The 111,469-nt window shown below is 68.9% G+C and carries 107 protein-coding genes, 1 pseudogene and 1 riboswitch (2 of these 109 cut by a window edge); of the genes and pseudogenes, 55 read left to right on the top strand and 53 right to left on the bottom strand.

The genetic code is table 11. From position 1 onward, the window contains the following. Positions 1-922 carry the 5' portion of a quinohemoprotein amine dehydrogenase subunit alpha gene (gene peaA, locus ASV56_RS17010; protein ID WP_062563150.1) on the bottom strand. 617 nt of this gene lie to the left of the window's left edge, so 922 of the gene's 1,539 nt are visible here — the first part of the coding sequence; it begins with the start codon at positions 920-922; its stop codon lies off the left edge, out of view. A 201-nt stretch (positions 923-1,123) separates the two neighbouring features. Here peaA and qhpG point away from each other — a divergent pair, with 201 nt between their 5' ends. Then, positions 1,124-2,365, top strand: a complete 1,242-nt coding sequence (gene qhpG / locus ASV56_RS17005) for a flavin-dependent monooxygenase QhpG (RefSeq protein WP_062563149.1) — start codon at positions 1,124-1,126, stop codon at positions 2,363-2,365. A gap of 2 nt (positions 2,366-2,367) precedes the next feature. On the opposite strand, the gene ASV56_RS17000 is transcribed toward qhpG, so the two are convergent. Together ASV56_RS17000 and ASV56_RS16995 are read right to left on the bottom strand one after the other, a co-directional pair. Further along, positions 2,368-3,516 (bottom strand): CaiB/BaiF CoA transferase family protein, encoded by a 1,149-nt coding sequence (locus ASV56_RS17000; RefSeq protein ID WP_062563148.1) that lies wholly within the window; start codon positions 3,514-3,516, stop codon positions 2,368-2,370. Further along, entirely contained in the window at positions 3,509-4,699 is a 1,191-nt protein-coding gene (locus tag ASV56_RS16995; protein ID WP_062563147.1) for an acyl-CoA dehydrogenase, read from the bottom strand. The genes ASV56_RS17000 and ASV56_RS16995 overlap by 8 nt, the downstream gene beginning before the upstream one ends. An 86-nt stretch (positions 4,700-4,785) precedes the next feature. Here ASV56_RS16995 and ASV56_RS16990 point away from each other — a divergent pair, with 86 nt between their 5' ends. Then, positions 4,786-5,697: a LysR substrate-binding domain-containing protein gene (locus tag ASV56_RS16990; protein WP_062563146.1), complete on the top strand. Its 912-nt coding sequence runs from the start codon at positions 4,786-4,788 to the stop codon at positions 5,695-5,697. Positions 5,698-5,715: 18 nt separating this feature from the next. Here the strand turns inward: ASV56_RS16990 and ASV56_RS16985 are convergent, their stop codons facing one another. Continuing rightward, a complete protein-coding gene (locus ASV56_RS16985) occupies positions 5,716-6,951 on the bottom strand; it encodes an MFS transporter (RefSeq protein ID WP_253880130.1) in 1,236 nt (411 codons plus the stop codon). Between the two features lie 304 nt (positions 6,952-7,255). Between ASV56_RS16985 and cyoA the strand changes: the two genes are divergently transcribed. From cyoA to ASV56_RS16960, 5 genes are read left to right on the top strand one after another with little or no spacing between them, the layout of a single operon-like run. Further along, positions 7,256-8,452 (top strand): ubiquinol oxidase subunit II, encoded by a 1,197-nt coding sequence (cyoA, locus tag ASV56_RS16980; RefSeq protein ID WP_062563144.1) that lies wholly within the window; start codon positions 7,256-7,258, stop codon positions 8,450-8,452. Between the two features lie 12 nt (positions 8,453-8,464). Next, positions 8,465-10,471, top strand: coding sequence for a cytochrome o ubiquinol oxidase subunit I (gene cyoB / locus ASV56_RS16975; protein WP_062563143.1), 2,007 nt, complete (start codon positions 8,465-8,467; stop codon positions 10,469-10,471). Between the two features lie 3 nt (positions 10,472-10,474). Continuing rightward, complete coding sequence (gene cyoC / locus ASV56_RS16970; protein WP_062563142.1) at positions 10,475-11,092, top strand: cytochrome o ubiquinol oxidase subunit III; 618 nt, start codon at positions 10,475-10,477, stop codon at positions 11,090-11,092. Further along, entirely contained in the window at positions 11,092-11,475 is a 384-nt protein-coding gene (gene cyoD / locus ASV56_RS16965; protein WP_062563141.1) for a cytochrome o ubiquinol oxidase subunit IV, read from the top strand. Before cyoC ends, cyoD begins: the two co-directional genes overlap by 1 nt. Next, complete coding sequence (locus tag ASV56_RS16960; protein ID WP_062563140.1) at positions 11,472-12,176, top strand: SURF1 family protein; 705 nt, start codon at positions 11,472-11,474, stop codon at positions 12,174-12,176. The genes cyoD and ASV56_RS16960 overlap by 4 nt, the downstream gene beginning before the upstream one ends. Here ASV56_RS16960 and ASV56_RS16955 read toward each other — a convergent pair. The 5 genes from ASV56_RS16955 to ugpB all read right to left on the bottom strand — a co-directional run bounded on the left by ASV56_RS16955 (position 12,173) and on the right by ugpB (position 17,400). Next, positions 12,173-13,099, bottom strand: a complete 927-nt coding sequence (locus ASV56_RS16955; protein ID WP_062563367.1) for a sugar ABC transporter substrate-binding protein — start codon at positions 13,097-13,099, stop codon at positions 12,173-12,175. The two genes, ASV56_RS16960 and ASV56_RS16955, sit on opposite strands and share 4 nt — an antisense overlap. Positions 13,100-13,246: 147 nt before the next feature. Continuing rightward, positions 13,247-14,311 (bottom strand): sn-glycerol-3-phosphate import ATP-binding protein UgpC, encoded by a 1,065-nt coding sequence (locus ASV56_RS16950; protein ID WP_062563139.1) that lies wholly within the window; start codon positions 14,309-14,311, stop codon positions 13,247-13,249. Then, on the bottom strand, positions 14,312-15,175 hold the full coding sequence (gene ugpE, locus ASV56_RS16945; protein WP_062563138.1) for a sn-glycerol-3-phosphate ABC transporter permease UgpE: 864 nt from the start codon (positions 15,173-15,175) through the stop codon (positions 14,312-14,314). After that, entirely contained in the window at positions 15,168-16,049 is an 882-nt protein-coding gene (gene ugpA / locus ASV56_RS16940) for a sn-glycerol-3-phosphate ABC transporter permease UgpA (protein WP_062563137.1), read from the bottom strand. The genes ugpE and ugpA overlap by 8 nt, the downstream gene beginning before the upstream one ends. Before the next feature lie 55 nt (positions 16,050-16,104). Continuing rightward, entirely contained in the window at positions 16,105-17,400 is a 1,296-nt protein-coding gene (gene ugpB / locus ASV56_RS16935) for a sn-glycerol-3-phosphate ABC transporter substrate-binding protein UgpB (RefSeq protein ID WP_062563136.1), read from the bottom strand. A 393-nt stretch (positions 17,401-17,793) separates the two neighbouring features. On the opposite strand from ugpB, the gene ada reads away from it, so the two are divergent. The 9 genes from ada to ASV56_RS16895 all read left to right on the top strand — a co-directional run bounded on the left by ada (position 17,794) and on the right by ASV56_RS16895 (position 23,963). Beyond that, complete coding sequence (gene ada, locus ASV56_RS16930; RefSeq protein ID WP_062563135.1) at positions 17,794-18,855, top strand: bifunctional DNA-binding transcriptional regulator/O6-methylguanine-DNA methyltransferase Ada; 1,062 nt, start codon at positions 17,794-17,796, stop codon at positions 18,853-18,855. A gap of 61 nt (positions 18,856-18,916) precedes the next feature. Then, positions 18,917-19,894 (top strand): siderophore-interacting protein, encoded by a 978-nt coding sequence (locus tag ASV56_RS16925; RefSeq protein ID WP_062563134.1) that lies wholly within the window; start codon positions 18,917-18,919, stop codon positions 19,892-19,894. 154 nt (positions 19,895-20,048) lie between these two features. After that, positions 20,049-20,462 carry a universal stress protein gene (locus tag ASV56_RS16920; protein WP_062563133.1) on the top strand — a complete coding sequence of 138 codons (414 nt, stop codon included), beginning with the start codon at positions 20,049-20,051 and terminating at the stop codon, positions 20,460-20,462. A gap of 310 nt (positions 20,463-20,772) precedes the next feature. Continuing rightward, the gene (locus tag ASV56_RS16915; RefSeq protein WP_062563132.1) at positions 20,773-21,045 is read left to right on the top strand and encodes a hypothetical protein; all 273 of its coding nucleotides are present in this window, start codon (positions 20,773-20,775) and stop codon (positions 21,043-21,045) included. After that, positions 21,038-21,415: a hypothetical protein gene (locus ASV56_RS16910; protein ID WP_062563131.1), complete on the top strand. Its 378-nt coding sequence runs from the start codon at positions 21,038-21,040 to the stop codon at positions 21,413-21,415. The genes ASV56_RS16915 and ASV56_RS16910 overlap by 8 nt, the downstream gene beginning before the upstream one ends. An 8-nt stretch (positions 21,416-21,423) precedes the next feature. Further along, on the top strand, positions 21,424-21,597 hold the full coding sequence (locus ASV56_RS24030; RefSeq protein WP_172823769.1) for a hypothetical protein: 174 nt from the start codon (positions 21,424-21,426) through the stop codon (positions 21,595-21,597). A 1-nt stretch (position 21,598) separates the two neighbouring features. Further along, positions 21,599-22,990: an APC family permease gene (locus ASV56_RS16905; protein WP_062563130.1), complete on the top strand. Its 1,392-nt coding sequence runs from the start codon at positions 21,599-21,601 to the stop codon at positions 22,988-22,990. Between the two features lie 2 nt (positions 22,991-22,992). Continuing rightward, the gene (locus ASV56_RS16900; RefSeq protein WP_062563129.1) at positions 22,993-23,688 is read left to right on the top strand and encodes a hypothetical protein; all 696 of its coding nucleotides are present in this window, start codon (positions 22,993-22,995) and stop codon (positions 23,686-23,688) included. Next, a complete protein-coding gene (locus ASV56_RS16895; RefSeq protein ID WP_253880128.1) occupies positions 23,685-23,963 on the top strand; it encodes a hypothetical protein in 279 nt (92 codons plus the stop codon). Before ASV56_RS16900 ends, ASV56_RS16895 begins: the two co-directional genes overlap by 4 nt. Here the strand turns inward: ASV56_RS16895 and ASV56_RS16890 are convergent. The 3 genes from ASV56_RS16890 to ASV56_RS16880 all read right to left on the bottom strand — a co-directional run bounded on the left by ASV56_RS16890 (position 23,960) and on the right by ASV56_RS16880 (position 26,827). Next, positions 23,960-24,913, bottom strand: a complete 954-nt coding sequence (locus ASV56_RS16890) for a LysR family transcriptional regulator (RefSeq protein ID WP_062563127.1) — start codon at positions 24,911-24,913, stop codon at positions 23,960-23,962. The genes ASV56_RS16895 and ASV56_RS16890 overlap by 4 nt on opposite strands. Before the next feature lie 66 nt (positions 24,914-24,979). Further along, positions 24,980-25,945 carry an asparaginase domain-containing protein gene (locus tag ASV56_RS16885; RefSeq protein ID WP_082724888.1) on the bottom strand — a complete coding sequence of 322 codons (966 nt, stop codon included), beginning with the start codon at positions 25,943-25,945 and terminating at the stop codon, positions 24,980-24,982. 189 nt (positions 25,946-26,134) lie between these two features. Continuing rightward, a complete protein-coding gene (locus tag ASV56_RS16880) occupies positions 26,135-26,827 on the bottom strand; it encodes a FadR/GntR family transcriptional regulator (RefSeq protein ID WP_253880126.1) in 693 nt (230 codons plus the stop codon). Between the two features lie 374 nt (positions 26,828-27,201). On the opposite strand from ASV56_RS16880, the gene ASV56_RS16875 reads away from it, so the two are divergent. Next, entirely contained in the window at positions 27,202-28,389 is a 1,188-nt protein-coding gene (locus ASV56_RS16875) for a multidrug effflux MFS transporter (protein ID WP_062563125.1), read from the top strand. 75 nt (positions 28,390-28,464) lie between these two features. On the opposite strand, the gene ASV56_RS16870 is transcribed toward ASV56_RS16875, so the two are convergent. Further along, on the bottom strand, positions 28,465-29,853 hold the full coding sequence (locus ASV56_RS16870) for an L-cystine transporter (RefSeq protein ID WP_062563124.1): 1,389 nt from the start codon (positions 29,851-29,853) through the stop codon (positions 28,465-28,467). Positions 29,854-30,094: 241 nt separating this feature from the next. Between ASV56_RS16870 and ASV56_RS16865 the strand changes: the two genes are divergently transcribed. From ASV56_RS16865 to ASV56_RS16855, 3 genes are all read left to right on the top strand, one after another. Next, on the top strand, positions 30,095-31,309 hold the full coding sequence (locus ASV56_RS16865; RefSeq protein ID WP_062563123.1) for an MFS transporter: 1,215 nt from the start codon (positions 30,095-30,097) through the stop codon (positions 31,307-31,309). A 28-nt stretch (positions 31,310-31,337) separates the two neighbouring features. Next, positions 31,338-31,763 (top strand): GlcG/HbpS family heme-binding protein, encoded by a 426-nt coding sequence (locus ASV56_RS16860; protein ID WP_062563122.1) that lies wholly within the window; start codon positions 31,338-31,340, stop codon positions 31,761-31,763. 85 nt (positions 31,764-31,848) lie between these two features. Next, positions 31,849-33,081, top strand: coding sequence for an Hsp70 family protein (locus tag ASV56_RS16855; RefSeq protein ID WP_062563365.1), 1,233 nt, complete (start codon positions 31,849-31,851; stop codon positions 33,079-33,081). Here the strand turns inward: ASV56_RS16855 and ASV56_RS16850 are convergent. Both ASV56_RS16850 and ASV56_RS16845 read right to left on the bottom strand, forming a co-directional pair. Then, a complete protein-coding gene (locus tag ASV56_RS16850; protein ID WP_062563121.1) occupies positions 33,078-35,150 on the bottom strand; it encodes a DEAD/DEAH box helicase in 2,073 nt (690 codons plus the stop codon). The genes ASV56_RS16855 and ASV56_RS16850 overlap by 4 nt on opposite strands. A 133-nt stretch (positions 35,151-35,283) precedes the next feature. Next, positions 35,284-36,207, bottom strand: a complete 924-nt coding sequence (locus tag ASV56_RS16845; protein ID WP_062563120.1) for a LysR family transcriptional regulator — start codon at positions 36,205-36,207, stop codon at positions 35,284-35,286. A 116-nt stretch (positions 36,208-36,323) separates the two neighbouring features. Between ASV56_RS16845 and ASV56_RS16840 the strand changes: the two genes are divergently transcribed. Beyond that, positions 36,324-37,649 (top strand): C4-dicarboxylate transporter DctA, encoded by a 1,326-nt coding sequence (locus ASV56_RS16840; protein ID WP_062563119.1) that lies wholly within the window; start codon positions 36,324-36,326, stop codon positions 37,647-37,649. Between the two features lie 102 nt (positions 37,650-37,751). On the opposite strand, the gene ASV56_RS16835 is transcribed toward ASV56_RS16840, so the two are convergent. Then, the gene (locus tag ASV56_RS16835) at positions 37,752-38,630 is read right to left on the bottom strand and encodes a LysR family transcriptional regulator (protein WP_062563364.1); all 879 of its coding nucleotides are present in this window, start codon (positions 38,628-38,630) and stop codon (positions 37,752-37,754) included. A 102-nt stretch (positions 38,631-38,732) separates the two neighbouring features. Between ASV56_RS16835 and ASV56_RS16830 the strand changes: the two genes are divergently transcribed. Both ASV56_RS16830 and ASV56_RS16825 read left to right on the top strand, forming a co-directional pair. Beyond that, entirely contained in the window at positions 38,733-39,752 is a 1,020-nt protein-coding gene (locus tag ASV56_RS16830; RefSeq protein WP_367577122.1) for a YeiH family protein, read from the top strand. A 61-nt stretch (positions 39,753-39,813) separates the two neighbouring features. After that, a complete protein-coding gene (locus ASV56_RS16825) occupies positions 39,814-40,638 on the top strand; it encodes a DUF6635 family protein (protein ID WP_062563118.1) in 825 nt (274 codons plus the stop codon). Here ASV56_RS16825 and ASV56_RS16820 read toward each other — a convergent pair. Then, positions 40,635-41,396, bottom strand: coding sequence for an SDR family oxidoreductase (locus ASV56_RS16820; RefSeq protein WP_062563117.1), 762 nt, complete (start codon positions 41,394-41,396; stop codon positions 40,635-40,637). The genes ASV56_RS16825 and ASV56_RS16820 overlap by 4 nt on opposite strands. Before the next feature lie 191 nt (positions 41,397-41,587). Next, positions 41,588-41,772, top strand: a riboswitch (cobalamin riboswitch). Positions 41,773-41,864: 92 nt separating this feature from the next. On the opposite strand from ASV56_RS16820, the gene nrdH reads away from it, so the two are divergent. The 4 genes from nrdH to nrdF all read left to right on the top strand — a co-directional run bounded on the left by nrdH (position 41,865) and on the right by nrdF (position 45,669). After that, on the top strand, positions 41,865-42,086 hold the full coding sequence (gene nrdH / locus ASV56_RS16815; protein ID WP_062563116.1) for a glutaredoxin-like protein NrdH: 222 nt from the start codon (positions 41,865-41,867) through the stop codon (positions 42,084-42,086). A gap of 4 nt (positions 42,087-42,090) precedes the next feature. Next, a complete protein-coding gene (gene nrdI / locus ASV56_RS16810) occupies positions 42,091-42,516 on the top strand; it encodes a class Ib ribonucleoside-diphosphate reductase assembly flavoprotein NrdI (protein ID WP_062563115.1) in 426 nt (141 codons plus the stop codon). Further along, a complete protein-coding gene (gene nrdE, locus ASV56_RS16805) occupies positions 42,498-44,624 on the top strand; it encodes a class 1b ribonucleoside-diphosphate reductase subunit alpha (protein WP_062563114.1) in 2,127 nt (708 codons plus the stop codon). The genes nrdI and nrdE overlap by 19 nt, the downstream gene beginning before the upstream one ends. Before the next feature lie 73 nt (positions 44,625-44,697). Continuing rightward, positions 44,698-45,669 (top strand): class 1b ribonucleoside-diphosphate reductase subunit beta, encoded by a 972-nt coding sequence (gene nrdF, locus ASV56_RS16800; protein WP_062563113.1) that lies wholly within the window; start codon positions 44,698-44,700, stop codon positions 45,667-45,669. Here nrdF and ASV56_RS16795 read toward each other — a convergent pair. Beyond that, the gene (locus ASV56_RS16795) at positions 45,666-46,631 is read right to left on the bottom strand and encodes a bile acid:sodium symporter family protein (RefSeq protein WP_062563112.1); all 966 of its coding nucleotides are present in this window, start codon (positions 46,629-46,631) and stop codon (positions 45,666-45,668) included. The genes nrdF and ASV56_RS16795 overlap by 4 nt on opposite strands. 70 nt (positions 46,632-46,701) lie before the next feature. Next, on the bottom strand, positions 46,702-47,148 hold the full coding sequence (locus ASV56_RS16790; protein WP_062563111.1) for an Lrp/AsnC family transcriptional regulator: 447 nt from the start codon (positions 47,146-47,148) through the stop codon (positions 46,702-46,704). A gap of 130 nt (positions 47,149-47,278) precedes the next feature. Here ASV56_RS16790 and ASV56_RS16785 point away from each other — a divergent pair, with 130 nt between their 5' ends. After that, complete coding sequence (locus ASV56_RS16785) at positions 47,279-48,511, top strand: aminotransferase-like domain-containing protein (protein ID WP_172823787.1); 1,233 nt, start codon at positions 47,279-47,281, stop codon at positions 48,509-48,511. Here ASV56_RS16785 and glpK read toward each other — a convergent pair. The 8 genes from glpK to glpD all read right to left on the bottom strand — a co-directional run bounded on the left by glpK (position 48,508) and on the right by glpD (position 57,690). Beyond that, positions 48,508-50,001: a glycerol kinase GlpK gene (gene glpK / locus ASV56_RS16780; protein WP_062563109.1), complete on the bottom strand. Its 1,494-nt coding sequence runs from the start codon at positions 49,999-50,001 to the stop codon at positions 48,508-48,510. The genes ASV56_RS16785 and glpK overlap by 4 nt on opposite strands. A gap of 55 nt (positions 50,002-50,056) precedes the next feature. Further along, entirely contained in the window at positions 50,057-51,736 is a 1,680-nt protein-coding gene (locus ASV56_RS16775) for an ABC transporter substrate-binding protein (protein WP_437435926.1), read from the bottom strand. Positions 51,737-51,831: 95 nt separating this feature from the next. Next, a complete protein-coding gene (locus tag ASV56_RS16770) occupies positions 51,832-52,113 on the bottom strand; it encodes a DUF2160 domain-containing protein (RefSeq protein WP_062563362.1) in 282 nt (93 codons plus the stop codon). 134 nt (positions 52,114-52,247) lie between these two features. Next, the gene (locus ASV56_RS16765) at positions 52,248-53,051 is read right to left on the bottom strand and encodes a carbohydrate ABC transporter permease (protein WP_062563107.1); all 804 of its coding nucleotides are present in this window, start codon (positions 53,049-53,051) and stop codon (positions 52,248-52,250) included. Then, entirely contained in the window at positions 53,051-53,938 is an 888-nt protein-coding gene (locus ASV56_RS16760; protein ID WP_062563106.1) for a carbohydrate ABC transporter permease, read from the bottom strand. The genes ASV56_RS16765 and ASV56_RS16760 overlap by 1 nt, the downstream gene beginning before the upstream one ends. Continuing rightward, positions 53,938-55,014 carry an ABC transporter ATP-binding protein gene (locus tag ASV56_RS16755; protein WP_062563105.1) on the bottom strand — a complete coding sequence of 359 codons (1,077 nt, stop codon included), beginning with the start codon at positions 55,012-55,014 and terminating at the stop codon, positions 53,938-53,940. Before ASV56_RS16755 ends, ASV56_RS16760 begins: the two co-directional genes overlap by 1 nt. Position 55,015: 1 nt before the next feature. Then, complete coding sequence (locus ASV56_RS16750; protein WP_062563104.1) at positions 55,016-56,092, bottom strand: ABC transporter ATP-binding protein; 1,077 nt, start codon at positions 56,090-56,092, stop codon at positions 55,016-55,018. Positions 56,093-56,130: 38 nt separating this feature from the next. Further along, complete coding sequence (gene glpD / locus ASV56_RS16745) at positions 56,131-57,690, bottom strand: glycerol-3-phosphate dehydrogenase (RefSeq protein ID WP_062563103.1); 1,560 nt, start codon at positions 57,688-57,690, stop codon at positions 56,131-56,133. A 301-nt stretch (positions 57,691-57,991) separates the two neighbouring features. Here glpD and ASV56_RS16740 point away from each other — a divergent pair, with 301 nt between their 5' ends. The 4 genes from ASV56_RS16740 (at position 57,992) to ASV56_RS16725 (ending at position 61,850) form a co-directional block, all read left to right on the top strand. Beyond that, the gene (locus tag ASV56_RS16740) at positions 57,992-58,489 is read left to right on the top strand and encodes a cell wall hydrolase (protein WP_062563102.1); all 498 of its coding nucleotides are present in this window, start codon (positions 57,992-57,994) and stop codon (positions 58,487-58,489) included. Between the two features lie 160 nt (positions 58,490-58,649). After that, positions 58,650-59,588 carry a sulfate adenylyltransferase subunit CysD gene (cysD, locus tag ASV56_RS16735; protein WP_062563101.1) on the top strand — a complete coding sequence of 313 codons (939 nt, stop codon included), beginning with the start codon at positions 58,650-58,652 and terminating at the stop codon, positions 59,586-59,588. A 1-nt stretch (position 59,589) separates the two neighbouring features. After that, positions 59,590-61,512 (top strand): sulfate adenylyltransferase subunit CysN, encoded by a 1,923-nt coding sequence (gene cysN / locus ASV56_RS16730; protein WP_062563100.1) that lies wholly within the window; start codon positions 59,590-59,592, stop codon positions 61,510-61,512. A 161-nt stretch (positions 61,513-61,673) separates the two neighbouring features. Continuing rightward, entirely contained in the window at positions 61,674-61,850 is a 177-nt protein-coding gene (locus tag ASV56_RS16725; protein WP_253880124.1) for a hypothetical protein, read from the top strand. Between the two features lie 51 nt (positions 61,851-61,901). Here ASV56_RS16725 and ASV56_RS16720 read toward each other — a convergent pair whose 3' ends face one another. Continuing rightward, complete coding sequence (locus ASV56_RS16720) at positions 61,902-62,687, bottom strand: nitrilase-related carbon-nitrogen hydrolase (protein WP_062563098.1); 786 nt, start codon at positions 62,685-62,687, stop codon at positions 61,902-61,904. 82 nt (positions 62,688-62,769) lie between these two features. Here ASV56_RS16720 and ASV56_RS16715 point away from each other — a divergent pair, with 82 nt between their 5' ends. Next, entirely contained in the window at positions 62,770-64,419 is a 1,650-nt protein-coding gene (locus ASV56_RS16715) for a flavin monoamine oxidase family protein (protein WP_062563097.1), read from the top strand. A 223-nt stretch (positions 64,420-64,642) separates the two neighbouring features. Further along, entirely contained in the window at positions 64,643-65,704 is a 1,062-nt protein-coding gene (locus tag ASV56_RS16710; RefSeq protein WP_062563096.1) for a 3-deoxy-7-phosphoheptulonate synthase, read from the top strand. Positions 65,705-66,201: 497 nt separating this feature from the next. Here the strand turns inward: ASV56_RS16710 and ASV56_RS24025 are convergent, their stop codons facing one another. The 5 genes from ASV56_RS24025 to ASV56_RS16690 form a co-directional block, all read right to left on the bottom strand. Further along, positions 66,202-66,354 (bottom strand): hypothetical protein, encoded by a 153-nt coding sequence (locus ASV56_RS24025; RefSeq protein WP_018001378.1) that lies wholly within the window; start codon positions 66,352-66,354, stop codon positions 66,202-66,204. Between the two features lie 146 nt (positions 66,355-66,500). Continuing rightward, complete coding sequence (locus ASV56_RS16705) at positions 66,501-68,018, bottom strand: tripartite tricarboxylate transporter permease (RefSeq protein ID WP_062563095.1); 1,518 nt, start codon at positions 68,016-68,018, stop codon at positions 66,501-66,503. Positions 68,019-68,021: 3 nt separating this feature from the next. Then, positions 68,022-68,516: a tripartite tricarboxylate transporter TctB family protein gene (locus tag ASV56_RS16700; protein WP_062563094.1), complete on the bottom strand. Its 495-nt coding sequence runs from the start codon at positions 68,514-68,516 to the stop codon at positions 68,022-68,024. Then, the gene (locus tag ASV56_RS16695; RefSeq protein WP_062563093.1) at positions 68,513-69,454 is read right to left on the bottom strand and encodes a Bug family tripartite tricarboxylate transporter substrate binding protein; all 942 of its coding nucleotides are present in this window, start codon (positions 69,452-69,454) and stop codon (positions 68,513-68,515) included. Before ASV56_RS16695 ends, ASV56_RS16700 begins: the two co-directional genes overlap by 4 nt. A 182-nt stretch (positions 69,455-69,636) precedes the next feature. Continuing rightward, positions 69,637-70,710, bottom strand: a complete 1,074-nt coding sequence (locus tag ASV56_RS16690) for an ABC transporter substrate-binding protein (RefSeq protein WP_062563092.1) — start codon at positions 70,708-70,710, stop codon at positions 69,637-69,639. A gap of 81 nt (positions 70,711-70,791) precedes the next feature. Between ASV56_RS16690 and ASV56_RS16685 the strand changes: the two genes are divergently transcribed. From ASV56_RS16685 to ASV56_RS16675, 3 genes are all read left to right on the top strand, one after another. Further along, complete coding sequence (locus tag ASV56_RS16685) at positions 70,792-71,457, top strand: response regulator transcription factor (protein WP_018001382.1); 666 nt, start codon at positions 70,792-70,794, stop codon at positions 71,455-71,457. Beyond that, positions 71,454-72,830 carry a sensor histidine kinase gene (locus tag ASV56_RS16680; protein WP_062563091.1) on the top strand — a complete coding sequence of 459 codons (1,377 nt, stop codon included), beginning with the start codon at positions 71,454-71,456 and terminating at the stop codon, positions 72,828-72,830. The genes ASV56_RS16685 and ASV56_RS16680 overlap by 4 nt, the downstream gene beginning before the upstream one ends. A 66-nt stretch (positions 72,831-72,896) precedes the next feature. Then, complete coding sequence (locus ASV56_RS16675; protein ID WP_062563090.1) at positions 72,897-74,054, top strand: MFS transporter; 1,158 nt, start codon at positions 72,897-72,899, stop codon at positions 74,052-74,054. 15 nt (positions 74,055-74,069) lie between these two features. On the opposite strand, the gene ASV56_RS16670 is transcribed toward ASV56_RS16675, so the two are convergent. The 5 genes from ASV56_RS16670 to betC form a co-directional block, all read right to left on the bottom strand. After that, a complete protein-coding gene (locus ASV56_RS16670) occupies positions 74,070-75,767 on the bottom strand; it encodes an AMP-binding protein (RefSeq protein ID WP_062563089.1) in 1,698 nt (565 codons plus the stop codon). 62 nt (positions 75,768-75,829) lie between these two features. Continuing rightward, positions 75,830-77,233, bottom strand: coding sequence for an aldehyde dehydrogenase family protein (locus tag ASV56_RS16665; RefSeq protein ID WP_062563088.1), 1,404 nt, complete (start codon positions 77,231-77,233; stop codon positions 75,830-75,832). Between the two features lie 125 nt (positions 77,234-77,358). Beyond that, the gene (locus ASV56_RS16660; RefSeq protein WP_062563087.1) at positions 77,359-78,255 is read right to left on the bottom strand and encodes a helix-turn-helix domain-containing protein; all 897 of its coding nucleotides are present in this window, start codon (positions 78,253-78,255) and stop codon (positions 77,359-77,361) included. A gap of 74 nt (positions 78,256-78,329) precedes the next feature. Further along, on the bottom strand, positions 78,330-80,126 hold the full coding sequence (locus ASV56_RS16655) for a chloride channel protein (protein WP_062563086.1): 1,797 nt from the start codon (positions 80,124-80,126) through the stop codon (positions 78,330-78,332). A 33-nt stretch (positions 80,127-80,159) separates the two neighbouring features. Continuing rightward, positions 80,160-81,674, bottom strand: a complete 1,515-nt coding sequence (gene betC / locus ASV56_RS16650; protein ID WP_062563361.1) for a choline-sulfatase — start codon at positions 81,672-81,674, stop codon at positions 80,160-80,162. 247 nt (positions 81,675-81,921) lie between these two features. Between betC and ASV56_RS16645 the strand changes: the two genes are divergently transcribed. Both ASV56_RS16645 and ASV56_RS23740 read left to right on the top strand, forming a co-directional pair. Then, positions 81,922-82,806, top strand: coding sequence for a choline sulfate utilization transcriptional regulator (locus ASV56_RS16645; RefSeq protein ID WP_062563085.1), 885 nt, complete (start codon positions 81,922-81,924; stop codon positions 82,804-82,806). A 120-nt stretch (positions 82,807-82,926) separates the two neighbouring features. Then, a complete protein-coding gene (locus tag ASV56_RS23740) occupies positions 82,927-83,070 on the top strand; it encodes a hypothetical protein (RefSeq protein ID WP_156429220.1) in 144 nt (47 codons plus the stop codon). A 238-nt stretch (positions 83,071-83,308) separates the two neighbouring features. Here ASV56_RS23740 and ASV56_RS16640 read toward each other — a convergent pair whose 3' ends face one another. From ASV56_RS16640 to ASV56_RS23730, 3 genes are read right to left on the bottom strand one after another with little or no spacing between them, the layout of a single operon-like run. Continuing rightward, positions 83,309-83,902, bottom strand: coding sequence for an esterase/lipase family protein (locus ASV56_RS16640; protein ID WP_253880151.1), 594 nt, complete (start codon positions 83,900-83,902; stop codon positions 83,309-83,311). Further along, positions 83,784-84,359, bottom strand: a complete 576-nt coding sequence (locus ASV56_RS23735; protein ID WP_156429218.1) for a hypothetical protein — start codon at positions 84,357-84,359, stop codon at positions 83,784-83,786. The genes ASV56_RS16640 and ASV56_RS23735 overlap by 119 nt, the downstream gene beginning before the upstream one ends. Next, a complete protein-coding gene (locus tag ASV56_RS23730; RefSeq protein ID WP_156429217.1) occupies positions 84,353-84,505 on the bottom strand; it encodes a hypothetical protein in 153 nt (50 codons plus the stop codon). Before ASV56_RS23730 ends, ASV56_RS23735 begins: the two co-directional genes overlap by 7 nt. On the opposite strand from ASV56_RS23730, the gene ASV56_RS16635 reads away from it, so the two are divergent. The 10 genes from ASV56_RS16635 (at position 84,504) to ASV56_RS16590 (ending at position 95,478) form a co-directional block, all read left to right on the top strand. Next, on the top strand, positions 84,504-84,830 hold the full coding sequence (locus ASV56_RS16635) for a metal ABC transporter substrate-binding protein (RefSeq protein ID WP_062563083.1): 327 nt from the start codon (positions 84,504-84,506) through the stop codon (positions 84,828-84,830). The two genes, ASV56_RS23730 and ASV56_RS16635, sit on opposite strands and share 2 nt — an antisense overlap. 110 nt (positions 84,831-84,940) lie before the next feature. Then, positions 84,941-86,635, top strand: a complete 1,695-nt coding sequence (gene treZ / locus ASV56_RS16630; protein ID WP_062563082.1) for a malto-oligosyltrehalose trehalohydrolase — start codon at positions 84,941-84,943, stop codon at positions 86,633-86,635. Beyond that, complete coding sequence (gene treY / locus ASV56_RS16625; protein ID WP_062563081.1) at positions 86,632-88,857, top strand: malto-oligosyltrehalose synthase; 2,226 nt, start codon at positions 86,632-86,634, stop codon at positions 88,855-88,857. Before treZ ends, treY begins: the two co-directional genes overlap by 4 nt. 95 nt (positions 88,858-88,952) lie before the next feature. Next, positions 88,953-90,044 carry a sugar phosphate nucleotidyltransferase gene (locus tag ASV56_RS16620; RefSeq protein ID WP_062563080.1) on the top strand — a complete coding sequence of 364 codons (1,092 nt, stop codon included), beginning with the start codon at positions 88,953-88,955 and terminating at the stop codon, positions 90,042-90,044. 5 nt (positions 90,045-90,049) lie between these two features. Further along, entirely contained in the window at positions 90,050-92,101 is a 2,052-nt protein-coding gene (glgX, locus tag ASV56_RS16615; RefSeq protein ID WP_062563079.1) for a glycogen debranching protein GlgX, read from the top strand. A 14-nt stretch (positions 92,102-92,115) separates the two neighbouring features. After that, entirely contained in the window at positions 92,116-92,367 is a 252-nt protein-coding gene (locus ASV56_RS16610; protein ID WP_062563078.1) for a DUF2934 domain-containing protein, read from the top strand. 213 nt (positions 92,368-92,580) lie between these two features. Beyond that, positions 92,581-93,816 (top strand): erythromycin esterase family protein, encoded by a 1,236-nt coding sequence (locus ASV56_RS16605; protein WP_253880122.1) that lies wholly within the window; start codon positions 92,581-92,583, stop codon positions 93,814-93,816. Continuing rightward, the gene (locus tag ASV56_RS16600) at positions 93,816-94,481 is read left to right on the top strand and encodes a phosphoribosyltransferase (protein ID WP_253880120.1); all 666 of its coding nucleotides are present in this window, start codon (positions 93,816-93,818) and stop codon (positions 94,479-94,481) included. Before ASV56_RS16605 ends, ASV56_RS16600 begins: the two co-directional genes overlap by 1 nt. A gap of 95 nt (positions 94,482-94,576) precedes the next feature. Then, complete coding sequence (locus tag ASV56_RS16595; RefSeq protein ID WP_082724886.1) at positions 94,577-95,185, top strand: DNA-3-methyladenine glycosylase; 609 nt, start codon at positions 94,577-94,579, stop codon at positions 95,183-95,185. A gap of 47 nt (positions 95,186-95,232) precedes the next feature. Continuing rightward, positions 95,233-95,478: a hypothetical protein gene (locus ASV56_RS16590; protein WP_062563075.1), complete on the top strand. Its 246-nt coding sequence runs from the start codon at positions 95,233-95,235 to the stop codon at positions 95,476-95,478. A gap of 107 nt (positions 95,479-95,585) precedes the next feature. Here the strand turns inward: ASV56_RS16590 and ASV56_RS24830 are convergent, their stop codons facing one another. Further along, positions 95,586-95,711 (bottom strand): hypothetical protein, encoded by a 126-nt coding sequence (locus ASV56_RS24830; protein ID WP_301336099.1) that lies wholly within the window; start codon positions 95,709-95,711, stop codon positions 95,586-95,588. A 174-nt stretch (positions 95,712-95,885) separates the two neighbouring features. Here ASV56_RS24830 and ASV56_RS16585 point away from each other — a divergent pair, with 174 nt between their 5' ends. After that, positions 95,886-96,083 carry a hypothetical protein gene (locus ASV56_RS16585; RefSeq protein ID WP_062563074.1) on the top strand — a complete coding sequence of 66 codons (198 nt, stop codon included), beginning with the start codon at positions 95,886-95,888 and terminating at the stop codon, positions 96,081-96,083. A 33-nt stretch (positions 96,084-96,116) separates the two neighbouring features. Continuing rightward, a complete protein-coding gene (locus tag ASV56_RS16580; protein ID WP_062563073.1) occupies positions 96,117-96,365 on the top strand; it encodes a hypothetical protein in 249 nt (82 codons plus the stop codon). Between the two features lie 477 nt (positions 96,366-96,842). Here the strand turns inward: ASV56_RS16580 and ASV56_RS16575 are convergent, their stop codons facing one another. From ASV56_RS16575 to ASV56_RS16555, 6 genes and pseudogenes are all read right to left on the bottom strand, one after another. Further along, positions 96,843-97,475 carry a UdgX family uracil-DNA binding protein gene (locus ASV56_RS16575; protein ID WP_082724885.1) on the bottom strand — a complete coding sequence of 211 codons (633 nt, stop codon included), beginning with the start codon at positions 97,473-97,475 and terminating at the stop codon, positions 96,843-96,845. A gap of 132 nt (positions 97,476-97,607) precedes the next feature. Beyond that, positions 97,608-98,660 carry a 2,3-butanediol dehydrogenase gene (locus tag ASV56_RS16570; protein ID WP_062563071.1) on the bottom strand — a complete coding sequence of 351 codons (1,053 nt, stop codon included), beginning with the start codon at positions 98,658-98,660 and terminating at the stop codon, positions 97,608-97,610. Between the two features lie 58 nt (positions 98,661-98,718). Beyond that, complete coding sequence (locus tag ASV56_RS16565) at positions 98,719-100,518, bottom strand: NAD(P)/FAD-dependent oxidoreductase (RefSeq protein ID WP_062563070.1); 1,800 nt, start codon at positions 100,516-100,518, stop codon at positions 98,719-98,721. 139 nt (positions 100,519-100,657) lie between these two features. Continuing rightward, positions 100,658-102,418, bottom strand: a complete 1,761-nt coding sequence (locus ASV56_RS16560; protein WP_082724915.1) for a sigma-54-dependent Fis family transcriptional regulator — start codon at positions 102,416-102,418, stop codon at positions 100,658-100,660. Between the two features lie 198 nt (positions 102,419-102,616). Continuing rightward, a pseudogene (locus ASV56_RS24585) lies at positions 102,617-103,258 on the bottom strand (proline racemase family protein); the annotation flags it as partial. A 20-nt stretch (positions 103,259-103,278) separates the two neighbouring features. After that, a complete protein-coding gene (locus ASV56_RS16555) occupies positions 103,279-104,229 on the bottom strand; it encodes an ornithine cyclodeaminase family protein (protein ID WP_062563069.1) in 951 nt (316 codons plus the stop codon). A 280-nt stretch (positions 104,230-104,509) separates the two neighbouring features. Between ASV56_RS16555 and ASV56_RS24580 the strand changes: the two genes are divergently transcribed. Next, on the top strand, positions 104,510-104,659 hold the full coding sequence (locus ASV56_RS24580) for a hypothetical protein (protein WP_253880118.1): 150 nt from the start codon (positions 104,510-104,512) through the stop codon (positions 104,657-104,659). Positions 104,660-105,211: 552 nt separating this feature from the next. Here the strand turns inward: ASV56_RS24580 and ASV56_RS16550 are convergent. Genes ASV56_RS16550 through ASV56_RS16530 form a run of 5 tightly spaced genes read right to left on the bottom strand, consistent with a single transcriptional unit; the run spans position 105,212 to position 110,086 of the window. Next, on the bottom strand, positions 105,212-106,543 hold the full coding sequence (locus ASV56_RS16550; RefSeq protein WP_062563068.1) for an FAD/NAD(P)-binding protein: 1,332 nt from the start codon (positions 106,541-106,543) through the stop codon (positions 105,212-105,214). Next, positions 106,540-106,941 carry a hypothetical protein gene (locus tag ASV56_RS16545; RefSeq protein WP_062563067.1) on the bottom strand — a complete coding sequence of 134 codons (402 nt, stop codon included), beginning with the start codon at positions 106,939-106,941 and terminating at the stop codon, positions 106,540-106,542. The genes ASV56_RS16550 and ASV56_RS16545 overlap by 4 nt, the downstream gene beginning before the upstream one ends. Then, positions 106,938-108,062, bottom strand: coding sequence for an FMNH2-dependent alkanesulfonate monooxygenase (gene ssuD / locus ASV56_RS16540; protein ID WP_062563066.1), 1,125 nt, complete (start codon positions 108,060-108,062; stop codon positions 106,938-106,940). Before ssuD ends, ASV56_RS16545 begins: the two co-directional genes overlap by 4 nt. Then, positions 108,059-109,516 carry an LLM class flavin-dependent oxidoreductase gene (locus tag ASV56_RS16535; RefSeq protein ID WP_062563065.1) on the bottom strand — a complete coding sequence of 486 codons (1,458 nt, stop codon included), beginning with the start codon at positions 109,514-109,516 and terminating at the stop codon, positions 108,059-108,061. The genes ssuD and ASV56_RS16535 overlap by 4 nt, the downstream gene beginning before the upstream one ends. A gap of 15 nt (positions 109,517-109,531) precedes the next feature. Beyond that, positions 109,532-110,086, bottom strand: coding sequence for an NAD(P)H-dependent oxidoreductase (locus ASV56_RS16530; protein WP_062563064.1), 555 nt, complete (start codon positions 110,084-110,086; stop codon positions 109,532-109,534). A 455-nt stretch (positions 110,087-110,541) separates the two neighbouring features. Here ASV56_RS16530 and ASV56_RS16525 point away from each other — a divergent pair, with 455 nt between their 5' ends. From ASV56_RS16525 to ASV56_RS16515, 3 genes are all read left to right on the top strand, one after another. After that, positions 110,542-110,880 carry a tRNA-binding protein gene (locus ASV56_RS16525; protein ID WP_062563063.1) on the top strand — a complete coding sequence of 113 codons (339 nt, stop codon included), beginning with the start codon at positions 110,542-110,544 and terminating at the stop codon, positions 110,878-110,880. 73 nt (positions 110,881-110,953) lie between these two features. Next, positions 110,954-111,169 carry a hypervirulence associated TUDOR domain-containing protein gene (locus ASV56_RS16520; protein WP_062563062.1) on the top strand — a complete coding sequence of 72 codons (216 nt, stop codon included), beginning with the start codon at positions 110,954-110,956 and terminating at the stop codon, positions 111,167-111,169. Further along, positions 111,166-111,469, top strand: partial view of a DUF488 domain-containing protein gene (locus ASV56_RS16515; protein WP_062563061.1) — the 5' portion only. Its footprint extends 227 nt past the window's final position; the window shows 304 of its 531 coding nt (coding positions 1-304); it begins with the start codon at positions 111,166-111,168; its stop codon lies off the right edge, out of view. The genes ASV56_RS16520 and ASV56_RS16515 overlap by 4 nt, the downstream gene beginning before the upstream one ends.

The following is a 111,469-nucleotide window of genomic DNA, read 5'->3' as shown; positions in this document are numbered from 1 at the left end:
GGGCGGGCTGGGCGGCCAGAACCTGCGGCGCGGCATCCGGGCGAACCGCGGCCAGCCGGCCGCCGATCACGTCGCTGTCGGCGTGATACCAGCGCCCGTCGAAGCGGCCGTCCCGGAAGGCAAAGACCTGGCGGATCTGGGTCTTGCCGTCGGTCAGCGTCGCGCGCCATTCGCCCTCGCCCAGGATCCGGCCGCTGCCGCTGTAGCTTTCGCTGCCGTCGGCGAAGTCCAGCTGCATGGTCACCTGGTAATCCTCGCCGGCCCTGGTCACGACCAGCGCGCCGGTATAGTCGCCGCGCCCCGGCTGGCGCCCGGCCAGCACATAGCGGCCCGAGGCATCGCCCGCGAAGGGCCCGACCGGCTCGCCCAAGGGATAGGTCTTGGCCAGGAAGGGCATGATCTCGGCCTGGGCGATGCCCCACCAGTCGCGGTCCCGCGCCAGCGCCTGGTATTCCAGGGTCGGGAACTGGCCCAGGTGGAAGTTCACCAGATGCGTCCAGTCCTCGGCCGTGCGGCGTTGCAGCGCCACGCGGGCATAGGAATGGCAGCGACCGCAGGTCTGGGTCATCTGCACGTCCGGGCCCTCGTCGAAGGCCACCGGCTCGCGTTCCAGGATATAGCGGCGGCCCTCGGTCTCGGCCAGCGACAGGCCGCGGGTGTCCGAGAGGTAGCGCACGATGGCGCTGCGTTCCTCGGGCTCCAGCGCGACGCCGTGGTTGCGCATCATCCGGGTCACGGTCATGTCCCAGCCCTCGGGCGTCTTGCGCGCGGCGTCGATGCGTTCCCAGCTTCCGTCCTCGTGCTTGACGTGGCAGGCGGCGCAGGCGTTCTGCAACACCTCCTCGCCGGTCACCGCCAGCGCCGGCACGGCGGCGGCAAGGGCTGTGGCCGAGACCAGCGCGATTCGGGTGAGTGGCTTCATGTCGGCTCCTCTGGCTCGTCAGGGCGCGCGGGCCCCGATTGCGATAGGGTCCAGAAAAGCGCCGGGGCGGATTGGATTCTTGTCATTCCCGGCCAGAATCGCGACAGATCGTCGCGCCGGCCGGCTTTGGCCGGAAATGTCAGGTCCGCCGCCGCTGCTGCGGGCCAGACTTCCGAAAACACCGGCAGCAAGGGGGCGCGGATGGCGCATGACGCCGATCTGATCGTGCTGGGCGGCGGTCCGGCCGGGGCGATCTCGGCCTGGCTTGCCGCGCGCGACGGGCTTCGCGTGCTGCTGGTCGATCCCGGCCGCAGCCGGCCCCGCCCCGAGGGGCTGAGCCCGCGGCTGCATCGCTGGCTGGACGGCCAGGGGCTGCTCGCGGGGTTTCACGGCATCCTGGGGCCGCTGCGCCGGCAGGTGGACTGGGCAGGCATCAGCGAAGGCAACAGCGAGCGGGTGGTCGAGCGCGCCGCCCTCGACGCGCATCTGCGCGGCTGCGCGCAGGCGGCGGGTGCCCGGCTGGTCGCGGGCAATGGCCGCCCCGAGCCGGGCGGCGTCGTGCTGAGCGACGGGCGGCTGCGGGCGCCGCTGGTCATCGACGCCCGGGGCCGGGCGGCGCCGGCGGGACCGGGCAAGGCGCCGGCGACACTGGCGCTGTCCGGCTGGACGCGGGCCGATCTGCCGCCCGGCATTCGGCTGGCCGCCCATGCCGGTGGCTGGCTGTGGCGGGTGGCGCTGCCCGACGGCCGGGTCTGGGTGCAGGCGCTGATGGATGCGGCGGGTCAGGATGGATCGGGGTCGCGCGGGCCGGGTCAGCGCCTGTCGGCCGCCATGGCCGCCGCCGAGCCGACACTGGCCGGCGCCCCGCTGATCGGCCCGGTGCTGGCGCGCGAGGCGGCGCCGCGCCTGCCCCGGCCGCTGGGCGACCTTTCCCTGTTGCCGGTCGGGGATGCGCTGGCGGCGATGGATCCGCTCTCGGGCCACGGCCAGTTCTGGGCGGTGTCCAGCGCGCTGGCGGTCGCCGCCGTGCGCCGCACGCTGGCGGCGCGGCCGGGCGACGGCGCCTTGTGCCGGCGCTTCCTGATGCGGCGCGCGCATGAGACCAGCCTGCACCAGGCCCGCGTCGGCCGCGATTTCCTGCGCGCCGAGCCGCGTTTCCGCGACCAGCCGTTCTGGCGCGCCCGCCTGGACTTTCCGGACGACCTGCCGGCCTCCGACGCTCCGCCCCGCCCCGAGATCGCCGCCGCCGTGGTGGTCGAGAACGGGCTTTTGGCCGAGCGCGAGGTGCTGCGCACCGCCGCCGCGCCGCAGGGCGTCGGCTGGTTCGGCACCATCCCGGCCGCCGAGGCCTTTCGGCTGTGGCAGGTGCAGGGGCCGGCCGGGCTGGTCGCGCGCTGGGGCGCGGCGGGCGAGGCCGTGGCGCGACAGATCGCGGCGGGCTGAGCCTAGCCCGCGCCGAAGCGCCATTCGCCCTCGCCCAAGGCCGGGGCGGCGCGGTCGGCGACCAGCGGGCTGCGGGAAAACCGCATCGGGCTGCGCAGCCCCGGGATGCCCTCGGGCGCGATGCGCAAGCCGCGCGCGGTAACCTGGCGGTCGACCAGGGCCTCGGCCACGTCGTTGACCGGGCCGGCGGGGACGCCCGCACCCTCCAGCGCCGCGATCAGGGTGGCGCGGGTAAAGCGGCGCGTGGCCGCCGCCAGCAGGGGCACCAGCCGGTCGCGATGCGCGACCCGGGCCGGGTTGCTGGCGAAATCCGGCTCTGCCGCCAGCGCGGGCAGTTCCAGCACCCGGCACAGCGCCGCGAATTGCCGGTCATTGCCGCAGGCCACGATGAGATGCCCGTCCGAGGCCGGAAACAGCTGATAGGGCACGATATTCGGATGCGCATTGCCCAGGCGATGCGGCACCACCCCGCCCAGCAGGTAATTCGTCGCCTGGTTCGCCAGCACCGCCACGCCGCAATCCAGCAGCGACAGGTCCAGATGCTGCCCCTGCCCCGAGCGTTCGCGTTCCGCCAGCGCCGCCTGCACGGCGATCACGCCGTAAAGCCCGGTGAAGATGTCGATCCAGGCCACGCCGACCTTCTGCGGCTCGCCGCCCGGGTCTCCGGTCAGGTCCATGATCCCCGACATGCCCTGGATCAGGAAGTCATAGCCCGGCTGCGCCGCGCGCGGCCCGTCCTGGCCGAAGCCGGTGATCGAGGCATAGACCAGCCGCGGATTGCGCGCCGCAAGCGTGTCGTAATCCAGGCCGAACTTGCGCAACCCGCCCAGCTTGAAGTTCTCGACCACGACATCGGCCTGGTCGATCAGCCCGCGCAGCCGGTCGAGATCGGCCGAGGCGTTGAAATCGCAGGTAACCGAGGTCTTGCCCCGGTTCGCGGCGTGGAAATAGGCGGCGACGGTTTCCATGCTGCCATCGGCGCGCGGCCGCTCGATGAAGGGCGGACCCCAGCGGCGGGTGTCGTCGCCCTCGGGCGCCTCGACCTTGACGACCTCGGCGCCCAGGTCGGCGAGGGTCTGGCCGATCCAGGGGCCGGCCAGGATGCGGGCCAGCTCGACCACCCGCAGCCCCTTCAGCGGCGCCTCAGCCAAAGGCCTGGATCCCGGTCTGGGCGCGGCCGAGGATCAGCGCATGCACGTCATGCGCGCCCTCATAGGTGTTCACGGTTTCCAGATTCTGGGCGTGGCGCATGACGTGATATTCGATGGAAATGCCATTGCCGCCATGCATGTCGCGGGCCATGCGGGCGATGTCCAGCGCCTTGCCGCAATTGTTGCGCTTGACGATGGAGATCATCTCGGGCGCCATCCTGCCCTGATCGAACAGCCGCCCGACGCGCAAGGACGCCTGCAGGCCAAGCGCGATCTCGGTCTGCATGTCGGCAAGCTTCTTCTGGTAAAGCTGCGTCGCAGCCAGCGGCCGGTTGAACTGGTGGCGGTCGAGCCCGTATTGGCGGGCGCGGAACCAGCAATCCTCGGCCGCGCCCATGGCGCCCCAGCTGATGCCGTAGCGGGCGCGGTTCAGGCAGCCGAAGGGGCCGCCCATGCCCTCGGTGCCGGGCAGCAGCGCGTCTTCGCCGACCTCGACATCCTCCATGACGATCTCGCCGGTGACCGAGGCGCGCAGGGACAGCTTGCCCTCGATCTTCGGCGCCGACAGGCCCTTCATGCCCTTTTCCAGCACGAAGCCGCGCACCTTGCCGCCGTGCGCATCCGACTTGGCCCAGACCACGAAGACATCGGCGATGGGCGCGTTGGTGATCCACATCTTGGCGCCCGACAGCACATAGCCGCCCTCGACCTTCCTCGCGCGGGTCTTCATCCCGGCGGGGTCCGAGCCGGCATCGGGCTCGGTCAGGCCGAAGCAGCCGATGAATTCGCCCGAGGCCAGTTTCGGCAGGTATCTGCGCTTCTGCGCCTCGCTGCCGTAAGCCTCGATCGGATACATCACCAGCGAGCTTTGCACCGAGGCCATGCTGCGATAGCCCGAATCGATGCGCTCGATCTCGCGCGCCACCAGGCCGTAGGCGACATAGGACGCGCCGACGCCGCCATATTCCTCGGCCACGGTGACGCCCAAGAGGCCGGCCGCACCCATCTCGCGAAAGATCTCGGGGTTGGTGGTCTCATGCAGATAGGCGTCCTTGACGCGCGGGGCCAGCGACGCCTGGGCGAAGGCGGCGGCGCTGTCCCGGATCATGCGCTCTTCCTCGCTGAGCTGGTCGTCCAGCAGGAAAGGGTCGTTCCAGGTGAAGGGGGCGGATTTTCCGGCCATGGCACACTCCTCATGTTGCGACATTGCTACCGCGGATCGCGCCGGGGTGCTAATGATGTCTTGTCCGCAGATCATGAGTTTCGCGCATGAACAGATCGGCCCGCCCCGGCTATACGCCCAGCATCCAGGAGTTGCGCGCGCTGGTCCTCTGCGCCGAGACCGGCTCGGCCTCGCGCGCGGCCGAGGCGCTCAACCTGACGCAAAGCGCCGTCAGCCGTGCCATCCGCACGCTGGAGGAGCGGCTGGGCGTGCGGCTGTTCCGGCGCGTGCGGCAACGGCTGATCCTGTCGGACGCCGGCCGGGCGCTGGTGCGCGATTCGCGCGAGATCCTCGACCGGCTGGAACGCTCGGCCCGGATGGTGATGTCCTTCGGCGACGGCGGCGAGGTGCTGCGGCTGGCGGCGCTGCCGACATTCGCCGCCATGTGGCTGATCCCGCGCCTGCCGGATTTCGCGCGGATCCATCCGCAGGTCTCGATCGACCTGACCGCCGCGCTGGGGCCGGTGGACTTCGCGGACAGCCCCTTCGACGCCGCGCTGCAACGCGCCGAATTCGCCCGTCCCGGCGCGCGGGTGACGCCGCTGGTGCGGGAAAACCTGGTGGTGGTGGCGGCGCCGGGGCTGGTCGGGCCGGCCGACCCCGAGCCGGCGGCGCTGATGCGCTGGCCGCTGATCCAGCAGGCGACGCGGCCGGAACTGTGGAGCGACTGGTTCGCGCTGGCCGGGGTCGATGCCTTTGACCGCATGCGCGGGCCGCGGCTGCAGCATTTCGACATGGTGATCGCGGCGGCGCAGGCGGGCCTGGGCATTGCGCTGCTGCCCGACATTTTCGCCGCTGCCGCGCTGCGGGCCGGCAGCCTGCGCCAGGTCAGCCCGCTGGTGCTGCCCGGGCGCTGGCCCTATGGGCTGATCCGCCCGCAGGGCCAGGACAGCGCCGCCTTGGCGGCTTTCGCCGCTTGGCTGGAGCGCATTGCCGAAAACGAAGACGCCCGGGATTGAGCCCGGGCGCCTGGCCGATCAGGCGCCGCCCTTGAAGTCCATGCGGCCGGCCAGCAGCACCGCCACGGTCGAGCAGACCGCGCCCGAGAGCAGATAGAGCCCCGCCGCCGGCAGCCCGAGCCAGGTCGAGAGCAGCAGCGCGGTCAGCGGCGCGAAACCGGCGCCGAACAGCCACGCCAGATCCGAGACGATGGCCGAGCCGGTATAGCGGTTGCGCGCCTCGAACAGCGAGCCGACCGCGCCCGAGCTTTGCCCGAAGCTGAGCCCCAGGATGAAGAAGCCGACGATCATGTAGACCGTCTCGCCGGTCTGGCCGGCCGACAGAAGCAGCGGCGCCATGATCGCGAAGACGCCGATGGCCAGCGCGCCGACCAGCAAGAGTTGCTGGCGCCCGATGCGGTCGGCCAGGAAGCCCGACAGGAAGATCGCGGCGATGCCGGCACAGGCGGCAACCGCCTCGATCACCAGGAAGCTGACCAGGGTTTCATTGGTGTAGAGAAAGATCCAGGACAGCGGATAGACCGTGACCATGTGGAACATGGCAAAGCTCGCCAGCGGCACGAAGATGCCCAGAAGCACCGTCGGCCCGTCCTCGGCCAGCGTCGAGCCCAGCCGGGTCGGCTGCAATTCGCGCGATTCGAACAGCTGGGTGAACTCGTCGGTGGCGACGATGCGCAGCCGGGCGAACAGCGCCACGACGTTGACCGAGAAGGCGACGAAGAACGGGTAGCGCCAGCCCCAGTCCAGGAAATCCGCCTCGGACAGGTTCGAGGCGAGATAGGCGAAAAGCAGGCTGGCGACGATCAGCCCGATCGGCGCGCCAAGCTGCGGGATCATGGCGTAAAAGCCGCGCCGGTTCCTGGGCGAGGTCAGCGCCAGCAGCGACGGCATGCCGTCCCAGGCACCGCCAAGCGCCAGCCCCTGCCCGATCCGCAGCACCGCCAGGATGACGACGGCCCAGGCCCCGGCGGTCTCGTAGCTGGGGATCAGGCCCATGGCCACGGTGGCGGTGCCCATCAGGAACAGCGCCACGGTCAGCTTGGTCACCCGGCCATGGCGGCGGTCCAGCGCCATGAACAGCGCCGAGCCCAGCGGCCGCACCAGGAAGGCCAGCGCCAGCAGCGCAAAGGACAGGAGCGTTCCGGTCAGCGGATCGGTGAAGGGAAAGATCCGCTGCGGGAACACGATCACCGAGGCGATGGCAAAGACGAAGAAGTCGAAGAATTCGGAGGTTCGTCCGATGATGACACCCACGGCGATGTCAGAGGGCGAAACCGCATGCCCCTGATGCTTGGAAACCGGGGCGGCAGGGCGGCCGGCATGGGCCGAATGTGAGGTGCTCGACATGGCGGTGATTTCGATCTGATCCAGATTCCGGCCGGGCTTGGGCCTAAGCCGCCCGGCGTCCCGCCCCTTCCCTGCATCAGAAGCGGGGCGGACTGCATAGGGCAAAACGTCGCATGTCGCCTTGACCAAGATCAAGGTAGGCAGACGCCACTTGCCCGGTGCATTCCCGACTCACTCGCCTTGCGCCACCCATCGGACAGCAGGTAGTCCAATGAAAAGAAAAGATAAAATCATCCGCTTCGCGGGGCTTTCGCTTCTGATCCCGCTTGCCGCGTGCAAGGCCGAGGTGCTGGCCCCCGCCGGTGACGTTGCGGCACGCCAGCGCGACCTCCTGGTCATGTCGACGCTTTTGATGCTGATCATCATCGTGCCGGTGATGGCGCTGACGGTGTGGTTCGCGTTGAAATATCGCGCGAAAAATCGCGCGGCCGATTACGCGCCCGACTGGGACCATTCGACCAAGCTGGAATTCGTGATCTGGGCGGCGCCGCTCTTGATCATCATCTCGCTGGGGGCGCTGACCTGGGTCGGCACCCATCTTCTGGACCCCTATCGCCGGCTCGACCGCATCAGCGAGGACGTGCCTGCCGCGCATGACATGCAGCCGCTGCGGGTCGAGGTGGTGGCGATGGACTGGAAATGGCTCTTCATCTATCCCGAGCAGGGCATCGCCACGGTGAACGAGCTGGCCGTGCCGGTGGACCGGCCGGTCGAATTCACGCTGACCTCGACCTCGGTGATGAATGCCTTCTACATCCCGGCCATGGCGGGCATGATCTATGCCATGCCGGGGATGCAGACCAAGCTGCACGGCGTCTTCAACAACCCGGGCGAATACAAGGGCATCGCCTCGCATTATTCCGGCCACGGCTTCTCGGGCATGCATTTCAAGACCTTCGCCACTGATGAGGCGGGCTTCGACGCCTTTATCGAAAAGACCCGGGCCGGTGGCGGCACGCTGGACCGCGCCCGTTACCTGCAGCTTGAGGCGCCCAGCGAGAACGTGCCGCCGATGCAGTTCGCCAAGGTGGACCCGACGCTGTTCCAGCGCGTGGTGAACATGTGCGTGGCCGAGGGCAAGATGTGCATGGCCGAGATGATGGCCATCGACCGCCAGGGCGGCGCCGGCCTGGCCGGCACCATGAACACCGCGCCCAGCCATGACGCACAGGCCCGCGGCAGCCGCGCGCCGGTGCTGGGCTGGTCGCCGTTCCAGGTGGCGAGCTATTGCACACCCGAGGATTCGGCGCTGATGTTCGGCCGCACCGCCCAGGTGGTACAGGCGCCGATGGACCTGACGCCGCTGCGCGGGCGCGCGCTGACCCCGCCGCGCAGCGCGCTCGCTCCTTCGCATGACAATGACGTGACCCAGCTCGACCCGGCCCCGGGTCAGGCGCGGAATTTCTGATCGGACCCGTCCATGGCTACGTTTTCCAACGAGACCACCTTTCTTTTCGGCCGCCTGAACTGGGACGCCGTCCCGAAGGAGCCCATCGTCTGGGCCACCTTCGTCGCCGTCGCCATCGGTGGCGCCGCACTGCTGGCGGTGTTGACGAAATACCGGCTCTGGGGCTGGCTCTGGAGGGAGTGGTTCACCTCGGTCGATCACAAGAAGATCGGCATCATGTATGTTGTGCTGGCGCTGATCATGTTCGTGCGCGGCTTTGCCGATGCGGTGATGATGCGGCTGCAGCAGGTCTGGGCTTTCGGCGGCTCCGAGGGCTACCTCAACAGCCACCACTACGACCAGATCTTCACGGCGCATGGCGTCATCATGATCTTCTTCGTGGCCATGCCCTTCATCACCGGGCTGATGAACTATGTCGTGCCCTTGCAGATCGGCGCGCGCGACGTGTCCTTCCCCTTCCTGAACAATTTCTCGTTCTGGATGACGGTGGGCGGCGCGATCATCACCATGGTCTCGCTGTTCGTCGGCGAATACGCCCAGACCGGCTGGCTGGCCTTTCCGCCGCTGTCGGGCATCGGCTACAGCCCCTGGGTCGGGGTGGATTACTATATCTGGGGCCTTCAGGTCGCCGGCGTCGGCACCACGCTGTCGGGGATCAACCTGCTGGTCACCATCCTGAAGATGCGGGCGCCGGGCATGACCATGATGCGCATGCCGATCTTCACCTGGACCTCGTTCTGCGCCAACATCCTGATCGTCGCCTCGTTCCCGGTGCTGACCATGACGCTGATCCTGCTGACGCTGGACCGCTATGTCGGCACCAACTTCTTCACCAACGACCTTGGCGGCAATCCGATGATGTATATCAACCTCATCTGGATCTGGGGCCACCCCGAGGTCTATATCCTGATCCTGCCGCTGTTCGGCGTCTTCTCGGAAGTCACCTCGACCTTCTCGGGCAAGCGGCTGTTCGGCTATTCCTCGATGGTCTATGCCACCGTCTGCATCACGGTGCTGAGCTATCTGGTCTGGCTGCACCACTTCTTCACCATGGGCTCGGGCGCGTCGGTGAACTCGTTCTTCGGGATTACCACGATGATCATCTCGATCCCGACCGGGGCCAAGCTCTTCAACTGGCTCTTCACCATGTATCGCGGCCGCATCCGCTATGAGCTGCCGATGATGTGGACGGTGGCCTTCATGCTGACCTTCGTCGTGGGCGGCATGACGGGCGTGCTGCTGGCGGTGCCGCCTGCCGATTTCGTGCTGCACAACTCGCTGTTCCTGATCGCGCATTTCCACAACGTGATCATCGGCGGCGTGCTGTTCGGCCTGTTCGCGGCGATCAATTTCTGGTGGCCCAAGGCCTTCGGCTTCAAGCTGGACGTGTTCTGGGGCAAGGTCTCGTTCTGGTTCTGGGTCGTCGGCTTCTGGGTCGCGTTCATGCCGCTTTACGTGCTGGGGCTGATGGGCGTGACGCGCCGGCTGCGGGTCTTCGACGATCCCGACCTGCGGATCTGGTTCGCCATCGCGGCCTTCGGCGCCGTGCTGATCGCCTGCGGCATCGCGGCCATGTTCGTGCAGTTCGGCGTCTCGATCCTGCGCCGCAACCGCGCCGATTACCGCGACGTGACGGGCGATCCCTGGGACGGCCGCACGCTGGAATGGGCGACCTCCTCGCCGCCGCCGGACTATAACTTTGCCTTCAACCCGATCTCGCATGGCCTCGACAGCTGGTGGGAGATGAAGCAGGCCGGCGTGCCGCGTCCGACCGCGGGCTTCATGGATATCCACATGCCCAGGGGCACCGGCACCGGGGTGATCCTGGCCGCGCTGTCCACGGTCTGCGGCCTGGCGCTGGTCTGGTATATCTGGTGGCTGGCGGCCCTCAGCTTCCTTGGCATCATCGCGGTCTCGATCGCGCATACCTTCAATTACAACCGCGACTATTACATCCTGGTCTCCGAGGTTCAGGCGACCGAGGATGCCCGGACGCGCCAGCTTGCGCAGGGGGCCTGAGCCATGAGCAGCACGACCACCGACACCATGGGCCAGTATTGGGAGCTTGAGCCCCATCACCACCCCGAGGGCGCCTCGACCAGCCTGGGCTTCTGGGTCTATCTGATGAGCGACTGCCTGATGTTCGCGGTGCTGTTCGCGGTCTTCGGCGTGCTGGGCACCAGCTTTGCCGCCGGGCCGGGGCCCAAGGACCTGTTCGACCTGGAACTGGTCGCGGTCAACACGGCGATGCTGCTCTTGTCCTCGATCACCTTCGGCTTCGCCATGCTCGCCATGGCCAAGGGCGACAAGGGCGGCACGCTGCGCTGGCTGGCAGTGACGCTGTTCTTCGGCCTGTGCTTCCTGGGGATCGAGCTTTACGAATTCGCGCATCTCCTGCACGAGGGCGCGGGTCCGCAACGCTCGGGGTTCCTGTCGGCCTTCTTCACGCTGGTCGGCACGCACGGGCTGCACGTCACCTTCGGCTCGATCTGGCTCATCACGCTGATGGTGCAGATCATGCAGAAGGGGCTGATCCCGGCGAACCAGCGCCGCATGGCCTGCTTGTCGATGTTCTGGCACTTCCTCGACGTCATCTGGATCGGCGTCTTCACCTTCGTCTATCTGCTGGGGATGATCTGATGTCTGCCCATTCTCATCACGACCACGACCATCACGGCGACAGCCACGACCATGGCAGCTTCGGCTCCTACATGAAGGGCTTCGTGCTGTCGGTGATCCTGACGGCCATCCCCTTCGCCATCGTCATGTCCGGCGGCTTCGAAAGCCGGGGCCTGACGGCGCTGGTCATCATCGCCTTTGCGGTGGTGCAGATCCTGGTCCACATGGTCTATTTCCTGCACATGACCGGCAGCCAGGAAGAGGGCTGGACGCTGATGTCCACCATCTTCACCATCGTCATCGTGGTGATCCTGCTCGCCGGCTCGATCTGGGTCATGTATCACATGAACACCAACATGATGCCGCAGATGGACCATGAAGCGATGCAGGGCTTCGGCTCGTGACTCTGCGCCGGCTGGCGCTGCTGACCGGGGCGCTGGCGATTTTCCTGGGCTTCTGCGCGCTCGGCGTCTGGCAGGTCCAGCGCCTGGCCTGGAAGACCGACCTGATCGCGCGGGTCGAGGCGCGGCTGGCCGCCGCCCCCGTCCCTGCCCCCGGCCCCACCGGCTGGGCGGAGCTTTCCCCGGCTGACGAATATCGCCGCGTCTCGGTCCGGGGCCGCTATGCCGAGGGCGCCGACACGCTGGTCAAGGCGGTGACGTCGCGCGGCCCGGGCTTCTGGGTGATGACGCCGCTGACCACGCCCGAGGGCTGGACCCTGCTCATCAACCGCGGCTTCGTCCCCGAGGACCAGCGTGCCGAGGCCGACCGCCTCCTGCCGCGTGGCCCGGTCAGCGTCAGCGGGCTGCTGCGCCTCAGCCAGCCCGGCGGCGCATTCCTGCGCAGCAACCGGCCCGAGGCCGGACGCTGGTATTCCCGCGACACCGCCGCCATTGCCGCGACGCTGGGCCTGGGCAAGGTCGCGCCCTATTTCATCGACGCCGATGCCCGCGCCGACGCGCGCCTGCCCATCGGCGGGCTGACCGTGGTCAGCTTTCGCAACAGCCATCTCGGCTATGCGCTGACCTGGTTTGCGCTTGCCGCGCTTTGGGCGCTGTGGCTGGGCTGGCTGTGGCGCCGGGGTCCGGCGCCACGGGGCGATTAGCGGTAATCGGCCAGGTTCTCGGGCGTGACCGCCTCGAAGGGCACCCAGATATTGCGGTCGGTCGCCTCGCCCCTGGCCATGGCCAGCGCCGCCTGGACCGCGACCTCGCCCTGCCTGGTCGCGTTCTGGAACACGGTCACATCCAGGTCGCCCGCCTGCATCGCCGCCAGCCCGTCGGGCGTCGCGTCGATGCCGGCCACGACCACCTTCTCCTTGTCGACGCCGGCCGCGTTCAGCGCCTGAATGGCGCCGATCGCCATCTCGTCATTGTTCGAGATGATGGCATCGAAAGGCGTGCCGGCGGTCAGCCAGTTCGCGGTGATGTCCTGGCCCTGGGTGCGGTTCCAGTTGCCGACCTGGCGGTCGACGATCGTCATGCCTTGGCAGTCCGGCGTCGCGATCACGCTTTCGATGGCCTTGGTGCGCAGGCCGGATGCCTCGTTCTCCAAGGGGCCCATCAGCACCATGACATCGCCCTTGCCGCCCAGCTGCTTGCAGACGGCGGCGGCTTCCATCGTGCCGCCTTCGGTCTCGTTCGAGCCGACGAAGCTGGTGCCTGCGGGCAGGTTCTCGAAGTTGATCGGCGGGTGGTTCACATAGACCAGCGGCACGCCGGCAGCTTCGGCCATCTGCGTCATCGCCGGGGTGGCCGCGCCATCGACCGCGTTCACGATGATCGCATCGACGCCATTGGCGATGAAGTTCTGCACCTGGTTCTGCTGCCGGGCCACGTCCAGCTGCGCATCCTCGAGCAGCAGCTCGGCGCCGTCCTTCTGCGCCTCGGCCTTGATGCCGTTCAGAAGGATGGTCAGGAAGGGGTTGTCGAAACTGGTCATCGCCACCCCGATCTTCGCCCCTTCGGCCATGGCCGGCGCGGCCAGCCCCATTCCCAAGACCAGCGCCAGCGCCGTCCGGCATGTCATGCCCATATCCCTTGTCCCTCCCTTGCCGGGCATCGCCGCGATGCCGCCCGCGGAATGTGTCGCCGGCGCCGGCCGGCCGTCAATCGGCGCAGGCCGCGGAAATCCCGCATTGCTGAGGGGAAATCGCGCCGCGATGAGGGGAAACCCTCACGCCTCGATGCGGCGGCCGGTCTCGGGATCGAAGAAATGCAGATGCGCCATGTCCGGCACCACGCCGATGTGGTCGCCGCGCGCGGCCGGGCTGGTGCCGGGCAGGCGCAGGACCATGGCCATATCCGTGTCCTCGACCATGCCGTAGCCGAAGGCATCTGCGCCCAGCCGCTCGACCGAGCGCAGCACCACCGGGATCGCCGCCTCGCCGGGCTGCGCCAGCCGCAGGTGCTCGGGGCGGATGCCGAAGTGCAAGGCGCCGGCGCGTGGCAGGCCCGAGAGCGGCAGCCGGGTGCCGCCGGGCAGCGTGACCGTGCCGGCCTCGGAATCGACGGCCAGGATGTTCATGGCCGGCGAGCCGATGAAGCCGGCGACGAATTCGCTGGCCGGGCGTTCATAGACCTCGAGCGGCGTGGCGATCTGCTCGGCCACGCCCTTGTTCATCACGATCAGCCGGTCGGCCAGCGTCATCGCCTCGACCTGGTCATGGGTGACATAAAGCGTGGTCTGGCCGGTGCGCAGGTGCATCTCCTTGATCTGCAAGCGCATCTGCACGCGCAGCTTCGCGTCCAGGTTCGACAGCGGCTCGTCCAGCAGCAGCGCCGCCGGCTCGCGCACCAGCGCCCGGCCCATGGCGACGCGCTGGCGCTGGCCGCCCGACAGTGCGCGTGGCTTGCGGTCCAGATAGGGCTGAAGCTCCAGCATCTCGGCCGCCCTGGCGACGCGGGATTCGATCTCGGACCTGGACATCCTGGCGATCTTGAGCCCATAGGCCATGTTCTCGCGCACCGACATATGCGGGTAAAGCGCATAGTTCTGGAACACCATGGCGATGTCGCGGGCGCGCGGCTCCAGGTCGTTGACCACCTTGCCGCCGATCTCGATGGTGCCCGCGGTGATCGCCTCAAGCCCCGCGACCATGCGCAGCAGCGTGGACTTGCCGCAGCCCGACGGGCCGACGATGACCACGAATTCGCCATCCGCGATCCGCGTGCTGATGCCGTGGATGACCTGGTTGCCCGCATAGCTCTTGCGAACGTCGGTAAGGGTGATGCCGGCCATCTATTTCTCCGTCTCGACCAGGCCCTTGACGAACCAGCGCTGCATCAGCACGACGACCAGGATCGGCGGCAGGATCGCCAGCACCGAGGTCACCATCACGAGGTTCCAGGGCGTATCGGCATCGGCAAAGGAGATCATCTTCTTCAGCGCGATGACGATGGTGTTCATCTCGTTGGAATTGGTGACCAGCAGCGGCCACAGATATTGCGTCCAGCCATAGATGAACTGGATCACGAAGATCGCCGCGACATTGGTCAGCGACAGCGGCCACAGGATGTCGCGAAAGAACCGCCAGGGCCCGGCGCCATCGACCCGCGCCGCCTCCAGCAGTTCGTCCGGGATGGTCATGAAGAACTGCCGGAACAGCAGCGTCGCGGTGGCCGAGGCGATCAGCGGCAGGATCAGCCCGGGATAGGTATCGATCAGGCCCAGGTCCACCATGACCTTGTAGGTGGGCTGGATGCGGACCTCGACCGGCAGCATCAGGGTGATGAAGATCAGCCAGAAACAGGCCATGCGCAGCGGAAAGCGGAAGAAGACGATGGCATAGGCCGAGGCCATCGAGATCGCGATCTTTCCCAGCGCGATGCCCATGGCGACGATGGTGGTATTCGCCAACAGCCGCCACAGGCTGACGCCGCCGATCTTGCTGATGCCGCCGGTGAAGGCGTCGCGGTAATTCGCCGCCGCCTCGGGTCCGGGCAGCAGCGGCAGCGGCGGGCGCAGGATGGTCTGGGTGCTGTGGGTCGAGGCGATGAAGACATAATAGACCGGAAAGGCCACCACGATCACGCCCAGGATCATCCAGAAATGCGCCACCATGCGGCCGGCGCCGCGCGGGGCCAGGGGGGACGCTTCAGCCATAATGCACCCTCCGCTCGATGAACCGGAACTGGAAGGCGGTCAGCGCGATCACGATCACCATCAGGATCACCGACTGCGCGGCGGAATCGCCCATGATCAGATTTACGAAACCGTCGTTATAGACCTTGTAGACCAGCGTTTCGGTGGCCTTGCCGGGGCCACCGCCGGTCACCGCATGGATGATGCCGAAGGTGTCGAAGAGAGCATAGACGGTGTTGACGACCAGCAGGAAAAACGTCGTCGGCGCCAGCAGCGGAAAGACGATGGTCCAGAAGGCATGCCGGCGCGAGGCGCCGTCGATGGCGGCCGCTTCTAGAAGGGATCGAGGAATCGCCTGCAAGCCAGCGACAAAGAACAGGAAATTATAACTGATCTGCTTCCATGTCGCCGCTGCCACCACCAGCATCATGGCATGGTCGGCATTCAGCAGCGGGTTCCAGCGGATCCCCATCTGCCGCAGCGGCCAGGCCAGCGTGCCGAAGCTGGGGTTGAACATGAACAGCCACAGCATGCCGGCGATGGCCGGGGCGACCGCATAGGGCCAGATCATCAGCGTGCGATAGAAGCTCTTGCCGCGCACCACCTTCTCGGCCTGCACCGCCAGGAACAGCGCGATCGCCATGGCCAGGAACGCCACCATTGCCGAGAAGATCACCGTGACCTGGAGCGCGTTCAGATAGGCCGGATCGGCCAGCACCTTGCGGAAATTCGCCAGGCCCACGAAGCTGGTCTTCAGGCCGAAGGCGTCCTCCTTCAGCAGCGACTGGCGAAAGGCCTGCGCCGCCGGCCAGTAGAAGAAGATCAGCGTGATCGCCAGCTGCGGCGCCACCAGCAGCCAGGGCAACAGCTTGTGCGGAAAGACCGTGCGTCTCATCCGTCCCCCTTTGGGATGGGCGGGCGCGAAGGGCGCGCCCGGCCCGCGTCATGGCTCAGCCGCCGGCGGCTTCCTTGATCGCGGCATTGCCGCGGGTGACCGCGTTCTTCAGCGCCGTCGCGGCGTCCTGCTGGCCCGACAGCATCTTCTCGTATTCCTCGTTCTGGATGTCGCGCAGCTGCGGCAGGTTCGGCGCCCGCACGCCCTTGGAGTTCTCGGTCGGTTCCTTGCCCATCATCTGCAGGATCGGCGTCTCGCGTCCCGGATTCTTCTGATAGAAATCCGTGGCCTTGGTCGCCTCATAGGCCGCCAGCGTCACCGGCAGATAGCCCGACTGCTCGTGCAGATACTGCTGCACATCGGTCTGCGACAGGTACTGGAAGAAGGCCGCGACGCCCTTGTAGGTCTCGTCCGACTTGCCGCCCATCACCCACAGCGAGGCCCCGCCCGGCGTGGTGTTCTGCGGCGCGCCCTCGGCGGTCTCGTCATAGGGCAGCTGGCCGATGCCGTAGTTCATGCCCGATTTCACGATGTCACCCAAGCCGCCCGAGCTTTCGGTCAGGATGCCGCATTCGCCCGAGGTGAAGTTCTGCTTGGCCTCGCTGGTGCGGCCGCCATAGACGAAGACGCCCTCTTTCGAGAGATCCGCAAGCTCCTGGAAATGCTTGACGAACAGCGGGCCGTCGATCTTCAGCTCGGGCGTGCCCGCCAGGCCGTTCTCGTTCGTGCCCCAGCTGACATTGTTCCAGGCGGCGAAATTCTCGGTATGGATCCAGGTCAGCCAGGTCGAGGTATAGCCGCAGGTGGCGGCGCCCGATTCCTTGATCTTGCGGGCGGCGGCCCAGACCTCGGCCCAGGTTTTGGGCGGATTGTCGACGTCCAGCCCGGCCTTTTCGAAGATGTCCTTGTTGTAATACAGGATCGGCGAGGAGGAATTGTAGGGAAAGGACAGCATCTCGCCCTCGGGCGTCGAGTAATAGCCGACGATGCCGGGCAGATACTGGCTCTTGTCGAACTTGGTGCCGCCCTTTTCCAGCACCTGCGCGACCGGCATGATCGCGCCCTCGGCGCCCATCATCACGCCGGTGCCGACGTCGAAGACCTGGATGATGTCCGGGGCCTGGCCGGCGCGAAAGGCGGCGATGCCGGCGTTCAGCGTCTCCGGATAGGTGCCCTTGAAGACGGGCTTCACCTCGTAATCGGACTGGCTGGCGTTGAAGTCGCCGGCGATCTTGGCCACCACCTCGGCATTGGCGCCGGACATGGCGTGCCACCAGGAAATCTCGGTCTTGGCCTCGGCCGCGACGGGCAGCGCCATCAGCCCGGCAAGCCAGAATACGGTCTTTTGCATGGTCTTCCTCCGAATCGTGCCTTTACGGCGTCTCCGCTTTCGGCCGGCAGGGGCACGGGGCCCTTTTCGTCGCGCGCCCGCTCCGCCTCTCCCCGAAGGAACTGTCGCCCCCGGAGGGGCGCGCTGTCAATTCGCTTCATGCGGCGAAAGCGGGCGCGGTCGGCCGCCGATCACCGTCGCCCTGTCGCATGATTTTGTGAATGTCTTGCGACAACAAATCGTTCCAAGAAGAATTTCGCGCGAATTCCAGGTCCGGCGCATGGCGCGAAAAATCATTCTTTCGGCGCGGTTCGCCAAAAATCGCGCCCGCGGAGTTTGACCGCAAGCGACCGGAGGCGGCCGCTGCGCCCCGCGTGCAAAGATGCTATGACATCAGCGACGAAAGGACAGACCATGCAGCACGAGCCCCTTGCGACGATTAAGGATCCGCGCTGGCAGCGGGTGCTGGCCCGCGATGCCGGCGCCGACGGCAGCTTCGTCTATGCGGTGCGCACGACCGGGGTCTATTGCCGGCCCTCCTGCCCCGCCCGCCGGGCGAAGCCCGAGAATGTCGGCTTCTTTCCCGATCCGGCGGCGGCCGAGGCGGCGGGCTTCCGGCCCTGCCGGCGCTGCAACCCGCGCGGCGCCGGGCTGGCCGAGGCCAATGCCGCGCTGGTCACCGCCGCCTGCCGGCTGATCGAGGCGGCCGAGACCCCGCCCTCGCTGGACGAACTGGCCGAGGCCGCCGGGCTCAGCCGGTTTCACTTCCACCGCCTGTTCAAGGCGCAGACCGGGCTGACACCGCGTGAATATGCCAGCGCCCATCGCGCGGGGCGGCTGCGGGCGCGGCTCGAGGACGGCGACAGCGTGACCGGCGCGCTCTACGAGGCCGGCTTCAACTCGAACAGCCGCTTCTACGAGGCGGCCGGCGACATGCTGGGCATGGCGCCCTCGGCCTATCGCAAGGGCGGCGCCGGGGCCGAGATCCGCTTCGCGCTGGCGCAATGCGCGCTTGGTGCCCTGCTGGTCGCGCAAAGCCGGCAGGGCATCTGCGCCATTGCGCTTGGCGACACGCCCGAGGCCCTGCTGCACGACTTCCAGGACCGCTTTCCCGCCGCGCGGCTGATCGGCGGCGACGCCGAATTCGAGGCCGTGGTCGCCCGGGTCGTCGGCTTCGTCGAGGCCCCGGGCATCGGCCTCGACCTGCCGCTGGACATTCGCGGCACCGCCTTCCAGCAGCGCGTCTGGCAGGCGCTGCGCCAGATCCCGCCGGGCAGCACCGCCAGCTATGCCGAGATCGCCGCCCGCATCGGCGCCCCCGCCGCCACCCGCGCCGTGGCCCAGGCCTGCGGCGCCAACCGCCTGGCCGTCGCCATCCCCTGCCACCGGGTGATCCGCAGCGACGGCGGGCTGTCGGGCTATCGCTGGGGCGTCGCCCGCAAGCAGGCGCTGCTGGACCGCGAGGCGCAGGGCTGATTGCCGAGCGTTTCGCTTGGGTATATAGCGGGGCGACCGACCGCAGGCCGAAGGACGCGCCATGTTCCCGATCCGACCCTATCGCAGCATCGGCACGCTGGGCCCCGCCTCGGGCGCGGTCGCGGCGGCGCTGAAGGCGCGGGCCGCCGCATGGGAGCTGGAACTGGTCGAGACCCCGGACAGCCTGACCCTGCTGGTCTGGGGCTGCGCCATGACGCTCTTCACCGACGGGCACGGCGCGCGGCTGGAGCTCGACGCACCGGAAAAGCGGCTGATCGGCACCTTGCAGGACACGGCCGCCACGCTGCTGGACGAATTGGGCGTCACGGTGGATTGGGACCGGGTCGATGCCGGCGCGCTGGCGCCGGGCCTGGCGCTGATGCGGGTGGTGTCCGTCGCCTCGCGCACGCCGGGCTTCATCCGGGTGCGGCTGGCGGGCGAGGAGGCCGGGCGATTCGGCACCGGCGCGCTGCATTTCCGCCTGCTGCTGCCGCCCGAGGGGCGCGCGCCGCAATGGCCGCGCGTGGCGCCGAACGGCCGCACGGTCTGGCCCGAGGGCGCCGACGCGCCGCATCGCGCCGTCTACACCACCGCCGCGCAGCAGGACGACTGGCTGGAGTTCGACATCTTCCGCCACGCCGGCAGCCCGACCTGCGACTGGGCCGACCGCGCCCGCCCGGGCGATCCGGTCGGAATCATCGGCCCCGGCGGCGGCGGCATCCCGAACGCGGCGCGGCTCTGGCTCTTCGGCGACGAGACCGCGCTGCCGGCCATCGCGCGCATCCTGACCGAGGCGCCGGGCCGGGTCAGCGCCAGCCTGTGCTGCCGTCCCGAGGACATGGGCGCCCTGGCCCAGGACCCGCGCGTCACCCGCTGCGACGACCTTCTGGCGGCGCTCGACGCGGCCGATCTGGCCGGCGCGCCGGATCGCCACATCTGGTTCGCGGGCCCGGCCGAGGCCGCCCGCGCCGCCCGCCAGCGCCTGCTCGCGCGCGCCTGCGACAAGCGCGAATTCATCGCCGCCGCCTATTGGGGCTGACCGGCGCCGACGCCCGATTCCGGCCGCCCGACCGCAGGGTGATTCGGGCCACGCCGCCCGCGATGCTTCGTCGCGGATCGCGAAAACCCTTGGCAGGACGGCATGATTCATGGAAGCGTCCCGACTCGTGGATAGCAGGAGGGGAGGAGATCCGATGATCCAGAAGATATTATGTCCGACCGATGGCACCGAACATTCCGATTTGGCCGTCGTCTATGCCGCGCAGCTGGCGGCCCGATTCGGCGTGCCGATGACCATCTGCGTGGTCAATATCGCGCATGGCGGGGCGCGCGGCCCGGTCATCCATCACTGGACCGACAAGGAGATGGAGGAGAAGCTGGACCGCGCCACCGCGCTGGCCCAGCAGAACGGCGTGGCCGATCCAAAGCGCGTCGACATCGTCAGCCGCGAGGCCGCGGCCGGCATCGTTTCCTATGCCGAGGGCAATGGTTACGACCAGATCGTCGTCGGCACCGGCGACAAGCGCGGCCTGTCGCGGCTGATGCTGGGCTCGGTCGCGGCCGATGTCATGGCCCGCGCCCATTGCACCGTGACCGTGGCACGCTAGGTCGCGGCCGGGCCGGCGTTCCGGCCTGACGACAACTCCATGAGATGACGACGAAAACACGCGCCCCGCGCCCGGTTCCGGCTGCGGGGCGCCTTGCTGTCCGACGGGTGCGGCGGGCCGGATTCCGCAACCGATCAGCATTCCGCGGCAGAAGAAACTTGACAGATTGCCGCAGCACACGTTTCTTGGAGAGAAAAAAGTTTTCGACCGCAGAAACACTGGTGTTGTGGCCCGGCGCCGAAAGACCAACCAAAAAGCGGGCCTCTAGGGAGGAGAGAACGTGTCAGATCTGACAAGACGGATCGAGTCCATGCACCGGCGCGACATCGCCGTGGCCGTGGCATTCATCCTGGGACTTTGGTTCGCCATCATCTTCGTGGCGCTGGAAACCTGGGCGCTTGCGCCCACCGGTTCGGCGCGGACGATCCTGCTGATCGCGGGGGCGGTGGTGCTGCTGTTCAACTCGGCCGCCATCATGGCGATGCTGCGCCATTACCGCGAGGACCGCGACTTCATGTACGGGCTCGACATCCAGTTCCTGGACGAGGCCCGCGAGGCCAAGAGGGCGCTGCGCCATGGCTAGATATGTCGCCCCGGTCCAGGGCAAGGTGGGCCAGATCATCGACGTGATCGTGCTGCTGATCATGGCCATCGGCGCCCTGTACATTCCGCTGTGGCTCGGCCTGGCCGGGTCCGCGAAAACCCCCCAGCCCATTGAAAACCCGACCTGGGAAACGCTGGGCCAGAATCCGGCGATGGTCGAGCAGTGGCAGAAGCTCGGCTATGCCGACCCGGCCTCGGCGGCCGAACTGATCACCGCCCGTTTCGACTACAGCTTCTCGATCGGCGCGCTGGTCGTGATGATCGTGGTCATCGTTGGGTATTACGCGATCCTGCTGCGCTTTTCCGAAAAGGAATATCGCGACGTGATCGCCGAGAAGTTCGGCGAGTGAGGGCGAACATGGATCTGTGGAACTATCTGGAATACGCGGCCTGGGGTGCCTCGGCCCTGTTCGGGCTGTTCATCGTGCTCAACTGGATCAAGACCGACAGCACCTACAGCGAAGAGTTCCTGACCTCTTCGCGCGAAGGCGAGCTGGAGGCCCTGACCGAAGAACAACATCACCGGGGGTAACATGGCGCAGGCACAACAAACCGAACACGTCGGCCTTGCCCGGGTTCTGGGCCCCGCCCACGTCTGGGCGCTGGGGGTGGGCATCGTTCTGGTCGGCGAATACATGGGCTGGAACTTCTCGGTCGGCAAGGGCGGCGCCTATGCCGCGCTGATGGCCTGCTGGTTCGCGGGCATCCTCTACACCTGCGTCGCCATGATCGACAGCGAGGTGACATCGACCGTCGCCGCGGCCGGCGGGCAATACACTCAGGCCAAGCATATCGTCGGGCCGCTGATGGCCTTCAACGTCGGGCTGTATCTGGTCTTTGCCTATACGATGCTCGAGGCGGCCAATGCCATCACCTTCGGCTTCCTGGTCGATACGGTGGCGACGATGAGCGGGCATTCCGGCCTGGACCAGCGGCCGTTCATCATCCTGGCGATCATGTTCCTGGCCTGGCTGAACTATCGCGGCGTGCTGGCGACGCTGACCTTCAACCTGGTCATCACCGCCATCGCCTTCACCGCGGTGATCGTGCTGTTCCTGGCCACCTCGGGCGTGGTCGGCGTCAGCCCGCTGCGCCATGCCGAGCTGATGAGCGGCGCGGCCGCCATGCCCTATGGCTGGCTGGGCGTGCTGGCGGCGATGCATTTCGGCCTGTGGTATTACCTCGGGATCGAGGGCACCACCCAGGCCGCCGAAGAGGTGCGCAGCCCGGCCCGGTCGCTGCCCTTCGGCACGCTGGCCGGGGTGATGACGCTGGCCATCGCGGCGACGCTGACCTGGTATGTGTGCTCGGGGCTGATGCCCTGGGAATACCTGGGCCAGGCCGGGGTGCCGCTCTTCGACGCGGCGCGGCTCTCGGGCTCGACCTTCCTGATGGTGTTTCTGGGTATCGGCACGATGTTCGCCACCCTGGCCTCGGCCAACGGCTGCATCAACGACGCCAGCCGCGCCTGGTTCGCCATGGCCCGCGACCGCTACCTGCCGGGCTGGTTCGGCGCGGTGCATCCGAAATACCGCACGCCCTATCGCTCGATCATCTTCCTGGTGCCGATCGCGCTGATCTTCGCCCTGGGCGCGCCGATCGATCAGGTCATCACATTCTCGATCCTGTCGGGCCTGCTGGAATACACCTTCATGCCGCTGAACATCATCCTGTTCCGGCGCAAATGGCCGCTCGAGACCATCAAGCGCGGCTATGAGCATCCGTTCCACCCGCTGCCGGCCTTTGCGCTGCTGGCGCTGTGCGGCATGGCCTTCTTCGCGGTCTTCCTGGGCTATGGCACCCAGCTTGTCGCGATGATCGCCTTCTACATCGTCGTGTCGCTGTGGTTCCACTTCTGGCGCTACCGCTTCGTGAACCGGGGCGCGCAGTTCACCATGCCCTGGCCCAAGCCGAAGGGCTATTGACGATGCCGGCAGCAGCCTGGACTGCCGTGATCCTTGGCCTGGGGCTGGCCTGGCTGGCCCTGCGGCTTTACACCGACGCGGGCCGGCGCCAGGCCGCCCGCGCCGGCTATTTCGACCTGGTGCTGCCGCAGATGCGGGCGGCGCGGCGGGCCTTCGCGCCCACTGGCTTCGCCCGGGTCTCGGGCCGCATCGCCGGGACCGAGACCGATCTGCAGGCGGTGCCCGACACGCTGACCTTCCGCAAGCTGCCGGCGCTGTGGCTTCTGGTCACGCAACCCGGCCGCCTGCCGGTCGGGCAGCGCATCCACATGATGGCCCGGCCGCGCGGGATCGAGCCGTTTTCCGCCTGCGACCAGCTGCCGCACCAGACGCTGCTGCCCGAGGGCTTTCCCCATGACGCGACGCTGCGCAGCGAGACCGCGCTGAGCCCGGCCGAGGCGGCGCTGCTGTCGCGCCACCGCGCGATCTTCGACGATCCGCGCGTGAAGGAACTGGTGATCTCGCCCGCCGGGCTGCGCATCACCTGGCTGGCCGACGAGGCCGAGCGCGGCCGCTACCTGATCTTTCGCGAGGCCGAGATGGGCCGCGCGCCGCTGGCGCCGCACAGCCTGGCGCCGCTTCTGGAGGCGCTGGCCCGGCTGCGCCGCGACATCCTGGCCGATGCGGCGGCCGCTTCCGAACAAGCGAGATGCGCATGACCCCTCCGCCCAACCCCTATCTGGTGCTGGCCTCGGCCATCGTGCTGCCCGGCTCGGGCCAGGTCTGGAACCGCGAGCCGCTGCGCGGGCTGATCTTCCTGTTCTTCATGCTGCTGCTCGGCGGCTTCACCCTGAAGACGGCGGCGCCGGACGTGTCCTTCGTCGGCCAGTTCGCCGGCGGCTTCTTCGTCCATGCCATGGCGATCTTCGACGCCTACAAGCGGGCGCGCATCCGCCATGCGGTCTGGCAGCACGGCGCGGCCGGCCGGGCCTAGGAAAACACCGCCCGCACCGGGCTGCGCGACAGGGCGATCAGCCGTTCGCGCAGCCGCTGCGCCAGGGGCGACAGCGGCCGGCGCTTCAGGTCCAGGAGGTAATAGGCCGAGACCCGGATCTCGTGCGGGATCTGCAGCATGGCGAAGCCGGCCGAGACCGGCGGCCGGATCAGCAATTCGGCCACCTCCTCGGACATCGGCGCCACGGCGTCGCATTGCGCCAGATAGGCGATGGTCAGCAGAAGCGACGGGCTGTTGACGATGTTCTTCGGCTCGGCCAGCCCGACATCGGCAAAGGCTGCCAGCGCCGCCTCGCGGATCGGGGCGCCGCGGCTTTGCATGATCCATTCCTGCCCGGCAAGCTCGGTCAGGGTGACGGCCGGCGCGCGGCTCAACGGATGGCCGGCGCGGGTCAGGAAAGTCACCTTCTCGTCCCGCATCGGCAGGATGTTGAAATCCTGGCTGTCGAATTCCGGCAGGATGCGGGCCAGGACGAAATCCATCTCGCCCGCCGCGAGATGGCCCAGAAGCTCGCGCGAGGGCATCACGTCGACGGTGATGTCGGCGTCGGGCGCGCTCTGCTTGATCTCGCGGATGGCCGAGACCAGATAACCCACCGCCGGCCCGGTCACCGCACCGACGCGCAGCGTGCCGCCGAACCCCTCGCGCAGCGCCCGCACGTCCGAGGCCATGCTGACCATCTCGCGCAGGATGACGCGGGCGCGGCGCAGCACGGCGCGGCCGATTTCGGTCGGCTCCATGCCCTTGGGCTGGCGCAGGAACAGCTGGGCGCCGACCTGGTTCTCGATCTCGGCCAGCATGCGCGAGGCGGCGGGCTGGGTCATGCCGACCGTCTCGGCGGCCAGCTGCAGCTGGCCATGCTCGGCGATCTGCTGGATCAGACGCAACTGGGCCGGCTTCAGCATCAGCCGGGCGGGGGGCAGGGACATGACAGCTTCGCTATTCATTCCAGGGTTCAGATGATCCTAACATCATGTCCCCGGCCTCGCCAAGCCTCAGGCCGGTCCCGCTTCGAAGGCGCGGGCGATCTCGGCCTCGGGGCAGCCATTGGCAAGCAGCGCCGCCAGCAGGATGCGCGCCTGCCCGGGCCGTAGGATGCGGGCATGGATCGCCCCCGCCCGGCGCATGTCGTGGCCACCACCGCCGCCGCCATAGATCGGCGCCAGAAGCCCGCGCGGCACCCGGCTCGACACCACCACCGGCACGCCCTGCGCCCGGGCCCGGGCGATGGCCGCGACCAGTTCCGGCGTCGCGTTGCCCGAGCCCATGGCCGAGATGACGATGCCCCGCGCCCCCGCGGAAAGGCTCGCATCCAGATGCAGCCCGTCGCTGCCGGGATGGGTGGCGACGATATCGACGCGCAGGCCCGCGACCGGCGCCGGCAGGGCGCGGTCCAGCGACGGTTCCTCTTCGGCGGCGCGCTCGAAGGCTTCGGGGGAATCCGAGGCTTCCTTGTAAAGCCCCCAGGCCGGCAGCGCCCGGCCGCCGAAGACCAGCGACACCCCCCTGCCCGGCGCCATGGCCGCGCCGAGCGCATCGGCCAGGTTGCGCGGCCCGTCCGACTGCGGATGGTCGGCGGCGAATTGCGCGCCGGTGAATACCACGCGCTTCGCGGGCTGGTGCTGAAGCTGAACCAGCAACGCGGTTTCCTCCATCGCGTCGGTGCCGTGCAGCACCACCACGCCGTCGATGGTCGGGTCGGCCAGCTGCGCGCCGACCGCGTCGCTGATCGCCTGCATGTCGGCCAGCGTCAGGCTGGCGGAATCCTTGGCCAGCACCTCGCGCGGGCGCAGCTCGACCTGCATCGGCGGCACCAGCGCCAGCAGATCGCGGCCGCTGAGGCTGGGCCGGGCGGCGCCATCGGCACCGCGGCGGCTGGCAATGGTGCCGCCGGTCGCCAGCACCGCCAGCACCGGCGGGCTGCCGGTCATGGTCGCCGTGCCTTCGGCATGGGTGCGCATCGTCCTTCCCCCTCGCTGGTCGCGGGCTGCCGAGGCGCGGGCGCGTCGCCCGCCAACCTGTCTGACAGATTTACCGGATTAGCGGCAAGCCCTGCCCCGGGTCAAGCATGCTGGTATGGAAATATGCCAAAATCCGCCGTCGCGCGCAGGAAAGTTGCCGCGGGACGGCCATCGCCGCAAGGATCGGGTTCAGGCGCCGCGAGGGGCCTGGCCGATGATCCAGGTCATCGCCTGCTCGACCTCGTCGAGATGCTCGCGCATCGCCGCCCGGGCCTCGTCCTCGGACCCGGCCGAGATCGCCTCGGCGATGCGGCGATGTTCGTCATTCGAAGTCACCCGGCGGTCCGCCATCAGGTTCACCAGTTCGGACTGCCGCATCAGCGCGTCGCGGGAATCGGTGACGATGCGGGCAAAGACCGCGTTCTGCGCCGCCTCGGCGATCAGGAAGTGGAAATCGCTGTCCAGCCGCACCCATTTCAGGGCGTCCTCCTGGCGTTCCATGCTGTCGCAGAGCTGCATCAGCCGCGCCATCTGCTCGGGCGTGCGGCGCAGCGCGGCCCAGCCGGCGGCCGGGATCTCGATGAAGGGCCGGGCCTCGATCAGCTCGCGCGCCGAATAATGGCCATAGGCCAGTTCCGGCGCCTGGCGGTCCGAGATCACGAAGCTGCCGCTGCCGCTGCGGCTGCGGGTCAGGCCCAGCGTCTGCAAGGACCGCATGGCCTCGCGGATGATCGGGCGGCTGACGCCATAGCGTTCGGCCAGCTTGGCCTCGGAAGGCAAGCGGGTGCCGACCGGCAGTTGGCCGGCCAGGATGGCGCCTCTCAGATCCTCGAACACCGTCTCGGCGGCGTTTTTCCGACTGACCGGGCTTTTGTGTGTCAACCAATCAGCCACTTTGTTCATGGCGCCAATGTTGCACGTCCGGCGAAGCTGTCAAGCCATGGCTTTGACGGCGCTACCAATAAAACACTGCGGCTCCGACCAGTCCGAGCATCCCGGCGACCTGGGCCATGAAAATCAGGTGATAGAGTCTCATCCGCGACCTCCGCGACAGAAGATGGCGACAGAGGGTCATGGTGCGGCGAGCGGTCGGCCTTGGGAAAGCCGCATTTGCGCCGATGAACATTTATCAACCGCGCGGACGGGGTTGCGGGCGGGGCGCGATCATGGCATCAGACCCGCGGCGGCGGCGAATGACCCAATGGCGCGATTCTGCGTCCGCTTTTCCCATATCCTGAGACATTACAGGTTTTCCGATGCGTGATCCCCTGTTCCGCATGGCCCTGCTGCTTGGCCTGCTTTCCGCCGTCGGTCCCTTCGCGATCGACATGTACCTGCCCGCGCTGCCCGAGGTGGCGAGCGATCTCGGCACCAGCGAGGCCGGCGCCGCGCTGACGCTGACCGCCTATTTCATAGTCTTCGGCATTGCGCAGATGATCTATGGCCCGCTGTCGGATGCCCTTGGCCGCAAGCCGCCGCTGGTGATCGGCGTCGCGATCTTCCTGGCCGCGACCATCGCCGCCAGCCTGGCGCCCGACATCGGCTGGCTGATCGCGGCCCGCGCCGTGCAGGGCCTGGGCGCGGCGACGCTGATGGCGGTGCCGCGCGCGGTGATCCGCGACATGGCGACCGGGCCCGCCGCGGCGCGGATGATGGCGGCGATCATGATCGTGATCTCGGTCTCGCCCATGCTGGCGCCGCTGACCGGCTCGGCGGTGATGGCTTGGGGCGGCTGGCGCGAGATCTTCGCGGTCCTGGCCGTCGCGGCCGCCGTCAGCCTGGGTCTGATCCTCTTTGCCCTGCCCGAGACGCTGGCCGTCGCGCAGCGCCGCCCGGTGCGGCTGGCCGAGATGCTGGCCGGCGCGCGCCGGCTGCTGGGCGACCGCCGTTTCCTGGGACTGACGATGATCGGCGGCTTCGGCATGGCCAGCTTCTTCGTGTTCCTGGCCTCGGCGAGCTTCGTCTATACCCGGCAATACGGGCTCAGCCCGACCGGCTTTTCCCTGGCCTTCGCGGTCAATGCCATCGGCTTCTTCTCGGCCTCGCAATTCGCCGGCCGGCTGGCCGAGCGTTTCGGGATGGAGCGGGTGATCTCGCTGGCGATCACCGGATTCGCGCTGGCGACGCTGCTGCTTGCGGCCGTGGTGCTGGCCGGGATCGACGCGCTGCCGGTGGTGGTCGCGGGGCTGTTTCTGGGCAATGCCTGCCTGGGGCTGGTGATGCCCACGGCCATGGTGATGTCGCTGGACCCGCATCCCGACATCGCGGGGCTCGCCTCGTCGCTGGGCGGCACGGTGCAGATGCTGACTGGCGGGCTGATGATCGCCGTCACCGGGCCGTTTCTGGACAATACCGCCGCGACCATGGTGCCGGCCATCGCGCTGTGCGCGGTGCTGGCCTGGCTGGCGGCGGCGGCATCGCTGCCGCGGCTGCGCCTGCGCTAGCTGCGCGGCCGGGTTCCGGGTATTTGGAAAACAGAGAAAGCCGGGGCGCCGTTCCGTTGCGGCGCCCCGGTTCGTTCAGGCGTTCTGCAACTCGCCCGCCTCGGGGTTTTGCAGCACGCTGCGGTCGGTCTGGCCGAGGATCTGCGAGGTCACCGTGCCCGCCGTCATCGAGCCCGAGACGTTGAGCGCGGTGCGGCCCATGTCGATCAGCGGCTCGACCGAGATCAAGAGTGCGACCAGCGTGACCGGCAGGCCCATGGCCGGCAGCACGATCAGCGCCGCCAGGGTGGCGCCGCCGCCGACCCCCGCGACCCCGGCCGAGCTGAGCGTCACGATGGCGATGAGCGTCGCGATCCAGGCCGGGTCCAGCGGGTTGATGCCGACCGTCGGCGCCACCATCACCGCCAGCATCGCCGGATAGAGCCCGGCGCAGCCGTTCTGCCCGATGGTCGCCCCGAACGAGGCCGAGAAGCTGGCGATGGTCTGCGGGATGCCCAGGCGGCGGGTCTGGATCTCGACGTTCAGCGGAATGGTCGCGGCGCTGGAGCGGCTGGAGAAGGCGAAGCTCAGCGCCGGGACGATCTTGCGGAAGAAGGTCAGCGGGTTCACGCCGGTCAGGGTCAGCAGCACGCCATGCACCACGAACATGATCGCCAGGCCGATATAGGAGGCGATGACGAACTTGCCGAGGTTCAGGATGTCGGCCGCGTTCGATGTCGCCGCCATCTTGGTCATCAGCGCCATGACGCCATAGGGCGTCAGCCCCATGATCAGCCGCACCAGCTGGCCGATCCAGGCCTGCAGCATGTCGATCAGCGCCAGCAGGGCGTGACCCTTTTGCGCGTCGCGCCGGACCAGCCGGATCGCCGCCACGCCCAGGAAGGCCGCGAAGATCACCACCGAGATGATCGAGGTCGGGTTCGCCCCGGTCAGGTCGGCGAAGGGGTTCTTCGGAATGAAGGACAGGATCAGCTGCGGCACAGTCAGGTCGGCGACCTTGGGGGCATAGGTCGATTCCAGCGCCGTCAGCCGCGCGGTTTCCGCCGCGCCCTGCGCCAGCCCCTCGGCGGTCAGCCCGAAGGTCAGCGACATGACCACGCCCACGAAGGCCGCGATCGCCGTGGTGCCCAGAAGCGTGCCCAGCGTCAGCGCCGAGATCTTGCCCAAGGCCGAGGCGTCGTGCAGCCGCGCCACCGCGCTGAGGATGGCGGCGAAGACCAGCGGCATGACCACCATCTGCAAGAGCTGCACATAGCCGTTGCCGACGATATTGATCCAGTTGATCGTGGTCTGCAGTGCCTCGGACTCGGTGCCATAGGCCAGTTGCAGGCCGATGCCGAACAGGGTGCCCAGCACCAGGCCGATGAAGACCCGCACCGACAGCGACAGATGCCCGCCCTGCAGGCGGGCCAGCGCCATGATCAGCGCGGCGAAGATTGCGAGATTGATGAGAACGGATGCCATTTGCGCGCCTCCGGCAATTTGAGATTGTCCCGTTAAGCCACAATGCACGCCCGTCGTATAGAGGCGCCGGCGCAGGGCCGGTATGGCGCGGCTGCAGGGGCCGAGGGCTATTATACAGCAAAACTTGCGTCAGCTTTCGGAGATTGTTGATTATCGCAGCGGCCCGGCCGGGATAATCTGCCGTCGTGCCGGACGTGGGATCGGGTGCGAGACAGGCGGCCCCGGGCCAGGAAGGCAAGCGATGGAGCAGACCAGATCCGGCGACCGACCCCTGCTTCTGGGGCTGGTGGCGCTGGTCGGGCTGGCGCTGCGGCCCTTCCTGACCGGGCTCGGCCCCGTGGCGCCGCAGGTCGCGGCGACGACCGGGCTTGGCCTGCAGGGCCTGGCGCTGCTGACGCTGCTGCCGGTCCTGCTGATGGGCGCCGGCGCCTTCTTCGGCCCGGCCTTGCAGGCCCGGCTGGGCGCGCGGCGCGCCACGGGGGCGGCGCTTCTGGTGCTGGCGGCGGGCTCGGCCCTGCGCCTGGTGGCGGGCTCGGGGGCGCAGATGCTGGGCTCGGCGCTGCTTCTGGGCCTGGGCGCGGCGGTGGTGCAGGCGGTATTCCCGACCATCATCAAGCGCGAGTTTCCGCGCCGCATCAGCCTGGCCATGGGGGTTTACGCCTCGATGATGATGGGCGGCGGCGCCTTTGGCGCGCAGGTCGCGCCGCTGATCGCCGAGGCAAGCGGCAGCTGGCGGCTGGCGCTTGGCTGGCTGGCGCTGCCGGCGGCGCTGACCGCCTGGCTTGTGGCACGGGTGCTGCCGCGCGACGCACGCCCGGCGCATGCCGCGACGGCGGCGGGACTGCTCGGCTGGCTGCGCCTGCCCCGGGTCTGGCTGCTGATGGCCTGTTTCGGGCTGATCAACGGCGGATATTCGTCCTCGGTCGCCTGGCTATCGCCGGCATTCCGCGAGCTTGGCTGGTCGGCGGGCGCCAGCGGCGGGCTGCTGGCCGTGCTGGCGGTGGGCCAGGCGGTCGCGGCGCTGCTGATGCCGGTGCTGGCCGGGCGCCGCCCCGACCGCAGGCCCTGGCTTTGGGCCTGCCTCGCCGCTCAGGCACTGGGGTTTCTGCTGCTGGCGGTGCAGCCGCTGGCCGCGCCCTGGGCGACCGCCTTCCTGCTGGGCGCGGGCCTGGGCGGCTGCTTTTCATTGATGATGCTGGTGGCGCTGGACCACCTGCCCGACCCGGCCGGCGCCGGCGCACTGGCGGCGCTGATGCAGGGCGGCGGCTTCCTGCTGGCGGCGCTGCCGCCCTGGATCCTGGCCCTGCTGCACGAGGCACGCGGCAGTTTCGCCGCCGGCTGGCAGCTGCACCTGGCCGCGGTGCTGCTGGTTGGCCTGCTGGTCCTGCGGCTTGACCCGCGGGGCTATGGCGCCGCCACGGCCATGGGCGCGGCCCGGCCCGCCCCGGCCGAATGACCCAGATTTTCACGAGGAGGAGAAACCCATGCTGACCATTACCCGGCTCGACCAGCAGGACGCCCGGCGCCTGATCGAGGGCGCCGAGGCGCATTCGCGCCAGATCGGCGTGCCGATGTGCATCGCCGTGACCGACGAAAGCGGACATCTTCTGGCGTTTTCGCGCATGGACGGCGGCAAGATCACCTCGGCCACCATCGCCATCGACAAGGCCTTCACCGCCGCCGCGGCCCGCAAGCCGACGCATGAATACGGCACCGCCAGCCAGCCGGGCGCCCCGGCCTGGGGCATCTCCTCGGCGCTGGGCGGCCGGCTGATGGTGGTCGCGGGCGGCCTGCCGGTGGAACATGACGGCCAGGTCATCGGCGGCATCGGCGTGTCCTCGGGCAGCCCGTCCCAGGACCAGTCGGTGGCCCAGGCCGGCATCGACCACTGGCGCAGCACCCAGGGGTGACGGCGCGGCGGGCGGGCCGCCGCCCGCTTGCACCCCGGCCGGAAAGCCGCTACCAGCGCGCCCTTTGCAGATCCTGGGGGACGCCATGGCAGAGACGCTGGCCATCGACTTCGGCACATCGAACTCGGCCGCCGCCGTGCTGCGGGACGGCCGGCCGCTGCGGCTCGCCATCGAGCCGGGGGCCGAGACCCTGCCCACCGCCGTCTTCTTCCCGGCGCGCGGCGGCGCCATGCGCATCGGCGAGGCCGCGTCCGAGGCGCTGATCGCCGGCGCCGAGGGCCGCTATATGCGGGCGCTGAAAAGCGTGCTGGGCACCGAGCTCTTCCATGAATCGCGGCTGGTCGCCGGCCGGCGCCGCACGCTGGCCGAGATCGTCGCGGCCTTCCTGGCCGCGCTGCGCGAGCGGGCCGAGGCGGCGACGGGACTACGCTTTGCCCGCGCGCTGTCGGGCCGGCCGGTGCATTTCCACGCCGACCCGGCCAGCGACGCCCGGGCCGAGGCCGACCTGCGCGGCTGCTATCTGGCTGCCGGCTTCGCGCAGGTCGATTTCCTGCCCGAACCCGAGGCGGCGGCGCTGGCCAGCCATGGCCTCGGGCGCGAGGGCGAACTGGGGCTGATCGTCGACATCGGCGGCGGCACCTCGGATTTCTCGGTGTTTCGCAGCCAAGGCGGCAAGGCGCAGGTCCTGGCCAATCACGGCATCCGCCTGGGCGGCACGGATTTCGACCAGCAGGTCTCGCTGAGCCACGCCATGCCGGCGCTGGGACAGGGCGGCAGCCTGCGGCGCGAGATGGGCCCGGGCCTATTGCCGGTGCCGAACGCGGTCTATGTGGATCTGGCGACCTGGGCGCGCATCCCCTTCCTCTATACGCCTGAAACCCGGCGCATGGCGGCCGGGATGGCGCGCATGGCACTGGACCGGCCGGCGATGGATCGGCTGGTCTCGGTGCTGGACGAGGAACTGGGCCATGAGCTGGCCTTCGCGGTCGAGTGCGGCAAGATCGCGGCCAATTCCGGTGCCGAGGCCGGCATCGCCATGGGCTTCATCGAGCCGGGGCTGGCGCGGCTGATCACGCCCGAGACGCTGGAGGCGGCGCTGTCGGCCAACCGCCATGCGCTGGCCGAGGCCGCGGCCGAGACGCTGCGCCTGGCCGGCGTCACCCCCGACCAGATCGGCAGCGTGGTGCTGGTCGGTGGCTCCAGCCTGATGGGCCTGGTCGCGGACGAGGCCCGGCGGCTTTGCCCGGGCGCCAGCCAGCTGCGCGCCCAGGCCTTTACCGCCGTGGTCGATGGGCTGGCGCTAGCGACGGCGCGTTAGCGCTTCGGCTTGCCCTTGGGCCCGGGCTTGGCGCCGGCTTTCGGCGCCGCCTTGAAGCCGGGCTTCGGCCCGTCGCGGAACGGCTTGCCCTCGGCCTTGTGCGACTTGAAGCCGGCGGCCCGCCGCGGCCGGGCCTCGGCGCCGTCGCGCTCTTCGCGCGCCGGCCCGCCGTGCGAGCGGGATCCGGCCGCGCGCGGCGCCGCGGGCGCACCCTTCTGCGCCTGCTTCTTCTCGGCGGTCCAGCGCGCCTTGCGCACCGGCGCCTCGGCAGGCTCGGCCTCGGCTGCGGGCCGCGGCGTCACATCGGCCGGGTCCAGCAGGGCCGGGCGCTTTTTCGGCGCGGGCCGCTCCACCGGCTGCGGCCGAGGCGTCTCGGCATAGGCGGCCCGCTCGCCGCCCTGCCCGCGATGCGGCTTCTTCTCGCGCGGCGCCTGCATTTCTTCGTTCTGCAAATACCCCTGCCGAGGCTTCCGCTCGCGCGGCGCCGCCGGCTCGAACACCGGCTCGCCCTCGATGCGGCGCATGGTCAGGCCCGGCTCCAGCTCGGCCCGCTCGCCGAACTGGCCCGCGACCGCCGCGGCGATCTGCACGAAAGTCTGGTCGGTCTTGACCCGGATCGCGCCGATCTCGTCGCGGGTGATGCCGCCGGTCTCGCAGATCTTCGGCAAAAGCCAGCGCGCCTCGGCCCGGCCGGAATGGCCGACCGACAGAATGAACCAGACCGAGGGGCCGAATTCGCCACGCTCGCGCGGCGCGGTGGGCGCGGGGCCGGTGCTGTCCGACAGTTCCTCGGGCGTCGGGCGGCCTTCGCGCCACAGCCGCAGGAAGGCGGCCGCGACCTGCTCGGGTCCGAACCGCTCCAGCAGCGCGCCGGCCAGCGCCGCATCCTCGCCCGGCGCCTCGTTCAGCCCGGGATGCTCCAGCATGCGCTGGTCGTCCTGCGCCTGCACCTCATCGGCCGAGGGCGCCTTGCCCCATTCCGCCACCAGCTTGGCGCGCTGCAACAGCCGCTGCGCCCGCTTGTATTCCGAGGACGGCACGATCAGCACCGAGGTGCCCTTGGCCCCGGCCCGGCCGGTGCGGCCCGAGCGGTGCAGCAGCGTGTCGGGATTGGTCGGCAGGTCGGCATGGATCACCAGCTCCAGCCCCGGCAGGTCGATGCCGCGCGCGGCCACGTCGGTGGCGATGCAGACCCGGGCACGGCCGTCGCGCAGCGCCTGCAGAGCATGGCTGCGTTCCTGCTGCGACAGCTCGCCCGACAGCGCCACGACCTTGAAGCCGCGATTGCCCATGCGCGCCAGCAGGTGGTTCACATTGGCGCGGGTCTTGCAGAAGATGATGGCGCGGCTCGCCTCATAGTAACGCAGCGTGTTGAAGATCGCGTGCTCGCGGTCGCGGGTCTGCACCGAAAAGGCGCGGTATTCGATGTCGCCGTGCTGGCGCGCCTCGCCCTGGGTCTGGATGCGCAGCGCATCGCGCTGGAAATCCCGGGCCAGCGCCTCGATGGCCGGCGGCACGGTGGCCGAGAACATCAGCGTGCGGCGTTCCGCCGGCGCCGCGCCCAGGATGAACTCCAGGTCCTCGCGGAAGCCCAGGTCCAGCATCTCGTCGGCCTCGTCCAGCACGGCGGCGCGCAGGCCCGACAGGTCCAGCGAGCCGCGCTCGATATGGTCGCGCAAGCGGCCGGGGGTGCCGACGACGATCTGCGCGCCGCGCTCCAGCGCCCGGCGCTCGTTGCGATAGTCCATGCCGCCGACGCAGGTCGCGATCTGGGCGCCGGCGTAAAGCCAGGCCAGCTCGCGCGCGACCTGAAGCGCCAGCTCGCGCGTCGGCGCGATGGCCAGCGCCAGCGGCCGGTCGGCGGCGGGCAGCGCATCGCCGTCCAGGATGTCGCTGGCCATGGTCAGGCCGAAGGCCACGGTCTTGCCCGAGCCGGTCTGGGCCGAGACCAGCAAATCGCGGCCCCGCGCCTCGGGCGCCAGCACCGCCTGTTGCACCGAGGTCAGGCTGGCATAGCCCTTGGCCGCCAGCGCCGCGGCCAGAGGCGCGGCAATATCATAGTCGTTCATGTTCTTCGCCAGAAAGGGGATGCGGGTCGCATCCGGGTGACGGCACCATTCCCCTTTGCGGCCGGGCCCTCCACGGCCCACCGGCCCGGAACGCGGAGCCAAGCCGCCCGCCTAGCGCGTCCGGACCCGCGAGTCAAAGCGTATTCCGCCCGCCCGACCCGGCGTCACGGCCGCGGTCCCGGGCCAGGCTGCGGCGGATCTCGTCCAGGAACAGGCGCAGCGCCGGCACCGGGTCGTCGTGGTGATAGACGATATAGACCTCCGAGATCGGCGGATCGGGCCGGATCGGCAAAAAGCTCAGCGGACCCGAAGTCAGCCGGGCGATGCCCGCCGGCACGATGCTGACGCCGAAGCCCGCGACGATCAGGCTGGGGATCGACTGCGCATCGACCACCTGCTGCGACACCCGCGGCCGATAGCCCGCGGCGACGATGCAAGCCATGACATAGGCGGCGAAATCCGAGCTGTCGGGGCGCAGCACCACATGCTGGTCCTCGCGCAGGTCCTGGATCGAGACGCAGGTGCGCCCCGCAAGCCGGTGGTCGCTGCGCACCAGGGCCACCATCTCTTCGCGCCAGCCGTATTCATGCGCCAGTTCCGGATCGCGCGGCACCGAGCGGTTGAAGCTGACGTCGGTGCGGCGGCTGAGGATCTCGCTGATCTGGACGGTCGGTGACTGCTCGTGCACCCGCAGCGTGATTCGCGGGTGCGCCTTGGCGAAACGGGCCAGCAGCTCGGCCAGCCCGCCGCGCAGGATCGATCCGGTCGCGCCGATTTCCAGCATCCCGTCCTGGCCCTGCTGAATTTCGCGAATCTCCTGCAGGCTGCGCTCATATTGGTCCAGGATGGTGCGCGCCCGTTGCAGGAACACCTCTCCGGCCCGGGTCAGGGCGACGCGGCGGCTGGTGCGGCTGATCAGTTCGGCGCCGACTTCGCGCTCAAGTGTCTGAATCTGCGTGCTGAGCGGTGGCTGCGACATATGCAGGCGCTTGGCGGCGCGGGTATAGTTCAGCTCTTCGGCCAAGACCACGAAACAGCGCAACTGGCGTATTCTCATATCGTCACCCTATAGATGCCCTGTAAATCAATATTAGACACACAGGTGACATTTCACCAAGAATTCCAGTATCGGGCGGCCGGAAAACCGCCGCCGGTCGCAGGGAGGAACGACATATGCCGAATTGGTCCCGGTCCTTGTTTGGACAGGTCTGCGTGGCGCTGGTGCTGGGGATTGCCGCCGGCTTCTTCGCGCCCGAATTCGCCGCCAAGATGAAGCCGCTGGGAGACGGTTTCATCAAGCTCATCAAGATGCTGATCCCGGTCATCGTCTTCTGCGTCGTGGTGCATGGCATCGCCGGCGCCGGCGACCTGAAGAAGGTCGGCAAGGTCGGCGTGCGCGCCATCATCTATTTCGAGGTCATCACCACCATCGCCCTGGCCCTGGGCCTGGCCATCGCCTATCTGTTCGGGCCGGGCCACGGCATGAACATCGACGTCAGCACGCTGGATGCCTCGGCGCTGTCGGCCTATGTCGACCGCGCGCATGAGGTCAGCGACGGCGGCACCATCGCCTTCCTGATGAAGCTGATCCCGACCACCATGGTCAGCGGCTTCGCCGAGGGCGACGTGCTGCAGGTGCTGCTGGTCTCGGTGCTGTTCGGCTGCGCGCTGTCGCTGGTCGGACCGCGGGGCGCGCCGCTGCTGGGCATGATCGAGCTGGTCGGCGACACCACCTTCAAGATCATGTCCTTCATCGTCCGGCTGGCGCCGCTGGGCGTGTTCGGCGCCATCGCCTTCACCACCGGCAAATACGGCGTCGGCTCGCTGGCGCAGCTGGGCTCGCTGGTCGCGCTGTTCTACGTCACCATCGCCATCTTCGTCTTCGTGGTGCTGGGTCTGGTGATGCGGGTCGCGGGCTTCAGCATCTTCAAGCTGCTGCGCTACCTGCGCACGGAAATCGGCATCGTCGCCGGCACGGCATCCAGCGACTCGGTGCTGCCGCAGACCATGCGCAAGCTGGAACACCTGGGCATCAAGGACTCGACCGTGGGCCTGGTGGTTCCGACCGGCTATTCCTTCAATCTGGACGCCTTCTCGATCTACCTGACGCTGGCCGCCGTCTTCATCGCCCAGGCGACGAACACGCCGCTGGCCACGGGCGACCTGCTGGCGATCCTGGGCGTGGCGCTGATCACCTCGAAGGGCGCGCACGGGGTTCCCGGCTCGGCCATCGTGATCCTGGCCGCGACGCTGGCCGCGATCCCGGCCATCCCCGCCATCGGCCTGGTGCTGGTGCTGTCGGTGGACTGGTTCATGGGCATCGCCCGGGCGCTGGGGAACTACCTGGGCAATTGCGTCGCCACCGTGGTCGTCGCCTCGTGGGTCGGGGACATCGACCGCGACCGCGCCCGCCGGGTGCTGGACGGCGAGGACATGCCGACGCTGGACATCCTGGACGAGGACACGCCCGTCTCGAACACCGTGCCGCAGCACGGCTAGAGGTCTCTCGCGCTGCGGGACGGGTCGCGCGACACCGGCCCCTCCCGCATCGCCGAGACGACGGCCTGCGCCTTCCCTCCCGAGGGCGCAGGCCTTTTCGCGTCAACCCGCCAGCAGGCCGATCAGCGCCTGCATGGCGCGGGTGCGATGCCGCCGGGGGTCGGTCAGCAACGAAAACGGCCGCTCGGCCCCGGGCAGCGGCAGGCTGCGGATACGGCCGGCGGCGGCGGCCGTCTCGACCGCGCGCAGCGACAGCGCGGCCAGCCGGCGACTGGCGGCCACCGCGCTCAGCACCGCCTCGTTCGAGGGCAGGTCCAGCGTCTCGGGCAGGTCGGCGACCGACAGTCCCTGCCCCGCCAGCCAATGCTCGAAGGCCGAGCGCGTGCCCGAGCCGGGCTCGCGCAAGACCCAGGGGCAGGCGGCAAGCTGCGCCAGCGGCGCCTCGGTCAAGCCGGCCCAGGGGTGGTCCGCCGCCATGACCAGCACCAGCCGGTCCCGCGCCACCACCTGAAGATGCAACCCGCCATGGGCGACCTCGCCCTCGACCAGGCCGATGTCGGCGGCGCCCTCGGCCACGGCATCGGCGACCTGCGTGGTATTGCCGACCGTCAGCCGCAGTTCGATGCCCGGATGCAGGTCGCGCAGCGCCACCAGCCGGGGCGGCAGCCAATAGCTGGCGACGGTCTGGCTGGCATGCAGGCGCAGCCGGCCGCGCGGTTCGCGCGCCAGATCCTCCAGCACCATCTCGGCGGTCTCGGCCCGGTCGAGCACGGCACGGGCCTCGGCCATGAAGGCGGTGCCGGCCTCGGTCAGCACGATGCGCCGGCCGACGCGGTCGAACAGCCGAACGCCATGGCGCGCCTCCAGCGCCGAGATCGCGGCGCTGACCGCGGATTGGGTCAGGCCCAGAACCTCGGCCGCGCGGGTGACATGCTGGCGCTCGGCCACGGCCAGGAAGATGCGGAGCTGTTCCAAGGTCATGACCAATTCATAAATCAAATCGAACAATCTGACAAATATAATGCGATGGAATGATGAGTGTGCAGGAACCATGTTCCGCGGCAAAGGCAAAGGAGCGGAATCATGTCCCAGATGGATCATGCACAAAGCGGAACCCCGGGTTTCTTCACCTGGTTTGCGGCGACCCTGCCGGGGCTGGGGCTGACCTTCGGCATCGCGGTGGCAGCCATGGCAGTTCAGCGGCTGTCGGGCATCCCGGCGCTCAGCCCGCTGGTGGTGGCCATGGTCATGGGCATCGCGGTCCGCAACCTGATCGGCACGCCGGCGGGGGCGAAGCCCGGCGTCACCTTCTCGCTGCGGCGGATCCTGCGCCTGGCCATCGTGCTGCTGGGCTTCCAGCTGACGCTGGCGCAGCTGCGCGCCGTCGGCCTTCCGGGGCTGGCGGTGATCTCGGTCACGCTGGCCGCGACCTTTCTGTTCACCAAATGGGCCGGCCGGGCGCTGGGGGTCGAGCGGCGGCTGGCCGAGCTGATCGCCGCCGGCACCTCGATCTGCGGTGCCTCGGCGGTGATCGCGACGAATACCGTCACCCGCGGCGCGGACGAGGACGTGGCCTATGCCATCGCCTGCGTGACGGTCTTCGGCTCGCTGTCGATGATCGCCATGCCGGTGCTGGGCAGCCTGATGGGCATGGATGCGGCGCATTACGGCATCTGGACCGGCGCGACCATCCACGAGGTGGCGCAGGTCGTCGGCGCCGGCTTCCAGCACGGGGCCGAGGCCGGCCAGGCCGCCACCGTCGCCAAGCTGAGCCGGGTGATCCTGCTGGCGCCGATGATCCTGACGCTGGGCGCGCTGGCCCGCCGTCGCGGCGGCAGCGCCCAGGGCAGCGCGCCCACGCCCTGGTTCGTGCTGGGCTTCATCGCCGTGGTGCTGCTGAACAGCGTCCTGCCGCTGCCCGAGGGCGCCAAGGCCCAGGTCGTCACCCTGACCTCGTTCCTGCTGACCGTGGCGCTGGCCGCGATGGGGCTGGAAACCGACCTGCGCAAGCTGCACGCCAAGGGCATCCGGCCGCTGGCGCTGGGGGCGCTGGCCTGGCTTTTCATCTCGGGCCTGGGACTTGCCCTGGTCGGGCTGGTCTGAGCCATTGATCGCGCGGGCCGGCGGCCCTAGGTAGGAAGCGACCCTGCCGACCGGAGCCGCCATGCAGCCCGCCGACACCCGCCCGATGACCCGGCGCGAAACCGAGGTGCGCCGCTTTGCCCGCGCGCGCTTCGGCTTGCGCGGCACCTTGGCGCTGCATCGCCACGCGCTGGGGCTGGACCTGCTGCGGGCGCCGGTCAATGTCATGCTGTCGCCGGTCTTCCTGCTGACGCGGCTGGCGGTGCCGCTGCTGCGCCGCTTGGGCGCCACGCGGGCGGCCGGTTGGATGGCGCGGCGTAGGATCTTCCTGCCCTCGGACCTGTCGCACCATATCGCGCAGGACCTGACGGGTTTCATCGCTGCGCTGGACGCCCAGGGGCTGGGCCCGAAGGCCCCGCCCGAGGCCGTCGCCCGCGCCACCGCCGACTATGCCGAAACGCGCAATGCCGTGTCCGAGATCACCACCTCGATCCTGGTGCTGCTGGCGGGGCTTTTGCTGTTCCACCGTGCGACGCCGGGCGTCATCTCGCTGGCCGGGCCGCTGGCCGACATGCGGGCGCAAAGCCAGGCGATCCAGGATTTCGCGCTGGGAAGCTGGGCCGGCGGGCTGTGGTACAGCATCTTCCCGCGCGAGCTTTCCACGCTCGAGGTGATCCTGACCGGGGTGGCGCTGGCGGTGCTCGCCTCGGTGCTGACGACCTTCGCCGGGCTGATCGCCGACCCGCTGCAACTGGCCGCGGGCACGCACCGGCGCCGGATCATGCGGTTGCTTTCGCGGCTCGACCGCGCCGCCGAGGCGCCGGCGCTGGAGCGCGAGCACCTGCTGGCCCGGTTGGGCGACCTGACCGATGCCTGCCTGAGCCTGTGGCGCAGCCTGAAGGGCTAGACCTTGCAGATCGAATTGCCGCCATCGGCCAGCATCGCCGTGCCGGTGACGAAGCTCGCGTGGTCGGACAGCAGGAACAGCGCCGCGCGGGCAATCTCCTCGGGCCGGGCCATGCGCTTCAGGGCATGCAGGCCGGCGATGAAATCCGCCGTGTCGGGGTTGGTCGCAGCATCGCCCGCCATCTCGGTCAGCGTGCCGCCGGGCAAGAGCGCATTGGCGCGGATGCGCTCTGGGCCGTAATCCACCGCCAGCGCCTGCACCAGCCCGATCAGCCCGGCCTTGGCCGCGGCATAGCCGCCCATGCCCGGCAGCACCCCGGTATGGCCGATGAAACTGCCGGTAAAGACCAGCGCGCCCCCGCCCCGCGCCAGCAGCGCCGGCACCTGCGCCCGCGCGGCCAGGAAGGCGGCAGTCAGATTGGTGGCGATCAACTGCTGCCATTCCGCGTCCGGAATCTCGTGCACCCGCGCGCCCGAGCCGATCTGCCCGGCATTGTTGAAGGCGCCGTCGAGCCCGCCGAAACGCTCCTGCGCCAGCGCGACCAGCGCCTCGGCATGGCCGGGCGCCGTGACATCGCCGGCTAGCACCGCGACGCGGCCCGTGCCTTGATCGATTCGGGCGGCGAGGTCGGCGAGCCGATCCTCGCGCCGGGCCGAGATCACCAGCCGCGCGCCCTCGGTCGCGAAGATCTGCGCCGCGGCGGCGCCGATGCCGCTGGAGGCGCCGGTGACGATGAGGGTCTTGTCCTTGAGCAGCATCCTGCTTTTCCCTTGCTTGTTGCGGGGCAAACATGAGCCCCGGCCTGCCGCGGAACACCCGGTTTCTTGCGCCGGTAACCGGGTGTTCGCGTTAAGGCCCAAATGCGGGCAATTGTCCACAGGGACACCATATCTCTGTGGATACCCCTGGAACCGACACTATATCTGGTTGACGACCGGGCGCGCTCATGGCTTACTGGGCGGGTCATGGTTAATCCGGTTTCGGCCGGGAGACGAAGAGGGAAGCCGGTGCGAATCCGGCACTGCCCCCGCAGCTGTAAGCGGTGAGCGACGCTGGAACGCCACTGGGAAACCGGGAAGGCCAGCCGAGCCGAGACCTGCGAGTCAGAAGACCTGCCATGACACTGAAAGGACGACACCGTGCGGCGGGCGCGGGGCTTGATCGGCGCGATGGCCTGGCCATCGGCCCGGCCCTGTGCTGCCGACAGCAATAAAAGGAGCAGAGGCATGTCCATCACCGTTTATTCCAAGCCCGCCTGCGTGCAATGCACCGCCACCACCCGCGCCCTGGATGCGCGCGGCCTGGACTATCACCTGGTCGACCTGACCGAGGATGATGCGGCGATGGAACTGGTCATCTCGCTGGGCTATCGCCAGGCGCCGGTCGTCGTTGCCGGCGAGGCGCATTGGGCCGGCTTCCGCCCGGACATGATCGGCCGTCTGTCCTAAGGTCATGGCCGGCGGGGGCGATCTGGTCTATTTCTCCTCGGCCTCGGGGAATACGGCGCGTTTCGCGGCGCGGCTGGGCCTGCGCGCCCTGCGCGTCCCGATCTCGCCCAAGGACACGATGCCGGCGCCGGCCCGGCCCTATGTGCTGATCTGCCCGACCTTTGCCGATGGCGAAGGGCGCGGGGCTGTGCCGAAGCAGGTCATCCATTTCCTGAACGATCCCGACCGCCGCGCCGGGCTGCGCGGCGTCATCGCCACCGGCAACCGGAATTTCGGGGCGACTTACGCCTTGGCCGGCAGGGTGATTTCTGACAAGTGCAACGTCCCCGTGCTGTATCGATTCGAGCTGGCGGGGACTGATCTGGACATTTCCCGCGTGCTGGCGGGGCTCAACAAATTCTGGGGGACGGAATGCTTGACGATGGCGTAAAGGCCGAGCTCGACTATCACGCGCTGAACGCGATGCTGAACCTTTACGATGCCGACGGCCGCATCCGCTTCGACGCGGATCGCAAGGCCGCACGGCAGTATTTCCTGCAGCATGTCAACCAGAACACGGTGTTTTTCCACAACCTCGACGAGAAGCTGCGCTATCTGGTCGACGAGGGCTATTACGAGCCCGAGGTGCTGGACCAGTATTCCAAGAACTTCCAGCGCGCGATCTGGGATGCCGCCTATCAGCGAAAGTTCCGTTTCCCGACCTTCCTGGGCGCGTTCAAGTATTACACCAGCTATACGCTGAAGACCCGCGACGGCCAGCGCTACCTGGAACGCTATGAGGACCGCGTGGTCATGGTCGCGCTCGCGCTGGCGCGCGGCGACGAGGGCCTGGCGATGCGCTTCATGGAAGAGATCCTGTCGGGCCGCTTCCAGCCGGCGACGCCGACCTTCCTCAATGCCGGCAAGAAGTCGCGCGGCGAGCTGATCTCGTGCTTCCTGCTGCGGCTGGAGGACAACATGGAATCGATCGGCCGCTCGATCAACTCGGCGCTGCAACTCTCGAAACGCGGCGGCGGCGTGGCCTTGATGCTGACCAACCTGCGCGAGGCCGGCGCGCCGATCAAGGGCATCGAGAACCAGTCCTCGGGCGTGATCCCGGTGATGAAACTGCTGGAGGACAGCTTCAGCTATGCCAACCAGCTGGGCGCGCGGCAGGGCGCGGGCGCGGTCTATCTGAACGCGCATCACCCCGACATCCTGCGCTTCCTCGACACCAAACGCGAGAATGCCGACGAGAAGATCCGCATCAAGACGCTGAGCCTTGGCGTGGTGATCCCGGACGTGACCTTCGAACTGGCGAAGCGCAACGAGGACATGTACCTGTTCTCGCCGCACGACATCCAGAAGGTCTATGGCGTGCCCTTCTCGGAAATCTCGGTCACCGAGAAATATGCCGAGATGGTCGACGACAAGCGCATCAAGAAGCGCAAGATCAACGCCCGCGAATTCTTCCAGACCCTGGCCGAGATCCAGTTCGAAAGCGGCTATCCCTATATCATGTTCGAGGACACGGTGAACCGCGCCAACCCCGTGCATGGCCGCATCACCATGTCGAACCTGTGCAGCGAAATCCTGCAGGTCAACGAGGCCAGCGAGTTCAACGAAGATCTCAGCTATGCCCACTTGGGCACTGATATCTCGTGCAATCTCGGCTCGCTGAACATCGCCGCGGCCATGGATGGCCCGGACCTGGGCGCCACCGTCGAGGCGGCGATCCGGGCGCTGACCGCGGTGTCGGAAATGTCGGCCATCGACGCGGTGCCCTCGATCCGGCGCGGCAATGACGAGGCCCATGCCGTGGGCCTGGGCCAGATGAACCTGCACGGCTTCCTGGCGCGCGAGCGCATCCATTACGGCAGCCCCGAGGGGGTCGAATTCACCTCGGTCTATTTCGCCGCCGTGGCCTATCACGCCATCCGCGCCTCGAACCTCTTGGCGCAGGAGCATGGCAGCACCTTCAAGGATTTCGAGAAGTCGAAATACGCCGACGGCTCGTTCTTCGACAAATATACCGAGCGCGACTGGCTGCCGACGCTGCCGGACGTCGAGCGGGTGTTCGAGAATGTCACCCTGCCCACGCGCGAGGATTGGGCGGCGCTGAAGGGCTTGGTCATGCAGCACGGGCTTTACAACCGCAACCTGCAGGCGGTGCCGCCGACCGGCTCAATCAGCTATATCAACAACTCGACCAGCTCGATCCACCCGATCGTCGCCAAGATCGAGATCCGCAAGGAAGGCAAGATCGGCCGGGTCTATTACCCCGCCGCCTTCATGTCGAACGAGAACATCGAATATTATCGCGACGCCTATGAGATCGGCCCCGAGGCGATCATCGACACCTATGCCGCCGCGACCGAGCATGTCGACCAGGGCCTGTCGCTGACGCTGTTCTTCCCGGCCGAGGCGACGACGCGCGACATCAACCGCGCCCAGATCTATGCCTGGAAGAAGGGCATCAAGACGATCTATTATATTCGGCTGCGCCAGACCGCGCTGGAAGGCACCGAGGTGCAGGGCTGCGTGTCCTGCACGCTGTGATCGGCCGTAGCGGTGGGGGCTGTCTGCCCCCACACCCCCGAGGATATTTGCACAAGAAAGAAAGGTTCTTCGGATGAAGGATCACGCGCTCCGGGCCCCCTTGCGGGCGATCAACTGGAACCGGCTGGAGGACGAAAAGGACCTGGAGGTCTGGAACCGCCTGACCGTCAACTTCTGGCTGCCCGAGAAGGTGCCGCTGTCGAATGACGTGCAGAGCTGGGCCACGCTGCGGCCGGCCGAGCGCGAGCTGACCATCCGGGTCTTTACCGGGCTGACGCTGCTCGACACGGTGCAGAACACCATCGGCGCGCCCTCGATGATGCCCGATGCGCTGACGCCGCATGAGGAGGCGGTGCTGTCGAACATCAGCTTCATGGAGGCGGTGCATGCGCGGTCCTACAGCTCGATCTTCTCGACGCTGTGCCTGACCAAGGAGGTGGACGAGGCCTTTCGCTGGGCCGAGGAGAACCCGCATCTGCAGGCCAAGGCCCGCACCATCGTCGAGAAATACGCGGCCGGCGCCGATCCCTTGAAGCGCAAGATCGCCAGTGTCTTCCTGGAAAGCTTCCTGTTCTATTCGGGCTTCTATCTGCCGATGTACTGGTCCTCGCGCGCGAAGCTGACCAATACCGCCGACCTGATCCGCCTGATCATCCGCGACGAGGCGGTGCATGGCTATTACATCGGCTACAAATACCAGCGCGGGCTGGAGAAGCTGGGCGCCGAGAAGCAGCAGGAGCTGAAGGACTTCGCCTTTTCGCTGATCTTCGACCTCTACGAGATCGAGTCGCGCTACACCGCCGAGCTTTACGACGGCATCGGCCTGACCGAGGACGTGAAGGCTTTCCTGCATTACAACGCCAACAAGGCCTTGCAGAACCTGGGCTATGAGGCGCTGTTCCCGCCCGCCGCCTGCGAGGTGAACCCGGCGATCCTGGCCGCGCTGTCGCCCGACAGCGAGAACCATGACTTCTTCAGCGGCTCGGGCTCATCCTATGTCATCGGCAAGGCGGTCGCGACCGAGGACGAGGACTGGAACTTCTAGGCTGCGGCCCGGGCGCGGCGCTGCGCCACGGCCGAGCAGACCAGCAGTTGCGTCATGTGATAGATCATCACCGGCAGCACGGTCGCCCCGACCGTCGCCGCCGGGAAGATCGCATAGGCGATGGGCAGCCCCGAGGCGAGGCTTTTCGTCGAACCGCAGAAGAACAGCACCGCCTGGTCGGCCGGCGGCAGGCGGCAGGCGCGGCCGGCGGCGGTCATGATGCCCATGGCCAGCGCCAGAAACAGCGCCACCACCAGGAAGCACAGCACCAGCCCCGAGGCCGGGATGCTGGACCAGATCCCCGCGACCGTGCCGGCGCCGAAGGCGGAATAGACGATGAGCAGGATCGAGCCGCGGTCCACGATCATGGTCAGGAACCTGTGGCGCTGGACGAAGCTGCCGATCCAGGGCCGCAGCACCTGCCCGACCACGAAGGGCAGCAGGATCTGCAGTGCGATCTTCTGCACGGCCTCGAAACTGACGGCCGCGCCCTCCTGATGCAGGATGCGCGCGACCAGCAGCGGCGTCAGCACCACCCCGACCAGGTTCGAGACCGAAGCGGCGCAGATCGCCGCCGGGACATTGCCGCGCGCGATCGAGGTGAAGGCGATCGAGCTCTGGATCGTCGAGGGTAGCACCGCCAGGAACAGCAGCCCCAGCGTCAGCTCGGGGCCCAGCATGCCGCCGAACACCGCCGCCAGCCCCAGTCCCAGGATCGGGAACAGCGCGTAGGTCGCGGCGAAGGTCAGCCCCTGCAGCCGCCAGTTCAGCATCCCCGCCCGGATCGACGCCGGGTCCAGCTTGGCGCCGTAAAGGAAGAACAGCAGCACCACCGCCCACCAGGTCGCAAGCCGCAGCGCCTCGGACGCCATGCCGCGGGCCGGCAGCAGCAGTCCCAGCGCCACCGTGGCCAGCAGAAGCAGCATGTAGGTGTCGATGCCGATGCGTTTCAGCGCGTTCATGGCGGTCCCCCGTGGCTGGCGTTCCGGCGGTTCTGGACCACATGGCCGCCGGATACAAGCAAGCCGGGGATCAGTCGAAACCCTGCTTCAGCACCACCATGGTCGAGGTCTCGGCCACCGCCGGGATGCGTTGCAGCACGTCGCGGATGAAATGGCCAAGCGCGTCGATGTCCCGGACCTGCACCCGCAGCATGTAGTCGATATTGTTGCCGGTGACGAGAAAGCAGGCCATGACCTCGGGCCGGCCGCGCAGGGCGGCGAGGAACTCCGCGCTGCCCTCGGCGCCGCTGCGCGCCAGGCGCACCGCGATCAGCACGCTGACATTCAGTCCCAGCGCGCGGGGGTCGATCTGCGCGGCATAGCCGGTGATAACGCCGGCTTCCTCCAGCCGCTTGACCCGACGGCCGCAGGGCGTGGGCGACAGGCCGACCCGCTCGGACAGGTCGAGAATCGAGATCCGCCCCTCGGCCCGCAGATGGGTCAGGATGCGGTGGTCGATGGCGTCGAGCTCGATCATTGGCGAATCCGGTCGCTGCGATGGCTTTTCTTGGCGTAATAGCGCGTAGATGGGGTGATTGCAGCATGTCTTTGCAGGGACACGCCGCCACGGCGCCTGTATCCTGCGCCGGTCGTCCATGAGGTTGCCCATGCCCGCCACCGCCGTCGCCGCCGCACCCGAACCTGCCACCCGTCCCGATTTTGCCGAATGGCTGGGGCGGAGCAATGACGTGACCTCGGTCTTTCTGGCCGCCGGGCAGATTCCGGGATTGATCAACCTGGGCGGCGGGCTGCCCGATCCGGCCCTGTTCCCGGCCGAGGAACTGGCCCTGCTGGCGGCCGAGGCGATCCGCAGCCAGCCGCAGGATTGCCTGGGCTATGGCCCGATCCCGGGCCTGCCGGCGCTGCGCGACCGGATCGCGGCCCGCGCTTCGACCGAAAGCCTGCAGCTGACGCGCGAGAACGTGCTGATCACCTCGGGCGGGATGCAGGGGCTGGATCTGGTCGGCCGGGTGCTGATGCATCCGGGCGCGGTGATCGCGGCGCAAAGCCCGGCCTATCTGGGTGCGCTGGACGCCTGGCGCCCGCATGATCCGGCCTATCGGCCGATGCTGCTGGAGCGGCCGGGTTTCGATCCGCACGCCGCGCTGGCGGGGGCGCAATTCGCCTATGCGGTGCCGAATTTCTCGAACCCCAGCGGCCGGCTGGTGCCGCTGGAGGAACGCCGGGCGCTGGTCGCGGCGGCGCATGATACCGGCACCTGGCTGGTCGAGGACGACCCCTATGCCGTGCTGCATTACGACGCGGCGCCGCTGCCCCGGCTGCTGGACCTGTCGGGGGCGCAGGCGCCGGGCCCCTATGCCGGGCCGGTGATCCATATGGGGTCGCTGTCCAAGGAGCTGACGCCGGGGCTGCGCATCGGCTGGGTCATCGCCGCGCCCGAGATGATCGCGGCGCTGGCGCTGGCCAAGCAGGGCGCGGACATGTGCAGCAGCGGGTTGTCCCAGGTGCTGGCGTTGCGGGCGCTGGAAACTGGCCTGGCCGAACGGATCCGGCCGCGCATCCTGGAAACCTATCGCCAGCGCCGCGACGCGCTTTGCACGGCGATGCGGGCGCATCTGGCCGAGCAGCTGGACTGGCAGCGGCCGGTCGGCGGCATGTTCGTCTGGGCGCGGGCGCGCGATGCAAGGCTCGATACCGACCGGCTGTTGCGCCATGCGTTGCAGCACGGCGTCTGCATCTCGCCCTCCAGCGTCTTCGACCCCGAGGGGCGCGACCGCGGCGGGCTGCGGCTGAACTTCACCCTGAACCCGCCCGAAAAGCTGGAGGAGGCTTGCCTGCGGCTCGCCCGCGCCATCCGCACCGCTCTGGCCGAGGCCTAGCGGTCGGCAGCGGCCATGGTCGCCGCGACCGCCTTTTTCCAGCCCTTGTAGCGGGCCTCGCGCTGCCCGGCCGGCATCCCGGGCTCTAAGCGGCGGTCGAGCGCCCAGTTCCGCGCGAATTCCTCGGGCGGCGGGCAGAGGCCGGCGCGCAGGCCGGCGAGATAGCCCGCGCCAAGCGCCGTGGTTTCGGTCACGCGCGGGCGGTCGACCGGCGCGCCCAGGATGTCGGCCAGGAATTGCATGGTCCAGTCGCTGGCCACCATGCCGCCATCGACACGCAGCACGCTGTCGCCAGCGCCGGGCCAGTCGGCGCGCATGGCTTCCAGCAGGTCGCGGGTCTGGAAGCCGACGCTTTCCAGCGCCGCGCGGGCGAATTCCGCGGGGCCCGAGTTGCGCGTCAGGCCAAAGATCGCCCCGCGGCAATCCGGCCGCCAATAGGGCGCGCCCAGGCCGGTGAAGGCCGGGACCAGCAGCAGTTCCTGCGAGGGATCGGCGGCTTCGGCCAGCGGCTGCGTCTCGGCGGCCTCGCGAATGATCTTCAGCCCGTCGCGCAGCCATTGCACTACGGCCCCGGCGATGAAGATCGAGCCCTCCAGCGCATAGGTCGTGCGGCCGTCCAGGCGATAGGCGATGGTGGTCAGCAGCCGGTTCGAGGACGGCACCCTCTCGGCCCCGGTGTTCAGCAGCGCGAAGCAGCCGGTGCCATAGGTCGATTTCAGCATGCCGGGTTGGAAACAGGCCTGGCCCACGGTCGCGGCCTGCTGGTCGCCGGCGACGCCCAGGATCGGGATCTCGCGGCCGAAAAGATCGGCGCGGGTCATGCCGAAGTCGTCGGCGCAGTCACGGACCTCGGGCAGCAGCGCCATGGGAATGTCGAGCAGCGCGCAGATTTCCGCGTCCCAGCGGTTCTCGGCGATATTGTAAAGCAGCGTGCGCGCGGCATTGGTCGCATCGGTGGCATGGACCCGGCCGCCGGTCAGGTTCCAGATCAGCCAGCTGTCAACGGTGCCGAAGGCCAGCTCGCCCGCCTCGGCCCGCGCCCGTGCGCCCGCGACGTTGTCGAGCAGCCATTTCAGCTTGGTGCCCGAGAAATACGGGTCCAGGAGCAGCCCGGTGCGCGCCGCGATCATCGGCTCATGGCCTTCGGCCTTCAGCGCCTCGCACAGGTCCGCCGTGCGGCGATCCTGCCAGACGATGGCGCGATGCAGCGGCTGGCCGGTCTTGCGATCCCAGATAAGCGTCGTCTCGCGCTGGTTGGTGATGCCGATGGCGGCGATGTCGCCCGCGTGCAGCCCGGCCTTTTCCACTGCCGCCCGCGCCACGCCCGCCACGCTGACCCAAAGGTCCGAGGCGTCATGCTCGACCCAGCCCGAGGCCGGGAAATGCTGGGGAAACTCCTTCTGCGCCGAGGCGACGGGGTTCAGCCTGGCGTCGAAGATGATGGCGCGCGACGAGGTGGTGCCCTGGTCGATGGCAAGGATATGGGTCATGGCGGGTCCGGCGACTTGGGAAACGGGGGGCGGCGCACCGCCCCCCGGATGGGCATTACTGCCAGGACTTGATCAGCTCGTCATAGGAAATCGTCTCGCCCTGCGGCTTTTCGTTTTCCAGCGGACCGACCGGCGAGCCCTCGGCGTCAAGCCATTCCTGCGGGTCCTTTTCCTCGTTCAGCTTCGGACCCAGGTCGCCCTGCACCTTCGAGCGTTCCAGGCGGGCCAGCACCTTTTCCTGCTCGGCGCAAAGCGCGTCCAGCGCCTCTTGCGGGGTCTTGGCGCCCGAGAGCGCGTCGCCGATGTTCTGCCACCAGAGCTGCGCCAGCTTCGGATAGTCCGGGATATTGGTGCCGGTCGGCGACCATTGCGTGCGGGCGGGCGAGCGGTAGAACTCGATCAGCCCGCCCAGCTTGGGCGCGCGGTCGCTGAAGTGCTGGCTGTCGATGGTGGACTGGCGGATGAAGGTCAGGCCGACGTCGGATTTTTTCACATCGACCGTCTTCGAGGTGACGAATTGCGCGTAAAGCCAGGCGGCCTGCGCGCGATCCACCGGCGTGGACTTCAACAGCGTCCAGCTGCCCACGTCCTGATAGCCGATCTTGGTGCCGTCCGACCAATAGGCGCCATGCGGGCTGGGCGCCATGCGCCATTTCGGCGTGCCGTCCTCGTTCACGACCGGCGTGCCGGGCTTGACCATATCGGCGGTGAAGGCGGTGTACCAGAACATCTGCTGGGCAATGTCGCCGCGCGCCGGGACCGGGCCGGCCTCGCCGAAGGTCATGCCCATGGCTTCCGGCGGCGTGTATTTCTTGAGCCAGTCGATGGCCTTGGTCACGGCATAGACCGCCGCCGCATCGTTGGTCGCGCCGCCGCGCGCCACGCAGGAGCCCACGGGACGCGAATTCTCATCGACGCGGATGCCCCATTCGTCGACCGGCAGGCCGTTCGGCTCGCCCTTGTCGCCCATGCCGGCCATGGACATCCAGGCGTCGGTATAGCGCCAGCCCAGGCTGGGATCCTTCTTGCCATAGTCCATGTTGCCCCAGGCCTTCGCCGGGCCGCCCTCGATATAGGACATGTCGCGGCCGGTGAAGAATTCGGCGATGTCCTCATAGGCCGACCAGTTCACCGGCACGCCCAGGTCGTAGCCATATTTGGCCTTGAAATCGTCCTTGGTCTTCTGGTCGTTGAACCAGTCGTAGCGGAACCAGTAGAGGTTCGCGAACTGCTGGTCGGGCAGCTGATACAGGTCGCCGTCCGGCGCGGTGGTGAACTTCAGCCCGATGAAGTCGTCCAGGTCCAGGGTCGGGCTGGTGAAGTCCTTGCCCTCCTCGGCCATCCACTTGGTCAGGTCGCGGGCCTGCTGATAGCGCCAATGGGTGCCGATCAGGTCGCTGTCGTTGACATAGCCGTCATAGATGTTCTCGCCGGTCTGCATCTGGGTCTGCAACTTTTCGACCACGTCGCCCTCGCCGATCAGGTCGTGGGTGACCTTGATGCCGGTGATGGCGCTGAAGGCCGGGGCCAGCACCTTGGCTTCGTATTCATGCGTGGTGATGGTTTCCGAGACCACCTTGATTTCCATCCCCGCCAGCGGCTTCGCGGCGTCGATGAACCACTGCATCTCCTTTTCCTGATCGGCGCGGGGCAGCGTGGACATCTCCCCGATCTCGGCGTCCAGGAATTTCTTGGCGGCCTCCATGTCGGCCCAGGCCGGGGCACCCGTCACCATCAGCGCCAGCGCGATGGCTGTGGCCGCGCCGGCCCCTCTGTGCGATATGGTTCTTGTCGGTCTCATGGTTTTCCTCCCTGACGAGACTTCTTTGTTCAAACCCAGCGGAACACCGCTGCGGCATAGACAAGGCACAGCGCGAGCGCCCACCACAGCGGCGGGCCCGCGAAGAACAGCCAGCCCAGGCAGATGAAGGCCGAGCCGAGCAGGCTGATGAACAGCCGGTCCCCGCGCGTCGTCTCGATGCGCAGGATGCCGGTGCGCGGGGTTTCGGGAAACCGCAGCGCAAGAATGGTGAACAGCGTCAGAAGGCTGGCGATGACCCAGAAGAACAGCGCCACCGGAAAGGTCCAGGCCATCCAGCCGCCGGGGATCATCGGGTCGAACCATTGCTTTTCTCCGCTCGTGCTGGGGGTGGCCCAGAGCAGGAACGCCAGCACAGCGCCCAGCACGGTGACGGCGGCGATGCAGATCGCGGTCCAGTTGACGCGACGGACGGCCAAGTCGGTCATCACACCCTCCCCAGGGCGAAGCCCTTGGCAATGTAGTTGCGCACGAACCAGATCACGAGCGCGCCGGGGATGATGGTCAGCACCCCCGCCGCCGCCAGCACGCCCCAGTCCATGCCCGAGGCCGAAACCGTGCGGGTCATGGTCGCGGCGATGGGCTTGGCGTTGACCGAGGTGAGCGTGCGCGACAACAGCAGCTCGACCCAGGAGAACATGAAGCAGAAGAAGGCCGCGACCCCGATGCCCGAGGCGATCAGCGGCATGAAGATCCGCACGAAGAAGCGCGGGAAGCTGTAGCCGTCGATATAGGCGGTCTCGTCGATCTCCTTCGGCACGCCGCGCATGAAACCTTCCAGGATCCAGACCGCCAGCGGCACGTTGAAGAGGCAATGCGCCAGCGCCACCGCGATATGCGTGTCGAAAAGCCCGATCGAGGAATAAAGCTGGAAGAAGGGCAGCGCGAAGACCGCCGGCGGCGACATGCGGTTGGTCAAGAGCCAGAAGAACAGGTGCTTGTCGCCCATGAAGTTGTAGCGCGAGAAGGCATAGGCGGCAGGCAGCGCCACCGCGATGGAAATCACCGTGTTCATCACCACATAGATGATGGAGTTCACGTAGCCCATATACCAGCTGGGGTCGGTCAGGATCACCCGGTAGTTCCGCAGCGTCAGGTTGTGCGGGTAAAGGCTGAAGGTGCCGGTGATCTCGGCATTGGTTTTCAGGCTCATGTTGAGCAGCCAATAGATCGGGATCAGCAAGAACAGCAGGTAAAGCACCATGACGATGGCCGAGGGTTTGATGCGCATCACAGGCCCTCCGGGATGTCGGACGGGTTGCGGTCCATGCTGGTCATGACGGTGTAGAACACCCAGGAGACCAGCAGGATGACCAGGAAATACATCAGGCTGAAGGCCGCCGCCGGGCCCAGGTCGAACTGCCCGACCGCCATCTTCACCAGGTCGATGGACAGGAAGGTGGTCGAGTTGCCGGGACCGCCGCCGGTGACGACGAAGGGCTCGGTATAGATCATGAAACTGTCCATGAAGCGCAGCAGCACGGCGATCAGCAGCACGCCCTTCATCTTCGGCAGTTCGATATAGCGGAACACGGCCCAGCGGCTGGCCTGGTCGATGCGCGCCGCCTGGTAATAGGCCTGCGGGATGGATTGCAGCCCGGCATAGCAGAGCAGCGCGACAAGCGAGGTCCAGTGCCAGACGTCCATGACGATGACCGTGACCCAGGCATCGATCGGGTCGTTGGTATAGTTGTAGTCCAGCCCCAGGGCTTCCAGCGTATGGCCCAGAAGACCGATATCGACGCGGCCGAAGATCTGCCAGATCGTGCCGACCACGTTGAACGGGATCAGCAGCGGCAGCGCCATCAGCACCAGCACCAGGCTGGACCAGAAGCCCTTTTTCGGCATGTTCAGCGCCACGAAGATGCCCAGCGGCACCTCGATGGCGAGGATGATGGCCGAGAACAGCGCCTGCCGCCCCAAGGCTTCGTGCAGGCGCGAGGAATGCACCATCTCGTCGAACCATTCGAGGCCGGCCCAGAAGAACTCATTGTTGCCGAATGTGTCGTTGAAGGCATAGTTCACCACCGTCATCAGCGGGATCACCGCCGAGAAGGCGACGATCACCAGGACCGGCAGCACCAGGAACCAGGCCTTGTTGTTCCAGGTCTTTTCCATCAGCGGCCCTCCTGTGGCGCCACGCGCCAGTCATCGGCATAGACATTGATCTTGGACGGCAGGAAGGCGACGCGCGGCTCGGCCGGCAGGGCGCCGCCCTCGGGCAGGACCAGGTTCAGCGCCCGGCCCGCGACCTCGCCGCGCAGCAGGCGGTGGCGGCCGACGTCCTCGATCCGGCGCACGGCCAGCGGCAGGCCCTCCGCCGCAAGCGCGACATGTTCGGGGCGGATACCGATCTGCACCCGGCCCGACAGCGCCGGATAGCGGGCGCCGAGCGCCACGATCTCGCCGCCCGGCAGCCGGGCCTGATCGCCCTGCACCTCGGCGTCCAGGAAGTTCATCCCCGGCGAGCCGATGAAATAGCCGACGAAGCTGTGGGCCGGACGCTCGAACAGTTCCTCGGGCGTGCCGATCTGCACCACGCGGCCGTCATACATGACCACGACCTTCTGGGCGAAGGTCAGCGCCTCGGTCTGGTCATGGGTGACATAGATCATGGTATGGCCGAACTGGCGGTGCAACTCCTTGAGCTGGGTGCGCAGTTCCCATTTCATATGCGGGTCGATGACGGTCAGCGGCTCGTCGAACAGGATCGCGTTCACGTCCTCGCGCACCATGCCGCGGCCAAGGCTGATCTTCTGCTTGGCATCGGCGGTCAGGCCCTGGGCCTTGCGCGCCAGCATCGCCTCCATGCCGATCATCCGGGCGATCTGGTCCACGCGCGCCTTGATATAGGCGGCGTCCTTGCCGCGGTTCTTCAGCGGAAAGGCCAGATTCTCGCGCACGGTCATGGTGTCGTAGACGACCGGGAACTGGAACACCTGGGCGATGTTGCGGGCCGCCGTCGGCGCGTCGGTCACGTCGCGGTCGCCGAACAGCACCCGGCCGTGGCTGGGGGTCAAGAGCCCCGAGATGATGTTCAGAAGCGTGGTCTTGCCGCAGCCCGACGAGCCCAGCAGCGCATAGGCGCCGCCGTCCTGCCAGACATGGTCCATTTCCTTCAGCGCGTAATCCGCTTCCGACTTCGGATGCGGGTTGTAGCTGTGCGCCAGGTTCTTCAGCGTGATCTGCGCCATCTCAGGCCGCCTTCGCATAGGATGCGGGCGCGGCCAGCCGGCCGTCCGCGTCGAACAGATAGACATGCGCCGGGTCCAGCCAGACCGAGAGCGGCTGGCCCGGCGTCAGCACATGCACGCCCTCGACCAGCCCGACCCAGCGCTCGGCGCCGTGATCGACATGGATGAAGGTTTCCGAGCCGGTGATCTCGGTCGCGACCAGGGTGCAGGGAAACTCCACCGCCGCCGGGCTGTGGCGGGAGAGCGACAGGTGGTTGGCGCGAAAGCCGGCCAGATAGTCGCCGTCGGGCAGGCCCGGGACCGAGGGCACCGCGACCTGACCCAGAAGCAGCCGGTCGCCGCGCCGGGTGGCGGGGACGAAGTTCATCGGCGGGTCGGAGAACACCCGCGCCGTCGCGGCATCGACCGGGGCGCGATAGACCTGCGGCGTCGGGCCGAATTGCGTCATCCGGCCCTGCCACAGCGTCGCGGTATGGCCGCCCAGCAGCAGCGCCTCCTCGGGCTCGGTGGTGGCATAGACGAAGATCGCGCCGGAGGCCTCGAAGATGCGCGGGATCTCGACGCGCAATTCCTCGCGCAGCTTGTAGTCGAGGTTCGCCAGCGGCTCGTCCAGCAGCACCAGCCCGGCGCCCTTGACCAGCGCGCGGGCCAGGGCGCAGCGCTGCTGCTGGCCGCCGGACAGTTCCAAGGGCTTCCTGGCCAGCATCGGCGTCAGGCGCAGCATCTCGGCGGTCTCGCGCACCTTGCGGTCGATCTCGTCCCGCGGCCGGCCCAGGATGCGCAGCGGCGAGGCGATGTTCTCATAGACCGAAAGGCCGGGGTAGTTGATGAACTGCTGATAGACCATGGCGACGCCGCGGTCCTGCACGCGCTGGCCGGTCACGTCCTGGCCCTGCCACAGGATGCGGCCGGCGGTCGGCTGGTCCAGCCCGGCCATCAGGCGCATCAGGCTGGTCTTGCCCGAGAGCGTCGGGCCCAAGAGCACGTTCATCGTGCCCTCGCGCAAGGTCAGGCTGGTCGGGTGGATATGCACCCTTCCGCCGACAAGACGCGAGACGCCCTGCAATTCCAGCGCCATTCCTTCTCCTCCCCTCGCCGCCCCCTCCGGGCGGCGGATCATCGCGACCCGACGAACGCCTCCAGCTCGCGGATCTGGTTGTCATTCATATGCAGCCCCAGCTTGGTGCGGCGCCACAGGATGTCCTCGGCCGTGCAGGCGAATTCGTTGGCGATAAGCCAGCTTACCTCGGTCTCGCTCAGCCCGGCACCGAAATCGCGGCCCAGGTCCGCAAGGCTCTGCGCCCCGTCCAGCATCAGGAAGGCCTCGGTGCCATAGGTCCGCACCAGCCGCTGCGCGAGGCGCGCAGGCAGGAACGGAAAGCCGGCCCGGAGCCGCGCGATCAGCTCGGCCGCGCCATCGACCGGGAAATCGCCGCCGGGCAGCGCCACGCCGGCCGTCCAGGGCTGGCCTGCCTGCGGAAAAAACGGCGCGAGCTTTTCCAGCGCGCTTTCGGCCAGCCGGCGATAGGTGGTGATCTTGCCGCCGAAGACATTCAGCAGCGGCGGGCCATCCGTGTCGAGGCTCAGCACATAGTCCCGCGTCGCCGCCGTCGCCGACTTGGCGCCGTCGTTATAGAGCGGCCGCACGCCGGAATAGGTCCAGACCACCTGATCCGGCGTCACCGGCGCGGCGAAATATTGGCTGGCGAAGGCGCAAAGATAGTCGCGCTCGGCATCCGTGCAGCGCGCCTCGCCCGGCGGGCCCTGATGGTCCATGTCGGTGGTGCCGATCAGGGTGAAATCCTGCTCATAAGGAATGGCGAAGATGATGCGCCCATCGCTGCCCTGGAAGAAATAACAGCGGTCGTGGTCGTAGAGCTTCGGCACCACAATATGGCTGCCGCGCACCAGCCGCACCCCCTCGGATGAGCGGATATGCGCGACATTGCGGATCACATCCTCGACCCAGGGGCCGCCGGCATTGACCAGCGCCCGGGCCTGATGGGTCTGCATGCCCTCGGGGCCCTCGGTGGTGACCTGCCACAGATCGCCCACCCGCTCGGCCCGGATGACGCGGGTGCGGGTCAGGATGGTGGCACCGCGTCCCACGGCATCGCGCGCGTTCAGCGCCACCAGCCGCGAATCCTGCACCCAGCAGTCGGAATATTCCCAGCCGCGCCGGAAGCCGGGCTTCAGCGGCTTGCCCAGGGGGTCGGTCGCGAGATCCAGCCGCGCGGTGCCGGGCAGGATCTTGCGCCCGCCAAGATGGTCATAAAGGAACAGCCCCAGCCGGATCAGCCAGGCCGGCCGGCGGCCGCGCGTCCAGGGCATGACCAGACCCAGCAGCCGCGAGGTCGGCGTGTCGCTTTCAAAGCGCATCTCGGGCGAATAGGGCAGCACGAAGCGCATCGGCCAGCTGATATGCGGCATGGCGCGCAGCAGGGTCTCGCGTTCCTCCAGCGCCTCGCGCACCAGGCGGAACTCGAAGAACTCCAGATAGCGCAGCCCGCCGTGGAACAGCTTGGTCGAGGCCGAGGAGGTCGCCTGCGCCAGATCGCCCATCTCGGCCAGCGTCACCGACAGCCCGCGGCCGGCCGCGTCGCGCGCGATGCCGCAGCCGTTGATGCCGCCGCCGATGATGAAAAGATCGGCCGTTGGCCGCTTTGCCGATGACACGCCAACCCTCCGCCGGTGCCACGCCCCTGTCTTGCCGAAAACTTGTAACGGCTGCGTGACCCCGGTCAAGCATTGATTTTCGTTTTCATGCTAATTCGCGCAAAAACGAACTGATTTGCGCGGCGATGCAGAAAAATTCCAGGCGGGATTGCTGCAATTGCAGCGTGACGCCCGCGTCCATACGCGGTTTCTTTCGTTTCGCGTGGCGGAAGCTCCGCCGCGATGGCGGTTGAAGCGGCGGCGCGGCTCTTGCTAAGCATCGGGCGAATGCGGCCGCGCGCCGCCCGCCAAAGGAACCGCCATGCCCTTTTCCAGCCTTCGGCCCGCGCTGCTGACCGGCCTTGCCCTGCTGATGCTGGCGGGCTGCGGCATGCGGCGCCACAGCCCGCTGGAATGCATGGAGCGGGCGATGTATTTCGAATCGAACCGCTCCAGCCGCGACGGCATGATCGCCGTGGGCAGCGTGGTGATGAACCGGGTCGAATCGGGACAGTATCCGCGCTCGATCTGCGGCGTCGTCGGCCAGCGCGGACAGTTCGCGCCGGGCATCATGACGCGGCGCATGAACGACAGCGGCCTGCCCAAGGTACGCGAGGCCGCCCGCGCCGTCCTGCGCGGCGAGCGTCACCCGATGATCGGCAAGGCCATGTTCTTCCACGCCGCCAGCCACCGCTTCGGCTATGACAACATGCATTACGTGCTGGTCGCGGGCGGCAATGCGTTTTACGAAAAGCGCAAGAGCCACCTGGTCAGCCAGCCGGTGCCGCCGCGCCCGGTCGAGGGCATCACCGGCTGGTAAGCCGCGCCGAAACGAACCCATGCGAACATTTGCGAAGCGATGCGCGCGGCCGGACGCCGTTCGCCCGGACATGCCGGCCGGACAAGGCGGATTCCCGCTGCGGTGGTCTTGGTATTGCCGACGAAATCTGGCAAAGGACGCGCAACACTGAACAGGGGCCATGCAGATGAGCAGCATCGAGACAGAAACCGAGGGTCGGGCGGCCACCCTGACCCATCTTCAAAGGCTTGAGGCCGAGAGCATCCAGATCATGCGCGAGGTCGTCGCCAGCGCCGACAATCCGGTGATGCTCTATTCCGTGGGCAAGGACTCGGCCTGCATGCTGCATCTGGCGAAAAAGGCCTTCTACCCGGCGCCGCCGCCCTTTCCGCTGCTGCACGTGGACACGACCTGGAAATTCCGCGCCATGTACGAGCTGCGCGACCGCGCCGCCGCCGCCGCCGGCATGGAGCTGATCGTCCACCACAACCCCGAGGCGATGGAAAAGGGCATCAACCCCTTCGACCACGGCAGCCTGCACACCGACATGTGGAAGACCGACGGGCTGAAGCAGGCGCTGAGCAAGTTCAATTTCGACGTGGCCTTCGGCGGCGCGCGCCGCGACGAGGAGAAATCCCGCGCCAAGGAGCGGGTGTTCTCGTTCCGCTCGGCCAACCACCGCTGGGATCCCAAGAACCAGCGCCCCGAGCTGTGGAAGCTCTACAACACCCGCAAGGGCAAGGGCGAATCGATCCGGGTCTTCCCGCTGTCGAACTGGACCGAGCTGGACATCTGGCAATACATCCACCTGGAAGGCATCGACATCGTGCCGCTGTATTTCAGCGACAAGCGCCCGGTCGTCGAACGCGACGGCCTGCTGATCATGGTCGATGACGAACGCTTCCGCCTGCGCGACGGCGAACAGCCGATGATGAAATCGGTGCGCTTCCGCACGCTGGGTTGCTATCCGCTGACCGGCGCCGTCGAATCCGAGGCCCGCACCCTGCCCGAGGTCATCCAGGAGATGCTCTTGACCACGACCTCGGAGCGCCAGGGCCGCGCCATCGACCACGACCAGTCCGCGTCGATGGAGAAGAAGAAGCAAGAGGGGTATTTCTGAAATGAACCTTCAAGACAAAGACCCCGTCTACGTCACCGACGCGCTGATCGCCGAGGACATCGACGCCTATCTGCTGAAGCACCAGCACAAGACCATGCTGCGCTTCATCACCTGCGGCTCGGTCGATGACGGCAAATCGACGCTGATCGGCCGGCTCTTGTATGACAGCAAGATGATCTTCGAGGATCAGCTTGCAAGCCTTGAAAACGACAGCAAGAATGTCGGAACCCAAGGCGGCGAGATCGACTTCGCGCTGCTGGTCGACGGGCTGGCGGCGGAACGCGAGCAGGGCATCACCATCGACGTGGCCTATCGCTTCTTCGCCACCGACAAGCGCAAGTTCATCGTCGCCGACACCCCCGGCCATGAACAATATACCCGCAACATGGTCACCGGCGCCTCGACCGCCGACCTGGCGGTGATCCTGATCGACGCGCGCCAGGGCGTGCTGACCCAGACCCGGCGGCACAGCTATCTGGTGAACCTGCTCGGCATCAAGAACGTGGTGCTGGCGGTGAACAAGATGGACCTGGTCGATTACTCGGCCGAGCGTTTCTACGAGATCGTCAGCGATTACAGCCATTTCGCCAAGCAGATCGGCATGGAGAGCTTCCTGCCGATCCCGATCTCGGGGCTCAAGGGCGACAATATCGTCACCAAGAGCCCGGCGATGCCCTGGTACCAGGGCCCGACCCTGCTGGGCCACCTGGAAGAGGCGCCGGTCAACGACGCCCGCATGCAGGAACAGCCCTTCCGCATGGCGGTGCAATGGGTGAACCGGCCGAACCTCGATTTCCGCGGCTTCGCCGGCCAGATCGGCGCCGGACAGGTCCGGCCGGGCGACGCGATCCGGGTGCTGCCCTCGGGCAAGACCACCACGGTGAAATCCATCGTCACCTTCGACGGCGATCTGGACCAGGCCGTCGCCGGGCAATCCGTCACCATCACCTTCGCCGATGAGATCGACTGCTCGCGCGGCGACGTGATCGTCCGGTCGGACGCGCCCTGCGAAGTGGCCGACCAGTTCGAGGCGACGCTGGTGTGGATGGCCGAGCAGGAGATGCTGCCGGGCCGGCCCTATATCCTGAAGATCGGCACCCAGACCGTGACCGCCACCGTCACCGAGCCCAAGTATGAGGTGAACGTCAACACGCTGGAGCACCTGGCCAGCAAGACGCTGGGCCTGAACGCGATCGGCGTGGTGAACATCTCGACCGACCGGCCGATCCCCTTCGAGGCCTATGCCACCAACCCCGATCTGGGCGGCTTCATCCTGATCGACCGGATGTCGAATGCCACGGTCGCGGCCGGCATGATCCATTTCGCGCTGCGCCGCTCGCAGAACGTGCATTGGCAGGCGCTGGATGTCGACCGCGAGGCCCATGCCAGCCTGAAGAACCAGAAGCCCGCCGTGGTCTGGTTCACCGGCCTGTCGGGCTCGGGGAAATCGACCATCGCCAATATCGTCGAGAAGAAGCTGCATGCGCTTGGCAAGCACACCTTCCTGCTGGACGGCGACAACATCCGCCACGGGCTGAACCGCGACCTTGGCTTCACCGATGCCGACCGGGTGGAAAACATCCGCCGCGTGGGCGAGGTGGCCAAGCTGATGACCGATGCCGGGCTGATCGTTCTGACCGCCTTCATCTCGCCCTTCCGCTCGGAGCGGCAGATGGTGCGCGACCTGATGGCGCCGGGCGAATTCGTCGAGGTCTTCGTCGACACGCCGCTGGCGGTTGCCGAATCGCGCGACGTCAAGGGCCTTTACAAGAAGGCGCGCGCGGGCCAGCTGAAGAACTTCACCGGCATCGACAGCCCCTATGAGCTGCCTCAGCAGGCCGAAATCACCGTCAATACCGTCGATCTGACCCCCGAGGACGCCGCCGAGCGCATCGTTCAATACGTGCTGACCCGGATGAGCTGAGGCCGGATCCTTAAGGATTGACCTAAAAGCCAGGCAAAGGGGCGGTGTCGGCAACGGCACCGCCCTTGCCTTGCGCCGTTTCGGCAACACTGTCCGAAAGTGGTATTGTTGTTCCCCTGTTCCGCGAGGCAGGCTTGGGGAAAGAACAACAGGAGATGACCATGAAAGGCACGGTCACGATCACCGGTCGCAAGGGCGCGCTGGTGTCCGGGGAATACGAAGTCACCGGCGACCGGCTGCGGGTGTTCTATGACGGGCAGGAGCGGCTGGTGCGCATCGACGGCGGCCAGGTCGATCACCTAGCCCAGGCGCTGCTGCGCGACCTCTGGCTGGGCTGAGCCCGGCGGAACAAGCCTCGCGCCGGGCCGATGCGGCCCGGTGCGCGCGTCTTAGGCGCCCTTGCCGGCCGGGCGGTATTCCCGCGCCAGCGCGGCCCGGCCTTCGGGCGGCACGGCACCGGCCGCGGCCAGGTCCACGACCAGCAGCACCTCGCCCCGCGCGCCCGCCATGGCCAAAGGCTGGCCGTCCGGTCCAGCGATGACCGACAGGCCGCCATAGTCCAGCCCGGCCTCGGAGCCCGCGTAATTCGCGTAGGCCACCACCGCGCCGCTCTCATGCGCGCGGGCCGGGACCAGCACGCGCTGGACATGCTCGAAACCCAGCGGATTGGCGGTCGGCACCAAGATCAGCCGCGCCCCGTCCCGGGCCAGCGCGGCGGCATGGCCGGGAAACTCGATGTCATAACAGACCAGCGTCGCCGCCGCCCGCCCCGCCAGTTGAAAGACCGGCGGCAGTTCGGTGCCGCGCCGGAAGCCCGCCTGCTCCATGGCGCCATAGAGCTGGATCTTGCGATAATGCGACAGGATCGCCCCGTCGGCGCCGATCACCGTCGCGGCGTTGTAAAGCGCCTCGCCCGCGCGTTCGGCCCAACCGAGGCACAATCCGCAGCCGGCCTCGCGCGCCATCTCGCGCAGGCGGGTGATCCATGTGCCGTCCAGCGGCTGGGCCAGCGTGGCATGCAGGTCGGGGCGATTATAGCCCGGCAGGATCAGCTCGGGCGTCAGCAGCAGCCCGGCGCCCGCCGCCGAAGCCGCCCGCAACTGCTGGCAGATCGCCCGGAAAACCGCATCGATCCGGCCATATGTCGGCGGCGCCTGCCAGAGTGCAATCTTCACTTTTCAGCCCCTTCGCGGTGATACTGGCGCGCAGTCTAACCGATCCTCCGGCCTTCGCCAGCCGGTCCCGTGGGAGAGCAGCATGACCGACCGCCCCGTCACCGCCTTCGGCCCGGATTTCCCCTTTGCCTATGACGACTGGCTGCGCCATCCGGCGGGGCTTGGCGCCATCCCGGCCGAGCGGCTGGGCACCAAGGTCGCGGTGATCGGCGCGGGCTGCGCCGGCATCGTCGCCAGCCACGAGCTGATGAAGCTGGGCCTGCATCCCGAGATCTATGAATCGGCCAAGCTGGGCGGCCGGCTGCGGTCCGAGATCTTCGAGGGCACCGAGGACGTGGTGGCGGAACTGGGCGGGATGCGCTTTCCGGTCTCCTCGACCGCCTTCTACCATTACGTCGACCTGGTCGGGCTGGAAAGCCGGCCGTTTCCGAACCCGCTGACCGCCGCCGCCGGCTCGACGGTGATCGACCTCGAGGGCGAGACGCATTTCGCTCGCAGCCTTGACGACCTGCCGCGGCTTTACCACGAGGTCGCCACCGCCTATCGCGCCGCGCTGGAAGAACACGCCGATTTCGCCGCGCTGCAACAGGCGGTGCGCGACCGCGACGTGGCGCGGCTCAAGGCGCTGTGGGATCCGCTGGTGGCGCAATGGGACGAGCGCACCTTCTACGATTTCGTGGTCTCGTCCAAGGCGTTCCAGGGCCTCGGCTTCCGCCACCGCGAGGTGTTCGGGCAGGTCGGCTTCGGCACCGGCGGCTGGGACAGCGATTTTCCGAATTCGATGCTGGAGATCCTGCGGGTGAACCTGCTGGAGCTGGACGATAACCAGCGATTCATCGTCGGCGGGGTCGAGACCGTGCTGCAACGGCTGTGGCGCCTGCCGGCGGTCTGCGTGCATTGGCCCGCGGGCACCACGCTCAGCGCGCTGAACGGCGGCGCGACTCTGGGCCGGGCCTGCCGCATCGCCCGCAACGGCGCGGGCTTCACCGTCACCGACCAATGGGGCGTTGCCCGCGACTATGCGGCCGTGCTGGTGACCTGCCAGAGCCACCTGCTGACCACCTCGGTCGCGGTGGACGAATCGCTCTTCGACCAGAAGCTGTGGATGGCGCTGGACCGCACCCGCTACATGCAGGCGGCGAAGACCTTCGTCATGGTGGACCGGCCGTTCTGGAACGATACCGATCCGGCAACCGGCCGGCCGGTGCTGTCGATGACGCTGACCGACCGGCTGACGCGCGGCAGCTATTTCTTCGACAACGGCCCCGACCGGCCGGCGGTGATCTGCCTGAGCTATTCCTGGATGACCGACGCGCTGAAGGTGCTGCCGCTGGCACCCGAGCGGCGGGTCGAACTGGCGCTGGATGCGCTGGACAAGATCTATCCCGGCGTCGACATCCGCAGCCATATCCGCGGCGCCCCGATCTGCGTCAGCTGGGAGGCGGACGAGAATTTCCTCGGCGCCTTCAAGGGCGCGCTGCCCGGTCATTACCGCTATAACCACCGCATGTATGGCCATTTCATGCAGGGCTCGATGCCCGAGGAGCAGCGCGGCATCTTCCTGGCCGGCGACGGCATCAGCTGGACCCCGGCCTGGGTCGAGGGCGCGGTGCAGACGGCGCTGAATGCAGTCTGGGGGGTGATGGCGCATCTGGGCGGTGCCTGCGCGCCCGAGAACCCCGGCCCGGGCGAGCTGTGGCCGCGGATCGGCCCGCTGGCCCTGCCGGACTGAACCCGAAAAATCGCGTGACAAGCCGGCGCGGCCCGGCTAACCATGGCGCCATGTCGCATCGTGATTTCTACACCGCCTCGTTTTATTGGTTCCGCTGTCCCCAGCGGAGCCGGGTTGTCGTGTAGCGTCAGGAACGCGATACCATCCCCGAAAGCCGCTGGCCCGACCGGCGGCTTTTGTCTTTCGAAAACCCCCGGTCCGGCCCCTTCGCAGAGAAAGAGCCATGACCATCCAGACCGAAAACCTGCATATCGACAGCCTGCGCCTGCTGCCCGCGCCCGCTGCCCTGGCGGCCGAGCTGCCGCGCGACGACGCGATCTCGCGCCTTGTCACCGAAAGCCGCGCCGCGATCCGCGCCATCCTGGCCGGCGATGACCGCCGGCTTCTGGTGGTGGTTGGCCCCTGCTCGATCCACGACCCCAAGGCCGCGCTGGATTATGCCGCGCGGCTGGCCGAGGAACGCCGGGCGCTGTCGGACCGGCTGGAAATCGTCATGCGGGTCTATTTCGAAAAGCCGCGCACCACGGTCGGCTGGAAAGGGCTGATCAACGACCCGCATCTGGACGGCTCGGACCGGATCGAGGACGGGCTGCCGATGGCGCGCCGACTGCTGCTGGACATCAACCGCATGGGCCTGCCAGCGGCGACCGAGTTCCTGGACCCGATCCTGCCGCAGTATTTCGCCGACCTGATCGCCTGGGGCGCCATCGGCGCGCGCACCACGGAAAGCCAGATCCACCGCCAGCTGGCCTCGGGCCTGTCCTGTCCGGTCGGCTTCAAGAACGGCACCGATGGCGGCGTGCAGGTGGCGCTGGATGCGATCCGCTCGGCCGCGGGCGCGCATAGCTTCCCGGCGATCACTGCCGACGGCCGCGCCGCCATCGCCCGCACCACCGGCAATGCGGCCTGCCATCTGGTGCTGCGCGGCGGCCATGCCGGGCCGAATTACGGCGCCGCCGATGTGGACGCCGTCGCGGCGGCGGCCGCCAGGGTCGGGGTGGATCCGGGCATCGTCATCGACGCGAGCCACGCCAACAGCGGCAAGGACGCTGCCCGCCAGCCGGCGGTGATCGCCGACATCGCCGCGCAGATCCGGGGCGGCGAGGCGCGCATCCGCGGCGTCATGCTGGAAAGCAACCTCGTCCCCGGGCGGCAGGACCTGGCCCCGGGCCGCGTGCCGACCTATGGCCAGAGCATCACCGATGCCTGCCTGGGCTGGGAGGACACGCGCCGGCTGCTGCACGACCTCGCCGCCACCCTGGACGCGCAGGCCCGCGCTGCCTGAGGCTCGGGGCGTCGGGCCAGCTTTTCTGACGCCTGCGGCCATTCGCGGCGCCAGCGGCCGATGGCGAATTCGGCAAAGCGCGGCGGTCCTTCCTGGTCACCGCCCAGGCGGTGCCCGCTCGACCGGCGGCCGGCGCATGATTCCGGGCTATGGACCTCGGGCACCGAGCATTCGTCGAAGATCGCGACGCCCAGGCCCGTGGTGCAGCAGGCGATCCCCGCCTCGCGGAACGACCGCGCCGGGTCTCGCTTTTCGCGACGGCGAGCGCGTCCCGCATGGTTTGCACAGGAAAGGCAGATGACGCCCTTCCTGGCGGCCGCGGCCGCCGCTATCAGGTCGGCACCGACATGCTCGCCGGATTCCGGCCCGATCTGGAGGGGCGCCGCGCTGCGCGAGACGGCCGCGATCAGCTGTTGATCGCAACGGAACGCCGCCCGGATCGGCTGATCGGGGCGGCGGGATGGCGCGGGACGCGGGGTCTGCTGCCCCGGCCGTCCTTACAGGTGGATCTGGCTGAAGGCAGCCTTGGGAATGCCCAGTTTCTTCAGGTCGCGCGCGTCCGGAGTGCGGTGCATGTCTACCGCGGCGGCGGCGTGGACGGCGGCCCGGAAGGCGCCGAAGAACGAGCGGAGGGACTGAAGGGCGGTCATCTGCTTTGCCTGTCTGTCGGTGTTTCTACGCCAACAGAGATGGGCCTCTCCCGCCGTTTCCGCAACGCAGCATTTGGGCAATGCCGCCATGTGCGCAGGGCATGGCAACCCCGGCCGCGCCGTTGGGCGGGCCGGGGTCGCGGGTCTCAGTCCTCGTCGCCGGCAAGCTGCGCCAGCACCTGGCCCTTGCCGCGCGCCCGCAGGATCAGCGGCACGATCAGCGCCAAGGCAGCGATGCCCAGAAGCGTGGCGGCGATGGGCGAATGCAGCAGATAGCTCCAGTCGCCCTGGCTGATCGACAGCGCCCGGCGCAACTGCTGCTCGGCCATCGGGCCCAGGATCAGCCCGACGACGATGGGCGCGATGGGATAGCCGTAAAGCCGCATCACGTAGCCCAGCACGCCGAAGCCCAGAAGCATCCCCAGCTCGACGCTGGAGGGGTTGGCGCCGATGGTGCCGAGCGTCGCGAACAGCAGGATGCCGGCATAGAGCCAGGGTTTCGGCACGGTCAAGAGCTTCACCCACAGCCCGATCAGCGGCAGGTTCAGCACCAGCAGCATGGCGTTGGCGATCAGCAGGCTGGCGATCAGCCCCCAGACCAGCGTCGGGTTGGTGGCAAAGAGCAGCGGCCCCGGTTGCAGCCCGAACTGCTGGAAGCCCGCCAGCATGATCGCCGCCGTGGCCGAGGTCGGCAGGCCCAGCGTCAGAAGCGGCACCAGCGTGCCCGCCGCGCTGGCGTTGTTCGCCGCTTCGGGGCCGGCCACGCCCTCGATGGCGCCCTGGCCGAATTCCTCGGGGTGCTTCGAGAGCTTCTTCTCGGTCGCATAGGACAGGAAGGTGCCGATCTCGGCCCCGCCCGCGGGCATGGCGCCGATCGGAAAGCCGATGACGGTGCCGCGCAGCCAGGGCTTCCACGAACGCGCCCAGTCGCTGCGGCTCATCCAGACCGAGCCCTTGACGGCGGTGACCTCGTCGTCGTGCTGATCGCGCTGGCCGGCGATGAACAGCGCCTCGCCCACCGCGAACATGGCGACGGCCATGGTGGTGACCTCAATCCCGTCCAGAAGTTCGGCCTGGCCGAAGGACAGCCGCGCCTGCCCGGTCAGCTGGTCGATGCCGACGCAGGCCAGCGCCAGGCCCAGAAACAGCGACGTGAGCCCGCGCAGGGCGGAATCGCCGAAGGCGGCCGAGACGGTGACGAAGGCCAGCACCATCAGCGCGAAATATTCGCGCGGGCCGAAGACCAGCGCCAGCTTGACGATGGTCGGCGCCAGGAAGGCCAGCAGCAGCGTCGCGATCAGCCCGGCGATGAAGGACCCGATGGCCGCGGTGGCCAGCGCCGGCCCACCCCGGCCCTTGCGGGCCATCTTGTTGCCTTCCAGCGCGGTGATGATCGAGGCGCTCTCGCCCGGCGTATTGAGCAGGATCGAGGTGGTCGAGCCGCCATACATGCCGCCGTAATAGATGCCGGCGAACATGATGAGCGAGCCGGCCGGGTCCAGCCGATAGGTCACGGGCAGAAGCAGCGCCACGGTCAGCGCCGGGCCGATGCCGGGCAGCACGCCCACGGCGGTGCCCAGCGTGACGCCGATCAGCGCATAGAACAGCAGCATCGGGTCGGCGGCGGTTGCCAGCCCCTGCATCAGGAAATCGAAGGCGCCCATGGCTCAGCCCCCCGGAAAGAACAGATGCTCCAGCGGGCCGGGCGGCAGGTGCAGCATCAGGAGTTGCGAGAAGACCACCCAGACCACAAAGGCGAAGGCGATGCCGATGGGCAGGGTCATGGCCAGGTTGCGCTTGCCGAAGGCGAAGGCGGTGCAGGCGAACAGGATGCCCGTCGCGATGGAAAAGCCCGCGACATGCAGCAGCAGCAACTGCACGGCCAGCCCCGCGACGATCCACAGCACCGGCGCGACCCTTTGCGGCGGCCGCTCGGGGAAATCGCCGCGCAACGCGGCCAGCACGGTCCAGCCGGCCAGCCCCAGCAGGCCGCCAGCCACCACGCGCGGCACGCTGGCCGGGCCGACGCCGGAATAGCCGCCCAGATCGGCCAGCCGGGCGCTGTCCCACAACATCACCCCGGCGATGACCGCAAGGCCGGCCGCGATGACAAGCGCCGCCCCATCCGGGCGGCGCTTGGTTTGCGGTTGCAGGTCGCTCATTTCACCAGACCGATGTCCTTGAGGATCGCGGCGGTGGCCTCGGTGTCCTTGGCGAGCTGGGCGTCGAACTCGGGCCCGGCCAGGAAGGTGTCCATCCAGCCCTTGTCGGCCAGCTGCTTCTGCCAGTTTTCCGACTTGGCCATCTTCTCGACATCGGCGGTGACCTTGGCCTTCTGCTCGTCCGAAAGGCCCGGGGCGGCGGCGACCATGCGCCAGTTCTCCAGCGTCACGTCCAGCCCGGCCTCTTGCAGGGTCGGGGCATCGACGCCCTCCAGCCGCTCGGGCGCGGAAACCGCCAGCAGGCGCAGGGTGCCGGCCTGGATCTGGGCCTCGAACTCGCCCAGCGAGGAGATGCCGGCCGTCACCTGGTTGCCCAGGATCGCCGCCAGCGCCTCGCCGCCGCCGGAATAGGCGATGTAGTTGATCCTGGTCGGATCGACGCCCGCCGCCTTGGCGATCAGCCCGACGGCGATATGGTCGGTGCCGCCGGCCGAACCGCCGGCCCAGCTGACCGCGCCCGGGTCCGCCTTCAGCTTCTCGACCAGTCCGGCCATGTCCTGGATCTCGGACGCGGCGGGCACGACGATGGCCTCGTATTCGCCAGTCAGGCGCGCGATGGGGGTCACGTCCTTCAGCGAGACGGGCGAGTTGTTGGTCAGGATGGCGCCGACCATGACATAGCCGCCGACGATCAGCGCATCCGGGTTGCCCTTGTTCTGGCTGGCGAATTGCGCCAGGCCGATGGTGCCGCCGGCGCCGGGCACGTTCTGGACCTGCACCGATTTCGAGATGCCTTCCTCTTGCAGCACGGTCTGCATGGTGCGCGCGGTCTGGTCCCAGCCGCCGCCGGGGTTGGCGGGCGCGATGATGGTGTAGTCGGCCATGGCCGGCAGCGCCATGGCACCGGCAAAGAGGCTGGCGAGAACGAGATGCTTCATGGTTTCCTCCGCATCGGCCGGACGCGCGGCGGCGCCGGCCCGTTTTCCTGTTTTTCTGGCTTTGGCCCGCATCTCTCCCGGAATGCGGGCGGTCCTCCGTGAACCCGCTGGCGGGCCCTGCGCCCTTTGCATCACAGAAACCTGTCATGGACCTGACGCGGGCGTGAAAAATTTGCCGGAACCTATTTGGCCGACAGTGCCCGATTCCAGCGCGCCAGCAGCCGGGCGCGCGTCGCCTGGTCCAGATAGGCCAGCAGCCCGGGGCTGACCGGCACCGGCTTCAGCCGCACGCCCTCCAGCCCCGCCATGCCGCCCAGCGGCGAATCCTGCCCCGCCACCTCGAGGCTGACGGCCGACAGCCGCAACGTGCGCGACAGCAGCGCCTGCCCCTCGGGCGACATCAGGAAGGCCAGGAACTCCGCGCCCAGTTCCGGCGCCCGCGCCGCGCGCGGCACCAGCGCCACGCGCGAGACGACGACGGTGAAGTCGCGCGGCAGGATCACGCCCACCTCCTCCGGGTTCTGGCGCGCCCAGTCGGCGGCATAGGAGCCGAGCAGGTTGTAGCCCACCGCCAGCCTGCCGTCCGCGATGCGGGCCAGGATCTCGGCCGTGGTCGGGTATTGCCGCACGCCCATGCGGCCCATCGCGCGCACCACGTCCCAGATCTGCGGATAAAGCTCCTGGTCGCGGGCCAGGAACAGATAGCCGACGCCCGAGCGCGCCACGTCATAGGTGCCGATGCGGCCCTGCGCCTCGGCCGGGTGGCGCGCCATCCATTCCAGCAGCTCGGCCCGGGTGGCGGGCGGCGGGTGGTCGCGGAAGCTGGGCTTGTGATAGGCGAAGACCGCCGGCTCAAAGGTCAGCGCATAGGCGGTGTCGCGCCAGTTCGCCCAATCCGGCCAGCCGGGCGTGTCGGGCGTCACCACCGGCCGGGCGAAGCCGTCGTTCGCCAGCTTCACCTGCAGGTCCATGGCCGAGGAAAAGGCGAAATCCGCCGTGCCGGTGCCCGCCTCGGTCTCGGCCACGATGCGGTCGTGCAGGGCGCCGGTCAGCAGGTTCTCGTAGCGCAGGGCAAGGTCGGGCCGGCGCTGCTGGAACGCCTCGACCAGCGGCCGGGCCAGATCGTCGTCGAGCGAGGAATAGATCGTGAGTTCGCCCGCCGCCTGCCCGGATGGCGCGGGAAACAGCACCGCCTCGGCCCGGGCGATGCCGGTCAGGGCCAGGATCAGCAGGGCGGGCAGCAGGGCAAGGCGCATGATGGCCGCCAGACTGCCCCAGCCGGACCCCGTTCACAAGCGCCGGCACGCAGGCTAACCTGCCGGACCGGAGGGGGATTCATGCGCATCCTGCTGGTCGAGGACAATCTTTCGCTGGCCGAGGGCCTGTCGGCGCTCTTGCGCCAGTCCGGCTATGCCGTGGACGTGGTCCATGACGGCGCCTCGGCCGAGGCCTTGGCGGCGGCGGAAAGCTTCGAGCTGGTGATCCTGGACCTGAACCTGCCGCAGATGGACGGGCTCGAGGTGCTGCGCGCCATGCGGGCGCGCAGGAACCCGGCGGCGGTGATGATCCTGACCGCGCGCGGCACGCCCGAGGAGCGGGTGCGCGGCCTCGACCTCGGCGCCGACGACTACCTCATCAAGCCCTTCGACATCGGCGAGTTCGAGGCCCGCATCCGCTCGCTTTTGCGCCGGCAGGCGGGCTTGCGCACGGCGACGGTCAGCTTCGGCGCGCTGAGCTTCGACCAGAACAGCCGCAGCTTTTCGGTCGAGGGCCAGCCGCTGGACCTGCCCGCGCGCGAACGCGGCCTGCTGGAATTGCTCATCACCCGCGCCGGCAAGGTGGTGCCGCGCGACAGCATCGTGCAGTCGCTGACCTCGCTGGAAGACGACCTGTCGGCCAATGCCATCGAGCAATATGTCAGCCGGCTGCGCAAGCGCCTGGCGGCGGCCGGGCTGACGGTGCGCACGGCGCGCGGCATCGGCTATTTCCTGGACCGGGCATGAGCCGGCCGTTCTCGATCCGCCGCCGGCTGCTGCTGTGGCTCCTGGCGGCGACGGCGGTCTTCGGCGCGCTGGCGCTGGTCGACACCGGGCGCGAGGCGCGGCACATGGCGACGGCGCTGGCCGACCGGGTGCTGGCCGGCTCGGCCCTGGTCATCGCCGAGCGCGCCTCGCTGGACGAAGACGGCATGATCGCCATCGAGATCCCCTATGGCGCGCTGGAAATGCTCAGCTCGGCGGCCGAGGACCGGGTGTTCTATCGCGTCGACGGCCCGCCGGGGCGGCTGGTCACCGGCTATGCCGACCTGCCGGTCGCGCCGGCGGTGCCGGGCGGCGAGCCGGGCTTTGCCGACGGCCTGTTCCGCGACCAGCCGGTGCGGGTGGCGACGCTGGCCCGCGCCGCCTCGACCGGCATCGACGAGGTGCCCTTTACCGTCACCGTGGCCGAGACCACCACCGCGCGCGAGGAGCTGACGCGGACCATCCTGATGCGCTCGGCCCTGCGGCTGGGGCTGATGATGCTGGGCGCGGCGCTGATCGTCGGCATCGCCGTCACCGTTTCGCTGCGGCCCTTGTCGCGGCTGTCCGAGGCCATCGCCACCCGCAGCCCCGACGATCTGTCGCCGGTCGAGACTCCGGTGCCCAGCGAGGTGCGCGGGCTGGTCGGCGCCATCAACGGCTTCATGCTGCGGCTGAAATCGGCGCTGGACGGGTTGCGCAATTTCACCGGCAACGCCGGCCACCAGCTGCGCACGCCGCTGGCCGTGGTGCGCACGCAGCTGGCACTGGCGGCCCGCGCCGGCACGCTGGCCGAGGCGCAGACCGCCGCCGCCAAGGGCGACGCGGCGGTCGCCCATGCCGAGCGCATCCTGGCGCAGCTTCTGCTGCTGGCCAAGGTCGATGCGGCGGCGGGCCGGGCGCCCGACGTGATCGACCTTGCCGGCTTCGCCCGCGACCTGACCGCCGAGCAGATCCCCGCCGCCGCCGAGGCCGGCATCGACCTGGGTTTCGAGGGCGAGGGCGCCCTGCCCGTCCGCGCCGAACCGCTTCTGCTGGGCGAGGCGCTGGCCAACCTGATCTCGAACGCGATCCTGCACACCGGGCGCGGTGCGATGGTGACGATCCGCGTCCGCGCCGAGGGCGACGAGGCCGTGCTGGAGGTCGAGGACGACGGCCCCGGCATCCCGGCCGAGGCCCGCGCCGCCGCCATCGGCCGTTTCGCGCGCGGCCAGGGTCAGAGCCAGGGGCCGGGCCTGGGCCTGGGCCTGCCGGTGGTCGAGGAAATCGCCCGGCTTTTCGGCGGCCGGCTGGGCCTGCATCCCGGCGCCGGCGGTCGCGGCCTTTGCGCCCGGCTGCATTTCCCCCGCGCCGCCTGATCCCCCGATTTGCAGAATCGGCGCCGCCATGGCATCGCGCGCCTTTCACCCGCAGGAAAGATCGCCATGCCGCCCTCGCCCCGCCAGACCCGGTTGATGCTTCTGGCCTGTTTCCTGGCCGCCGGCATCGGCGCCGGCGTCTGGGGCGCCAACCTGCCGGCGCTCGGCCGGCGCACCGGCATGGACGAGGCGCAGATCGGCCTGGTGCTTCTGTGCTTCGCGGCCGGGGCCATCGCCTCGATGAACCTGGTGCCGCGGCTGATGGCTCGCTTCGGCGCCGGGCGGGTCTCCTGCCTTGCGGCCGGGCTGTTCGGCGCCGGCATCGCCGCCGTGGCGCTGGTCGGGCAGATGGGACAGGCGGCGCTGGTCGCGGGTTTCTGCGGCGTGGTCTTCGGCGCGCTGGACGTGGCGATGAACAGCCATGCTGCGCAGTTCGAGGCCCGCGCCGGCCGGCCGGTGATGTCCTTCTTTCACGCCATGTTCAGCGCCGGAACCCTGGCCGGCGCCGCCGGCTATGCCTGGCGCGCCCATGCCGGCGGCGCCGCGCCGGCCAGCCTGGTCGCGGCCGGCGTGCTGATCCTGCTGCTTGCGGCGCTGGCCGCCACCTGCGCGGGCGGCGCCCCCGCGCCGCGGGACGACGCCACCCCGGCGCAAGCGCGCGGCGGCACCGGGGCGCCGGGGCTGCGGGTGCTGGCGCTTGGCGCGGTGGCATTCGCCATCTTCTTCGCCGAGGGCGCGATCATGGATTGGGCGGCGCTCTACCTGGTGCGCATCCTCGGCGCCAGCGAGAGCACCGGAGCGCTGGGTTACGCGGTCTTTGCCGGCAGCATGCTGCTGGGCCGGCTGCTGGGCGACCCTGCCAACCGCATTTTCGGCGCGGTGCGGCTGTTCCGGCTGGGCACGGCGACGGTGGCGCTGGCGCTGGCGGCGATGCTGGTCGCGGGGGCCGTGGCCCCGGTGCTGGCGGCGCTGGCGCTCTGCGGGCTTGGCATGGCGAATGTCATCCCGATCCTGTTCTCGGCCGCCGGGCGGCTGGGGCTGGCGGATGGCGGGCGCTCGATGTCGCGGGTGCTGACCATGGGCTATGCCGGGCTGCTGGTCGGGCCGGCGATCATGGGCTTCATCGCCAAGGCGGCCTCGCTGCAGGTCAGCCTGGCGCTGGTGGCGCTGGCCGTGGCCGCCACCTGCTTCTGCGCCCGGCTGGTGCGGCCCGAGGCCGACTGAGCGCGCTCGCCGCCGTCAGGACTGCACGGCCTCGGCCCGCAGCATCTCGACCATGCGGTCGCGCATGACGAATTTCTGCGGCTTGCCGGTGACGGTCATCGGCAGATCCGCCACCACGCGGACATGGCGCGGCACCTTGAAATGCGCGATCTGCCCCTTGCAATGCGCGCGCAGGGCCTCGGGGTCGATGGTCTGGCCGCTGCGGGGCACGACCCAGGCGCAGACCTCTTCGCCAAAGCGGTCGTCGGGGATGCCGAAGACCTGCACCTCGCGCACCTGCGGGTGGCGGATCAGGAATTCCTCGATCTCGCGCGGATAAATGTTTTCGCCGCCGCGGATGATCATGTCCTTGACCCGGCCGACGATGGTGCAGAAGCCCTGCTCGTCCAGCGTGCCCAGATCGCCGGTCTGCATCCAGCCGTCGTGGATGGCCTCGGCACTGGCGGCGGGATCGGCCCAATAGCCCGACATCACCGAATAGCCCCGGGTCCAGATCTCGCCCTTTTCGCCGACCGGCACGGTCGCGCCGCCCTCGCCGACGATGCGGACCTCGAGATGCGGGTGGATGCGGCCGACGGTCTCGCAGCGCTTCTCGGTCGGGTCGTCGGTGAAGCTCTGGAAGGACACCGGCGAGGTCTCGGTCATGCCGTAGCAGATCGTCACCTCGCGCATGTGCATGTCGCGGTTGACCCGCTTCATCACCTCGATCGGGCAGAGCGCGCCGGCCATGATGCCGGTGCGCAGACTGGCGAGGTCGCGATGCGCATTGTCCAGTTCCTGCAGCATGGCAACGAACATGGTCGGCACGCCGTAAAGCGCCGTCGCACGCTCGGCCTCGACCGCGTCGAGCGTCTGCGCGGGATCGAAGGCCTCGGAGGGGAAGACCATGGTCGCGCCCTTGCTGACCGCGCCCAGGACGCCCATCACCATGCCGAAGCAATGGTAAAGCGGCACCGGGATCACCAGCCGGTCGGCCTGGGTCAGCGCGATGCGGTCGGTGACGAAGCGCCCGTTGTTGACGATGTTCAGATGCGACAGCGTCGCGCCCTTGGGCTGGCCGGTGGTGCCCGAGGTGAACTGGATGTTGATCGGCTCGTCCGTGTAGAGCGCGATCCGGTCGAGACCGGCCAGCAGCGCGGGCGTGGCGCGGGCCGACAGGTCGGCAAAGGGGATCATGCCCGGGCCGGGATCGTCCTGCATCATCACCACATGGCGCAGTTCGGGAAAGCGCGCGCTGCCGCCGTCGGCGGCCAGTTCCGGCATCAGCTCGCGCAGCATGCCGGCATAGTCCGAACTCTTGAAGCGGCTGGCGGCGATCAGCGCCCGGCAGCCGACCTTGTTCAGCGCATAGTCCAGCTCGGACAGCCGATAGGCCGGGTTGATATTGACCAGGATGGCGCCGATGCGGGCGGTGGCGAATTGGGTCAGCACCCATTCCAGCCGGTTCGGCGACCAGATCCCCACCCGGTCGCCCTTGGCGATGCCCAAGGACAGCAGCCCGGCGGCGACCCGGTCCACCCGGGCCGCAAATTCGGCATAGCTCAGCCGGTCGCCGCTTTCGCGAAACACCAGCGCGTCGTTCGCGCCATGCGCGGCCACGGCCTCGGCCAGCAGTTGCGGGATGGTGGCATGTTTCAGCGGCGGCTCGGCCGGTCCGCGCACATGCGACAGCCCGTCCTGCGGCGCGGCCGAACGGGAAAGCGGATGCGTCATGATCGTCTCCTGTCCTTTCAAGGGCCGGGGCGCGACGGGACCGCGCCCCGGCCGGGCGACCTTCAGCCGCGCGCGATGTTGACGACCTGCATCTGGGTATATTCGGCCAGCCCCTCGACCGATTGCTCGACGCCCAGGCCCGAGCCCTTGAAGCCCGCCATCGGGATATGCGGGCCGATGTTGAGCTGCTGGTTCACCCAGACCGTGCCGGATTCGATGCGCCCGGCGATCTCGGCCGCGCGGTCCACATCCGCCGAATGCACCGAGCCGCCCAATCCGTAATCCGAGGCATTGGCCCGCGCGATCACCTGGTCCACGTCGTCGAAGCGGATCACCGGCAGGATCGGGCCGAACTGCTCCTCATCGACGATGCGCTGGCCGTCGCGAACGTCGCGCACGATGGTCGGGCTGATGAAATAGCCCCGGCCCTCGCGCGCCTCGCCGCCGGCGATGACCGTGCCGCTGGCCCTGGCATCGGCCAGGAAGCCCTTGACCTTCTCATACTGCGCCTTGTTCTGGATCGGGCCGATGGTGGTGCCCTGCTTCAGCCCGTCGTCGACCACGGCGGTCCGGGCGATCTCGGCCAGCGCATCGCAGAATTCGTCATAGATCGCGTCATGGACATAGGCGCGCTTGACCGCCAGGCAGACCTGCCCCGCGTTCATGAAGGCGCCGCCATAGATCTTTTCTGCGGTCTTCCTGACATCCACGTCGGGCAGCACGATGGCCGGGTCGTTGCCGCCCATCTCCAGCGTCACCCGCTTCATCGTGCCGGCGGCGCTGGCCATGATGCGCTTGCCGGTCTCGGACGAGCCGGTGAAGCCGATCTTGGCGATGCCGGGATGCGTGGTCATGCGCGGGCCAAGGTCGTTCGCATCGGTGATGATGTTCACCAGCCCGGCCGGGAAGATCGCCGCGCAAAGCTCGCCCAGCTTCAGCGCCGCGACCGGCGTGGTCGGCGCGGGCTTCAGCACGATCGCGTTGCCGGCCATCAGCGCCGGGCCGATCTTCCAGCAGGCCAGCAGCAGCGGGAAGTTCCAGGCGATGATCGCGCCCACGACGCCCAGCGGCTTGTGGCGGGTCTCGATGCGGAAATCCGCGTCGTCCTGGATCACCCGGTCGGGCAGTTCCAGGGTCGCGGTATGGGCCAGGTAGCCCTGGCTCCATTGCACCTCGCCCATCGCCTCGGGCAGCGGCTTGCCCTGTTCCTGGGTGATGGTGCGCGCGAGGTCCTCGGCGTGCTCGCCGATGGCGGCGGCCAAGGCCTCGATCCTGGCCCGCCGCTCGGCCATGCTGGTCCTGGCCCAGTCGCGTTGCGCGGCGGCGGCAGCGGCGACGGCCTCGTCAAGCTGCGCCTCGGTCGCGTGCGGCACGCGGGCGAAGACCTCTTCGGTGGCGGGGTTCAGCACCTCCACCATGCGCTCGGCCGAGACCAGCTTGCCGCCGATCAGCATCCTGTAATCCATGTCATCCTCCCATGGCTCCGGCTCCTCGACCGGGCATGGCAGGCAGCATAGGCCGCGGGCCCTTGCGGCGTCTTGGCGTGGCGCGCCAGCGACCGGGGCTGGCGCGCCAGGAAAAGCCTTTGCAATCAATGCACGACGCGGCAGGAAGCGTAATAGTCGCCCGGCGCCATGGCGTAATGCTGGCGAAACACCCGGTTGAAATGCGACAGATCGCCGAAGCCCGCGCGAAAGGCCAGGTCCGAGATCACCGGCCGGCGGTTCATCTGCGCCGCGCGCCGCAGGTGGTCGGCGGTCAGCCGGGCGCGGCGCTGCGCCAGCACTTGGGTGAAGCTGGTGCCGTGGTCGCCGAAATCGCGCTGCAACTGGCGCCGCGACAGGTTCACCAGCGCCGAGAGCCGCTCGATCGAGAATTCCGGGTCGGTCAGCTGGCGCTCGATGGTCTCGCAGGCATGGCGGAACCGGCCGGCGCGGTCGCGAAAGCCGGGCGCCGCACCCTCGCCGCGAAACAGCAGCGCGACGAAATCGAACAGATAATCGGCGGCGTCATCGGCCTCGGGCGCCTCGGCCAGCAGGGCGCCAAGACCGGCCAGCAGCGGATGGCGCGCGGGGATGCGCCGCCCGGTCAGCGGCGCGGCGGGGCGGCCTTCCAGGCACAGGGCGCGCGGCAGGTGCACCGAGGTGAAGCTGGCGTCGCGGCCGTCGAAGCGGATCTGGGCGGTGCGGGTCGAATCCATCAGCAGGCAGTCGCCGGCCGCCAGCACCTCGGCCGCGCCATTGTGGATGACCCGCGCCTCGCCCGCGCGCTGCATCAGCAGGAACAGGTATTCGCTGTCGTCGCTGCGGATGCCGGAGCGCTGGCGGTCGATGCGATCGATGCGGCAATCCATCTCGGCGATGTCGATGCCGTGGCGGCGGCGCAGCCGGAAATCCCCCACGGCCCGCCGGTTGCGCTCGGCCGGGGTGCAATCGTATTGGCCGCAATTGGACAGGACGCAATTGCTCCATTCCTCGAAACACATCATCGCCCTTCCTCCCCAGAAGGCTGGCTGTGCGGCGGCCATGATACGCGAGGGCGGCGCAAGATCAACCGTGCCCTTCAGGGCGCGCCGATCTCGTCGCTGCGGCGGCTGTCGAGCTCCTGCGCATAGCGTTTCAGGCAATAGGCCTCGGTCAGCGAGCCCAGCACCCGCTGCGTCGCCGGCCCGTCCAGGACCGGCAGGATCTCCAGCTGCGTGCGCGAGAACTGGTCCAGCACGGCCTGGATATTGTCCTGGCGGAACACATGCGCATCGGCGCCGATCACGCAATCAGCGGCCAGCAGAACCTCGGCCAGCTCGGTGATCTCGGGGTCGTGCACGGTCGCCATGTCGATGATGCCGGCATAGCGGTCGTGCTCGTCCACGGCGAAGGCGTATTTGCGGCTGCCCAGCGGCAATTCCTCGCGCAACAGCGCCAGCGGCTGGTGCAGCGGCACGCGGCGGATGTCGCTGCGCATCATCCGCCCCGCCGTCAGCTCGCGCACCCAGCCCACGTCATGCGCGCCCAGCAGCGGGATGCCGCGCAGATGGAAGCGCCAGGTCGAGAAGGAATAGCCGAAGGTCAGCCGCACCACGGTCGAGGCGATGAAGGCCGCGGTCAGCACCCCGACGGTAAAGGCGAAATTGCCGGTGATCTCCAGCACCAGGAAAACCATGGTCAGCGGCGCGCCGGTGATGGCGGCGCCGACCGCGGCCATGCCGGCCAGCATGGCGGGGATGCGCAGCTCGGGCAGGCCGGGCAGCGCCAGCACCAGCAACTGCGCGACCAGCGCCCCCAGCAGGCAGCCGATGAACAGCGACGAGCTGAAGAGCCCGCCGCGGAACCCCACGCCCAGCGACAGGGCCGAGGCGAGGACCTTGCCAAGCAGCAGCAGCGCCACCGCCGCCAGGCCCCAGTTCTGGCTGATATGCACCTGGATCGAGTCGTGCCCGCTGCCCAGGACCTGCGGGCTGGCCAGCGCCATGGCGCCCAGCACCAGCCCGCCGGCCGCCGGCCGTGCCCAAGCCGCCAGCCGGCTTTTCTGGCACAGGCGCTCAAAGACCGAGACCAGCCGCATGGTCGCGGTGCCGACCAGCGCCGCCAGCAATCCGATGACGATGAAGAGCGGCAGCAGCGTGTCGGGCAGCGCCATCACCTCGGGCAGGTGGAACAGCGAGCCATGCGGCTCGACCGCGCGGCGCGCCAGCGTGCCCGAGATCACCGCCGCGCCGATGATGGCGATATTGCGCGGCGCGTAGGAGCCGTGGACCAGCTCGAAGCCGTAGAACGCGCCGGCCAGCGGCGCGTTGAAGGCCGCGGCGATGGCCGCCGCCGCCCCGGCCGAGGTCAGGCAGCGCTTGTCCTCGCGCCGCAGCCGAAAGGGCTGGGCCACGGCGGAAAACAGGCTGGCACCGAGCTGGCTGTAGCCCGCCTCCATCCCGACCGAAGCGCCCGACAGGTTCGAGAGCAGCGTGAGCCAGGCCAGCCGCAGCGAATCCCAGACCGACATCTTGCCGCCGTAAAGCGCATTGGCCTCGATCGGGTCGACGATCTCGGCCGGGCGGATGCGCTGCGCGACCAGCGCCCAGATCCCCAGCACCAGCCCGCCCACCGCCGGGACCAGCGCATAGGGCCAGGCCGGCAGGTCCGAAAGCGCGCTCAGCGCCGCATCGCGCGGCAGGCCGAACAGCAGCCCCTGCGCCGCCAGCAGCAGCCGGTGCAGCCCGGCGACCGCCAGTCCGACCAGCCCGCCAAGCGCGAAGGCGATGACGACCAGCATCGCCTCCTGGTCGCGCAGCTGCCGTCGGACCTCGTTGATCCGCTGCAGAAAGGACAGCATCAGGCGGCGCGGGGCGGTCTTGCGGGCAAAGGGCATGGGGCGATGTTCCGGCGGTCGGCGGGCGCGGGCCTATTCCCCGCGCGGAAAACGCTTGTTTTCCTCGAGCACGTTCAGGTCCATGTGGTTGCGCATATAGCGTTCCGAGGCCCTTTGCAGCGGCTGGTAATCCCAGGGGAAATAGGCGCCGTTGCGCAGCGCCTCATAGACCACCCAGCGCCGGGCCTGGCTTTCGCGCACCTCGGCGTCATAGGCCGCCAGGTCCCAGCGCGCCCGCATCTGCGCCGACAGCCGCGCCAGGGTCTCGGCATGGGCGGGATCGCCCGCCAAGTTCAGCAGCTCCTGCGGGTCGTCGGCCAGATTGTAAAGCATCGGCGCATCGGCATTGCACAGCGCCAGCTTCCAGTCGCCATCGCGCAGGGCGACCATGGGCGTGACCGTGCCCTCGGCCGCATATTCCATCGGCACCGGGCCGCGCGCACCCTGCCCCGTGGCAAGCCCGGTCAGGTCCTCGCCATCGGTCCAGCGCGCCAGGGTGCTGATGTCGAGCCCGGCCAGCGCCGCCACCGTCGGCACCACGTCCAGGGTCGAGGTGGGCCGGTCGATGCGCCCCGGCTGCCAGCCCGGCGCCGCGATCATCAGGGGCACCCGGGCCGAGCCCTCGAAAAAGCTCATTTTGAACCACATGCCGCGTTCGCCCAGCATGTCGCCGTGGTCCGAGACGAACAGGATGATGGTGTTGTCGTCCATCCGGCCGCGCTTGAGCACGTCGAGGATCTCGCCGATCTTTTCGTCGACATAGGAGATATTGGCGAAATAGCCCTGCCGCGCCCGGCGCACGTCCTCGGGCGCGATGTCGAAGGCGCGGAAGTCGCAGGCCTCCATCAGCCGCTGCGAATGGCTGTCCTGCTGATCGAAGGGGATCGCCGGCACCTCGGGCTCCAGCGCCGGGCAGTCGTCGTAGAGGTCCCAGAAGCGGCGGCGCGCGACATAGGGATCGTGCGGATGGGTGAAGCTGACGGTCAGGCACCAGGGCCGGTCGTCCAGCCGCCGCGACAGGTCATAGAGCTTTTGCGTGGCGTTGAAGGCGACCTCGTCGTCATATTCCATCTGGTTGGTGATCTCGGCCACGCCGGCGCCGGTGACCGAGCCGAGGTTGTGATACCACCAGTCGATGCGCTCGCCCGGCTTGGTGTAATCCGGCGTCCAGCCGAAATCGGCCGGATAGATGTCGGTGGTCAGCCGCTCCTCGAAACCGTGCAGCTGGTCGGGACCGACGAAATGCATCTTGCCCGACAGCGCCGTGTAATAGCCGGCGCGGCGCAGGTGATGGGCATAGGTCGGGATGTCCGAGGCGAACTCGGCGGCATTGTCATAGACCCGGGTGCGGCGCGGCAATTGCCCCGACATGAAGCTGGCGCGGGCCGGAGCGCAAAGCGGGCTGGCCGTGTAGGTATTCGCGAAGCGCACCGAGCGTTCCGCCAGCGCCCGCAGGTTCGGCGCGTGCAGGAACTCGGCCGGCCCGTCCGGGAACAGCGTCCCGTTGAACTGGTCCACCATCAGGATAAGGATATTCGGGCGTGTCATCTGAGGCTCGTCTCGGTCGTTCAGGGTTTGGGCGTGCGGGCCGGGCTGCGGCATCGGCCTGCCGCCGCCTATAGCCCGGCGCGCCGGGATAGTCAGTCGAAATAACCGCCCCCCAGGACGCGGCGCCCTTCCGCCCCTTGCCATGCCGCTGCTTCGGGCGCTATTCCATGGGCTTATATAGACCTGCACCAAGCCTGCGGTGCAGCGGGATTCTTTTCATGCATGACATAAAGGATCTTTATCGCCGATGCGCCATGTCGATCTGGGCTGGATGCGGGTTTTCGTCGAGGTCTGCCGCGCGGGCAGCCTGTCCGAGGCTGCGCGGCTTCTGAACCTGACCCAGCCCGCCGTCAGCTATCAGATCCGCCGGGCCGAGGCCGAGTTCGGCACGGCCCTGCTGACCCGCGGTCACCGCGGCGTCGCGCCGACCGAGGCCGGAGAGGCGCTGCTCGCGATCCTGACGCGCAGCATCGACCAGGTGGACGAGCTTGCCGCCCGGCTGCGGCGCAAGGCCAGCGCGGCGGTGCTGCGGCTGCATACCGACTATGCCTTTTCCGGCTTGTGGCTGATCCCGCGCATCCACCGCTTCCGCGACGCCCAGCCCGAGGCCGATTTGCAGATCATCGCCTCGCAGCACAGCGACCTGGGGCAGCTGCAGCCCGGCGACATCGCCGTGGTCTTCGGCAGCGCCGCCACGCTGGGCCCCGAGGCGACGCTGCTGATCGAGGAGCGCGTCGTCCCGGTCTGCGCCCCGCATTTTGCGCAAGGGCGTAGCGCCGGCGCCTTCGGCGCGACCCGGCTGATCCATCTCGACAGCCCGCATCCCGCCGCCTGGTTCGACTGGCGCCGCTATCTTGCCGCCATCGGGCGCGCGGGCGACCTGGCCCGCGACCAGGGCAATCTGCGCTTCAACACCTATTCGCTGGTCATCGACGCGGCGCTGGCCGGCGAGGGCGTGGCGCTTGGCTGGGGCGGGCTGGTCGATCCGCTGCTGGCGCGCGGTCAGCTGGTCCGCTTCGGTCCCGAGCGGGTGGCGCCCGGCCAGGGCTATCACATGATCCAGCGCGCGCCGCACGAGCCGGCGACGCAAGGCCTGCGCGACTGGCTGGTCGCGGAAAGCGCGCGGCGCTAGTTCCGCCCCCGATCTGCTTGAGGCAGGCGCGCCTGCCGGCACGGGCCAGGCTTGTGCCCAGAGCCTCCGGGGAGCAGCCTCGCGCGGATCAGGACCCGGACCGGCGCCAAGCGTGCCGTCATGGACGCGGATATCGCGACCATGCGCGACGGCGGGCGCAGCGATTTCCACATGGAAGGCGCCTTTTTTACCTGGTTTGCCGGCTCGCCGGTCGAGCGGATCCCGGGCGAAAGCGATGCCGTGCAGATGGGTTGGTCTCGTTGACCCGCGCAGAAAGCCGCCAGACATTCTCCCGGGGCGAACGCAGGTAGGCCAGCATCAAGGGACTTTCAGCTGCACCGACAGAAGTTCATGGCAGATTCACCGTCTCACACTGCGACCGAGAAACGCCAATAGCCCTGCTGGACACGCACCATGCCGGAAACCTCACCTTCTGACAAAAGCGCCGGCCTGTCCCTGCATGCAGCTCGCCGAGGTTCGCGCGAAGGCGCAGCCGTTCGCATCACGTCCCGGACCGAGCCAGGCTCAGGGGCAGGTTCTCCAGCGCCTGGCGCAGGGCCGGACGCAGGGGCGAGCGCCTGCCATGCGCCGCCGTCCAGCAAGGCTGGCGGTAACAGCTGCAAGGCGCCCGGCCAGGCCCGCATGATCGCGCTGATCTGGGCGATATCCTCGGACAGGCTGAGCGCGCGGCCAGCATCTTTACCGTCCGGGACAGGCCGAGCAGCCCCAGCGCCATGGCCAGCGAGCCGCCGTTCGGCGTCCCGAGCATCAGCAGGCGCGAGGCGGCGTTGGCCTGAAAGGCCTCCAGCAGGGCCGGATCGCGCAGCGCGACCCGCGCCACCAGCCCGCCCATGGAATGCGCGACGAAATGGATCGGGCGCTGCGGGCTGCCGCGCAGCTTGGTCAGCACCGTCCTTGCCACCGCCGCGCCGGTGGCCTGGATCGGCAGGCGCCAGTCATAGGCCGGCGTGAACGTCTCATGCGTCCGCGACAGGTGCTGGCGCAACTCGCCATAGTAAAGCTCGATCATCCCGACTCGGGGCTGGTCGATCGCCAGCCGGCCGACGCCGCCGGTGCAGATGCCGCCCGGGTTCAGCCAGACCCGCTGCCCCGCAGCCGCCAGATGGCTGCCCGAGATCCCGGGCAGGATCACCGCCAGGGGCAGCACCGCGTGCGGCCGGGCCTTCGGACAGCGTCAGCCCGGCCTCTGCCCCGGTCTCGGCCGGGACCGGCGAGCGGGTGACGCCGCGGTCCTTCTCGGCCCGCTCGGCCTTGGCCAGCTGCGTGTCGGGCGGGGCGATGCCGCGCAGCCGGGCGGGGGCCAGCAGCCCGTCGCGCAGCTGGGCGGCCGAGCGGGCATTGCCGAAATAGCCGAAATGCGTGACCGTGGGGCCGCGGTCGACCAGCAGGACAGGATCGTGCCGCGGCAGCCCGCCCTCCATCAGCGCGGTGTTCACCACCAGGTCATGGTCGCTGCCGAAGAAGTTGTCGAGGAAGAACAGCACCAGCTTCCTGGCCGACAGCGACAGCTCCAGGTCGCCCGCGATCACCACCAGCGCGTCCGTGGCGCCCCGCGCAGCGGCCGGTCGGCGGCGTTCAGCATCCGGACCAGCGGCGAGAGTTCCGGCGCCATAGCCGCCACGCCCGGCAGCGCATCGGCCCGGTCGCCGCCGGCCAAGGCCGCAGCGGACCAGGCCATGGCCGCGCGCGACAGCGCCGAGGCGGTGGCGCTGTCGCCGCAATTCGGCTATCTCGCCGCCGACCTGGGGCTGGAGTTGCGGGCGCGCATCATCGCCGCGCCCTCGGAATGGACGCCGGAACGGGCGGCGAAGCTCGCGGACTGGATGGCGGTCGAGGGGATCGACACGGCGCTGACCGCCCGCGGCCTGCCCGAACCCCTGGCCGAGGCCCTGGCGGGCAAGGGCATCGGCGTGCTGCTGCTGGACAGCGCCGCGCCCGGCGATCCGGCGCAGCTGATCGCCGGCAACATCGCCAGGCTGGCCCGGACCGGGCAGCAGAACTGATCTCCGCGACTGCCGGGAGCGGACGAACCGCACCATCGGCATGAGCTCCCTTAGTCCCTGCGAGGGAACGCGGCCTCGCGAGCCGGCGTTGCGAAAGCAGGCATGGGGGGATGGCGATGGGCCGATGGGGCGGAGAATGGGTCGGCGACAACTGGCGCGTCAGCCTGTGGGCGCCCGGGGCGCGCGCGGTCGCGCTGGTCCTCGAAGGGCGCGACCACGCCATGACCCGGGACCCGGACGGCAGCTGGAGCGCCGCCGTCCCCGCCCAGGCCGGCGCCCGCTACATGCTGCGCGTCGATGGCGCGCTGTTCCCCGACCCCGCCAGCCGCTTGCAGGACGGCGGCGTTCACGCGCCATCGGTCGCGGATCGGGCGGACTATGCCTGGCAAGCGGACTGGCCGGGCCGCGCCTGGGCCGAGGCGGTGATCTATGAGCTGCATGTCGGCAGCTTCACGCCGCAGGGCACGCTGGCCGCCGCGGCGGAAAGGCTGGACCGACTGGCCGCGCTCGGCTTCACCGCCATCGAGCTGATGCCGCTGGGACAGTTCCCGGGACAGCGCGGCTGGGGCTATGACGGCGTGCTGCCCTTTGCGCTGCACCCGGCCTATGGGACGCCAGACGACCTGCGCCGTCTGGTCGACAGGGCGCATGCGCTGGGGCTGATGGTGCTGCTGGACCTGGTGATGAACCATTTCGGCCCGGAAGGTGCCGCCCTGCACCGCATCGCGCCCGAATTCTTCGACGCTTCGCGGCAAACGCCCTGGGGGGCGGCGATCGACTTTTCCCGGCCCGCCGTGCGCGACTACTGGTGCGAATGCGCCGCGCATTGGCTGGGCGCGTTCCGTCTGGACGGGCTGCGGCTGGACGCGGTGCATCAGATCACCGGGCCGGGCGCCGACGAATTCCTGGTCGAATTCGCCCGCCGCACCCGCGCCGCCTGCCCCGGCCGCCCCGTCCACCTGATCGTCGAGGATGAACGCAACCTGCCCGACCTGCGCCGGCAGGGCTATGACGCCAGCTGGAACGACGATTTCCACCACGTGATCCATTGCCTGCTGACCGCCGAGGAGCACGGCTATTATGCCAGTTTCGCCCGCGATCCGCTGGCCGACCTGGCCCATGCCCTGCGCCGCGGCCATGTCGAGGAGGGCCAGCCCCGCCCCGGCCGCGACGGCCCTCGCGGCGCGGATTGCGGCGACCTGCCGCCGACGGCTTTCGTCAATGCGATCCAGACCCATGACCAGATCGGCAATCGCGCACGGGGCGAACGCCTGCTGAGCCTGGCCGAGCCGGAGGGCGTGCGGCTGGCCTATGCCCTGCTGCTGGTCGCGCCCTATATCCCCATGGTCTTCATGGGCGAGGAACGCGGCGCGCGCGCGCCCTTCCTGTTCTTCGCCGATTACCGGGGCGACCTGGCCCAGGCGGTGCGCGACGGCCGCCGGGCCGAATTCGCGGCCGACGCGGGCTTTGCCGAGGCGCCCGATCCGCTGGACCCCGAGACGCTGCGCCGGTCGCGCCTGGACTGGGACGCCCCGGATACCGAGGGCTGGCAGGCGCTGACGCGCGGCGCGCTGCGCTTTCGCCACCGGCAGGTCGTGCCGCTGCTGAAAAGCGGCCGGCGGTCCGCCGAGGTCGAGCGCCTCGGCAGCCGCGGGCTGACCGCCGCCTGGCATTTCGGCGCGGGCAGCCTGCATGTCGCGCTGAGCGCCGGCGCGCCGGCACCGCTGCCCGCAGGGGGCGAATTCGTGCTGGGCCGGCCCGGGCGCGACCGCTTCGCGCTGACCGCGCGGGTGGAGCCGTCATGACCGCGCCGCTGCCCATCGCCTCTTATCGCATCCAGCTGCGCGGCGGCGTGGATTTCGCCGCGGTGCGGGAGAGGCTGGATTATATCGCGGACCTGGGGGTGTCGCATCTTTACCTGTCGCCGATCTTCGTCGCGGCGGCCGGCTCGACCCATGGCTATGACATCACCGACCCGACCCGGATCGACCCGGCCCTGGGCGGCATGGACGGGTTCCGGGCGCTGGCACAGGCGGCGCGGGCGCGGGGACTGGGCATCATCCTGGACATCGTGCCGAACCACACCGCCTTCACGCTGGAAAACCCCTGGCTGCGCGACGTGCTGCGCCACGGCGCGGCCAGCCGCCATGCCGCGGCCTTCGACATCGACTGGCAGGCCGGGCCGCTGGTCCTGCCCTTCCTGCCCGAGCCTTTCGAAAAGCTGCTGGCCGAGGGCGCTTTCTCGGTCCGGGACGGCCTGTGGCAATTCGGCGAGATGCGCCTGCCGCTGGCGCCGGGCAGCGACCCGGGCCAGGACCTGCGCGCCCTGCACGAGGCGCAGCATTGGCGGCTGGTGCATTACGAGCTGGAGCGCGACGGCATCACGCATCGGCGCTTCTTCAACGTGACCAGCCTGATCGGCATGCGGGTCGAGGATCCGGCGGTGTTCGACGCCACCCACGCCCTGATCCTGGAGCTGGCGCGCCAAGGGCTGGTGCAGGGGCTGCGCGTCGATCACGTCGATGGCCTGGCCGATCCCGGCGCCTATCTGCGGCGGCTGCGCGCGGCGCTGCCCGACACGCCGGTCTGGGTCGAAAAGATCCTGGTCGGGGATGAGGCGCTGCCCGATTGGCCCTGCACCGGCACCACCGGCTACGGATCCGGGCGGCTGATCGCGCGGCTGCTGACCGACGCGGCGGGCCTCGCGCGGCTGGACCGCATCTGGCGCGACGCCACCGGCGCGACCGCGGATTTCCGCGACGTGCTGCAGCAGGCCAAGCTGGATGTGCTGGAGCACGAGCTGGCCGCCGAGCGGCGCCAGCTGCGCGACATGGCGGCGGCCGCGGCGCAAGGCTCGGCCCTGGCCGAGCCCGGCCCGGAATCGCTGCGCGAGGCCGTCACCGCCCTGTTGGTCGCGATGCCGCGCTATCGCACCTATCTGGACGATGGGGCGGACCCGCGCGACGCCGAGATCCTGCGCACCGCCGCCGACCGGGCGGCGCAGGGCCTGCGCGGGCGCACGGTGCTGGACCTGCTCGTGTCGCTGATGCTCGAGCCGCCGAACGAAGCCGCGCGCGCCCTGGCCCGGCGCTTCCAGCAGGTGTCGGGCGCGCTTCTGGCCAAGGCGCAAGAGGACACGGCCGGTTTCCGCTGGGCCCGCTATCTGGCGGCAAACGAGGTCGGGGCCGAGCCCGATGAGCCGACCATCACCGAGCGCGAGGCGAATGACGCGCTGGCGCGGGGCAGGCCCGGCGACATGGTGGCGGTCTCGACCCATGACAGCAAGCGTTCGGGCGATGCGCGCATGCGGCTCGCCGCCATCAGCCACGACCCCGAGGCGTTCCGGGCGCTTTACCAGGCGGCTTCGGCCCTGCCCGAGGCCGCGGACGTCGCGCCGGAATGGCGCTGGTATGCGCTGCAATCGGCCTTGGCGCTGTGGCAGGGCGATGCCGGTTCGGCGGCGCCCCGGCTGGCCGACCACCTGGAAAAGGCCATGCGCGAGGCCAAGCTGACCAGCTTCTGGTCCAGCCCCGACCGCGAGGCGGAACAGGCAGCGGCCGGGTTCGCCGCCGCCGTGCTGCGGCAATGGGCGGCGGACCCGCCGGAACTGGCGCGGCTTCTGGTGCGCGGCGCGGCGCTGGCGCTGGCGCAGCGCGCCTTTCACATGCTGCTGCCGGGCTTTCCAGACCTCTATCGCGGCGACGAGGCACCCTTCCTGGCGCTGACCGATCCCGACAACCGCCTGCCGCTGGACTGGCAGGCGCTGGCGCGGGCCGATGACCCCAAGGCGCGCTGGACCCGCGCGCTGCTGCAACTGCGGGCAGAGCATGCGGGCTTCCTGCGCAGGGCCCCGGCCCGGATCGAGGTCTCGGCCGCGGCGATCCGGCTGCTGCGCCAGGACCGAGACCGCATTCTGGGCGCGGAACTCCTGTATCATCAGCCGCCTGCACCGGACGCCCGCATCGTGCTGCGGCAGGCCTTCGCGGATGGCGTGCAGGTCGTGCTGTTCTGGCAGGGTAATAATTAATTGATAAGGGCTGGAACAACGGGCGGCCGGGCGGGTTCCCCACCCGACAGCCCAGGGTTGCGGGCTGGCGTCCCCTTCAGCAAAGGAACTCGCCGATGTCCGACAGGTCCATTTCCCTGCCCGCCGCGACCGCAACCATCCTGCTGGCAGGCGGCAAGGGCACCCGCCTGCATGAGCTGACCGCCCGGGAAAGCAAGCCCGCGGTGTTCTTTGCCGGGCGCAACCGCATCGTCGATTTCGCCATGGCGAACGTGGTCCGGTCCGGGCTGGACCGGCTGCTGGTCGCCACGCAATTCGCGCCGGACACGCTGCACCGGCATCTGCCTGCGCAATGGGGCCGGCATTTTCCGGCCGGCGGCCTGGTCCTGCGCGACGGGCGCGGCTATTACGACGGCACCGCCGATGCCGTGCGCCGCAACTGGCTGCAGATCCAGGCCTGGGACGCCGAGCAGGTGCTGGTCCTGGCCGCCGACCATATCTACGAGATGGACTATGCCGCGCTGATCGCGGCGCATCGCCGTTCCGGGGCGGCGGTGACGATCGCGGCGGATGTGGTGCCCCGCGCCCAGGCCAGCGGCTTCGGCGTCATGCAGACGGACGCGGCGGGGCGCCTCCTGGACTTCCTGGAAAAGCCCGCCGCGCCGCCGCCGATGCCGGGGCAGCCGGACCAGGCGCTGGTCTCGATGGGGGTCTATGTGCTGTCGGCCGCCTGGTTGCGCGCGCGCCTGTTCGGCGATGCCGCGCGGGCCGCGGATTTCGGCCACGACCTGATCCCGATGGCGGTGGCGCGGGGCGAGGCCGGAAGCTATCGCCTGCCGCCCGCCGCCTCGGGGCAGGTCTATTGGCGCGACGTGGGCACGCTCGACGCGCTGCGCCGGGCGCATCTGGACTTCCTGGCCGGCGCGCCTGCCCGCCTGCCCCATCCCGCGCCGGCGGCGGAATGGTCGCTGGGGCGCGGCAGCCTGGCGATGCCCGGCGCCCATGTCCCGGCCTCGGCCCGGCTCAGCGCCGCCATCGTCGCGCCCGGCGCGCATGTCCCGCACGGGCTGGTGGTCGGCGAGGATCCCGACGAGGACGCGCGCTGGTTCCGCCGCGACGGCCAGACCGTGCTGGTCACGCCCGAGATGCTGCAACGCCGCGACGCCTGTCGCGCCCGGCTTCACCCGCTGCCCCGCAACGTGGCGTGACGAGGATGGCGATGCGCGACCTGTCCAGCCTGCGCTTCGATGCTTCCTCGGCCCGCTCCGACCTGCTGGGCGCCGAATTCCTGGGCGAGGGCACGAATTTCGCCCTGTTCTCGGACCATGCGACACGGGTCGAGCTGTGCCTTTTCGACGAAAGCGGCGAAAGCGAGATCGCGCGCCTGGACCTGCCGGAAATGGAGGGCGGCATCTGGTTCGGCTACCTGCCCGAGGTGGCGCCGGGTCAGGTCTATGGCTATCGCGTCCACGGCCCTTATGCGCCCGAACAGGGCCACCGCTTCAATCCGGCGAAGCTGTTGCTCGACCCCTATGCGCGCGAATTGCGCGGCGCGATCCGATGGGACGACGCGCTGCATGGCTATGAGGTCGGCCAAGACGACCTGAGCCTGGACCAGCGCGACAGCGCGCCCTTCATGCCCAAGGCGGTGGTGGTGGACGCGGCCTTCGACTGGGACAGCGACAAGGCGCTGCGTCATCACTGGTCCGACACCGTGCTCTACGAGGCCCATGTCAAGGGCCTGACCCGATTGCATCCGGAGGTGCCCGAGGCCGACCGCGGCACCTTCCGCGGCCTCGCCAGCGAGGCGGTGATCGGGCATCTGCAAGGGCTGGGCGTGACCACTCTGGAACTGCTGCCCATCCACGCCTTTGCCAATGACCGCCACCTGGTCGAAAAGGGCCTGTCGAACTATTGGGGCTATTCGACCCTGTCCTTTTTCGCGCCGCATGCGCCCTATCTGCAATCGGGCCGCATCCGCGAGATCAAGGAGACGGTGCGCCGCCTGCATGCCGCCGGCATCGAGGTCATCCTGGACGTGGTCTACAACCACACCTGCGAAGGCAGCGAGCTGGGCCAGACCCTGTCCTTTCGCGGCATCGACAATGCCTCCTATTACCTGCTGTCGCCCGAGGACCCGCGCCACAGCTTCGACACCACCGGCACCGGGAACACGCTGAACGTGGCGCATCCGATGGTGCTGCGCATGGTGATGGACAGCCTGCGCTACTGGGTGCAGGCCATGCATGTCGACGGCTTCCGCTTCGACCTCGCCTCGACCTTGGGGCGCGAAGCCGAGGGGTTCGAACGCGACGGCTCGTTCTTCAACGCCATCCGCCAGGACCCGGTGCTGTCGGGGGTCAAGCTGATCGCCGAGCCCTGGGACGTGGGCGACGGCGGCTATCAGGTCGGCGGCTATCGCTGGCCGTTCCGGGAATGGAACGACAAGTTCCGCGACGACAGCCGCCGCTTCTGGCGCCGCGATCCGGGGCTGCTGCCGGCGCTGGCGGAACGGCTGTCGGGCTCGCCGGTGCAGTTCGCCCACAGCCACCGCCCGGCGACCTCGAGCGTGAATTTCGTCGCGGCGCATGACGGCTTTACGCTGATGGACACCGTCAGCTTCAACGACAAGCACAACGAGGCCAATGGCGAGGACGGCCGCGACGGCCATGACAACAACCTCTCCGACAATCTGGGCGCCGAGGGCCCCAGCGACGATCCCGGCATCCTGACCGCGCGGCTGCGCCGGATCCGGGCGATGCTGGCGACGATGTTGTTGGCGCAGGGCGTGCCGATGATCCTGGCCGGCGACGAGCTGGGCCATTCGCAGCAGGGCAACAACAATGCCTATTGCCAGGACAACGAGATTTCCTGGATCGACTGGGCCTCGGCGCGCGAGGACATCCGCGCCGCGGTCGCGGCCCTGGCGGCGTTCCGCCGCGAAAGCGGGCTGGCGCAGAACCGCTTTCTGGCCGCCGAGGGCGATCCGCAAGCGCGCTGGCTGCATCCCCAGGGCCGCGAGATGGCCGAGGCGGACTGGCAGGACACCGAGCTGCGCTGCATGGGCATGCAGATCACCATGGACCGGGACCGGCTGCTGCTGCTGGTCAATTCCGGCGAGGATGCCGAATTCGCCCTGCCCGAGGGCGAATGGCGGCTGCGTCTCGACAGTTCGGCTGACGAGATCGCCCGTGATGACATCGTCCAGGGCAGCATCGCGTTGCCCTGGCAAAGCGTGATGGCGCTGACGCGCCAGTTAACCTGATCGGAGGAAGAACCATGGCAGACACCGAACGCATCCGCGCCCGCGCGCATGAGATCTGGGAGGCCGAGGGCCGTCCCGAAGGCCGCGAGCTGGAACACTGGAACCAGGCCGAGCAGGAAATGGCTGCCTCCGAAACCGGGCCCGATCCCGAGCTCACGCCCGAGCGGGCCCAGAAGGAGACCAGCGGCGACGCCCCCGCCGGGGCCGAACCGGCCGGCGGGCCCGCCTTGCAGCAAGGCACGAACGCCCCCGGCCCGCGGGGCTGAGCAACCGCCAGGGACCGGGTCGCGCCCCATCGCGCGGTCCGGTCTTTGCCCGCGCCACTTGCAAGCCGCTTGAACGGGTCGCCCGCAGGTACTGCGCGCCTTTCGGGAACATCGGCGGGACGAAGCGGTTTCACCCTTGCAGACGAAAGGGTGCAGATGCAGCCAGAAGCAGCCACTTCGCAGGATCTTGCGGCCGCGATCCGGGATCGCGCCGTGCCGCTTGCGGCCCTGGACGATCCCGGTTTCGGCCAAGCCTTCGACCGCTGGGCCGACCGCAGGATCATTCTGCTGGGCGAGGCCAGCCATGGAACCTCGGAATTCTATCGCGCCCGCGCGGCGATCACCGCCCATCTGATCCGCAATCACGACTTCAGCATCGTCGCGCTCGAGGCGGACTGGCCCGACGCCGCCGCGGTGAACCGGCTGGTGCGCGGCCGCCCCATCGACCGCGGCGAGCCGCCCTTCCAGCGCTTTCCGCAATGGATGTGGCGCAATGCGGAATTCTTCGCCTTCGTCGACTGGCTGCGCGGCTGGAACCTCGGCCATCCCGGCATGCAGGCCGGGCTCTACGGGCTCGACATGTACAGCCTCTACGGCTCGATCCGCGCGGTGCTGGATTATCTCGACCAGATCGACCCGGAAGCCGCCGCGCTGGCGCGCGAGCGCTATGCCTGCCTGGAACCCTGGGCGCAAGCGGCACCGTCGCCGGCGGATGCCCGGCTGCGCGCCTGCGAGGAAGCCGTCATCCGCCAATGCCGCGAGCTTCTGGAGCGCAGGATGCGCTATGAGCCGCAGGATCCCGACGCCTTCCTGGACGCGGCGCAGAACGCCCGGCTGATCACCGCGGCCGAGCGCTACTATCGCCTAATGCATCACGGCGGCGCCTCGTCCTGGAACCTGCGCGACCGGCACATGTTCGAGACCCTGTGTCACCTGATGGAGCGCGACGGCGCCAAGGCGGTGGTCTGGGCGCATAATTCGCATATCGGGGACGCGCGCGAGACCACGATGGGCACCAAGCTGGGCGAGCTGAACCTGGGCCAGCTCTGCCGCGAGAAATGGGGCGACGCGGTGGCGCTGCTGGGTTTCGGCATGCATGGCGGGACGGTGGCCGCGGCCTCGGCCTGGGACGCCGAGATGGAGGTCAAGGCGCTGCGCCCGGCGCGGCCCGGCAGTTTCGAGGCCGCCTGCCACGATGCCGGACTGTCCGGCTTTCTGCTGGAGCTGGGCGACGCCGCGCCGGATCTGGCCCGCGCCGAGCCGCTGCTGCAACGTTTCATCGGCGTCATCTATCGCCCCGAAAGCGAGCTGATTAGCCATTACCTCGAGACGCGGCCGGCCCGGCAATATGACGGCTGGGTCTGGTTCGACGAAACCTCGGCCGTCGATGCCGCCCCGGTCCGTGGCGCCAGGGACGGCATTCCCGAAACCTGGCCATGGGGCTTGTGATGAACATCGACCTGGTGCTTCCCAATCGCGACGCGGCGGGCCGCATGCTGGCCGACCGGCTGGAATCCTATCGCGACGGCCGCAATGTCGTGCTGGCCCTGCCGCGCGGCGGGGTTCCGGTGGGGCTTCAGATCGCGCGGCGGTTGCAGGCGCCGATGGACCTGCTGATGGTGCGCAAGATCAGCATGCCCGGCTTTCCGGAATTCGCCATCGGCGCCGTGATCGACGGGGCCGAGCCGCAGGTGCTGCTGAACGAGGCGGTGGACCCGGCCACTTTGCCCGCCGGCTATGTCGAGGCCGAGGCGCAACGGATGCTGGTGGAGATCGCCCGCCGCCGGGCGCTTTACCTTCAGGACCATCCGGCGATCCCGCTGGCCGGCAAGCGCGCCATCGTCGTCGATGACGGCATCGCCACCGGCGCCACGCTGCGGGTGGCGCTGGCCGCGCTGGCGCGGCTGGACCTGCTGGAGATCGTCGTCGCGGTTCCGGTCGCCGCGCCGGATATCGTCCGGGAATTGCGCCGCAAGGTCGCGGATGTGGTCTGCCTGATCACGCCCGACCCGTTCCGCGCGGTGGGGCTGCATTACGTGAACTTCGACCAGGTCAGCGACGCCGAGGTGACCGAGGCGCTGCGCCAGAGCCGGGAACATCCCTTTCCGGCCTGATCGCTGTGCCACGCGCCGGGGAACCATTCGCAGGGCCGGCCGGTTGACCGGCTTTGCGAGCCGCGGTCCTGCCCCGCGCAACAGGAAGGGCGGACATGCCGGACGAAGCACGAAAGGCCCGCAGCGCCGAGGCCGAGCCGCAGGTCGGAAACGCCTTTTCGCGCCAGATCCACGGTCTTGGCGCCGAGGATCTGGCGCGCCGGCTGATCGGCGCGACGCTGCTGGTCCGCGGCGCGGGCGGCACGGTGATCGAGACCGAGGCCTATACCCGGGACGACCCGGCCTCGCACAGCTATCGCGGACCGTCGGCGCGGAACGCTGCGATGTTCGGGCCGGCGGGCCATGCCTATGTCTATCGCTGCTACGGCATCCACCTGTGCCTGAACGTGGTGGCTCGCCCCGGCGAGGCCGTGCTGATCCGCGCCCTGGCACCGCACACCGGGCAGGAGCTGATGCAGGCGCGGCGGGGAAACGGGCTGCTCTGCAACGGCCCCGGCCGCCTTGCCCAGGCGCTGGGACTCAGCCTGGCGGATGACGGCGCGCCCTTCGACGGCGGGGATCTGGCCTTGCTGCTGCCGACCACGGCTCCGGACCTGCTGGTCGGGCCGCGCATCGGCATCAGCAAGGCCCAGGACCGGCCCTGGCGCTTCGGGCTGGCCGGCGCCGCCGGGCTCAGCCGGCCATTTCCGTCGCCGGGAACATAATCCCGCCTGGCTTGTTCCACGGGCCCAGCCATTCGAAGGAGGATCCCATGGCACAGGCAGGCAAGAAGTTCGGCGCCGGTCAGCAGGACCAGGGCAAGGGCGACGGCAGCGGCGGCATGACGCCGGAGGATACCGACGAACTGCCCGAGAATGCGGTTCTTTCCAACCGCGACACCGCCCGCCATTCGGAGCAGCGCGGCCTGGACAGCCGTCACGTCCAGACCGAACAGCGCCAGGACCATGTGGGCAATCGGGAAACGGACCAGACCCCGCCGCCCGAGGACGAGCCCTAGGCCGTAATATAACAGTCAAGGAAACAGGGCTTGGCGCGGGGGAAACCCGCGCCCCCTATCCGGCGCACCCAAAGCAAGGCCGCGCGCATTTTAGCAACAGCAGTCTTTTACGACCCGGGCGGCTCGATCCATACGCCCATGGCTTGCAGGGTGATGACCGATGCCGCCGCAAGGGCGCCGCCGGCCATGAGATACGCCATCGTGGCGGAGGCGAGGACGATTTGATTTTGCATGCTCGTTTTCCTTCGCTAAGCCCCTATCCGCTGTCAAACCAACGCACGAGCGAAAAGCGATCAGCGGAAAAGCGCTGCCCTGCCCGTTCAGGCGGCAAAGCCGTTCCCTTGGAACATCGCGGGGGTTCGCCGGTTATCATGCTCTTCCCGAACAGGCATTGGAAAGGAACAGCCATGACCAGCAAGCACCCCAAGACCAGCCAGCCTTCGGATGCGGATCTGCGGCACGATCCGGGCATCGGGCGCTCGAAGGGCGTCAGCCGCAAGGATGCCGCAATTGGCGGCGAGAACACTTTCGAAGGCGACGTGCTGAACGACACCACCCCGCAAGGCGGCATCGACCCGCGGCAACGCGGCCGCGAGAACAAGTGAGCGCCGAGCACCAGAACAGGAAGGAGGTTGCAAATGACCGGTCAGAAGACGCGCCAGCAGCAGCGGCAGATCATCGAGAAGCGTGTGGATACCAGCAATGCCGACAAGGATTTCGATCCGCGCCCCTATCTCGAGGCCGCCGAGGACCCTAACAGGCAGATCGTCGAGGGCGAAGGGCGCCCGCATGACCTGGAGGATGACGACGGCGATCCCATACCGCGCGGCGAAAACCAGGAAAGCCAGCATCACAAGCGCAGCGGCAAGCCGGAGAGCGACGGCTGAACGCTCATAATACGGCCTGCAGTTCGTCGCCGCCGGACGATCCGGTCGGCGCCGTTTCACGGCCGAACGCATCATGCGCCACGCCATCATGACAGCGCTGGCCGGGCAAGGTTCATGCGCCGCTTCCGCAGGCGCGCAGGACGCCCGGCGCGGCTGGTCGGCGGGCGCCGATGTGATGGGCCGACCGATCCGGATGTTTATCGCGGCGGGTCGGACCTCGGATGACATCGGCGCGCGGATGCTCTTGCAGATCCCGCAAAAGGTCTCGCTGCTGGCGACAGGATGGCGACCGGTTTCGCAGCGGACTGTTCGAAATGCGGATTCACCTGCACCCCATCGCGGAAAGTTTCGGAACTGCCCCCCTCGCGAGTCGACCTTTGCCAGAGCGTTCGCCAGAACGAAGGCTGGCGTCGGAGCGCATCCCCGTCATCCATTGACCCGACTGCAAGGCACCATGGTCGCGGGCTTTCAGCGCGCTCATCCCACCATCTGCCACGCGCGGCGCAGATCGGCCATGAACGCCATCCGCTCCTTCTCGCGCGTTTCCGCGTCGCGAATGCGCAGCAGCCAGGACGGATGGACCGTGGCGATCAAGGGGGTGCCGTCCTCGATGCGCCCCGTCTTGCCGCGCAGCGACGAGATGGTGGTGGGACGGCCCAGCAATCCGCGGAGCGCGGTCGCCCCCATCGCCACCAGCACGGCCGGCGCGACCAGCTTGAACTCCTGTCCCAGCCACCATTTGCAGCGGTCGATCTCGCCGGCATTCGGCGTGCGGTGCAGGCGGCGCTTGCCGCGCGGCTCGAACTTGAAATGCTTGACGGCATTGGTGACGAAGATCTGTTCGCGCGGAATGCCGGCTTGGGCCAGTGCCGCGTCGAACAGGCGGCCCGCCGGGCCGACGAAGGGACGGCCGGCCAGATCCTCCTTGTCGCCGGGCTGTTCGCCCACGACCATCATGCGCGCCTGCCGGTGACCCTCGCCGGGCACGACCTGCGTGGCATTGCGATAAAGCGGGCAGCGCGTGCAGTTGGCCTCGGCCTCGGCAAGCGCGGAAAGACTCGCGGCCTCGACTTCCGCATCCGTCATTGCGGTCTCCTCTCGGTCCGGCAGGTCAACCCGGCGCGCGGCGGGATGTTCCCGCCTTCCGGTCCGCTTCGGGAAGGAGGGTGTTCCGACAACGGCATCTGGCTGGCGCGCGCAGGGGGCGGCTGCCGGCCGCCCCCTTCCGCGCGGGCTGTCAGATCACTGCGGCGCCTCGACCAGGATCTTTACATGGGATTTCTCGGCCACCAGCGCCTCGAAACCTTCGGCCACGATGTCGCCCAGCGCAATGCGCTTCGTCACCAGCTTCTCGGCACTGAAATAGCCTTGCTCCATCAGCGCCATCACCGCCGGATAGACGTTGCGATAGGCGATGGTGCCCTGCAACTGCCGTTCCTTCAGCACGACGGTATTGGGGTGGAACGAGGCCTCGCCCTCCCAGATCGAGACGACCAGCACCTGGCCCTCGTGCCGGGTGGCATCGATGCATTGCGGCAGCACGCGCGGCACGCCCGTCACCTCGAAGGCGACATGCACGCCGCCGCTGGCCGCGCGGATCGCGGCGACCGCGTCGCCGGCCGCGGGGTCGATGGCCGAGGTCGCGCCCAGCTCCAGCGCCTTCTGCCGCCGCACGTCCGAGGGCTCGACGACATGGATCTGGGCCGCGCCGGCGACGCGCAGCGCCTCGACCACCAGCAATCCGATGGGACCGGCGCCAAAGACCGCAGCCGTGTCGCCGGCCCTGATCTTCGACAGGCGCACGGCGTGCAGCGCCACCGCCGCCGGTTCGACCAGGGCGCCCTGCTCCATCGACAGCCCCTCGGGGATCTTGTGCACCATGCGGGCGGGCACCACCGAATAGCCCGCGAAGCCGCCATGGCCGCCCGACAGGCCGACGAAACCCAGTTGGTCGCACAGGTTGTACTTGCCTTCGTGGCAGGCCGGGCAGCTGCCGCAGGCAAAGATCGGCTCGATCGCCACGCGGTCGCCGATGGCAAGGCCGGTGACGCCCTGCCCCACATCGGTGATGGTGCCGCAATATTCGTGGCCCATGGTGATCGGCGCCTGGTCGTGGCTCAGCGGATGATCCTGGCCCACCGGCACGAAGATCGGCCCGGCCAGGTATTCGTGCAGGTCGCTGCCGCAGATCCCGGTCCAGGCCACCTTGACCTTGACCTCGCCCGGCCCGGCCTGGGGTTCGGGGACGTCCTCGACGCGAATGTCCCGGGCGCCGTGCCAACGTGCTGCTTTCATGTGCTTTTCTCCGGTTCTGGATGGAAGGCCCGGCCGCGATCCGGCCGGGCACGGGGCGTCAGGACAGGTGATGCACCTCTTGCAGGCCATAGACGGGGGTGTCCAAACCCTCCAGCCGCGCCTTCAGCTGCAGCGCCAGATACAGCGAATAATGCCGCGACTGGTGCAGGTTGCCGCCGTGGAACCACAGGTTCGGCGCTTGCGTCGGCTTCCACATGTTGCGCTGCTCGCCCTCCCACGGGCCGGGATCCTTGGTGGTGGCCGAGCCGAGGCCCCAGACCTTGCCCACCTTGTCGGCGACCTCCTGGCTGATCAGGTCGGCCGCCCAGCCGTTCATCGAGCCGAAGCCGGTGGCCAGCACCACCAGGTCGGCCGGCAGCCGGGTGCCGTCGGTCAGCACCACGGCGTCCTCTTCGAAGTGATCGACCTGGCCCGAAACCAGCTTGATCTCGCCGTCGATGATCAACTGGCTCGCGCCCACGTCGATGTAATAGCCCGAGCCGCGGCGCAGGTATTTCATGAACAGGCCCGAGCCGTCGTCGCCCCAGTCGAGCTGGAAGCCGGCCTTTTCCAGCCCGGCATAGAATTCGGCGTCACGCTCGCGCATCTTGTCGTAAAGCGGGATCTGGAATTCGTGCATGATCTTGTAGGGCAGCGAGGCGAAGATCATGTCGGCCTTTTCGGTCGTCACCCCGTTCGCCACCGCCTCCTCGGAATAAAGCGCGCCGAGGCCAATCTCCATCAGGCTGTCCGAGCGCACGATATGGGTCGAGGAACGCTGGACCATGGTCACGTCGGCGTCCGCCTCCCACAGCGCCGCGCAGATGTCATGGGCCGAATTGTTCGAGCCGATGACCACCACCTTCTTGCCCGCCCATTCGTCCGGGCCCTTGTGCTGCGAGGAATGCTGGATCGTGCCCTTGAAGCTCTCCATGCCCGGGAATTTCGGCATGTTCGGCTTGCCCGACATGCCGGTCGCCAGCACCAGCTGCGTCGGGCGCAGCGTGACCTTCTCGCCGTCGCGGTCCACCTCGACGGTCCAGGTGCCCGAGGCCTCGTCGAAGGCGGCGCGCTCGACGGTCGAGCGGGTCCAGTAGTTCAGCTCCATGACCTTGGTATACATTTCCAGCCAGTCGCCCACCTTGTCCTTGGGCGTGAACACCGGCCAGTTGTCGGGGAACTTGATATAGGGCAGGTGGTCGTACCAGATCGGGTCGTGCAGGCACAAAGACTTGTAGCGGCTGCGCCACTGGTCGCCGGGGCGGTCGTGCTTGTCCAGGATGATGGTCGGCACGCCCAGCTGGCGCAGCCGCGCCCCCAGCGCGATGCCGCCCTGGCCGCCGCCGACGATCACCGTATAGGGCTGGGTATCGTAGCCCAGCGAGGCCGCCTCGGTCTCGCGGCGTTCCTTCCAGGTGGTGCGGTTCTTCTTCGCGCCGTGCTCGGCACCCATCGGGCGGCGCTTGCCGCGGCTTTCCTCGAAGCCCTTCAGCTCTTGCAGGGCGGTGAGCAGGGTCCAGATCCGGTCCTCCTTCAGCCGGATCAGGCCCCAGCCGCGGCCGGCGGCGGTCTCGAAGGTGATCCAGGCGGTGATGACGCCGCCCTCCTCGGCGGGAATCTCTCCGGGCTGGAGTTGGAAATTGCCGGGGCGGGTCCGGGCTAGCTGCCGGTCCAGCATGTCGGCGACGCCGGCCGGGCCCTCGACGGTCTTCAGGTTCCAGCTGACGGCCACCAGGTCGCGCCAATAGCTGTCGGTGGCAAAAAGCCCGGCGGCGGCAGCCACGTCGTTCTGTTCCAGCGCGGTATTAATCTGGTCCAGCACCGCCTGCGTGCGGCTCGTGACGGTAGAATCGAGCATCGCGTCTCCTCCTCTGCGCGTTGTTCGAGGGGGAGTATCGCGGCGTTTTGCCGCAGCGATCCATCACGCGATGCCCCGGGCGGCCGGAAAAACGCGTGCTGCGGTGCAGCGTGTTGCGGGCGCAACGGCGCGCAACGGCTCAGGCCGGGGGCTGCAACCCCGCATTGCGCAGCCGGCGCAGCACGGTCGAGCGGTTCACGCCCAGCCGGCGCGCGGCGCGAGCCATGTTCCAGCCGCAGGCCTCCATGACCTGCTCCAGCGTCTCGCCCGGCTCGTCCGCAGCCGCGGCGCGGTCGACCGGCGCGGGCAGGTCCGGCAGGTCGATGACGCGCCCCTCGCAGAGCGCGATGGCGACGTCCAGCACCTGCTCCAACTCGCGCAGGTTGCCGGGCCAGGGCCGCCCGAGCAGCGCCGCGCGGGCCGAAGGCGACAACCGCACATCCTCGGAGGTGCGCCGGCGCAGGATGCGGTCCAAGAGCCAGCCGATGTCCTGGCGCTGGCGCAGCGGCGGCAGCTCCAGCACGGCGCCGGCCAGGCGGTGGAACAGCGGGCGCGGCAGGTCCAGCGCGCCGGGCGCCGCGCAGCTGGTCGAAATGGCGCGCAAGCCGCTGCGCCCGTCCAAGAGCGCGGTCAGCACCGGCACCGTCGCGGGCGGCAGATCCTCGAGCCGGCGCAGCAGCAGGGTGGCACCGGCGGGCAGTTCCGCGCAGGCCTGGCGCAGCGCCTCGGCCGTCAGGGCGGCACAGTCCAGCGCCAGGAAGCCGCCGGACGCGCTGGCCATGTGGATGGCATGGGCCAGCTTGGTCTTGCCGGTCCCCGTCTCGCCCGCGATCAGCAGCGGCACCGCGGTCGGCGCCAGCCGCGCCGCCTGGGTCAGCACCCGCGTCATCGCCGGATCGCCGCCCGACAGCCCGGCCAGGGGCCCGCCGCGCCGGTCGCCGCGCAGCATGGTGCGCGGCGCCTGCGGCGCGATGGCATGGCCGAACAGCGCGCCGCCGTCGCGCATCTCGACGATGCGCTCCTCGGTCGGGCGGTCGCGCATCAGGTCGGGCAGGTCATCGATGGTCAGGCCCAGCACCTCGTCGATGCGCCGGCCGATCACCTTGCCGTCGGGGAACAGCCGCCGCGCCCCGCGCGTATAGCCCAGCACCCGGCCGGAATCGTCCAGCCGCACCGCCGCCTCGGGGTCCACGTCCAGGAATTCGGGACTGTCGGACAGGCGCAGCACCCAGTCGCGGCGGCTTTCGGCCATCAGGTTCGCCATCTCGACCCGCCTTGCGGCATTGGTCACCAGGCTCATGGCCAGGTTCTGGCTGCGCTTCGGCGTGGGCGAGCGCAGAAGCGAGATGTCGAGCACCGCCGCCAGTTCCCCCAGGCTGTCGAAGATCGGCGCCGCCGTGCAGCTGAGCGTGACATGGGCATTGCCGAAATGGTCGTCCTGGTGGACGGTCACCGGCTCGCGGGTGACGATGCAGGCGCCGACGCCGCAGGTGCCGGCCAGATCCTCGGACCAGTTCGAGCCGAGATAGAGCCCGGCCCCGCGCAGGTCGTCCACGAACAGGTCGTCGCCGAAGAAATCGACGCAGACGCCCTTGGCATCGGTCAGCAGCAGCACGTAGTTCTGCCCGGCGACCTGCCGGAACAGGCTTTGCAGGCTGGAACGCGCCGCGCCGATCATCCATTCCGCCTGCTGGCGGTGGTCGCGCAGCTCGCTTTGCGTGACGATATGGGCCGGGTCGCGGCGCATCGGGTCCATGCCATAGACCTCGACGCAGCGTCGCCACGAGGCCGAGACGAAGCCGTCCCGCCCGGTCTGGCTGCCGCCCAGAACCCGCTCGATCTCCTCGACATGCTGCCGATCGCTCACGCCGCCCTCCTCCTGCGCGGTGCAGGTTAGCACAGGGCCGGCGCGGCACAGAACAGACTTTCGTCGCGGACGCGGGTTCGGCTCCGGGAGGCGGGCGGCGTGTCGTCCCGTGCAGTCCGATGCTGGTGACAGGGCCGGCGCCCGGCACGGCCCGGCCGTCGAAGTCGTCTGCCCTGCGGCGGCTGCCTTACGCCCAGGTGTCGCCCACGGTGAAGCCCTCGGGACCGGATCGCCGTGATCCAGGACCAGCGGGTCCAGCCCATAGATCCAGCTGACGCCGGTGATTTCCGGCAGCACGGCGGGCCGGCCGGCCAGCATCGTCTTATCGACCAGCCGGCCGGTATGGATATTGCCCAGGATGCTCTGGTGGCGGCAGGGGCGATCCAGCGGCAGCTCGCCCGTCGCCATGGTCACGGCGTTCTTCCCATCCGCCGCCGGGTCCTCCGTCGGTCCCGACAGTTGCGAGATGGTGATGCCGACGCCGGGATAATCGGGATGCGCGACCGGCAGCTGCTCGATCACGGCCTGGCGGATCGGCACCGAGACGCGGGCGATCTCGCGGCCGGGCTCGGGCTTCAGGCGATGGCATGGACCATGCCGCCCCAGCCGAGACCGACCCGGACCCGATGCGGCATCCAGATGCGCGGCAAAGGCCGGCCCGTTGCGGTGCGCCTCGAGCACCAGTCCGGTGACCGGCGCCGGCATCGGCAGCATGCCCATCTCAGGCCGCACCGTCACGACCGAGATGGTGTCGCCGCCGGACATGACCGATACTCGACCGCGGATGATATGGCCGGCGTCGGCCTCGGGGTGGCCGGGCGGCACGATGATGTTGCCGCAATGCGCCGAACAGCCGCGCGGGCTCGTTGCCAAGCGCCCTTCCGGGGCAGCGCTTACCCCGCCATTGCCCTGGCGATGTAATCCGCCGTCATCAGGTCCAGATGCGCGCCGCCGCCGTTCTTGTAAACGGTGATCTCGTCCGGCGATTGCCGGCGCCGGGCATCGGGGCGCACCAGATCGTAGAGATCGCCCAGCACGCTGTCCGCCGTGATCGCGCCCGAGGCGATGGGCATCTTCAGTTCGCCGATATGGCCCAGCGTGGTGGCGCGGCTGTCCACGAACAGCGCCGCCCGCGCCATCAGCGCGTCGTCGGCCTCGCGCATGTCGGCCTTGAAGGCGCCGATCAGGTCGACATGGGTGCCGGGCCGCACCCAGTCGCCCAGGATCACCGGCGCGCGCGCCATGGTGGCCGCGGTGACGATGTCGGCCTGCCCCACCGCCGCCTGCAGGTCGGGCACCGCCGCCAGCTCGGCCGGGATGCCGTCCAGCGCGGCGACCAGCGCCTGCGCCTGCTCGGGGCGCCGCGCCCAGACCGAGACCCGCGCGATCCCCGGCAGCACCGCTGTATAGGCCTTGACCAGGCTGGCCGCGACCGTGCCCGCGCCCACGACCAGCAGGTGCCGGCTGTCGGGCCGTGCCAGCAGGCTGGCACCCAGGAGGGAATCGGCGGCGGTCTTGATCTCGGTCACCAGCGGGCTCTCGACGATGGCTTTCAGCGCGCCGGTCGCGTCGTCGAAGACCAGCATGGCGCCCTGCACCGTCGGCAGGCCGCGCGCCGCGTTGCCGTCCATGACGGTGAAAGTCTTGGCGCCATAGCCCAGCCCGGGGATATAGGCCGAGCGGCTCATCATCGTGCCGGTCGGCGGGCCCAGGAACACGTCGCGGATCTCGGCCCGGGGCAGCGCATGGCCCTGGCGCAGCGCCTCGACCGCATCGGTCCAGGCCAGCCGGCCGATCGCATCCTGATAGGACAGAAACCGCGGGGCGGGATTGGTGGCGGTCATGGGATGGGCCTTCGCTTGTGGAAATGGGTCCGAAGCGCGCCGGACGCTGTCGCAATGGTCGATCCGCCCGCGGCCCGTCAAGAGGAAGCGAGCCGATCCGGCAGGACGGGGGGTGCGGTTGTTCAACGTCAGCAAGATCCGGGGCGCGAGGCGCTGAAGCGGCTGGAAGCCTTGGGGGCTGGTCAAATTCCACCGCAACCGCGGCGCCATCCGAGATCGCCCAGATCTCGCGACCCGCGCCATCCTGGAATCGAACGCGGCCCGGCTGTCGGTGCCGCGCATGACCGAGGCCACCTTTGCCGAGGCCCAGGCGCCGTGCGACGCCTTCGCGCGGGAAAGCGATGCCACGCAATGGTCGGCGCTGAACTGGCAGTTCCACAGCCGGCTATATCGCGCAGCGCCCCTTGCTCGCCGCCACCCTCCGCGGTGAAGGACCGGCTCGACCGCGATCTGCACGTGCAGCGGACCCTTTCGCACGGGCTGAAGCACCGCCGACCGCGAGCGCCGCGAAATTCTGGCCGCCTGCCGCGAGGGCGATGCCGAAAGGCGGCGCGGCGGCTTACGACCATATCATGGCCGCCTGCTCTTCGCTGCCGCATTACCTGCCGGGGACGAAGGCGGGCAGCTGAGGTCCGGGCACCCGGCGGCTGGCACCTTCGTGCTGTCGCATGTGAAGGGTTGGAATCGGCGGGACGGGCATCACGGATTTGCTCGCCTGCTAGGAAAAGGCCGGCCAAGTATGCTCGGCGCCCTGATGTCAGACCTCGTCCAAGTGCGGGCGTGGCTGGAGGGGCGATACAACGCCCTGGAGATCGGCGAGTTCGCCTTCCACAGCGCATGGCTGTGCCGCTATACGGCCTCGCGCCCGCAGCGAGTGCCCCGAACAGTCAGGCCGTTTCCGCCGCAGGCTCCCGCGCGGCCAGCATCGCCGCCAGCCGCGCGGCGACCAGTTCGGCATGGGCCGTCGCCTCGGGGATGCCCATCAGCTCACCGACATGGCCGCGCGCCAGCGGCCCTGCGACCAGAAGGCCCGCCGAGGGGGCGCCGTGCCCCCGACCGCCAGGCAGCCTTGCGTCACGTCCAGACCCAGGTGCAGGGCATCCGGGCGGATCAGCCCGGCATCCGCCAGCGAGGACAGGAAGGCCGAGCCGGCAACGACGCTGCCATGCGCGGGCCCGGTGGTCAGGATCACGGCGTCGAAGACCTCGCGCCGCGGCCGGCCGTCGCGGCCGCGCCAGACGACCGCGATCCCCTCGTCCAACTGCCGCGCGGTTTGCAGCCGGCCGGCCGTCACCGTCAGGCGATGCCCGGCGATCAGCCGGTCCAGGACCGCCTCGACCTGGGGGGCGATGCGGAAGCGATGGATGTCCCACCACACCCGCAGCCGATGCACCAGCCTGGCGCGCTGATCGGGCGGCAGCGCCGCCCAGATCGCGGACCCGTCGCGGCGCACGTTGTCCAGCGCCGCCTGCCACGGCAGGCCCGACTGCCGGTCCAGTCGCACCGCCGCTCGGATGCGGCGCAGAAGCGCCAGCGCGCTGCGGGCCGGGTTTCCGGCGAAATCGGCCACGGATTCGGCATAGCCGAAGGCATGCCCGCGCGAGCGCAGCCCGCGCCGCGACAGGGCGGTGATCCGCCCGGCAAAACCCTGGCGGTCGAGACTGGCGATCACATCGGCCGCGGTCAGCCCGGTGCCCACCACCAGCACGTTGCGCGCTTGGCGCGCGACCTCGGCCAAGCGGTCGGCCGCACTGCTGTCGGCGATCAGCCGCGGCGAATCCGCCAGCCCGGCAAAGGCCGCGGGAACGCCGGGCGGCGGATGGCTGGTCGCGATGACGACCGCATCGGCGACCAGTTCCGAGCCGTCGTCGCAGGCGATCATGAACCGCCCCGCCACTCGCCGCGCCGCCAGCGCCGACGCGCGCAGGTGCCGCACCCGTCCCGAGGCCAGATGCGGCGCCAGGTTGTCGGCGACATATTGCGCGACCAGCCCGCGCTGAACAAAGGCCTCGCCGGTGGCAAGGCAGGTGCCGGCGGAAAGCGCGATGCGGCGGCGGTCGAGCCAGTTCTGCAACCCGCTCTTCTCGGCGCAATCCATGGTCATGCGCGCCGCGGGCACGTTGATGCGATGGCTGGGATCCGCGGTGGAATAGGCCAGCCCCTGCCCCAGCCCGGCGCGCCGCTCGACCACCACGATGCGCAGCGGCAGCGACCGGTCGCGGGCCAGGTGAAAGGCGGTCGAGGCGCCGGTGAAGCCGCCGCCGACGATGGCCACCACCGGCTCGTCGCGGGACCGAAGATCGGGTGACGTCATGGTTGTGTCCTTTGCCAGCGGGCATCGGGATGCAAGGCGGTCATGGGCGTGGTTTCAACCATGCCGCCTCCGGCCCCGGCAGCTTGGCCGCGGTGTCGTGAAAATCGCGCGAGGATCCCGTCGCGCAGGCCCAGCCGGCGGCCGGCGATGTCGCCATTGGGCAGGTGCTGCGCCGGCGTGGGCCGCCCGGCGACCACGATGCGGGCCGGACCGGCACCGCGGATCTCGTCGAGGAAGCCCTGCCCCCTGGCCGAGCACGCGAAGTGGTCCGGCCCGCTGCTGCCGAGGCGGCGGCTGAGCCGGCGCATCGTGTCGTAATCCGCCGTTCCCGGCCTCCTGCCGAAGAAATCGTGCAGGAAGGCCGGGCGACAGCGCAGGTCGATGACGGGCTGGCTCATGACGCTGCGCGCGCCCGGATGTCGAAGGCGCCGCCGGTCTGGCTGGCCTGCGAGGTCACGGCCTGCTTGCCGATCCGGGGGAAGACCAGCTCGGCAAAGCGGATCGCCTCTTCCAGATGCGGATAGCCGGACATGACGAAGGTCTCGATGCCCAAGGCCTGGTATTCGCGCATCCGCGCCACCACGGTCTCGGCATCGCCGACCAGCGCCGTGCCCGCGCCGCCGCGCACCAGGCCCACGCCGGCCCAGAGGTTCGGGCTGATTTCCAGCCGGTCGCGGCGCCCGCCGTGCAGCGCGGCCATGCGGCGCTGGCCGACCGAATCCATCTGGGCGTAATTGGCCTGCGCCCGGGCGATGTCGTCATCGGTCAGATGCGCGATCAGCCGCTCTGCCTCGGCCCAGGCCTCGGCCTCGGTCTCGCGCACGATGGCGTGCAGGCGGATGCCGAAGCGGATGCTGCGGCCGTGTTCCGCCGCCTGCGCCCGGACATCGGCGATCTTTTCGGCCACGGCGGCCGGCGGCTCGCCCCAGGTCAGATAGGCATCGACATGCTCGGCCGCCAGCGCGTGGGCGGCCGGCGACGAGCCGCCGAAATACAGCGGCGGATGCGGTTGCTGCGGCCCGGGGTGAAAGTTCTTCGCCCCCTCGACGCGGATATGCCGGCCGGCGAAATCCACGGTTTCGCCCGCCATCAGGCGCTTCCAGACAGCCAGGAATTCGCCGGCGTTCTCGTAGCGGCCGTCGTGGCTGAAGAAGGCGCCATCCGCCGCCAGTTCGCGCGGGTCGCCGCCGGGCACGACGTTCAGCAGCAGCCGTCCGCGCAGCAGCTGGTCCAGCGCCGCCGCCTGGCGGGCCGAGGCGGTCGGGCCGCTGATCGAGGTGCGCAGCGCCACCAGCAGCTTCAGCCGCCGCGTGGCATGCGCCACCGCCGTCGCCGCCACCCAGGGATCGAGGCAGCTGGCCCCGGTCGGGATCAGCATGCCGTCATAGCCCAGCCGGTCGGCGGTGGCGGCAATGTCGCGCAGATAGTCGAAGTCCGGCGCCCGGCCGAAATCCGAAGCGCCCAGATAGCGCGTGTCGCCCGAGGTGGGCAGGAACCAGAAGATGTCGGGCGCGCTCATTCCGCCGCCTCCGTATAGCCTGTGCTGATGCCCTCGAAGGCCGAGGGGCGGCTGGCGTCGGCCACGCTTTCGCGGCCGATGTAATGCCGGCGCCATGCCGCGGCGGGGTGGCTGTCGCGCACGCGGCCGCCGGCATCGCCCAGCAGCTTCTCGCGCAGCGTGCCCGGCGCGTAATCGACCTGCGCCCGGCCGCGCCTGCGCAGTTCCGGCACCACGAAGTCGATGAAATCGGTGGTCGAGGCCGGGGTGACGGCATAGGCGAGATTGAAGCCGTCGACGCCGCCCTCGTCCACCCATGCCTCCAGCGCATCGGCGATGGTCTGCGGCCCGCCGACCAGCACCGGGCCAAGCCCGCCGATCGAGCGCTTGCGGATCACGTCGCGCACCGTCCAGGCTTCGCCATCGGCGGCCAGCGATTCCAGCGTGGTGCGCAGGCTGTCGTTTTCCACCGCCGTCAGCGGCTGGTCGGGGTTGAGCGTCGAGAAATCCAGGCCGGTCCAGCCGCCGTAAAGCGCCAGCGCCCCCTCGGGCGAGGCATAGTCCAGGTATTCCTGGTATTTGCGCTGCGCGGCCTCGTCGCTTGGGCCGGTGATGACGGTCAGCAGGGCAAAGATCTTCAGGCTGTCCGGCTCGCGCCCGGCGGCGGCGACCTCGGCGCGGATGGCATCGGTCAGCTTTCTGGCGGTTTCGGGGCTGGTCGCCAGCACGAACATCGCCTCGGCATGGCGGGCGGCGAATGCGCGCCCGCGCGCCGACGCCCCGGCCTGGAAGATCACCGGCGTGCGCTGCGGCGACGGCTCGCACAGGTGGAACCCCGGCACCTTGAAATAGCCGCCCTCGTGCCGGATCGGATGCACCTTGGAGGCGTCGGTGAAAATGCCGCGTTCCCTGTCGCGCAGCACGGCGCCGTCCTCCCAGCTGCCCTCCCACAGCTTGTAGGTGACCTGCATGTATTCCTCGGCCAGGTCATAGCGGGCGTCATGGGCGATCTGGCGCTCCATGCCGATATTCCTCGCGGCGCTGTCCAGATAGGAGGAGACCACGTTCCAGGCCACGCGGCCCTTGGTCAGGTGGTCCAGCGTCGAAAGCCGGCGCGCCAGCAGATAGGGATGCTCGAAGGTCACGGCCGCGGTGATGCCGAAACCCAGGTTCCGCGTCACCGCCGCCATGGCCGAGATGGCGCCGAACGGGTCGTTGACCGGCACCTGCGCGGCGTCGTGCAGCGCCGCCTCGGCCGAGCCGCGATAGACGTCATAGACGCCGACCACATCGGCGATGAACAGGCTGTCGAAGGCGCCCCGCTCCAGCTCGATAGCGAGATTGGTCCAGTATTCCAGGTCGTTGTAGCGCGCGGCCTGGCTGGACGGATGCCGCCAGGTGCCCGCCGCCTGATGGCCGACGCAGGTCATGTCGAAGGCGTTCAGGATGATGCGCTTCTTGGTCGGATCGTTCATGGTATCAGCCCTGGTTCAGCCGACCGCACGCAGCGGCGCGGCATGGTGGTGGGGAAAATGCACGGCGAACTGGCGCACCGCGCGGTCAAGGCGCTGCGTCAGATCGGCGCCGGGCACCTCGCCATCGAAATCCGACGCGGCGGCATAGACCCCGGTCGGCAGCGTATGCGCCTCGAAAAAGCCGAAGACCGGGCGCAGCTGGTGCTCGATCACCAGCGCATGGCGATGGCCGCCGCCGGTCGCCGCCAGCAGCACCGACTTGTCCGCCAGCGCGCCCTGGTCGAGCAGATCGATGAAATGCTTGAAGAGTCCGCTGTAACTGCCCTTGTAGACCGGGCTCGCCACGATCAGCGCATCCGCCTGCAGGAAGGCGTCCAGATGGCGGCTGTGCGGACCCTGCTGCGGCTGTCGCAAGCTGCCGAAGTCGGCGCCCAGGTCGCCGATATCGAAGACATGCGCGCTGCCGCCATGGGCGCGGACGGCACGGGAGGCGATCTCCTCGACAAGGCGGCGGGTCTTCGAGGGCTGGCTCCACGAGCCTGCGAAAGCGGCGAAACGGGGTGCGGACAAGATATGCTCCTGAAAATGACGACTCAACGACTGGAGAATTGATAGGCGCCCGCCGTCCGTCCGGCCATTCCAAAGCCGGCCGCTTCGGGAGGCGAAAACCCGCGTCGCAAGCCGCGGTCGGAGAATGGCATTCTCATCCGCCAGCATGGCGCCGGGTGGCGCCGGCGGGAATCGTCCAGGTCGGGCCGGGCGACCCGAATGAAGCGGCGAGATCGCCACGATCGACGATCTTCAGGAACTGCCCCTGGCCAGCGGCGGCTCGGCCGACCTGCTGGGGACCAGGGCCGCACCATGATCCATTGCCGGGACATCACTGCCGACGTTCAGACCAGCGGGGTCGCGAAATATTTCTGCTGCATCGTTATCCAGACCTTGCTGGATCGGGGATATCTGCCGATCAAGTCGCTGATAAGGCCGGCCAGAGGCTGACAGCGCCAAGAGGACAGGAGAATACCATGTCGGAAAACCAGATCGTCTATGACGACTTCGCCAGGGTCGAGATGCGCGTCGGCCGCATCGTCGCCGTGCAGCCGTTTCCGCGCGCGCGCAATCCTTCCTACAAGGTGCAGGTGGATTTCGGCGAGTTGGGCATGCGCTGGTCCAGCGCGCAGATCACCAATTACCCGGAATCCGCGCTGCTGGACCGGCTCGTGGTCTGCGTCGTGAACATGCCGCCGCGCAATATCGCCGGCTTCCAGTCGCAGATCCTGGTGCTGGGCGCGCCGGATGCCGAAGGGCGGGTCATGCTGCTGCAGCCCGACGCCGGCGCCCTGCTCGGCTCGCGGATCTTCTGATCCCGGGCGCAGCAGCCTTGCATCGCCGCCGCGCCTCTGGCCTAATCGCACTCCCTTCTGCTGGGAGAGCGTCATGTCCAGATCCTTCAAGGTCGGCGATCATGTCGGCTGGAATTCCGAGGCCGGCAAGGTCTCGGGCGTCATCACGGAAGTCAAGACCGCCGATTTCGACTACAAGGGCCATACCCGCCGCGCCTCGCCCGACGACCCGCAATATCTGATCCAGAGCGACAAGACCGACCATGTCGCGGCGCACAAGGGCAGCGCGCTTCACCTTCTGGGGTCATGACGCGGCCTTTCCATACCATCGGCCATTCCAACCGCAGCCTTGCGGAATTCACCGCCCTGCTGGCCGAGGCCGGGGTCGAGCGGGTCGCGGATATCCGCAAGCTGCCCGGCTCGCGCGCGCATCCCTGGTTCGATGGCGACGCCCTGGCGCCAGTGCTGGCCGGGGCCGGCATCGGCTATGAACGCATCGCGGAACTGGGCGGGCTGCGCGGCAGGAATCCCGGCGTCCCGCCCGAGCTGAACGGCTTCTGGACCAACCGCAGCTTTCACAACTATGCCGATTACGCGCTGTCGGACCGGT

Origin of the sequence: Paracoccus aminovorans, assembly GCF_001546115.1 — a bacterium.
GTDB lineage: Bacteria > Pseudomonadota > Alphaproteobacteria > Rhodobacterales > Rhodobacteraceae > Paracoccus > Paracoccus aminovorans_B.
This window is presented reverse-complemented; position numbering and strand designations above follow the sequence as displayed.

Coding starts and splice junctions, on each gene's coding strand:
- qhpG (WP_062563149.1), top strand. CDS start 1,124: ATGGCGCATGACGCCGATCTGATCGTGCTGGGCGGCGGTCCGGCCGGG.
- ASV56_RS16995 (WP_062563147.1), bottom strand. CDS start 4,699: ATGGCCGGAAAATCCGCCCCCTTCACCTGGAACGACCCTTTCCTGCTG.
- ASV56_RS16990 (WP_062563146.1), top strand. CDS start 4,786: ATGAACAGATCGGCCCGCCCCGGCTATACGCCCAGCATCCAGGAGTTG.
- cyoA (WP_062563144.1), top strand. CDS start 7,256: ATGAAAAGAAAAGATAAAATCATCCGCTTCGCGGGGCTTTCGCTTCTG.
- cyoB (WP_062563143.1), top strand. CDS start 8,465: ATGGCTACGTTTTCCAACGAGACCACCTTTCTTTTCGGCCGCCTGAAC.
- cyoC (WP_062563142.1), top strand. CDS start 10,475: ATGAGCAGCACGACCACCGACACCATGGGCCAGTATTGGGAGCTTGAG.
- cyoD (WP_062563141.1), top strand. CDS start 11,092: ATGTCTGCCCATTCTCATCACGACCACGACCATCACGGCGACAGCCAC.
- ASV56_RS16955 (WP_062563367.1), bottom strand. CDS start 13,099: ATGACATGCCGGACGGCGCTGGCGCTGGTCTTGGGAATGGGGCTGGCC.
- ASV56_RS16950 (WP_062563139.1), bottom strand. CDS start 14,311: ATGGCCGGCATCACCCTTACCGACGTTCGCAAGAGCTATGCGGGCAAC.
- ugpE (WP_062563138.1), bottom strand. CDS start 15,175: ATGGCTGAAGCGTCCCCCCTGGCCCCGCGCGGCGCCGGCCGCATGGTG.
- ugpA (WP_062563137.1), bottom strand. CDS start 16,049: ATGAGACGCACGGTCTTTCCGCACAAGCTGTTGCCCTGGCTGCTGGTG.
- ugpB (WP_062563136.1), bottom strand. CDS start 17,400: ATGCAAAAGACCGTATTCTGGCTTGCCGGGCTGATGGCGCTGCCCGTC.
- ada (WP_062563135.1), top strand. CDS start 17,794: ATGCAGCACGAGCCCCTTGCGACGATTAAGGATCCGCGCTGGCAGCGG.
- ASV56_RS16925 (WP_062563134.1), top strand. CDS start 18,917: ATGTTCCCGATCCGACCCTATCGCAGCATCGGCACGCTGGGCCCCGCC.
- ASV56_RS16920 (WP_062563133.1), top strand. CDS start 20,049: ATGATCCAGAAGATATTATGTCCGACCGATGGCACCGAACATTCCGAT.
- ASV56_RS16915 (WP_062563132.1), top strand. CDS start 20,773: ATGCACCGGCGCGACATCGCCGTGGCCGTGGCATTCATCCTGGGACTT.
- ASV56_RS16910 (WP_062563131.1), top strand. CDS start 21,038: ATGGCTAGATATGTCGCCCCGGTCCAGGGCAAGGTGGGCCAGATCATC.
- ASV56_RS24030 (WP_172823769.1), top strand. CDS start 21,424: ATGGATCTGTGGAACTATCTGGAATACGCGGCCTGGGGTGCCTCGGCC.
- ASV56_RS16905 (WP_062563130.1), top strand. CDS start 21,599: ATGGCGCAGGCACAACAAACCGAACACGTCGGCCTTGCCCGGGTTCTG.
- ASV56_RS16900 (WP_062563129.1), top strand. CDS start 22,993: ATGCCGGCAGCAGCCTGGACTGCCGTGATCCTTGGCCTGGGGCTGGCC.
- ASV56_RS16895 (WP_253880128.1), top strand. CDS start 23,685: ATGACCCCTCCGCCCAACCCCTATCTGGTGCTGGCCTCGGCCATCGTG.
- ASV56_RS16890 (WP_062563127.1), bottom strand. CDS start 24,913: ATGTCCCTGCCCCCCGCCCGGCTGATGCTGAAGCCGGCCCAGTTGCGT.
- ASV56_RS16885 (WP_082724888.1), bottom strand. CDS start 25,945: ATGCGCACCCATGCCGAAGGCACGGCGACCATGACCGGCAGCCCGCCG.
- ASV56_RS16875 (WP_062563125.1), top strand. CDS start 27,202: ATGCGTGATCCCCTGTTCCGCATGGCCCTGCTGCTTGGCCTGCTTTCC.
- ASV56_RS16870 (WP_062563124.1), bottom strand. CDS start 29,853: ATGGCATCCGTTCTCATCAATCTCGCAATCTTCGCCGCGCTGATCATG.
- ASV56_RS16865 (WP_062563123.1), top strand. CDS start 30,095: ATGGAGCAGACCAGATCCGGCGACCGACCCCTGCTTCTGGGGCTGGTG.
- ASV56_RS16860 (WP_062563122.1), top strand. CDS start 31,338: ATGCTGACCATTACCCGGCTCGACCAGCAGGACGCCCGGCGCCTGATC.
- ASV56_RS16855 (WP_062563365.1), top strand. CDS start 31,849: ATGGCAGAGACGCTGGCCATCGACTTCGGCACATCGAACTCGGCCGCC.
- ASV56_RS16850 (WP_062563121.1), bottom strand. CDS start 35,150: ATGAACGACTATGATATTGCCGCGCCTCTGGCCGCGGCGCTGGCGGCC.
- ASV56_RS16845 (WP_062563120.1), bottom strand. CDS start 36,207: ATGAGAATACGCCAGTTGCGCTGTTTCGTGGTCTTGGCCGAAGAGCTG.
- ASV56_RS16840 (WP_062563119.1), top strand. CDS start 36,324: ATGCCGAATTGGTCCCGGTCCTTGTTTGGACAGGTCTGCGTGGCGCTG.
- ASV56_RS16835 (WP_062563364.1), bottom strand. CDS start 38,630: ATGACCTTGGAACAGCTCCGCATCTTCCTGGCCGTGGCCGAGCGCCAG.
- ASV56_RS16830 (WP_367577122.1), top strand. CDS start 38,733: ATGTCCCAGATGGATCATGCACAAAGCGGAACCCCGGGTTTCTTCACC.
- ASV56_RS16825 (WP_062563118.1), top strand. CDS start 39,814: ATGCAGCCCGCCGACACCCGCCCGATGACCCGGCGCGAAACCGAGGTG.
- ASV56_RS16820 (WP_062563117.1), bottom strand. CDS start 41,396: ATGCTGCTCAAGGACAAGACCCTCATCGTCACCGGCGCCTCCAGCGGC.
- nrdH (WP_062563116.1), top strand. CDS start 41,865: ATGTCCATCACCGTTTATTCCAAGCCCGCCTGCGTGCAATGCACCGCC.
- nrdI (WP_062563115.1), top strand. CDS start 42,091: ATGGCCGGCGGGGGCGATCTGGTCTATTTCTCCTCGGCCTCGGGGAAT.
- nrdE (WP_062563114.1), top strand. CDS start 42,498: ATGCTTGACGATGGCGTAAAGGCCGAGCTCGACTATCACGCGCTGAAC.
- nrdF (WP_062563113.1), top strand. CDS start 44,698: ATGAAGGATCACGCGCTCCGGGCCCCCTTGCGGGCGATCAACTGGAAC.
- ASV56_RS16795 (WP_062563112.1), bottom strand. CDS start 46,631: ATGAACGCGCTGAAACGCATCGGCATCGACACCTACATGCTGCTTCTG.
- ASV56_RS16790 (WP_062563111.1), bottom strand. CDS start 47,148: ATGATCGAGCTCGACGCCATCGACCACCGCATCCTGACCCATCTGCGG.
- ASV56_RS16785 (WP_172823787.1), top strand. CDS start 47,279: ATGCCCGCCACCGCCGTCGCCGCCGCACCCGAACCTGCCACCCGTCCC.
- glpK (WP_062563109.1), bottom strand. CDS start 50,001: ATGACCCATATCCTTGCCATCGACCAGGGCACCACCTCGTCGCGCGCC.
- ASV56_RS16775 (WP_437435926.1), bottom strand. CDS start 51,736: ATGGTGACGGGTGCCCCGGCCTGGGCCGACATGGAGGCCGCCAAGAAA.
- ASV56_RS16770 (WP_062563362.1), bottom strand. CDS start 52,113: ATGATCCCCGGCGGCTGGATGGCCTGGACCTTTCCGGTGGCGCTGTTC.
- ASV56_RS16765 (WP_062563107.1), bottom strand. CDS start 53,051: ATGCGCATCAAACCCTCGGCCATCGTCATGGTGCTTTACCTGCTGTTC.
- ASV56_RS16760 (WP_062563106.1), bottom strand. CDS start 53,938: ATGGAAAAGACCTGGAACAACAAGGCCTGGTTCCTGGTGCTGCCGGTC.
- ASV56_RS16755 (WP_062563105.1), bottom strand. CDS start 55,014: ATGGCGCAGATCACGCTGAAGAACCTGGCGCACAGCTACAACCCGCAT.
- ASV56_RS16750 (WP_062563104.1), bottom strand. CDS start 56,092: ATGGCGCTGGAATTGCAGGGCGTCTCGCGTCTTGTCGGCGGAAGGGTG.
- ASV56_RS16740 (WP_062563102.1), top strand. CDS start 57,992: ATGCCCTTTTCCAGCCTTCGGCCCGCGCTGCTGACCGGCCTTGCCCTG.
- cysD (WP_062563101.1), top strand. CDS start 58,650: ATGCAGATGAGCAGCATCGAGACAGAAACCGAGGGTCGGGCGGCCACC.
- cysN (WP_062563100.1), top strand. CDS start 59,590: ATGAACCTTCAAGACAAAGACCCCGTCTACGTCACCGACGCGCTGATC.
- ASV56_RS16725 (WP_253880124.1), top strand. CDS start 61,674: ATGAAAGGCACGGTCACGATCACCGGTCGCAAGGGCGCGCTGGTGTCC.
- ASV56_RS16715 (WP_062563097.1), top strand. CDS start 62,770: ATGACCGACCGCCCCGTCACCGCCTTCGGCCCGGATTTCCCCTTTGCC.
- ASV56_RS16710 (WP_062563096.1), top strand. CDS start 64,643: ATGACCATCCAGACCGAAAACCTGCATATCGACAGCCTGCGCCTGCTG.
- ASV56_RS24025 (WP_018001378.1), bottom strand. CDS start 66,354: ATGACCGCCCTTCAGTCCCTCCGCTCGTTCTTCGGCGCCTTCCGGGCC.
- ASV56_RS16705 (WP_062563095.1), bottom strand. CDS start 68,018: ATGGGCGCCTTCGATTTCCTGATGCAGGGGCTGGCAACCGCCGCCGAC.
- ASV56_RS16700 (WP_062563094.1), bottom strand. CDS start 68,516: ATGAGCGACCTGCAACCGCAAACCAAGCGCCGCCCGGATGGGGCGGCG.
- ASV56_RS16695 (WP_062563093.1), bottom strand. CDS start 69,454: ATGAAGCATCTCGTTCTCGCCAGCCTCTTTGCCGGTGCCATGGCGCTG.
- ASV56_RS16690 (WP_062563092.1), bottom strand. CDS start 70,710: ATGCGCCTTGCCCTGCTGCCCGCCCTGCTGATCCTGGCCCTGACCGGC.
- ASV56_RS16685 (WP_018001382.1), top strand. CDS start 70,792: ATGCGCATCCTGCTGGTCGAGGACAATCTTTCGCTGGCCGAGGGCCTG.
- ASV56_RS16680 (WP_062563091.1), top strand. CDS start 71,454: ATGAGCCGGCCGTTCTCGATCCGCCGCCGGCTGCTGCTGTGGCTCCTG.
- ASV56_RS16675 (WP_062563090.1), top strand. CDS start 72,897: ATGCCGCCCTCGCCCCGCCAGACCCGGTTGATGCTTCTGGCCTGTTTC.
- ASV56_RS16670 (WP_062563089.1), bottom strand. CDS start 75,767: ATGACGCATCCGCTTTCCCGTTCGGCCGCGCCGCAGGACGGGCTGTCG.
- ASV56_RS16665 (WP_062563088.1), bottom strand. CDS start 77,233: ATGGATTACAGGATGCTGATCGGCGGCAAGCTGGTCTCGGCCGAGCGC.
- ASV56_RS16660 (WP_062563087.1), bottom strand. CDS start 78,255: ATGATGTGTTTCGAGGAATGGAGCAATTGCGTCCTGTCCAATTGCGGC.
- ASV56_RS16655 (WP_062563086.1), bottom strand. CDS start 80,126: ATGCCCTTTGCCCGCAAGACCGCCCCGCGCCGCCTGATGCTGTCCTTT.
- betC (WP_062563361.1), bottom strand. CDS start 81,674: ATGACACGCCCGAATATCCTTATCCTGATGGTGGACCAGTTCAACGGG.
- ASV56_RS16645 (WP_062563085.1), top strand. CDS start 81,922: ATGCGCCATGTCGATCTGGGCTGGATGCGGGTTTTCGTCGAGGTCTGC.
- ASV56_RS23740 (WP_156429220.1), top strand. CDS start 82,927: ATGGACGCGGATATCGCGACCATGCGCGACGGCGGGCGCAGCGATTTC.
- ASV56_RS16635 (WP_062563083.1), top strand. CDS start 84,504: ATGGCCGCGCGCGACAGCGCCGAGGCGGTGGCGCTGTCGCCGCAATTC.
- ASV56_RS23730 (WP_156429217.1), bottom strand. CDS start 84,505: ATGGCCTGGTCCGCTGCGGCCTTGGCCGGCGGCGACCGGGCCGATGCG.
- treZ (WP_062563082.1), top strand. CDS start 84,941: ATGGCGATGGGCCGATGGGGCGGAGAATGGGTCGGCGACAACTGGCGC.
- treY (WP_062563081.1), top strand. CDS start 86,632: ATGACCGCGCCGCTGCCCATCGCCTCTTATCGCATCCAGCTGCGCGGC.
- ASV56_RS16620 (WP_062563080.1), top strand. CDS start 88,953: ATGTCCGACAGGTCCATTTCCCTGCCCGCCGCGACCGCAACCATCCTG.
- glgX (WP_062563079.1), top strand. CDS start 90,050: ATGGCGATGCGCGACCTGTCCAGCCTGCGCTTCGATGCTTCCTCGGCC.
- ASV56_RS16610 (WP_062563078.1), top strand. CDS start 92,116: ATGGCAGACACCGAACGCATCCGCGCCCGCGCGCATGAGATCTGGGAG.
- ASV56_RS16600 (WP_253880120.1), top strand. CDS start 93,816: ATGAACATCGACCTGGTGCTTCCCAATCGCGACGCGGCGGGCCGCATG.
- ASV56_RS16595 (WP_082724886.1), top strand. CDS start 94,577: ATGCCGGACGAAGCACGAAAGGCCCGCAGCGCCGAGGCCGAGCCGCAG.
- ASV56_RS16590 (WP_062563075.1), top strand. CDS start 95,233: ATGGCACAGGCAGGCAAGAAGTTCGGCGCCGGTCAGCAGGACCAGGGC.
- ASV56_RS24830 (WP_301336099.1), bottom strand. CDS start 95,711: ATGCAAAATCAAATCGTCCTCGCCTCCGCCACGATGGCGTATCTCATG.
- ASV56_RS16585 (WP_062563074.1), top strand. CDS start 95,886: ATGACCAGCAAGCACCCCAAGACCAGCCAGCCTTCGGATGCGGATCTG.
- ASV56_RS16580 (WP_062563073.1), top strand. CDS start 96,117: ATGACCGGTCAGAAGACGCGCCAGCAGCAGCGGCAGATCATCGAGAAG.
- ASV56_RS16570 (WP_062563071.1), bottom strand. CDS start 98,660: ATGAAAGCAGCACGTTGGCACGGCGCCCGGGACATTCGCGTCGAGGAC.
- ASV56_RS16565 (WP_062563070.1), bottom strand. CDS start 100,518: ATGCTCGATTCTACCGTCACGAGCCGCACGCAGGCGGTGCTGGACCAG.
- ASV56_RS16555 (WP_062563069.1), bottom strand. CDS start 104,229: ATGACCGCCACCAATCCCGCCCCGCGGTTTCTGTCCTATCAGGATGCG.
- ASV56_RS24580 (WP_253880118.1), top strand. CDS start 104,510: ATGACCGAGGCCACCTTTGCCGAGGCCCAGGCGCCGTGCGACGCCTTC.
- ASV56_RS16550 (WP_062563068.1), bottom strand. CDS start 106,543: ATGACGTCACCCGATCTTCGGTCCCGCGACGAGCCGGTGGTGGCCATC.
- ASV56_RS16545 (WP_062563067.1), bottom strand. CDS start 106,941: ATGAGCCAGCCCGTCATCGACCTGCGCTGTCGCCCGGCCTTCCTGCAC.
- ssuD (WP_062563066.1), bottom strand. CDS start 108,062: ATGAGCGCGCCCGACATCTTCTGGTTCCTGCCCACCTCGGGCGACACG.
- ASV56_RS16535 (WP_062563065.1), bottom strand. CDS start 109,516: ATGAACGATCCGACCAAGAAGCGCATCATCCTGAACGCCTTCGACATG.
- ASV56_RS16525 (WP_062563063.1), top strand. CDS start 110,542: ATGTCGGAAAACCAGATCGTCTATGACGACTTCGCCAGGGTCGAGATG.
- ASV56_RS16520 (WP_062563062.1), top strand. CDS start 110,954: ATGTCCAGATCCTTCAAGGTCGGCGATCATGTCGGCTGGAATTCCGAG.